Source organism: Actinotignum urinale DSM 15805 (assembly GCF_000420445.1).
GTDB lineage: Bacteria > Actinomycetota > Actinomycetes > Actinomycetales > Actinomycetaceae > Actinotignum > Actinotignum urinale.
In genome coordinates, this window is sequence record NZ_ATUY01000001.1 from 115,343 (window position 1) to 230,685 (window position 115,343).

General features: G+C 51.2%; 96 protein-coding genes and 1 tRNA gene (2 of these 97 running past the window's edge). 23 read left to right on the plus strand and 74 right to left on the minus strand.

Annotated elements, in window-relative coordinates:
- Both dnaG and G445_RS0100545 read right to left on the minus strand, forming a co-directional pair.
- Positions 1–1,578 carry the 5' portion of a DNA primase gene (gene dnaG, locus G445_RS0100540; RefSeq protein ID WP_022865627.1) on the minus strand. It extends 414 nt beyond the left edge of the window, so the window shows 1,578 of its 1,992 coding nt (coding positions 1–1,578); its start codon is at positions 1,576–1,578; its stop codon lies beyond the left edge, outside the window.
- A gap of 323 nt (positions 1,579–1,901) precedes the next feature.
- A tRNA-Lys gene (locus tag G445_RS0100545) sits at positions 1,902–1,973 on the minus strand.
- A gap of 162 nt (positions 1,974–2,135) precedes the next feature.
- Here G445_RS0100545 and G445_RS0100550 point away from each other — a divergent pair.
- Together G445_RS0100550 and G445_RS08880 are read left to right on the plus strand one after the other, a co-directional pair.
- Positions 2,136–4,832, plus strand: coding sequence for a DEAD/DEAH box helicase (locus G445_RS0100550; protein WP_022865628.1), 2,697 nt, complete (start codon positions 2,136–2,138; stop codon positions 4,830–4,832).
- A gap of 249 nt (positions 4,833–5,081) precedes the next feature.
- Entirely contained in the window at positions 5,082–6,035 is a 954-nt protein-coding gene (locus G445_RS08880; protein WP_306718246.1) for a YggS family pyridoxal phosphate-dependent enzyme, read from the plus strand.
- Between the two features lie 169 nt (positions 6,036–6,204).
- Here the strand turns inward: G445_RS08880 and G445_RS0100570 are convergent, their stop codons facing one another.
- Together G445_RS0100570 and G445_RS0100575 are read right to left on the minus strand one after the other, a co-directional pair.
- On the minus strand, positions 6,205–7,350 hold the full coding sequence (locus G445_RS0100570; RefSeq protein ID WP_022865632.1) for a branched-chain amino acid aminotransferase: 1,146 nt from the start codon (positions 7,348–7,350) through the stop codon (positions 6,205–6,207).
- A gap of 157 nt (positions 7,351–7,507) precedes the next feature.
- The gene (locus tag G445_RS0100575) at positions 7,508–8,566 is read right to left on the minus strand and encodes a 3-isopropylmalate dehydrogenase (protein ID WP_022865633.1); all 1,059 of its coding nucleotides are present in this window, start codon (positions 8,564–8,566) and stop codon (positions 7,508–7,510) included.
- Between the two features lie 318 nt (positions 8,567–8,884).
- Here G445_RS0100575 and G445_RS0100580 point away from each other — a divergent pair, with 318 nt between their 5' ends.
- Complete coding sequence (locus G445_RS0100580) at positions 8,885–10,075, plus strand: thiolase family protein (protein WP_026420814.1); 1,191 nt, start codon at positions 8,885–8,887, stop codon at positions 10,073–10,075.
- 206 nt (positions 10,076–10,281) lie between these two features.
- On the opposite strand, the gene G445_RS0100585 is transcribed toward G445_RS0100580, so the two are convergent.
- From G445_RS0100585 to G445_RS0100610, 6 genes are all read right to left on the minus strand, one after another.
- Positions 10,282–10,857: an NADPH-dependent FMN reductase gene (locus G445_RS0100585; RefSeq protein ID WP_022865635.1), complete on the minus strand. Its 576-nt coding sequence runs from the start codon at positions 10,855–10,857 to the stop codon at positions 10,282–10,284.
- A 182-nt stretch (positions 10,858–11,039) separates the two neighbouring features.
- The gene (locus G445_RS0100590) at positions 11,040–12,434 is read right to left on the minus strand and encodes a PFL family protein (RefSeq protein WP_022865636.1); all 1,395 of its coding nucleotides are present in this window, start codon (positions 12,432–12,434) and stop codon (positions 11,040–11,042) included.
- 9 nt (positions 12,435–12,443) lie between these two features.
- Positions 12,444–12,710 (minus strand): ACT domain-containing protein, encoded by a 267-nt coding sequence (locus G445_RS0100595; RefSeq protein ID WP_022865637.1) that lies wholly within the window; start codon positions 12,708–12,710, stop codon positions 12,444–12,446.
- A gap of 81 nt (positions 12,711–12,791) precedes the next feature.
- Positions 12,792–13,559 carry a DsbA family protein gene (locus tag G445_RS0100600; RefSeq protein ID WP_022865638.1) on the minus strand — a complete coding sequence of 256 codons (768 nt, stop codon included), beginning with the start codon at positions 13,557–13,559 and terminating at the stop codon, positions 12,792–12,794.
- 182 nt (positions 13,560–13,741) lie between these two features.
- Positions 13,742–15,043, minus strand: a complete 1,302-nt coding sequence (locus tag G445_RS0100605) for a Y-family DNA polymerase (RefSeq protein ID WP_022865639.1) — start codon at positions 15,041–15,043, stop codon at positions 13,742–13,744.
- Between the two features lie 52 nt (positions 15,044–15,095).
- The gene (locus tag G445_RS0100610) at positions 15,096–15,527 is read right to left on the minus strand and encodes a LexA family protein (RefSeq protein WP_022865640.1); all 432 of its coding nucleotides are present in this window, start codon (positions 15,525–15,527) and stop codon (positions 15,096–15,098) included.
- Positions 15,528–15,992: 465 nt separating this feature from the next.
- Here G445_RS0100610 and G445_RS0100615 point away from each other — a divergent pair, with 465 nt between their 5' ends.
- The gene (locus tag G445_RS0100615) at positions 15,993–18,551 is read left to right on the plus strand and encodes a hypothetical protein (RefSeq protein ID WP_022865641.1); all 2,559 of its coding nucleotides are present in this window, start codon (positions 15,993–15,995) and stop codon (positions 18,549–18,551) included.
- A 154-nt stretch (positions 18,552–18,705) separates the two neighbouring features.
- Here G445_RS0100615 and G445_RS0100620 read toward each other — a convergent pair whose 3' ends face one another.
- Positions 18,706–19,548: a glycosyltransferase family 2 protein gene (locus tag G445_RS0100620; protein WP_022865642.1), complete on the minus strand. Its 843-nt coding sequence runs from the start codon at positions 19,546–19,548 to the stop codon at positions 18,706–18,708.
- 119 nt (positions 19,549–19,667) lie between these two features.
- On the opposite strand from G445_RS0100620, the gene G445_RS08885 reads away from it, so the two are divergent.
- The 3 genes from G445_RS08885 to G445_RS0100635 are packed head-to-tail and all read left to right on the plus strand — an operon-like array spanning position 19,668 to position 22,956.
- Positions 19,668–20,984: an LCP family protein gene (locus G445_RS08885; RefSeq protein ID WP_022865643.1), complete on the plus strand. Its 1,317-nt coding sequence runs from the start codon at positions 19,668–19,670 to the stop codon at positions 20,982–20,984.
- 8 nt (positions 20,985–20,992) lie between these two features.
- The gene (locus G445_RS11835) at positions 20,993–22,462 is read left to right on the plus strand and encodes an LCP family protein (protein WP_022865644.1); all 1,470 of its coding nucleotides are present in this window, start codon (positions 20,993–20,995) and stop codon (positions 22,460–22,462) included.
- Between the two features lie 14 nt (positions 22,463–22,476).
- The gene (locus tag G445_RS0100635) at positions 22,477–22,956 is read left to right on the plus strand and encodes a GtrA family protein (protein ID WP_022865645.1); all 480 of its coding nucleotides are present in this window, start codon (positions 22,477–22,479) and stop codon (positions 22,954–22,956) included.
- Positions 22,957–23,041: 85 nt separating this feature from the next.
- Here G445_RS0100635 and G445_RS0100640 read toward each other — a convergent pair whose 3' ends face one another.
- Both G445_RS0100640 and dusB read right to left on the minus strand, forming a co-directional pair.
- On the minus strand, positions 23,042–24,283 hold the full coding sequence (locus tag G445_RS0100640) for a deoxyguanosinetriphosphate triphosphohydrolase (RefSeq protein ID WP_022865646.1): 1,242 nt from the start codon (positions 24,281–24,283) through the stop codon (positions 23,042–23,044).
- A gap of 57 nt (positions 24,284–24,340) precedes the next feature.
- Entirely contained in the window at positions 24,341–25,579 is a 1,239-nt protein-coding gene (gene dusB / locus G445_RS0100645) for a tRNA dihydrouridine synthase DusB (RefSeq protein ID WP_022865647.1), read from the minus strand.
- Positions 25,580–25,897: 318 nt separating this feature from the next.
- Here dusB and G445_RS0100650 point away from each other — a divergent pair, with 318 nt between their 5' ends.
- Entirely contained in the window at positions 25,898–26,314 is a 417-nt protein-coding gene (locus tag G445_RS0100650) for a PRC-barrel domain-containing protein (protein ID WP_022865648.1), read from the plus strand.
- A 193-nt stretch (positions 26,315–26,507) separates the two neighbouring features.
- On the opposite strand, the gene G445_RS0100655 is transcribed toward G445_RS0100650, so the two are convergent.
- Positions 26,508–27,707, minus strand: coding sequence for a YibE/F family protein (locus G445_RS0100655; RefSeq protein ID WP_022865649.1), 1,200 nt, complete (start codon positions 27,705–27,707; stop codon positions 26,508–26,510).
- Positions 27,708–29,105: a glycine--tRNA ligase gene (locus G445_RS0100660; protein ID WP_022865650.1), complete on the minus strand. Its 1,398-nt coding sequence runs from the start codon at positions 29,103–29,105 to the stop codon at positions 27,708–27,710. It lies immediately after the preceding gene.
- Between the two features lie 328 nt (positions 29,106–29,433).
- Between G445_RS0100660 and G445_RS0100665 the strand changes: the two genes are divergently transcribed.
- From G445_RS0100665 to G445_RS0100695, 7 genes are all read left to right on the plus strand, one after another.
- Entirely contained in the window at positions 29,434–30,372 is a 939-nt protein-coding gene (locus G445_RS0100665) for a metal ABC transporter substrate-binding protein (RefSeq protein WP_022865651.1), read from the plus strand.
- Positions 30,373–30,377: 5 nt separating this feature from the next.
- Positions 30,378–31,082 (plus strand): metal ABC transporter ATP-binding protein, encoded by a 705-nt coding sequence (locus tag G445_RS08890; RefSeq protein ID WP_022865652.1) that lies wholly within the window; start codon positions 30,378–30,380, stop codon positions 31,080–31,082.
- A gap of 16 nt (positions 31,083–31,098) precedes the next feature.
- Positions 31,099–31,956, plus strand: a complete 858-nt coding sequence (locus G445_RS0100675; protein ID WP_051126970.1) for a metal ABC transporter permease — start codon at positions 31,099–31,101, stop codon at positions 31,954–31,956.
- Entirely contained in the window at positions 31,919–32,365 is a 447-nt protein-coding gene (locus G445_RS0100680; RefSeq protein WP_022865654.1) for a Fur family transcriptional regulator, read from the plus strand. The genes G445_RS0100675 and G445_RS0100680 overlap by 38 nt, the downstream gene beginning before the upstream one ends.
- A gap of 8 nt (positions 32,366–32,373) precedes the next feature.
- Positions 32,374–32,889 (plus strand): VTT domain-containing protein, encoded by a 516-nt coding sequence (locus G445_RS0100685; protein WP_022865655.1) that lies wholly within the window; start codon positions 32,374–32,376, stop codon positions 32,887–32,889.
- A 67-nt stretch (positions 32,890–32,956) separates the two neighbouring features.
- Positions 32,957–33,181 (plus strand): RNA-binding S4 domain-containing protein, encoded by a 225-nt coding sequence (locus G445_RS0100690; RefSeq protein WP_022865656.1) that lies wholly within the window; start codon positions 32,957–32,959, stop codon positions 33,179–33,181.
- A 104-nt stretch (positions 33,182–33,285) separates the two neighbouring features.
- Positions 33,286–34,545, plus strand: a complete 1,260-nt coding sequence (locus G445_RS0100695) for a lipid II:glycine glycyltransferase FemX (RefSeq protein WP_022865657.1) — start codon at positions 33,286–33,288, stop codon at positions 34,543–34,545.
- Between the two features lie 79 nt (positions 34,546–34,624).
- Here G445_RS0100695 and mgtE read toward each other — a convergent pair whose 3' ends face one another.
- From mgtE to dinB, 23 genes are all read right to left on the minus strand, one after another.
- The gene (gene mgtE / locus G445_RS0100700) at positions 34,625–35,971 is read right to left on the minus strand and encodes a magnesium transporter (protein ID WP_022865658.1); all 1,347 of its coding nucleotides are present in this window, start codon (positions 35,969–35,971) and stop codon (positions 34,625–34,627) included.
- 170 nt (positions 35,972–36,141) lie between these two features.
- A complete protein-coding gene (gene dnaE / locus G445_RS0100705; protein WP_022865659.1) occupies positions 36,142–39,675 on the minus strand; it encodes a DNA polymerase III subunit alpha in 3,534 nt (1,177 codons plus the stop codon).
- Positions 39,676–40,070: 395 nt separating this feature from the next.
- A complete protein-coding gene (locus G445_RS0100710; RefSeq protein WP_022865660.1) occupies positions 40,071–40,997 on the minus strand; it encodes an RluA family pseudouridine synthase in 927 nt (308 codons plus the stop codon).
- Positions 40,990–41,574 (minus strand): signal peptidase II, encoded by a 585-nt coding sequence (gene lspA / locus G445_RS08895; protein ID WP_022865661.1) that lies wholly within the window; start codon positions 41,572–41,574, stop codon positions 40,990–40,992. Before lspA ends, G445_RS0100710 begins: the two co-directional genes overlap by 8 nt.
- 84 nt (positions 41,575–41,658) lie before the next feature.
- Positions 41,659–42,237 (minus strand): DivIVA domain-containing protein, encoded by a 579-nt coding sequence (locus G445_RS0100720; protein WP_022865662.1) that lies wholly within the window; start codon positions 42,235–42,237, stop codon positions 41,659–41,661.
- Between the two features lie 257 nt (positions 42,238–42,494).
- On the minus strand, positions 42,495–42,785 hold the full coding sequence (locus tag G445_RS0100725; RefSeq protein ID WP_022865663.1) for a YggT family protein: 291 nt from the start codon (positions 42,783–42,785) through the stop codon (positions 42,495–42,497).
- On the minus strand, positions 42,782–43,195 hold the full coding sequence (locus G445_RS0100730) for a cell division protein SepF (RefSeq protein WP_022865664.1): 414 nt from the start codon (positions 43,193–43,195) through the stop codon (positions 42,782–42,784). Before G445_RS0100730 ends, G445_RS0100725 begins: the two co-directional genes overlap by 4 nt.
- Positions 43,196–43,248: 53 nt before the next feature.
- Positions 43,249–43,986, minus strand: coding sequence for a polyphenol oxidase family protein (locus tag G445_RS0100735; RefSeq protein WP_026420823.1), 738 nt, complete (start codon positions 43,984–43,986; stop codon positions 43,249–43,251).
- Between the two features lie 45 nt (positions 43,987–44,031).
- Positions 44,032–45,276, minus strand: a complete 1,245-nt coding sequence (gene ftsZ / locus G445_RS0100740; RefSeq protein WP_026420824.1) for a cell division protein FtsZ — start codon at positions 45,274–45,276, stop codon at positions 44,032–44,034.
- Between the two features lie 321 nt (positions 45,277–45,597).
- Complete coding sequence (locus G445_RS0100745; RefSeq protein WP_022865665.1) at positions 45,598–46,698, minus strand: cell division protein FtsQ/DivIB; 1,101 nt, start codon at positions 46,696–46,698, stop codon at positions 45,598–45,600.
- The gene (locus tag G445_RS0100750; RefSeq protein WP_022865666.1) at positions 46,695–48,167 is read right to left on the minus strand and encodes a UDP-N-acetylmuramate--L-alanine ligase; all 1,473 of its coding nucleotides are present in this window, start codon (positions 48,165–48,167) and stop codon (positions 46,695–46,697) included. Before G445_RS0100750 ends, G445_RS0100745 begins: the two co-directional genes overlap by 4 nt.
- The gene (gene murG, locus G445_RS0100755; RefSeq protein ID WP_022865667.1) at positions 48,160–49,257 is read right to left on the minus strand and encodes an undecaprenyldiphospho-muramoylpentapeptide beta-N-acetylglucosaminyltransferase; all 1,098 of its coding nucleotides are present in this window, start codon (positions 49,255–49,257) and stop codon (positions 48,160–48,162) included. Before murG ends, G445_RS0100750 begins: the two co-directional genes overlap by 8 nt.
- On the minus strand, positions 49,254–50,708 hold the full coding sequence (locus G445_RS0100760; RefSeq protein ID WP_022865668.1) for a peptidoglycan glycosyltransferase FtsW: 1,455 nt from the start codon (positions 50,706–50,708) through the stop codon (positions 49,254–49,256). The genes murG and G445_RS0100760 overlap by 4 nt, the downstream gene beginning before the upstream one ends.
- A 132-nt stretch (positions 50,709–50,840) precedes the next feature.
- Positions 50,841–52,379: a UDP-N-acetylmuramoyl-L-alanine--D-glutamate ligase gene (gene murD / locus G445_RS08900; RefSeq protein ID WP_051126966.1), complete on the minus strand. Its 1,539-nt coding sequence runs from the start codon at positions 52,377–52,379 to the stop codon at positions 50,841–50,843.
- The gene (gene mraY / locus G445_RS0100770) at positions 52,361–53,446 is read right to left on the minus strand and encodes a phospho-N-acetylmuramoyl-pentapeptide-transferase (RefSeq protein WP_022865670.1); all 1,086 of its coding nucleotides are present in this window, start codon (positions 53,444–53,446) and stop codon (positions 52,361–52,363) included. Before mraY ends, murD begins: the two co-directional genes overlap by 19 nt.
- The gene (locus G445_RS0100775; protein ID WP_306718260.1) at positions 53,446–55,014 is read right to left on the minus strand and encodes a UDP-N-acetylmuramoyl-tripeptide--D-alanyl-D-alanine ligase; all 1,569 of its coding nucleotides are present in this window, start codon (positions 55,012–55,014) and stop codon (positions 53,446–53,448) included. The genes mraY and G445_RS0100775 overlap by 1 nt, the downstream gene beginning before the upstream one ends.
- A gap of 5 nt (positions 55,015–55,019) precedes the next feature.
- A complete protein-coding gene (locus G445_RS08905) occupies positions 55,020–56,717 on the minus strand; it encodes a Mur ligase family protein (protein ID WP_022865672.1) in 1,698 nt (565 codons plus the stop codon).
- A complete protein-coding gene (locus G445_RS0100785; RefSeq protein WP_022865673.1) occupies positions 56,717–58,603 on the minus strand; it encodes a peptidoglycan D,D-transpeptidase FtsI family protein in 1,887 nt (628 codons plus the stop codon). The genes G445_RS08905 and G445_RS0100785 overlap by 1 nt, the downstream gene beginning before the upstream one ends.
- Complete coding sequence (locus G445_RS08910; RefSeq protein ID WP_022865674.1) at positions 58,604–59,005, minus strand: hypothetical protein; 402 nt, start codon at positions 59,003–59,005, stop codon at positions 58,604–58,606. It lies immediately after the preceding gene.
- On the minus strand, positions 59,002–60,195 hold the full coding sequence (gene rsmH / locus G445_RS08915; RefSeq protein ID WP_022865675.1) for a 16S rRNA (cytosine(1402)-N(4))-methyltransferase RsmH: 1,194 nt from the start codon (positions 60,193–60,195) through the stop codon (positions 59,002–59,004). Before rsmH ends, G445_RS08910 begins: the two co-directional genes overlap by 4 nt.
- 102 nt (positions 60,196–60,297) lie before the next feature.
- Positions 60,298–60,729 carry a division/cell wall cluster transcriptional repressor MraZ gene (mraZ, locus tag G445_RS0100800; RefSeq protein ID WP_022865676.1) on the minus strand — a complete coding sequence of 144 codons (432 nt, stop codon included), beginning with the start codon at positions 60,727–60,729 and terminating at the stop codon, positions 60,298–60,300.
- Positions 60,730–60,985: 256 nt separating this feature from the next.
- Positions 60,986–61,390, minus strand: a complete 405-nt coding sequence (locus G445_RS0100805) for a DUF3040 domain-containing protein (protein ID WP_022865677.1) — start codon at positions 61,388–61,390, stop codon at positions 60,986–60,988.
- 43 nt (positions 61,391–61,433) lie between these two features.
- Positions 61,434–62,666, minus strand: a complete 1,233-nt coding sequence (dinB, locus tag G445_RS0100810; RefSeq protein ID WP_022865678.1) for a DNA polymerase IV — start codon at positions 62,664–62,666, stop codon at positions 61,434–61,436.
- A gap of 197 nt (positions 62,667–62,863) precedes the next feature.
- Between dinB and G445_RS0100815 the strand changes: the two genes are divergently transcribed.
- Positions 62,864–63,709, plus strand: a complete 846-nt coding sequence (locus G445_RS0100815; protein WP_022865679.1) for a spermidine synthase — start codon at positions 62,864–62,866, stop codon at positions 63,707–63,709.
- An 80-nt stretch (positions 63,710–63,789) separates the two neighbouring features.
- Here G445_RS0100815 and G445_RS0100820 read toward each other — a convergent pair whose 3' ends face one another.
- Positions 63,790–64,761 carry a PAC2 family protein gene (locus tag G445_RS0100820; RefSeq protein ID WP_022865680.1) on the minus strand — a complete coding sequence of 324 codons (972 nt, stop codon included), beginning with the start codon at positions 64,759–64,761 and terminating at the stop codon, positions 63,790–63,792.
- A 385-nt stretch (positions 64,762–65,146) separates the two neighbouring features.
- On the opposite strand from G445_RS0100820, the gene G445_RS0100825 reads away from it, so the two are divergent.
- Complete coding sequence (locus G445_RS0100825; protein ID WP_022865681.1) at positions 65,147–67,420, plus strand: HelD family protein; 2,274 nt, start codon at positions 65,147–65,149, stop codon at positions 67,418–67,420.
- Positions 67,421–67,686: 266 nt separating this feature from the next.
- Here G445_RS0100825 and nrdR read toward each other — a convergent pair whose 3' ends face one another.
- Both nrdR and G445_RS11335 read right to left on the minus strand, forming a co-directional pair.
- Complete coding sequence (gene nrdR / locus G445_RS0100830; protein WP_022865682.1) at positions 67,687–68,154, minus strand: transcriptional regulator NrdR; 468 nt, start codon at positions 68,152–68,154, stop codon at positions 67,687–67,689.
- A gap of 71 nt (positions 68,155–68,225) precedes the next feature.
- Complete coding sequence (locus G445_RS11335) at positions 68,226–68,885, minus strand: hypothetical protein (protein ID WP_146002318.1); 660 nt, start codon at positions 68,883–68,885, stop codon at positions 68,226–68,228.
- Between the two features lie 195 nt (positions 68,886–69,080).
- On the opposite strand from G445_RS11335, the gene lexA reads away from it, so the two are divergent.
- Positions 69,081–69,806, plus strand: coding sequence for a transcriptional repressor LexA (lexA, locus tag G445_RS0100840; RefSeq protein WP_022865684.1), 726 nt, complete (start codon positions 69,081–69,083; stop codon positions 69,804–69,806).
- Between the two features lie 34 nt (positions 69,807–69,840).
- On the opposite strand, the gene G445_RS08920 is transcribed toward lexA, so the two are convergent.
- Both G445_RS08920 and hflX read right to left on the minus strand, forming a co-directional pair.
- Positions 69,841–71,904 (minus strand): ATP-dependent DNA helicase, encoded by a 2,064-nt coding sequence (locus tag G445_RS08920; RefSeq protein WP_022865685.1) that lies wholly within the window; start codon positions 71,902–71,904, stop codon positions 69,841–69,843.
- Positions 71,905–71,969: 65 nt separating this feature from the next.
- Positions 71,970–73,469 carry a GTPase HflX gene (hflX, locus tag G445_RS08925; RefSeq protein WP_084676334.1) on the minus strand — a complete coding sequence of 500 codons (1,500 nt, stop codon included), beginning with the start codon at positions 73,467–73,469 and terminating at the stop codon, positions 71,970–71,972.
- A 202-nt stretch (positions 73,470–73,671) separates the two neighbouring features.
- Between hflX and G445_RS08930 the strand changes: the two genes are divergently transcribed.
- Positions 73,672–74,322, plus strand: coding sequence for a class I SAM-dependent methyltransferase (locus G445_RS08930; protein WP_051126968.1), 651 nt, complete (start codon positions 73,672–73,674; stop codon positions 74,320–74,322).
- A gap of 122 nt (positions 74,323–74,444) precedes the next feature.
- Here G445_RS08930 and miaA read toward each other — a convergent pair whose 3' ends face one another.
- The 12 genes from miaA to dapB form a co-directional block, all read right to left on the minus strand.
- The gene (miaA, locus tag G445_RS08935) at positions 74,445–75,413 is read right to left on the minus strand and encodes a tRNA (adenosine(37)-N6)-dimethylallyltransferase MiaA (protein WP_022865688.1); all 969 of its coding nucleotides are present in this window, start codon (positions 75,411–75,413) and stop codon (positions 74,445–74,447) included.
- Positions 75,413–75,544 carry a hypothetical protein gene (locus G445_RS11840; protein ID WP_022865689.1) on the minus strand — a complete coding sequence of 44 codons (132 nt, stop codon included), beginning with the start codon at positions 75,542–75,544 and terminating at the stop codon, positions 75,413–75,415. Before G445_RS11840 ends, miaA begins: the two co-directional genes overlap by 1 nt.
- Positions 75,538–76,185, minus strand: coding sequence for a regulatory protein RecX (locus G445_RS08940; RefSeq protein WP_022865690.1), 648 nt, complete (start codon positions 76,183–76,185; stop codon positions 75,538–75,540). Before G445_RS08940 ends, G445_RS11840 begins: the two co-directional genes overlap by 7 nt.
- Positions 76,182–77,345 carry a recombinase RecA gene (gene recA / locus G445_RS08945; RefSeq protein ID WP_022865691.1) on the minus strand — a complete coding sequence of 388 codons (1,164 nt, stop codon included), beginning with the start codon at positions 77,343–77,345 and terminating at the stop codon, positions 76,182–76,184. Before recA ends, G445_RS08940 begins: the two co-directional genes overlap by 4 nt.
- 264 nt (positions 77,346–77,609) lie before the next feature.
- On the minus strand, positions 77,610–77,957 hold the full coding sequence (locus tag G445_RS11845; protein WP_306718250.1) for a DUF3046 domain-containing protein: 348 nt from the start codon (positions 77,955–77,957) through the stop codon (positions 77,610–77,612).
- Complete coding sequence (locus G445_RS08950) at positions 77,839–78,219, minus strand: helix-turn-helix domain-containing protein (protein ID WP_022865692.1); 381 nt, start codon at positions 78,217–78,219, stop codon at positions 77,839–77,841. Before G445_RS08950 ends, G445_RS11845 begins: the two co-directional genes overlap by 119 nt.
- 338 nt (positions 78,220–78,557) lie before the next feature.
- Positions 78,558–79,037, minus strand: coding sequence for a CinA family protein (locus G445_RS0100885; RefSeq protein WP_022865693.1), 480 nt, complete (start codon positions 79,035–79,037; stop codon positions 78,558–78,560).
- A gap of 13 nt (positions 79,038–79,050) precedes the next feature.
- Complete coding sequence (gene pgsA / locus G445_RS08955; RefSeq protein WP_022865694.1) at positions 79,051–79,839, minus strand: CDP-diacylglycerol--glycerol-3-phosphate 3-phosphatidyltransferase; 789 nt, start codon at positions 79,837–79,839, stop codon at positions 79,051–79,053.
- 12 nt (positions 79,840–79,851) lie between these two features.
- Positions 79,852–82,770 (minus strand): DNA translocase FtsK, encoded by a 2,919-nt coding sequence (locus G445_RS0100895; RefSeq protein WP_022865695.1) that lies wholly within the window; start codon positions 82,768–82,770, stop codon positions 79,852–79,854.
- An 89-nt stretch (positions 82,771–82,859) separates the two neighbouring features.
- Positions 82,860–84,533: a ribonuclease J gene (locus G445_RS0100900; RefSeq protein WP_245855176.1), complete on the minus strand. Its 1,674-nt coding sequence runs from the start codon at positions 84,531–84,533 to the stop codon at positions 82,860–82,862.
- A 259-nt stretch (positions 84,534–84,792) separates the two neighbouring features.
- Positions 84,793–85,704, minus strand: coding sequence for a 4-hydroxy-tetrahydrodipicolinate synthase (gene dapA / locus G445_RS0100905; RefSeq protein WP_022865697.1), 912 nt, complete (start codon positions 85,702–85,704; stop codon positions 84,793–84,795).
- Between the two features lie 219 nt (positions 85,705–85,923).
- On the minus strand, positions 85,924–86,664 hold the full coding sequence (dapB, locus tag G445_RS0100910; RefSeq protein WP_022865698.1) for a 4-hydroxy-tetrahydrodipicolinate reductase: 741 nt from the start codon (positions 86,662–86,664) through the stop codon (positions 85,924–85,926).
- A gap of 152 nt (positions 86,665–86,816) precedes the next feature.
- Here dapB and G445_RS08960 point away from each other — a divergent pair, with 152 nt between their 5' ends.
- Positions 86,817–88,772 carry an ABC-ATPase domain-containing protein gene (locus G445_RS08960; RefSeq protein ID WP_022865699.1) on the plus strand — a complete coding sequence of 652 codons (1,956 nt, stop codon included), beginning with the start codon at positions 86,817–86,819 and terminating at the stop codon, positions 88,770–88,772.
- 48 nt (positions 88,773–88,820) lie between these two features.
- Here G445_RS08960 and G445_RS0100920 read toward each other — a convergent pair whose 3' ends face one another.
- From G445_RS0100920 to G445_RS08965, 4 genes are all read right to left on the minus strand, one after another.
- Positions 88,821–90,140: a M16 family metallopeptidase gene (locus G445_RS0100920; protein WP_022865700.1), complete on the minus strand. Its 1,320-nt coding sequence runs from the start codon at positions 90,138–90,140 to the stop codon at positions 88,821–88,823.
- Between the two features lie 203 nt (positions 90,141–90,343).
- Entirely contained in the window at positions 90,344–92,860 is a 2,517-nt protein-coding gene (locus G445_RS0100925; protein WP_022865701.1) for a polyribonucleotide nucleotidyltransferase, read from the minus strand.
- A gap of 242 nt (positions 92,861–93,102) precedes the next feature.
- Positions 93,103–93,372: a 30S ribosomal protein S15 gene (rpsO, locus tag G445_RS0100930; RefSeq protein WP_022865702.1), complete on the minus strand. Its 270-nt coding sequence runs from the start codon at positions 93,370–93,372 to the stop codon at positions 93,103–93,105.
- Between the two features lie 232 nt (positions 93,373–93,604).
- The gene (locus G445_RS08965; RefSeq protein WP_022865703.1) at positions 93,605–94,630 is read right to left on the minus strand and encodes a bifunctional riboflavin kinase/FAD synthetase; all 1,026 of its coding nucleotides are present in this window, start codon (positions 94,628–94,630) and stop codon (positions 93,605–93,607) included.
- A 489-nt stretch (positions 94,631–95,119) separates the two neighbouring features.
- Between G445_RS08965 and G445_RS0100945 the strand changes: the two genes are divergently transcribed.
- The gene (locus tag G445_RS0100945) at positions 95,120–96,088 is read left to right on the plus strand and encodes a carbohydrate kinase family protein (RefSeq protein WP_022865705.1); all 969 of its coding nucleotides are present in this window, start codon (positions 95,120–95,122) and stop codon (positions 96,086–96,088) included.
- Between the two features lie 192 nt (positions 96,089–96,280).
- On the opposite strand, the gene truB is transcribed toward G445_RS0100945, so the two are convergent.
- The 6 genes from truB to G445_RS0100975 form a co-directional block, all read right to left on the minus strand.
- Positions 96,281–97,504 carry a tRNA pseudouridine(55) synthase TruB gene (gene truB, locus G445_RS11850; protein ID WP_022865706.1) on the minus strand — a complete coding sequence of 408 codons (1,224 nt, stop codon included), beginning with the start codon at positions 97,502–97,504 and terminating at the stop codon, positions 96,281–96,283.
- On the minus strand, positions 97,491–98,882 hold the full coding sequence (gene brnQ / locus G445_RS08975; protein WP_022865707.1) for a branched-chain amino acid transport system II carrier protein: 1,392 nt from the start codon (positions 98,880–98,882) through the stop codon (positions 97,491–97,493). The genes truB and brnQ overlap by 14 nt, the downstream gene beginning before the upstream one ends.
- Entirely contained in the window at positions 98,882–99,334 is a 453-nt protein-coding gene (rbfA, locus tag G445_RS0100960) for a 30S ribosome-binding factor RbfA (RefSeq protein WP_022865708.1), read from the minus strand. Before rbfA ends, brnQ begins: the two co-directional genes overlap by 1 nt.
- Positions 99,335–99,595: 261 nt before the next feature.
- Complete coding sequence (gene infB / locus G445_RS0100965) at positions 99,596–102,763, minus strand: translation initiation factor IF-2 (protein ID WP_022865709.1); 3,168 nt, start codon at positions 102,761–102,763, stop codon at positions 99,596–99,598.
- A 328-nt stretch (positions 102,764–103,091) separates the two neighbouring features.
- Positions 103,092–104,123, minus strand: a complete 1,032-nt coding sequence (gene nusA, locus G445_RS08980; protein ID WP_022865710.1) for a transcription termination factor NusA — start codon at positions 104,121–104,123, stop codon at positions 103,092–103,094.
- 19 nt (positions 104,124–104,142) lie between these two features.
- The gene (locus G445_RS0100975; protein WP_022865711.1) at positions 104,143–104,709 is read right to left on the minus strand and encodes a ribosome maturation factor RimP; all 567 of its coding nucleotides are present in this window, start codon (positions 104,707–104,709) and stop codon (positions 104,143–104,145) included.
- A 154-nt stretch (positions 104,710–104,863) separates the two neighbouring features.
- On the opposite strand from G445_RS0100975, the gene G445_RS0100980 reads away from it, so the two are divergent.
- A complete protein-coding gene (locus tag G445_RS0100980) occupies positions 104,864–105,817 on the plus strand; it encodes a hypothetical protein (RefSeq protein WP_022865712.1) in 954 nt (317 codons plus the stop codon).
- 52 nt (positions 105,818–105,869) lie between these two features.
- On the opposite strand, the gene G445_RS08985 is transcribed toward G445_RS0100980, so the two are convergent.
- The 9 genes from G445_RS08985 to rpsB all read right to left on the minus strand — a co-directional run bounded on the left by G445_RS08985 (position 105,870) and on the right by rpsB (position 114,602).
- Positions 105,870–107,681 (minus strand): proline--tRNA ligase, encoded by a 1,812-nt coding sequence (locus G445_RS08985; protein WP_022865713.1) that lies wholly within the window; start codon positions 107,679–107,681, stop codon positions 105,870–105,872.
- Between the two features lie 188 nt (positions 107,682–107,869).
- A complete protein-coding gene (locus tag G445_RS0100990; RefSeq protein WP_022865714.1) occupies positions 107,870–108,811 on the minus strand; it encodes a GNAT family N-acetyltransferase in 942 nt (313 codons plus the stop codon).
- Between the two features lie 11 nt (positions 108,812–108,822).
- Entirely contained in the window at positions 108,823–109,362 is a 540-nt protein-coding gene (locus G445_RS0100995; RefSeq protein ID WP_022865715.1) for a DivIVA domain-containing protein, read from the minus strand.
- A gap of 13 nt (positions 109,363–109,375) precedes the next feature.
- On the minus strand, positions 109,376–110,242 hold the full coding sequence (locus G445_RS0101000) for a phosphatidate cytidylyltransferase (RefSeq protein WP_022865716.1): 867 nt from the start codon (positions 110,240–110,242) through the stop codon (positions 109,376–109,378).
- 3 nt (positions 110,243–110,245) lie between these two features.
- Positions 110,246–110,803 carry a ribosome recycling factor gene (gene frr, locus G445_RS0101005; RefSeq protein ID WP_026420831.1) on the minus strand — a complete coding sequence of 186 codons (558 nt, stop codon included), beginning with the start codon at positions 110,801–110,803 and terminating at the stop codon, positions 110,246–110,248.
- 112 nt (positions 110,804–110,915) lie between these two features.
- Entirely contained in the window at positions 110,916–111,647 is a 732-nt protein-coding gene (gene pyrH, locus G445_RS0101010; protein ID WP_026420832.1) for a UMP kinase, read from the minus strand.
- A gap of 145 nt (positions 111,648–111,792) precedes the next feature.
- Positions 111,793–112,671 carry a formate/nitrite transporter family protein gene (locus tag G445_RS0101015; RefSeq protein ID WP_022865719.1) on the minus strand — a complete coding sequence of 293 codons (879 nt, stop codon included), beginning with the start codon at positions 112,669–112,671 and terminating at the stop codon, positions 111,793–111,795.
- 153 nt (positions 112,672–112,824) lie between these two features.
- Positions 112,825–113,676 (minus strand): translation elongation factor Ts, encoded by an 852-nt coding sequence (gene tsf, locus G445_RS0101020; RefSeq protein ID WP_022865720.1) that lies wholly within the window; start codon positions 113,674–113,676, stop codon positions 112,825–112,827.
- 38 nt (positions 113,677–113,714) lie between these two features.
- A complete protein-coding gene (rpsB, locus tag G445_RS0101025; protein ID WP_022865721.1) occupies positions 113,715–114,602 on the minus strand; it encodes a 30S ribosomal protein S2 in 888 nt (295 codons plus the stop codon).
- 457 nt (positions 114,603–115,059) lie between these two features.
- On the opposite strand from rpsB, the gene G445_RS10680 reads away from it, so the two are divergent.
- Positions 115,060–115,343, plus strand: the beginning of a protein-coding gene (locus G445_RS10680; protein ID WP_022865722.1) for a M23 family metallopeptidase. 490 nt of this gene lie beyond the right edge of the window; the window shows 284 of its 774 coding nt (coding positions 1–284); it begins with the start codon at positions 115,060–115,062; the stop codon falls past the right edge of the window.

The following is a 115,343-nucleotide window of genomic DNA, read 5'->3' on the forward strand; positions in this document are numbered from 1 at the left end:
GGGGGTCACGAACGTGTTTTCGGGAAGTTTGTCCATTTCCACATTGTCTGCGAACGCTGGAAGCTGGAGGTAAATTTGAAGTGCTGCACGCTCCGACTTCTCCACCGGATCTTTAATGTCATCCAAATCCGGCAAACGAATACCTGGTACGCGTGGGGCTTCTTGCTCTGCTTGTTGCGGTACGCCTCCCTGCGTGAGAACCTTCATGCCACCTTTATGATATGCCTCAAGAACCGCGCCTCGCACAATTTTTTCGTCCACCCCAAGTTTGCCCGCAAAGATACGAATATAACCTTCACGAATCACTCTGTCACGAATACCGGCAACAATGGGCGCGCCGGCTTGCAGACCAACGGAACGTCCCTCGGGAGTGTTCAGTGGCAAATTACGCAACACGGAATCGATAACAAAATCGAAGAGCGGGCGCCTAGATTCCACGAGTTCCCTCAGGGCGTCCTCCCCCAGTTTCATACGCATATCGCACGGGTCCATACCGCCGGGAGAAATTGCGACGAAGGTTTGTGCAGCAAATGACTGATCTTCCTTGAAAGCACGCAACGCAGCTTTTTGGCCTGCGGCGTCCCCGTCAAACGTAAAAATAACTTCGCCACCAAAACTCTGCCCGGTTGAGAACAGAATTCCCGCCGCTGGGTTATTCGTGTCCCGCAAAAGCCTACGAGCAATTTTCACGTGTTCGTGCCCAAAAGCCGTGCCACACGTTGCAACAGCCGTTTCCACGCCGGAAAGGTGAGCTGCCATCACATCCGTATATCCTTCAACGATGACGATGCGACGTTCTTCCGCAATAGATTTTTTGGCAAGATTGAGCCCGTACAGCACCTGAGCTTTGTGGTAGATCGGGGTTTCGGGCGTATTGAGATACTTGGGGCCGTTATCGTCGTCGGAAATCTTACGGGCACCGAAACCAATCGGGTCACCTGTAATCGAAAAAATGGGCCACATGAGGCGACCACGGAAACGGTCGTACAAACCGCGGTTACCGCGCGTGGCGAGACCCGCGGTTTCGATTTCGGCGTCTGTGAAACCGCTTTTGCGTAGCTCTTTATACAACGAATCCCAGGATTGTGGCGAGTAACCGATGTTGAAATGCGCGATTGCGGCGTCGTCGAAACCACGTTCTGTAAGGAGTTGGAGGGCTTGTTTGCCTTCTGGTGTACGTAATTGTTTGCGGTAAAAGACGACGGCGGCGCGGTGCGCGTCAATCATGCGCGCTTTTTTAGGACCTTGCGGGGTGCCTTGCCGGAAACTGCCCTCCTCGTAGTGAAGCTCCACCCCGTAACGGCGAGCCAGGACTTCCACAGCTTCAATAAAGCTTGTATTCTCCTGTTTTTGGATGAAATCAATAACGTCCCCGTTTTCTCCGCAACCAAAACAGTGATAGTAACCGGCATTCGGGCGGACGTTAAAGGAAGGCGTTTTTTCGTCGTGAAATGGGCAGAGGGCGACCATGGAATCCGCGCCAGAATTTTTCAAGGTGACGTATTGGCTCACAACTTCTTCAATTCGGGCGGTGGTTTTCACTCGCTCGATGTCCTCTTTACGTACACGACCTGCCATGAGATAAATCCTAGCGTGTGGAGATTGAGAGTTTCTGGATTATTCACGTCCGGCACAATCGGGTGGTGGCGACGGTGGTTATGGGGGTGCCTTAGTTCATTCTGGTTTGCGAGGAACGTGTAAATTGCGAAGAGCCACCAACATCCAAAGAGCCCTTAAACCCCAACACCCCACCAAAAACAACACGTTCTGGCCCATACGCCACACGTTCTGGCCACTACGCCGGCAAGGAGCAACCACGTTCGGGGCGGCGCTCGAATCTCTGGAATAGAATCAAAGCCCGGTATCTCACTTTTCGTTGAGATACCGGGCTTTTCTTGCTGTACACCGCGTAGGACTCGAACCTACAACCCACTGATTAAGAGTCAGTTGCTCTACCATTGAGCTAGCGGTGCTCGTTGTGTTTTGAACCGTCGTTCGCAACAAAAAAATATACTACACGCCCCTCCGCACCCGCGCAAGTCAGCAGAGGGTTTTTTCTATGTGTTCTGCCCCACTCTTTACGCCGGGAGGTTCAAGCTAATTTTAATGCTGGACCTTTATGACATGCTTATAGGGTGAACACTTCAGCTCAGTACCCCCAGCTCAATGTCGCCCTGGATCGCCTGGAAGATCGCTTCGGCCTCCAGGCTCCGGAAGATGCCTTGTATGAAGCCTTCACTTCGTGGGCGGAAAGTACAGGGCGCCCTCTCTACCCTCACCAGGACGAAGCTCTCCTCGCCGCCCTTGATCGTTCACACGTAATCGTCTCCACGCCAACGGGTTCCGGTAAGTCCATGATTGCCTTAACCGGCATTTTCACCGCCTTAGCCCACGGCGAAACCGCATACTATACCGCTCCGTTAAAGGCTCTCGTCTCAGAAAAATTCTTTGAACTTATCGCAGTTTTTGGCGCCGAAAACGTCGGTATGGTTACCGGGGATTCCTCCATTAACCCCCAGGCGCCCGTCATCTGTGCAACGGCGGAAATCGTCGCGAACATGGCACTGCGTGAAGGCAAACAAGCCGATATCGGAGTCCTTATTCACGACGAATTCCACTACTATGCAGATCCGCAACGCGGATGGGCGTGGCACGTTCCCCTCCTGGAACTTCATGACACCCAACATATTCTGCTATCCGCAACCCTGGGAAACACCGATTTTTTGGAAAAAGATTTGGTACGACGAACCGGGCGTAACGTCGTAACAATTACAGATGCAGAACGTCCCGTCCCTCTCAGTTTCCACTACAGTTACGAACAACTCAGCGAACTTATTAAAGAACTCACCACAACACACCGGGCACCCGTATATATCGTTCACTTTTCCCAGCGGGAAGCCGTAAGCCAAGCACAAGGGCTTCTCTCGATTTCCCTCACAACCCCAGAACAGAAAGAGGCTATCCGCAAAGCTATTGGAGATTTCCGATTCGGGTCGGGTTTTGGAAAAGTTCTGTCCAAACTTTTGCGCGCAGGTATTGGTGTTCACCACGCCGGATTGTTGCCACGTTATCGTCGTCTTGTTGAAAAACTTGCGCAGGCAGGATTGCTCCCCGTTATTTCAGGAACAGATACCCTTGGGGTGGGCATTAACGTTCCTATACGAACCGTTGTGATGACGGGGCTCGCCAAATTTGACGGTACACGCCAACGGCAACTCACCGCCCGCGAATTCCACCAGGTTGCGGGGCGTGCAGGGCGCGCCGGTTTCGACACTCAAGGGGACGTTATTGTCCAAGCCCCAGAATACGAAATTGAAAACGCAAGGCTCGTTGCAAAAGCTGGAGACGATCCAGTAAAACTACGTCGCATACAGAAGAAAAAACCACCGGAAAACACCGTGCTGTGGAGTGAAAAAACCTTCGAATACATTAAGAATGCTCAACCGGAAACACTCACGCCACACCTTCACATCACAAACTCCATAATGCTCAACCTTCTCCAGCGCGAGAACGGAAACATCAAAGCGATACATTCACTATGTCTCGATAACCACCTACCCGCACAGGCCTCAAACCCGCTTCTGCGCCAAGCAACAACCATCTATATGACCCTCCTACGCGCCGGCGTAATTCGCCACCATAGCATAGAATGGCAGGGGGAGCATCCCGAACGAAATTCCGTCGAATTTACTCACGATGTACCCGAAGATTTTGCTCTCAACTCACCGCTTGCGCCCTTCGCGCTAGCCGCAATCGACCTACTCGATCCGGAAAGCGAAAACTATGCACTAGACGTCATCTCCGTTATTGAAGCCGTGCAGGAAAACCCCAGGCCCATACTCATAGCACAAGAACGCAAAGCCAGAGGCGCAGCCATCGGGCGCATGAAAGCAGCCGGTATCGGATACGAAGAACGCATGGCTGAAGCCGATAAAATCACGTGGCCACAACCCCTGGGCGAAGAACTCAAAGGCGCGTTAGGCGTTTACGCGCAAACAAACCCCTGGGTAAAAGACTTCGACCTCACACCCAAATCCGTTGTCCGAGACATGATCGAAAATGCGCGAACCTTCACCGAATTCATTTCCGAATACGACGCAGAACGAAGCGAAGGAATCGTCTTGCGTTACCTTACGGACACCTATAAAGCACTACGCCAAACCGTCCCCCTCGAAGCCCGAACGCCCGAATTAGAAGAAATGATACAGTGGCTCGGGAAGCTTGTGCGAAGTGTTGATTCCTCACTGCTCGACGAATGGGAAGCCCTCAGAGACGGCATCATTACCCCGGGAGAAATCGCGAATCTCAACAGTGGCGATACCGTAGATGGATACAAGGAACTCGCATTTGGAGCCAACGAGGACGGAAGCATCACCCTCTCGCGCAACAAACACGCACTGAAACGCGCCATACGCAACGCAACGTTCCGGATTGTCGAAGCCGTCGCACATGAGGATATGCGCTACCTTGATACAATCACCCGGCCACCGGCATATCCTGGCGCACCCACCTGGGACGCAGATGCATGGATGGACACCACCGACCCCTATTTTGATGATTACGACGACATCAACACCGGAACAAACGCGCGAAGCGACACCTTCCTACGGATCATTGAACGCCCCGAAGTGGCGGATTTCGCCGAACTTGGACTGCCGGAAAACGCATGGGAAGATCTAGCAGAAAAACACCCACGCTGTTGGCTCGTACGCCAAATTTTCGATGACGGACAAGGCGACAACGCCTGGGGTTTCAGCGTTCTTGTGGATCTGGACGAAACAGACGAGGCTGGCGCTCCCGTCATGGATGTACTACACGTTGGGGAGCTGTAATGGAGGACGCATGGCATGTGGGAAAACGAGGTAGCGGACGAATCGCGGCACGTGGGAAAACAGTGGCGGAGGAACGCAACACGTTAGAGAACCGTAATGGAAGAAGCGCGATGCGTTGAAAAACCGTAAATGAAGGAAATGTGGCGCGTTGGAAACCGTGGCGGAAGAAGCGCAACACGTTGGAAAACCGAGCATACGATAAATTATCAGCCGGGAAAATAACAAACGAGAAGAACATACAGAAATATTATGAAAGGACAAGACATGACGAATTTCCCTACGGATATTCCCACCCTTGAAGAAATCCCAGGGCGAATTCATCGAGTTCGAGACGCTATTCGCGCATCTGAAGAAAAAGCAGGGCTCCCCGTCGGAGAAGTTCAGCTACAAATAGTGGTGAAATATCAGCCAATCGACAAAATCCGCGTAGCGCTCGATGCGGGAGCACGCTTCATGAGCCACAATATTATTCAGCAACTTGAAGACACAGAAACACAACTAGGAGCAACCTTCCGAAGCCCCCGAGGTTCGGAAAGCACGCAAAGCGCAGAAGGCACAGAACTTATTCACGATGCCTCCCAGTGGGACGGACGGGACTCCACCGCGCTACCCGAAGCCGGCACTCCCCCGCACTGGACGCATGTTATCGGGCACGTCCAATCCAATAAAGTCGGTAAAGCTCTCCAATTTTCCGACTGTATTGAAACCCTTGACTCGCTCAAACTAGCCCAGCGCATCAACCGCCTACAAGGAACACGCATCGAACGCGGTCTAGCAGACACGCCCTTCACCGTCTATATACAGGTCAACTCATCCGGAGCAGAAAGCCAATACGGAATTGCGCCCGAAAAAGTCGAAGAATTAGCCTTCCAGGTCGCCCAATTACCCTACCTACGCCTTGGCGGACTCATGACAATCGGCGCACACACAGACAACACCACAGAAATCGCCGCATCTTTCGCGCGAGTACGTGAACTACGTAATCAGCTCATCACCAGCATCCCCACATGCACCCAGCTCTCCATGGGAATGACACACGACCTAGACATAGCAATAGCTGAAGGATCCACCATCGTTCGCGTCGGAACAGCAATCTTCGGACCGCGCCCCCGCACGCAAAACAGGATCGCACCCCCGCACGTAAAACAGGATCGCACCCCCGCCCACAGAAATATACACATGCATCTGTCACTACAGAATTAACCAGCGTCCAACACAATGCCGGGACGCCAACCAACAACACAAAGATGACGTGCCTGGCAAAGACTTGAATCGCGAAAACTTCGGTTTCAACACTCGACACAAGCGTCGCAAGCACAAAGGTGGCGTTGCATTTCATGCAACGCCACCTTTCGCGTACAACCGTAAAAAACTACGCCAAACGATACAACCAACCGAAAGTATCCGGGCGCGTACCAAGCTGGATACCCGTCAACTCATCATAAATCGCCTTCGACGTATCATGCTTAGGCAACGTCACCTTGAAATCAGTACCCGTGAGGCTACCAATCGTCGTAACAACAGCCGCCGTTCCGCAAGCAAACATCTCCACAACCTCGCCACTCTCAATATCCGCAAGCAACTGCTTCAAATCAATCGTCGCCTCAGCAACATCTACACCATCACGGGTCAACAACTGCATAATGCACGAGCGAGTATTACCCGGAAGAATATTGCCGGTGAGCTTCGGGGTGCGAATCTTGCCATCCTCATAGACGACAAACACATTCATCCCGCCAAGCTCATCAAGATACGTGGACGTAGTAGCATCCAGGAAAAGAACCTCATCAAATCCCTTCGCGCTCGCCTCCATCTTCGGCAAAAGCGAAGAAGCATAATTACCACCCGTTTTCACGGCACCCATTCCACCATTACCGGCGCGATGGAACTCCTGCTCCACCCACACGTTAATCGGCTGGAAACCATTCTTGAAATAGGCTCCAGAAGGAGAACCCAGCAACAAATACTCGTAGCGAGTCGCAGCACGAACCCCAAGGAAACTCTCAGAAGCAAAAATGAAGGGACGCAAATAGAGGGTCTCGCCTTCCTTAGAAGGCACCCAACGAGAATCAGCAGCAATCAAATCAACAATAGACGCAAGGAAATCATCCATAGGGAACTCAGGAATCGCCAAACGATGATTGGAGAAATTCAAACGCGCCGCATTATAGCTTGGGCGGAACGTCCAAATCGAGCCATCCTCGTGACGATAAGCCTTCAAACCCTCAAAAACTTCCTGACCATAATGAAGCACCGAACCGGCAGGATCAAGACTCAGCGGACCATAAGGCTCAACCACCTTGTTATGCCAGCCCTTTTCCGCTGTCCAGGTTGCGTGAACCATATAATCGGTGAAAAAGTTACCGAAACCTGGGTTCGCCAAAATCTTCTCAACCTCGGATTCAGGCTTCACGCCCGGATGATCTTGCTTAACGAAAGTACCGGCAAGATCACTAGCTGATTTCAACGGCTCGGCGGCCAGCGCTTCAAGTTCTGCCGGGGTGGTTGGCATGCTCATAGTTATTCCTCATCATTCGTCAATATTTATGTGTAACTATACTCCCCGCGTACCTCGGGAAAATTAGTTGTTCAGAGAAACTCGTTCGTCGTACAACCATACTCCCCGCGTAGGTGGGAAAAATACTCGTTTTATTTTCAGCTGAAGCGTATTCACGTTAAAGAAGAGTTGCGATAGTATCGCCAATTTCGGAGGTACGACGAACGAGTGGCGCACCTGCCCGGGTGGCGTTCGCACGCGCAACCATATCCGCATCGATAGCGGATTCAATACGTGTAGCTTCAGACTCGAAACCAAGATGGCGTAACATCAAAGCGACCGACGCAATGGTGGCTGTGGGATCCGCTTTCTGCTGGCCCGCAATGTCCGGAGCTGATCCGTGAATTGGTTCAAACATTGACGGGAACTTGCCCTCGGGGTTGATGTTCCCCGACGCAGCTAATCCTACACCTCCCGTCACGGCTCCAGCTTCATCAGTGAGAATGTCCCCAAAAAGATTATCTGTAGCCAGGACGTCAAAACGTTCAGGGTCGGTAACAAGATAAATCGTGGCCGCATCCACATGGCAGTAATCAACCGCAACATCCGGGTATTCTGCGCCCACTTTCTCAATCATGCGACGCCACAAACCGCCGGCATTTACCAACACATTGTGCTTATGCACCCACGTGAGTTTCTTGCGAGGACGCGAATTTGCCTGCATAAAGGCATAACGCACAAGACGTTCCGTTCCAACAGCGGTGTTAACGGACACTTCCGTCGCGACTTCAAGATCCGTTCCCTTATGCATTGTTCCACCATTGCCGGAATACATCCCCTCGGTGCCCTCACGTACGACAAGGAAGTCAATATTTCCGGGGTTCGCAAGAGGCGTTGGCACACCGGGATAATATTTATTCGGGCGCAAATTCACGTAATGATCGAGGGCGAAACGCAGTTTGAGGAGAAGCCCGCGTTCCAACAGGCCGGAAGGGACGGACGGATCGCCAATCGCGCCTAACAAAATTGCGTCGTGGCGCTTAATGGCTTCAAGTTCTTCATCCGGGAGAATATCGCCCGTGCGATGATAACGAGCCGCACCAAGATCATATTGGGTTGTTGTCAGCTCCACGCCCGCCTGTTCCAACACGATTTTTAAGGACTTCAGCGCCTCTGGAACAATTTCGGGACCAATCCCATCCCCGGGAATAACTGCAAGATTAAGTGATGTACGCATGGGCTTATTCTAGTCAACTTTGAGGTTTGCACGCCCAGGTTATTACGCTGTGAACGACGGGTGGGTCCTGCGCATACATATTGACCAAAAACTAAGTGCGCATGGCATGACGAACTGAACAAATCTAGATTTTCATTAATACGAAGAGTCGGTCACCATTCAAGAATGTGGAGTGAAAGAACAAAACTGCGCAACACAAAACACAACAAAAAGAACCGCGCCGATGCGCGTACGCAACATTGCCCTGGGCACATTTCTCGATTTGGCAAGCTGAAGCACGTAGAATATAGGGGATTTTCTTCCGGAAAGGCTAATTTTATGCTTAAGGGTTCATCCATCGTCGTCGTTCATGGCGCCCGTATTCCAACGGGTTCTTTTGGTGGGTACTACACCCACATCCCAAACCACGAACTCGGGGCGGTGGCGGCACGTGAAGCGGCCCTGCGCGCAGGTATCGAAATGACCGACGTGGATGAATTCATTGTTGGTTGCGTGGGTCAAACTGCAGGAGATGCTTACATTTCCAGGCGAATCGCGCTGGGTGCCGGCGGGCGGATTTCTTCAACCGCGATGAATGTGAACCGTGTGTGCGGTAGTGGCTTGCAGGCAATTATTACGGGCGCTCAGCAATTAACGTGTGGGCAGCACCGCGTGGTGATGGTTGGCGGGAGCGAGAACATGAGTCGCCAACCCTACATGGATTTTGGGCGACGTTTTGGGGCGCGCATGGGTGGTGGCGAGCTGGTAGATGGCACGCTATCAATGATTTCCGACCCCTTTAATGGCGAGCCGATGGGGATTACCGCCGAGCGTGTGGCGGAAAAATTTGGGGTAAGCCGTAACGATCAAGACGTTTTTGCCGCGGAAAGCCAACATCGTGCGCAGGCAGCTATTGGGCGTGGTGATTTCGATAAAGAACGCGTCGCCTTCACGTTACCGTCCAGAAAATGGATGCAGGAACGCACCATTATCGACGACGAATATCCGCGCTCAAATGTCACCGTCGAAAAACTCGCGGCCCTTCGCCCCGCATTCCAGGAAGATGGAACCGTAACAGCCGGTAATTCTTCCGGGATTAACGACGGAGCCGCAATGCTGGTGCTCATGCGCCGAGAAGATGCTGAGGCGGCAGGCTTGACTCCCCTGGCGGAACTTGTTGGGAGCGCAACTGTTGGTGTGGAGCCGGAGCTCATGGGGTATGCGCCAAAGTTTGCAATAGAAAAAGTTTTGGCAGATAGCGGATTGAGCCTAAACGACATTGGATGGATAGAACTAAATGAGGCTTTTGCGGCCCAAGCAGTTGCTGTTATCCGGGATGCCGGGCTGAATCCTGACATTGTTAATCCTTTCGGTGGAGCAATTGCGTTAGGGCATCCGGTTGGTGCGAGCGGGGCAATTATTAGTTTGCGTGCAATTCTTAATCAGCGCGAACGCGGTATTGAACATTCGCTTATTACGCTCTGCATCGGTGGCGGGCAGGGCATTGCGGCTATTTTCCGCGCCCTGTAAAACGCTTAAGGCTTGTTCTTGCGCTCTGAATAGGCATTGATTTACGAGGGCGTTAACGTAATGCGTGCAGGATTGAATGTGGGGGCATGTCCGGTGGACATGCCCCCACATTCACGGCTCGTGACAATGCAAGCGCCTCAGCTCTCGAAAACTTTGGGCAGACATGCCCACCCGCCACGTGCTCGCTACTATTTCACGCTACATAATTACTTGCAGCATCCCTCTGCTTTTTCGATGAGCTTGCAGAAACGTGTGACGTAATCTTGAACGAAGTCCTGGGTGCGTTCAGTGTTGAATGCGCCTTCCTCATCAAGAAGTGTTGGAGATTGGCCGAGGAAAATCTCAGGCTGCCCTGGAATTGTGACATCGAAATAGCTGAGCGCCAATTTCAGGTTTTTCTGTGAAGAATAGCCACCCATGCGTCCAACAGAATGGCTGACAATGCCAACGACCTTGTTCTTCCAGGCAACATCTGAATTTGGCTTAGATCCAATATCGATAGCATTCTTCAAGCAGGCAGGAATCGTGCGGTTATTTTCGGGTGTCACGAAGAATACACCGTCAGAAGCCTTAATGGTTTCACGGAATTCCGTGTATTCCTTCGGGGTTGCCTTATCGACAGCCGGATCATCGTAATCGAAATCGTACAGAGGCAAATCGCGAATCTCCACAATTGTGGCTTCATAGCCTTCTGGGAACATCTTTAGAATGTTCTGAGCGATTTTGCGGGCAATAGAACCGCCGCGCAAACTACCAACTAGAACGGAAATCTTGCGGGTCATAAAAACTCCTTATTCTCTGGAACGTTTCAATTGTAAACCCGCTCACAGTGCATTGAAAGGCGCACCTTGGAAAAGGTGCGCCTTTCAATGCACTGGACAGCTTAATGCCCGCCTAAGTTATGTTCACATTCGCCTTAGCACTCAGCTCGGGCCAGATGCCCAAAGTCGTCAGGGAAAAATGTTCAGTTTTTGAAGGCGTGGACTGGCGCTGGAATATGCCCTCCGCGCGAGGCAAAGACTTCACTCGAATACGGGCTAACCGGCATAATGGGTGCCTTACCTAGCAAACCACCGAAATCGACGCTATCGCCTTCTTTCAAACCGATTGCCGGAATGACGCGCACCGCCGTCGTCTTGGAATTCATCATTCCAATAGCAGCCTCATCGGCAATCATGCCGGCAAGAGTCGTAGCCGGAGTATCTCCCGGAACAGCAACCATGTCGAGTCCAACCGAACAAATTGCCGTCATCGCCTCAAGTTTCGCCAAACTAATTGCGCCCATCTCGGCAGCTTCAATCATTCCCTCATCTTCGGATACCGGAATGAAGGAGCCGGACAGCCCGCCCACCTGAGAGCACGCCATCAGCCCGCCCTTTTTCACGGCATCATTCAGGAGCGCCAAAGCTGCCGTCGTGCCATGAGCACCTACTCGCTCCAGCCCCATCGCTTCAAGAGCGCGGGCAACAGAATCGCCAACCGCAGGCGTGGGCGCCAAGGATAGGTCAACCACTCCGAAGGGAACACCAAGGCGTGTGGCCGCCAACTGCCCCACTAGTTCGCCCATGCGCGTCACTTTAAACGCAGCTTTTTTAATGGCTTCCGCAACCTCGTTAAAGGGCTCACCCTCGGTTTTCTTAATGGTTCGTGTAATAACCCCTGGGCCGGACACACCAACAGAAACAACCACATCGGGCATTTCAACACCGTGGAACGCGCCCGCCATAAAGGGATTATCGCCCACAGCATTCGCGAAAACGACAAGCCTTCCGGCATTCATGCCGTGTTTCTCTGATTTTTCAGCGGTTTCACGGATAATTTCACCCATGCGTGAAACAGCGCTCATATTCATGCCGTTACGCGAAGAGGCAATGTTAACGGAAGAACACAGGAACTGCGTTTCTGCTAAAGCTGAAGGGATAGAGTTAATGAGCGCAATATCCCCGCTGGCAGCTCCCTTATCCACAAGCGCACTGAAACCTCCCAGGAAATCAATGCCGAGTTCCCGGGCAACACCGTCGAGCATAACCGCCCATTCGGTGAGGTCCGTTTCTCGCGCACCTGCAGCTACGAGCGCTATAGGCGTTACGGAAACTCGCTTGTTAATAATGGGAATACCCAGCTCATTTTCAATACCTTCACACGTTTCGACGAGACGCCCCGCATGATGCACGATTTTTTCGCGAACGCGACGGCGCGCAATTTCTCCGTCACTATCCGCGCAGTCAAGAAGAGAAATACCCATCGTGACGGTACGGATATCGAGAAGGTCTTCATTAATCATGGAAATGGTTTCCATGATGTTTTGAGCGGTTGAATCCATAGAGGACGTGTTTATTGAGGCGAAAGGAGTCGGCATAACACCCACCTAAATTCGGTGCATGGCATGGAAGATGGCTGCTGACTGGACGCGAATATCCAGAGCTTCCTTTTCTCCCAGTTCCGCCATAGCATCCTTGAATGTGGCAAAGTTTGTTTCTTCACGCAAAGATAGGTGAAGAATCATGGTGAAATATTCACCCATCAACGTTTGAGAAATATTTGTAATATTGGCGTGTTCGCGTGCAAGAGACGCGGACACTGCTGCCACGATTCCTGTTCGATCCAGGCCGGTTACCGTCATAATTGCTTCCATGCGCCTATCTTCCCAGGTTGATGGCGTTTGGGCTAGTTTTTTTGAGCGTCATGGCCTGTTGTGTGGTAAATATCGCGCTAACTACTTCTTCAACTCTTCCATCACTGGCGCGAAGCTGCTGTCGCTAATATTGCTGTAGGCGTTGCCATCAATCATGACTGCAGGAATGTACTTGAATCCATCCGCAAGGAACTGTTCACGTGTTTGCATCAGAAGTTTCTTGTAAACATCATTTTGAATCATTGTTTGCATGTTTGCAAATTTATCTGGGGCAATGCCGGCTTTATCCGCCGCTGTTTTAATAACGGCTACATCGGGTTCCGTGCGCTTTTCGGCGGTAACTTTTGGTGCCGATTCGCCATACAATGCGTGCTGGAATGCGACGAATTTATCGGGTTCGTGAGCCGCCACCCAGTAGAGCGCTTGAAGGGATTGGGTGGAGAACTTAATATCCTGGAAACGATAGTTCGGGTGGTAAACAAGCGTAATTTTTCCGGCTTTGGCTAAATCTTCAAGTTCTTTACCGTATTGTGTCTCGAACTTGATGCAGAAGGGGCAGTAGGGATCAGAGAATACGCGAACAACTTTCGCACCCTCGTTCTTCGTGCCAGCACGCAAGTCCTTACCCAGGGAAATACCTCCAAATTCATCTACGTTGGCAGGCATTGGTTCCGTAATTTTATCTTTCGCTAAGGTGCGAGGTGTCACAACTGCTTTTTCTGGCTTCGCGCTAGCAGATGCACTGCTTGAGGTAGAAGGTGATGTTGATTTTGCGTCCGGCACGGTTGAGGTGCAGGCAGTAAATAACGTGGCAGTAGCCAGTGAAGCAATGATGAGGCGCTTACGCATAATGGAACCTTCCAGTAGATGTACATTCGCATACTATCATTGAGTATTTTATATTTGCTCATGGCGTTTATTAACTCCCGCGTGTCGCTTTGTTGAGCTTGCCACACATATCCAATCAAGTAGCTTTTAGCATTACCGATTCCTCCCCTTTTACCTGCACGAGAATAACGACGAAATTATCTTCACGCCTTCACAATCGCCAGCTCCTCCCAATGCGTTGTGGCACGATTCGATAGCATCTCGCGCTTCATTTGCCACCTGGGAGGTTGTTTCATACCGCCCAATCCCAAACCAACAGAGCCTTCTCCCACATGGTGATTAACGTCGTCGATAATTTTTCCAAGACGTTGGCTTGCCTGGGTGGCTTGAAACGGGTCAAGGACGGGAACACTCCCGCGTGGCCGAATATCGTAAAGGGCAACTCCCGCGCGAACAAGTGGAATGCCGGGCTTGTATCGCGGAAAAAGGAGTGAGCGGGCCGCCCGATACACTTCGACGGGACTATCCGTGCGTACGCTTAAATCGCATCCTGCCTGGATTCTCACAAAAGGTTCCTTATACCAGGCACTTGAGGCAAAAGCCCACACGCTTCCCGCATCTAAGCCTTGACGACGAAGCCGCGTGGTCACCTTTTGCGAATATATGCTTAATACCTGTTCAAGTTCACGCATTGTTTGTATCGGCGAGGAAAAAGAACGTGAAAACATGACTTGCCCCTGACGGGTGGCATCCCTATCGTCGATCTCAATACACGGGTATCCCCGAAGCTCTAAAATCATTCGAGCCATGTTGACGTTAAATTTTTTCCGCATTATCTCGGGAGGAAGATCGCGTAACTGGCGGGCGTTATCAATTCCCAGGGTGCGTAAGCGTGCACCCCATTTCCTCCCCACTCCCCATAGGTCACCTACGGGAACATTACTAAGAATCGTGTCCATCTGGGCGCGCGAACGCCCATCAAAACTTGCAACTCCTTCCAAAAATGGAATATTTTTCGCACTTTTACTTGCAATTTTTGCCAGCGTTTTTGTGGGCGCAATCCCTATGCTGACGGGAATCCCAATCGTTTGAGCAATGGTTTCCCGAATCTTACGCGCAACACTAATAATGGAATGAGGTGTGCCGGACAGCGTACAGAAGGCTTCGTCAATGGAATACACGTCGACCCGTGCACAAAATTCACGCAACGTGTCCATAATCCGTCCAGAAATTGATCCGTACAGTTCATAGTTAGAACTTTTTGCGACGATACCCTTCGCCTCAGCAAGCTCCTTTATCTCAAACCACGGCGTTCCCATAGCGACACCCAGCCGTTTAGCCTCCCGGGAGCGCGCGATAACGCATCCGTCGTTATTTGATAGGACGACGATGGGGCGCCCGCGTAATTCCGGGTGAAAAATACGCTCGCAGGCTGCGAAACACGAATCCACGTCGATAAGGAGCGTTCTCCTAACCGTCGCTGATATGGAAACTAGCTCCGCCATTCCCACCTCTTCGCTTCAACTTTTACGAAAAAACTACTTCATGCACATACTTCTAACGATGCACCCTGCGCAAACATGTGGTGACAACTCCCCATATATCAAGTTCGTGCGGATAGATAACGGGGTATGAGGGATTCTCTGGGTGAAGTTCTGGCCCCGCCTGCGTAACCCGGAGCCGTTTTATTGTCAATTCTTGATCAGCAACAGCAATAACAACATCGCCATCTTTAGGAGTTAACGACCGATCAACAAGGACTTCATCACCATCCCAAATTCCTGCACCCATCATAGAATCTCCGGCAATACGAACAACATACGTTGCCGGACGATTGTGAATAAGATGCTGGTTGAGATCAATATCGCCATCAAAATAATCTTGGGCAGGCGAAGGGAAACCCGCTGGAACACAATCGCACGCCGTGGGAAGCAAGAGCGGTGGCGTAAGTAAAGCGACGCTTTGAACACCAACAACTTTATCGAACACATGTTCGATTATCTCACGTCCTCGCCCCTCGTGCAAATGTATATCTACAGCACCTCAAGACCGCGCACGCTCCGCCCCCGCCCAACATTCCGCCCAGGGGCAAAAAATCATACCGAAACCATCCAGCCCGCAAACCCATCATCCCAAGAATCAGGGCTCATCAATAAAGTAACGGGAGACGCGACAGGCGTTCCGCAGAACATATAAAACGTGTTATTTTTTCCGAGAGACTCTCCGCAGTTCATGCACATCATGATTATTACTCTATTTTAAACGCTCTTCACATTGAAGCGTGCAGGTCGTGAAACTCCACGCCATACCACAGCTTTCATCCCAATCACCCAAGCTTGGCGACACTAAGCCACACCACATCTTCCACCTCATACATAAATAGAAGCAAACACGGGGACTCACTATACGCGTGCATTTTCGGGAAATTTCCACAAATCCCGCTAAAATGTATCCATGCAGAAAAATGCAGGTGGCCCCATAAAAGTACGAAGAAAACGCGAAACCATTCTTAACCGCACAGGTTATCTCGGTTCATTTGCGCTCATTATTCTTCTTGCCATCGGCGCAATAACCAGCATTTTTTCCAGCAGAACCTACCCTTCATTTGCTGGCGCTCGCCCGATTTCTACGAACACTCACCCTAAAGTTGTCGTCCTCACGTCGGGAATTGAATGGGCAGACCTGTACTACCCCAATATTGGCGACCGAGCCCCTCACGGAAACCCCGAAGCCACCCATAGCCACCCTTCCGGAATGCGCTCCTCGTCGTCCATTACCTCGGAACGCTACGAACGACTCCTGTCCAACGCGGATAAACTTCTTCACCCTTACCAACCTGCCACCGACGACGCCGTTAACAAACTCACCACACAACTCAAATCCGCCTCACTTTTCGCCTATACAACAAATACGAAACGTAGTTTCTCCTGCCCCACAGACCAGTGGCTCACCATTAACACCGGCGGACGTGTGTACGACGAAAACTTCACCAACGCGATTGCCGAACAAAAAATAGCGGAACAAAAGGCGCAACAAAAAGCGGCGGAAGAGCAGGCGCGTGTCGACACGGCGAAGGCACTTGGACACCCGGTTGAAGAACCCGCACCAGCGCAAACGCCTGCAGAAGAAGTCCCCCATCCGCTCACAACCCTGCGATGCCAACCCGTCCGACTACCAGCACCCGGAGAAACGCTTCCAGACCTGGAACGATTGCGCACCCTTGTTTCTTCAAGCGCGAAAACCCTACGATTCGGGCTTGTTGGAGACGCTTTGGCTGGCAAAAAAATTGCTGCGGTCGGAAATGATACGGCACTTGCCACCGTCACATCCGACGGAAAAATTAACGCCACCGTTGTAAATATTCAACCAACGGACGTGGACTACAACAATGTTCTGCCACGCATTATTCACAACCACGACCTAACATTTATTGACGCGCGAACATCCCACTTTTTCACCTCACCAAGTTCAGCGCCACGTGATGCCCTCGATAATCTCAACACCACACTCGCAGCCATTCCTGCCGACGCGCAAGTTCTTGTGTATTCAACCGCGCCCAGCGTGAATTATGCGTCCCTTCAAATGGGCTTTATGTACGGGCCAGGAATTTCGGGCGGTTTCGCCTACTCCCCCTCTACACGCCATGCGGGGCTTGCTCAACCGGGCGATATTACGGCAACCATTCTTTCCTGGGCGGGAGTGCAGGTTGACAAACTCAATCTTCCGGGAAGCGTTTTGCAAACTGTTCCAGAAAACTCCTCGACGTTTACTGACCACATCCAACAGCTCACCGATATTTCCACTCGCGCAATAGCGACCGCGCAAAAACTAGGAGCCTCACTTATCCAATACACAGATGTTGCGTTAGTAGCAATTATTGTGTTGGCGGTAATTTTTGCAGTAAATCAGGGACTGCGACGCGGTTGGGCATGGATAGGTGCCTACCTATCCCTGTGGTGCGCTTCCATTCCGGCTGCTTTGCTTGGCATTTCCGCTTTCCCCTGGTGGAATAATGTGGCGCCCATGCGAGTATCCGTGGCGGCAACCGTTGCGTTGTCGTTCCTACTGGCCTTCGCTGCGCGCTTTGGCCCGTGGAAACACCACCCATCTGGCCCCATGCTCTGCGTAGGAATGTTCACCACCGCCTATTTCTTGCTCGACATTGTGCACGGTTCGACGATTCTTTTGGATTCCCCAGTTGGTTACGCCTCAATTTATGGCGCCCGCTTCTTCGGCATGGGAAATGAAGCCTACGCACTATGCACAACCTGGGTTCTGCTCATGTGCGCATTCCTTCCTCCCCTGGTAATAAATGGACGCTGGGGTACCTTCTTGAAAAAACGCGAAAAACTGTGGACGAACCTTATTATCTGCAGTATTTCCGTCGTTTTTATCGCCATTAATGGAGCTCCACAGTGGGGTGCCGATTTCGGTGGCCCAATTTCCTTCCTTCCGGGGCTCATTGTCCTGCTCTTGCTGGTCAACAACATACAAATAAACGTGAAACGGCTCCTTCTCATTGGCGGGGCTGGCGCGCTCGCCTCGGCCGGATTAGCCGTTCTTGACTGGCTACGCGGACCAGAAAACCAAACACATCTCGGCAAATTTGTGCAGTCTGTTGTCGACGGAGACATGTGGCCCATGATTGCAGAAAAAATTCGTTACAACATTTCCTCATGGGGAAATATGAGCTACACCATTCCCTTTATTGTCACCATAATTTTCATTATCCTCGTCGTTGTTCCACGCATTGGTGGACCTCAAATCCTCGGCAATAAAATTGGAACGCTACTTTCCGGGCCGACACCACGCACTCATTCCGTGCCACCCATTTTTACCTGCGCACTTATTGCCGTAGCCGTGACGCTCTTCTTCGGCTATCTTCTTAACGATTCAGGAGTTATTATTCCCAGCTTAGGTTTCATTACCTTGACTTTCGCCTACGCATCCATGTTGTTACTCTGCGATAGCCGTCGAACTACAAAAAGGGAAAGCTGTAACGCAAAACCGTAAAACGCAGAGCACAGCGAAAAGCACAAAATGTAAAAAATAAAAGCAAAGCAAAAAGCACAACGCAAAGCACAAAAGCGCAAAGAACTTCCCCGGCTAGCTATTTTTAAGACGTCCTGGTCGCGCCACTATAGCCATCACATACCTTGATTCCCGGCTAGCTATTTTTTAAGGACGCCCTCACCTGCATTTTTGCACGAAGACGCAACCCTCCACGCACAGCCCACCGCAATGGAGCCTGCCACGGACGCGAATACACATCGTCAATATAACGAGCCGCAGATTCGTGGTGTGCGCGAATCATTGCTTCAGGACGCGATTTCCACGAAGCCCCGTGATCGTGAATAATAATGGACGACGGCACAAAAACAGACATCCAGCCGGCATTATGGAAATCCTGTCCAAGAGCAACATCTTCAAAAAACATGAAGTAGCGCGGGTCAAAACAACCCACATCCTCAAAAGCTTTTCGTCGTACAAGTAAACACGCACCGGACAACCAATCAACCTGGTGAGCATACCTCACATCATTGTGTTGGTAACGACGAGAGAAGGGGTTACCGGGCCATAAACGCGTAAGCACGGCATGCCCGCCACCACTAATAATCCGTGGAAAATGGCGCGCCGAAGGATATACGTCCCCGTTGCTCAACGTCGTTAACGGACCAAAAGCGGCACCTTTCGGCCAGTTGCTAGTTTCTTTAAGAAGTTCATCCAAGGCGTGTTCAGTTAACACAACATCGGGGTTGATAACAAAAAACCATTCGCCAGTAAAATCTTCTACTCCGAGATTCACGGCTTTCCCGTAACCCAGATTGCCGGGGGCGTTAATCAACGTAGCGTCATGTTTTTCCGCAAGTTTCGAGACGAGTGAGGAATCTTCACCATTATTGACAATGACAATTTCATACGGCTCGTGAAGAGCTTGAGGAATGGATGAAAGGAAAATATCCATTTCTTCGCCCGGATTATAGGCCACTGTCACAACACGCAAAGTCATAAAACCAGGCTACCGGGAAAAATGATGTATGCCTAAAAACGTGACAGGCAACCTATAGACATTCCTTACACAACGCGCCGATTTATTGAAGTTAAACATCAAACCCGTATGATAGGTACGTGAAGGAAAATCAGCAACTTGCCACTCATATGGTGCAAACACGGCGCCCACTATATGCTATGCGTATTGTCCTCCTTGTTCTTCTCGCTATTGTGTTGACAGCGGGTTCAACATTTGGCTTCGGGTGGATGCGCTATCAGGGGAATATTAAGCGTTCCGATGTTTCTAATCTTGTTCCAAGCGCTGCAGCCACGCCCGTTGATTCTTTAGCCGGGCAGGCATTGAATATTCTTGTTTTGGGCTCGGATACTCGTGCGGGAGCTTCAAATATTGACGGCGTGGGCGAAGAAGGCGGTATGCGCGCTGATACCACCATGATTGTTCACATTAGCGCCGACCGTCAACGTGTTGAAGTGGTGTCAATTCCACGCGATACCCTCGTCGATATTCCACCCTGTACCGTCCGGACCAGCCCGAACGGGCAGGAAACTAGAACAATGCGTAAACAATATAACGCCATGTTCAATTCCGCTTTCTCCCTTGGCGGTACGTACGGGGATATTCCGTCCGCAGCGGCTTGCTCAATGAACACTCTTCACGAACTTACCGGGCTCACATTCCACGGCTACGTTGTTGTTGATTTCGCATCATTTGTTTCGACGGTTGATGCACTAGGCGGAATTCCGATATATATCCAAGAGCGTATGAAAGATAAGTACGCCGGACTTGATCTTGAACCCGGATGTCGCCTTCTTCATGGACAGTCAGCACTCGCTTTTGCACGTGCACGTAAACAGCTGGGAGACGGTTCAGATGTTAGCCGTATTACCCGCCAACATAAACTTGTCAGCGCTGTTTTCAACGAAGCACTCAAAACCAATATGCTCACTAATATTCCTACTTTGATGCGCTTCTTGGATGCCGCAACCCAGTCGTTGCAAACAAGTAAAGAAATAGGCAATATTTCCAACATTGTTGGTCTGGCAAACTCTTTAAGCCATCTGAATATTAATTCAGTGAAATTCTGGACCATGCCGTACGATCCTGCAGATAACCGTGTTACTCCCAATAAAACAGCCAAGTACATGTGGGAAGCACTGATCAAAGATCTTCCTATTAATGCCGAAAAACACGGAGGAAACGGCAATGTTCGCGCAATGCCTCCTGTTGAAGCACAACAGGCGCCCTCTGCCGCTCCTTCCCAAGGAGCACAACCGCAACCGGCACAACCCGAACAAGGAAACGCTCCTTCGGGCGCTACACAAGCACATCCAGCTCCGCAAAATTCTGCGTCCTCTTCCGAAACTCCACAACCCACACAAACGGAGACACTTTCCCCAGAAGAACTTAATTGCACCCGAGCGAATGCGAAGTAGCATCCACTATGTCCGGAACATCACCTACACCACCGAGTTTTCAACCTAAAAAACGCAGGCCACGCCCTTCTTCCGCTGATGCGCATCGAGTTGGGCGCGGAAAGGCACCCCGTATTATCTCTGCACCGGTTGTGTCCTCAGACGTTCCAGAACTTTCGACACCTAAGCCACCTACGTCCCCTGCGGGTGGGCATCATGTTGGCCCCCGTCGTCCAACAGTTTCTTCACGAAAAAACGCTACCCCGGCAGATAACTCTGAATACAACGTAAACTCGGCGGCAAACAATCCGCAGCCGCCCGCGCAAGAGCCTCTTCCAGGTGCGAATCTTAACCCAGGCGAACAACCACCAAGTTTCGCTCCGATACAGCACACCTCACCTTCGCAAGATTTCTCATCTTCTCAGCAGCCGTCGCAATCAGCCGGAAAGGTTCGGCGTTCACCTCAAGGCGCCCCTGTTGCGCCACATCGGCCCCCTTCCCAACCTCCTGCAGGCTTACCTTACGAAGAAGACGCACCGAAGCGTCGTTTCAAACTTCGTCCGCGTCGCATACTCAAATGGACACTTCGCATTTTCATCATCCTTCTTATTTTCCTTATTGCCTGGCCACTGTATCTGCTGTGGTATGGAAATAGCCGTTTGCATGATGTGGACGCCCTCACGGGGGCATCGGACACCCCAGGAAATACCTATCTTATTGTTGGTTCGGACGCCCGTGAAGCGGACGGCATTAACGATCCTACTAAGGGCGAACGTGCCGATACGATTATGCTTCTTCACGTTCCACGTTCCGGCAATACGTCACTCATTTCGCTTCCACGTGATTCCTATGTGGAAATTCCGGGCGAGGGACGCGGAAAACTCAACTCGGCATTTTCCTACGGTGGCCCGAAACTACTTACGCAAACCGTCGAAAAACTTACTGGTCTTACCGTCGATCACTACATTCAAATCACTATGGGTGGTGTTCAACATCTTGTGGACGCGGTCGGTGGCGTCAATCTCTGCTATGACAGTGACGTCGATGATGAAGATTCACAGATGAAGTGGACTGCCGGTTGCCATGATGTTAACGGCCAGCAGGCACTCGCTTTCTCGCGTATGCGTAAGGCTGATCCTCTGGGTGATATTGGGCGTACCAACCGCCAACGCCAGGTTGTTTCCAAGGTCATTTCAAAGGCCGCATCAACTTCCACCCTGATTAATCCTTTCCGTCAACGTCAGCTTGTGGGAAGCGTCGCCGATATTTTGAAGGTAAGTAAGGAAACCTCTATTATGAATATCGCGAAAGCTGGATGGAGCTTACGCGGTGTTATGGGCGAGGATGGTGTTGCTGGTGTTCCGCCTATTGCCGATCTCGGATATAGGGTTCGTGGCCAGTCTGTTGTCCTCCTTAATTCTAAAGAGCTACCAGAATTCTTCGCGAAAATGCGCGACGGAAAACTCACGCGCGAAGATGTCCTACCTCATTTTGGCTAATCCCTTGGTGTTGCATGATGAGCAAGGATTGTTATCATCGCTTTACTCGCTGGATACTGCGCGGGCAAACATGGCGTGAGTGGGCTACGGAGTTTGCACAGTTTTGCACTGTTGGTTTAGGCGCCTACATTGTTAATGTTGGGCTTTTTAATCTTCTTGCCTACTCGAATGTTCTTCATTTACCTGGGGATAAGTCGCTGACCGCAAAAACTATATCCGTCACTGCTTCTGTTATTTTCGCGTGGGTTGCCAACCGTTTGTGGACGTTTAGGGAACAACGTTCCAGTTATAAACTCCGCGAATTTCTCCAGTTTGTTGCCGTCAATGCGTGCGGATTACTCATTGAGCTTGGATGCCTGGTGTTTTCTCGCTATGTTCTGGAAATGCGCACACAACTTGCGGATAATATTTCATCCAATATTATTGGTTTAATTATTGGCACGGGTTTCCGGTATGTTATGTATCGTTACGTTATTTTCCGTAAAGTTTCATAAATGTACGACGGTAACGACGCGATAGGTTGTCATTTTCTTCATTATTTAGCATTCACCACTCGTTCGGTAACTGTCCGATATGTTCCTAGTGACGTAGCATTCCGCAGAGTCTCGAATGCCAGAGTCTGGCGGAGAGGTCTGTCAGCGATGCGACTTGATCGATGACAAGGCGTTTTCGTCCGGCTTCGTCCGCCGCGCCCCAGTGTTCGCGTAGGTGTGGTTCAAGTTCTTTCGGATTATTTTTCAGTGCGTCGACGAGATCGAAAATCATGGCGCGCTGTTCCAGATATATATGTTGGCGCGATTTTACGCCCATAACATATGCGACTGCTATTCCTTTAAGCGCCGCAATTTCTGCCTCTGTTTCTTGAGGGATAACCAGGGAACCGTTGTAACGTATGAGTTCTTCTCCGGGATATTCTCGTATGGTTGCACGACGAACCGAGTTGACGAATCGACCAATAAGATCAGAGGTGAGATCTTTGACAATCGCATAATCCTTGTATGTGCCACGGAATTCGGTAGGCCAGGCTTCTTCTACTAGTAGCCTCATCATTGCCTGGCATAGCGAGTCTTTGCTGGGATATGCATACCATGCGAGCGTTTCTTCAATAATGCGTTCGCGTTCCTCGGGGTTGCGAAGGAGTGCGGGGTTGAGGAAGCCTCGTACGATTGCGTCTTCAACATCGTGGATTGAGTAGGCAATATCGTCCGATAGATCCATAATTTGGGCTTCTATGCATTTATGTGTACTATTTTCGGGTTGTTGGCCTTGACGTATCCATTCATAAACATCGGAATCATCTTCGTAATAGTTAAATTTTGGCGACGATGGATCATGTGGATGCTCCCCTTTAGGCCACGGATATTTTATGACTGCATCCAGGGTGGCGCGCGTGAGGTTGAGCCCTGCCGGACGCCCTAAATCTGTCATTCTTTTTGGTTCCAGGCGGGTTAGAATCCGCAGGGTTTGTGCATTTCCTTCAAAACCGCCAATGTCCTTCCCTATATCGTTAAGCGCCTGTTCTCCGTTGTGCCCGAAAGGAGGATGCCCTAAATCGTGAGCCAGACACGCTGTTTCCACAATATCCGGGTTGCATCCAAAATGTGTGGCAAAAGAACGTCCGATTTGTGCTACTTCCAAGGAATGGGTAAGCCGTGTGCGAACAAAATCGTCTGTTTCGGGGCCTAAAACCTGGGTTTTTGCCCCGAGTCTGCGCAATGCTGACGAATGAAGAACCCGCGCCCGGTCCCTTTCAAAGTCTGTGCGTGAACGTGATTTAGGTGGTTCGTGAACCCACCGTTGCCTATCTGCATCAGAATACATTGCGAGCCTCCTTATGCTTTGCCATGGAATCGTTTTCCTTCAACCTCAGCCCGACTTTTAACCACCATCAACATCTACTTCCGCCTCATGAATTTTTGCCGCCTGAGCCTCACTTAGTTCGCGAGAATCCAACCATCCATCCGGCAGGCGTGGCTGTTTTTCACGCCCTGCCCTACCGCGAGCGCCGTGAGCGGCGTCCGGAAATCCCTGGTTGAGATCTAGTTCTCCGAGCCGTTCTTTAAGCTCGTCGAGCGTGGATACAAGCCCCAGGGTTTGCCTTTGCGCACCTCCCACAGCGTATCCGCGTAAATACCATCCAATATGTTTGCGCAGTTCACGCATTGCACGGTTTTCGTCGTGGAAATGTTCAATAGAGAGTTCCGCATGGCGGATAATCGTTTCGGCGACCTCCCGTATTCCAGGTAACCGCAAGGCATCGCTTCCGTGCATCATTGCTGCTATATCGTGGAAAATCCAGGGACGCCCCTGAGCGCCCCTTCCCACGGCAACTCCGCAACATCCGGTTTCTTGCATGCAACGTTTGGCATCTTCGGCTTCGAATATGTCGCCATTTCCCAGCACAGGAAGGGCTGTTTGCCCCACAAGATCGGCTATATATTGCCATTGAGCTTGGCCTGCGTAGTGTTGTGCGGTAGTTCGAGCATGAAGGGTGAAACCCACTATGCCGGCATCTTCCGCGATTCGCGCTGTATCTTTGAAGGTTTCATGATCGCCATCGATTCCGATGCGGAATTTAATGGTGACGGGGATAGTGAAATCGCGATCTTTAGAGGCTTCGCGAGCCGCCTCCACTGCCCGGGTAACCAGTTCCTCATACAAATCAAGTTTCCACGGAAGAGCTGAGCCTCCCCCTTTGCGGGTAACTTTGGGCGCAGGACACCCGAAGTTGAGGTCAATATGATCAGCACGGTTTTCACTAATCAACATGCGAATTCCTGCGGCCACGGTTTTAGGTTCCACACCATAGAGTTGAATGGAGCGCACGGGATCCAAGGGATCGGGTTCAATCATTGTCATTGTTTGACGTTCCCGTTCAACAAGGGCTCTTGACGTTATCATTTCGCACACCCACAAACCAGCAGGGGCGAAAGTTCCGGGAATATGCTCCTCCTTCAGGGGGTGATATCCTGCCGCGCGCAAGCCCTTTTCCGCCTCTTCACGGCATAACTGCCTAAAGGGCGGGTTCGTAACGCCGGCCATTGGAGCCAACATCACCGGAGTTGCAACGTAAAGATCACCGAGGTGAATACCCCGAAACGTAGCCGTAGCGTCCATAAATCCTCTCACGTAAAACCTTGTTAGTGGTACGACGATGGTTTCGACGAAAAACTGTATCGAAAAGGTACCTTTCGTCGTTCTTAAGTTTAGCTTCTTTCTCCCTCACTATTTTTTGCTCGAACTTTGATTCGCTGTGAAATGCATGTTCTATGAGTGTTACAACTGGGAAGGTGGGCAGTCGTCCGTCGAACATCCGTCGTACATACACGCACAAAAGACTGTATATATTTCAACACCCGATGAACATACAAGACACTTTAAACTCCGGGTGTAAAATTAACAGCGAATTGTATATCTCCCAATAGAGGAGGAGCCGTGGAATCCATTCGCATTCATATTCATGACATTCTTGAAGCTGAACCACTTGATATTCACGGAAAAAGTATCGGCGAAATAACCGATGTTTTTCTGGACGCCGTCAGCCAAGAACCTATTATGATTCGCGTGGAAACTGGTTTCATTTTGGGTAAAACCCGAATTGTGCCGCTTCGTGGATCTTCTCTGACAAACAGGCACCTCACGCTTGCTATTGAAAAAGACGCCATAGATAAAGCTCCTGATTTTAAGGGAGATAGCTTGAGCAAGGAAGAACGCGCGCGAATCTACGAATACTATGCTTCCTACGAGCTCGCCAACGGACATTTTGAAACGCCTCTGGCACCCAGCAATGAAGATATTGAACGATACCGTAAAGTTGCCATCATCAAGGACATCGAAGCGAGTTACTTCTAGTCTTTTCTAGTCTTTTCTAGTCTTTTCTAGTCTTTTCTAGTCTTTTCTAGTCTTTTCTAGTCTTTTCTAGTTTTTCGAAGTTTTTTCCCGCACAGGCGGGAGCAACACAATAATGGACTGAGGGGCACACACCTCCTACAATCTTTTCCCGCACGGGCGGGATAACTTCACGACGATATCGCCATCATCAACATCATGTAGTTTTTCTCGCACGGGTGGGAGCAACTGAGGCAAGCATGGCGGCAACCGCCGTCGTTAACGGAATCGCCAAAACAAGACCAATTGAGGTTGTCAGCGTCCGTGTTATTTCCTCCGCTATAAGTTCCAGTTGCACAAGATCAAGCACCGGCCTATCGTACATCGACGCCAAAATCAGTAGCGGCAGGGAGGCGCCCACATACGCGAAGGCAAGAGTGTAGACAGTTGAGGCGATATGGTCGCGTCCAACAGCCATCCCCCTCATAAATAAGCGCCGGCGTGGAGTTGATGGCGATTCTGCGTGAAGCTCCCAAATCGTCGAAACTTGGGTAATGGTGACGTCGTTCAAGGCACCCAAACCGGCAAGAACCATACCTGCCAAGAGAAGTGAACGCATATTTAAGCCACCCAGAGTCCACGAAAGTTGAATGCTTTCCTCGCCTACAGCTCCGGAGAGATTTTGGGCGCCTACAGCCCAGGTGGCCAGCGCCGCGGTAATCACCAAGCCGCAGAACGTTCCGATAACAGCCGTCGTGGTGCGAATAGAAATGCCGTGCGCCAAATAAATGGAGGCGAACATCATCGCCGAGGCCCCCGTGAGAATCACCCACATCGCGTTTTCTCCCGAAGCGAGCGCAGGAATCATAAAGAAACCCACCACAAGAAGGGAAAGTGACAGCCCGCCGAGCGCCGCGAGTCCCTTCACGCGGGCAACACTAACAATCACCACAATATAGAGAATCGTGAGAATGAGGAGGGGGCTGGAACGCTCATAATCGGCGAAAATATAGCTCGGTATTGCGCTGGGTTGTGAGGGCGACGAAGGCAGCGCGGTGCCAGATGGCTGCGGGGTGAAACGCGCCTTGACGTGGTCGCCAACAGCCATGCCGGAGGCCACGATTTCCGCCGAAACATGAAGTGGAACCTCAATTCCGTCCACACTCATGCGCACATCAGTTTCCCCAATATCGGAGGTTTTCCCCACATGGGTAATCACGCCGGAAACCTCCTGGGATGTCCCGCTACTGGCGGGAAGGGAGCCGATAATGCTCTCGCCGCGTGGCCACAGCATCACCAATCCAATGAGAGTCGCCAACGCTAAAGGGACGACGATACAGGCAAGCGCCCGTGCCACCTTCGTTCGAATCTCGGGTGGCAGGGGCGCTTGTTCTGTTGCATGCGCATGACGATGCATTTAGCAACCTACAAGTTTTGTTGCCAAATAGTCACGTACACCGTCAAGAGGAATACGCACCTGCTCCATCGTGTCCCTATCGCGAATTGTTACCGCATTATCGTCGAGGGTGTCGAAATCAACGGTGATACAGAAGGGCGTGCCGATTTCGTCTTGACGACGGTAGCGGCGCCCCACGGCACCTGCCTCGTCGTAATCAATATTCCAGAATTGACGCAAGTCATCGGCAAGTTTTTTGGCGGTCGGTGTTAATTCTTCTTTACGCGAGAGCGGAAGAACAGCCGCTTTAACCGGCGCGAGGCGCGGGTCGAGGCGAAGAACCGTACGTTTATCCACCCCACCCTTCGTATTTGGCGCCTCATCTTCCACATAGGAGCTGACAAGGAATGCCATGAGGGAACGGGTAAGCCCTGCTGAAGGCTCAATAACATACGGAGTGTAACGTTCGCCAGATGCCTGATCGAAATAGTTCAAATCCTTACCGGAATGCTGAGTGTGGGTAGAAAGATCAAAATCTGTGCGGTTTGCAATACCTTCGAGCTCTCCCCACTCTCCGCCCTGGAAACCGAAACGGAACTCAATATCGACCGTGCGCTTGGAATAGTGGGACAGCTTTTCTTGCGGGTGTTCGTAAAGGCGCAAATCTTCCTCAGGAATTCCCAAATCCTTATACCAGGCGAGGCGCTGATCAATCCAATACTGGTGCCATTCCTCATCTTCACCCGGCTTCACGAAGAATTCCAACTCCATTTGTTCAAATTCGCGGGTGCGGAAAATGAAGTTTCCGGGAGTGATTTCGTTACGGAAAGATTTACCAATCTGCCCAATACCGAAGGGCGGTTTTTTGCGCGACGTTGTTTGGACATTAAGGAAGTTCACGAAAATGCCCTGCGCCGTTTCGGGACGAAGATAGTGCAAGCCAGATTCGTCCTCCACAGGACCAAGATAGGTTTTCAGCATCATGTTGAAATCGCGAGGTTCCGTCCACTGCCCCTTCGTCCCGCAATGCGAGCAACCGATGGAATCGAGGGTAATGCTGTCGGGATCGTCAATATTTTTCTTCGCCGCAACATCTTCCTGGAGCTGATCCATACGGAAACGCTTGTGGCAGGACAAACATTCAATAAGGGGATCATTAAAAACACCCACATGTCCGGAGGCAACCCACACATCGCGTGGCAAAATAATTGAGGAATCCAGGCCAACAACGTTATCGCGCCCTTGAACCATGAAGCGCCACCACTGGCGTTTAATGTTTTCTTTCAGTTCTGTCCCCAACGGCCCGTAATCCCAGGCGCTGCGCGTACCACCGTAAATTTCACCGGCTGGAAAAACAAAACCGCGACGTTTCGCAAGGGAAATAACATTATCAAGACGTGATGGAGTAGCCTTAGCCAACTTCTGTCCTTTCACATTGATGCGCCCAAGGCGCTTACGCGCCCGGATTGACGCGCAAACTATCCCAATTCTACAAGGATTAAGTTGTCTTCCATAGTTCGACGGGTGTGAAGCATCCCCTACACCACTGACTACATGCACGAGACTCCTACACATTTTCGACGGAGGCCTGTTACGTGTAATCTCCACACAGATCGCCTTGTGGCAACAAACTCTACTCACCAAATATATAACCCATCACACCACGCACAACAAATGTAAAACATCCTCGCATCCCAGCCAATAAACCCCTAATTGACAATGATTATCACTCGAGTACACTTAGACTGTGAATATCTTCAAAAAACTTAGCGCACTGTTTGTCGTTTCTCTCACCCTACTTGCAGGATGCTCCGGTTCTTCGGCGTCCTCACCCTCATCAACCACTTCACAGGATCCCGCAAAAATCAAAGCAACCGCTTCGTTCTTCCCTATTAAATGGCTCGTCGAAAATATTGGTGGAAAACACGTTACCGTTACCTCTGCTACGCCCACCAACGTAGAACCCCACGATTACGAATTTTCACCCAAGGAAGTTTCCAAACTTTCCGCCTCAGACGTGGTGTTTTACGTCAAAGGTTTCCAACCCTCACTCGATCAAGCACTCACCTCCCTGGGAACAGATAAATCCGTGGACCTTTCTATCGACGCGGAACTCGTCAGCCACCCCGATCAAGCACGTGCCTGGACAAATCATGGAAAAGGTAGCGAAGCCCAAATCGACCCGCATTTCTGGCTTGACCCGGTACGAATGAAGAAAGTTGCCGCACGTATTACCGACGCCCTATCGAAAATGGATCCAGATCACGCCGCCGATTACGCAGCGAACGCGAAAAAAATCGAGGACGAACTCACACAGCTCGATGCCGATTTCTCAGCCAAACTTGCAACATGTAAAGAACGCGCTATCGTATCCTCGCACGCCGCCTTCGGCTACCTCACAGACCGCTACAAGCTCGTCCAACTGCCCATCACCGGCCTGGACCCCGATAGCGATCCCTCCCCCGCAAATCTGCGCGAAATCAAAATGCGCATGAAGGACTACAAATCCACCGTTATTTTCTCCGAAATTCTTTCGTCGCCCAAGGCTGCCGAAACTCTTGCCCAAGAAGTCGGGGCGAAAACAGCGAAACTGGACGCCATGGAATCAGATACGACGAAGAAAGGCTACATTGCGGGAATGCGTGCTAATCTAGAGAGCCTCCACTCGAATCTTCAATGTGAATAACATCTATGATAACCCCCCTATCATCATCCCCGCACCAGAGCGTGGGACAGGTGTCTGCACTTGAAGCAGATAACCTGTGTGTTACGCTCTCGGGCATCGAAATTATCCACAGCGCAAATTTATGTATCTCCTCAGGGGAATCTGTGGGTATATTTGGCCCCAACGGTTCAGGAAAATCCACCCTGATTAAAGGGCTCCTTGGCGTTGTCCCCCACACGGGAACCGCAAAAATTTTCGGGCAAGATATTACGGTTCGTTCAGCAGTAGAGTGGAATCGTGTAGGTTACGTTCCCCAAAACATGACACATACGGGAACCCTCCCGGCAAGCGCGCTTGAGGTGGTAAAATCCGGCCTCATTTCGGGCAAACACCTTTTCAAGGATCGCGGACGCAAAGCCCGCGCAAAAGCCATGGAAGCGCTGGATGCCGTCGGCCTGGCACACCGCGCAAACGATACCGTCCGTGTATTTAGTGGAGGGCAGCAACACCGCGTCCTTATCGCCCGAGCCCTTGTCCGCAAACCTGACATTCTCGTTCTCGATGAACCCCTCGCAGGAATTGACCGTGAATCGCGCGAAGAACTCGCAACGATTCTCACACGGTTACATGGTGAAGGCATCACCCTCGCCATGGTCTTGCATGAAGTTGGTGAACTCGGGCATCTTGTCCAACGCCGTATCACAGTGGAGGCAGGCCGTGTCTATTCATGAGTTTCTTTTCAGCCCCATGATGTTGCGTTCCCTCGTTGTCGCTCTTCTTGTTGGGCTCAGCGCCCCGATTATTGGAAGCTATCTTGTCCAACGTGGAATGTCGCTGATGGGTGACGGCATCGGCCACATTGCTCTCACTGGTGTTGCCATCGGCTGGATTGCCGGCGTCTGGCTTCACGGAGATTCCACGCGCTACACAATTCCCTGCGCGCTCATTGTCTGTATTCTTGGTGCCCTCATTATTGAATGGGTTCGCTCCAGTGGATACACTTCCGGAGATACCGCGCTCGCCATTTTGTTCTATGGTGGAATCGCCTGCGGGGTGCTACTGATTTCTCTCGTGGATGGCACCACCGCGAATCTCAACTACTTCCTCTTCGGTTCCGTTACAACTGTCACGAACCTCGATATGTGGTACACCGTTGCCTTAACTGCCTTCTTGTTGGTGGTTGGTATTGGCCTGCGCGGTCCCCTTTTTTCCGTGACGAACGACGAAGGTTTTGCCCGCGCCTCCGGTTTACGTGTTCACCTGTTTAATGTTCTTATCGCGACGACGGCAGCGCTCACAGTTGCTGTTGCCATGAGGGTTGTAGGTGTCCTTCTGGTGAGCGCCATGATGATTGTTCCGGTGGCAACCGCTCAACTTGTGTGCCATTCCGTCGCCTCTACTCAACGACTTTCTATGGCAATTGGTGTTGTTAGTTCCGTTTCGGGTTTAATTATTACATTATACTGGTCTGCTTCACCCGGTGCTATGATTGCAGTACTTCTCATCTGCATATATGCACTCACCGCATTAATTTCAGCAGTTTATCGTCGTAATCATAGGAGGGTTCATGAACGCGCCAAAACCGCGATCAACAATCCAGCGTAAAGCAATTGTTGCGGCCATTGATAATGTGGATGCTTTCATTTCAGCCCAAGATTTACACACCGCTCTTCTCAAAGAAGGACGAAAAATAGGTCTAGCAACCGTTTACCGGACACTTTCCTCACTTGCTGAGGAGGGATATTTAGATACTCTTCAGGAGGGAACCGAAACGCTCTATCGTTCCTGCGATAACCATCACCATCACCATCATTTAATTTGTCGAACCTGCGGAAAAACAGTGGAAATCACGGGTGAAGGCATTATTGAGGAATGGGCAAAACAGACAGCTCTTGCCAACGGTTTTTCGGATGTTGAGCATGTCCTTGAACTTATTGGCTACTGTGCTGAATGTGCCACCGAACATCAAAAAACCTCCCGGGCGAACGCCGAACACGTCGGCGCAGAAATGTAGGTTTTTCCGTGGATAGTTTTTCATTTTTAGCCGGTAAATCCTTTCTTTTCATCTATCTTTTTCTTTTTGTTGTCGTAAGTTTGCGTTCTTCTGCAACGTTTTGGCTTGGGCGTTACGCGACATATTTGTTACGCAAAGAGCGTTCTTCCTCAAGTCCCTTTGCTCAAAAAATTCAGGCGTGGGCGCGCAGTCCCCGTTTTGAAGCTGGCCAACGTAAGGTCGCCAAACGTGGTTGGCCACTCATTACCCTGTGTTTTTTCACCATCGGCGTGCAGAGCGTGATTCTTGTGGGCGCCGGGCTTGCCCGCGTCAAAGGATGGCATTTTGTTGCGGCGGCTTTCCCGGGCTGGATTGGTTGGGCACTCATTTATTCAACGGTTGGCATGGTGGCGCTAGCTACGCTCTGGGCAGCTATTCTTGGTAGTGTGTGGGCGTGGGTGGCAATTGTTGCCTGCCTCATTATAGGGACGTGCTGTATTGTGTGGAGTCGCTCGCGGGCAAATTCACGCAAAGTTCAAGATTAAAAGTACAACCACATCAGGTAAGGATTCGCGTGGCCAATCCTTACCCCGTAACTTTTGAGGAGACTACATGTACGAAGTTGAGGTCGAACTCCCCATCACCCTAGGGCAGTTTGTGAAATTGTGTTCCTTGGCTCAAACGGGTGGCGAGGCTCGGGAGCTTATTACAAGTGGCGAGATTCTTGTCAACAACCAGGTTGAAACACGACGCCGACACAACCTTAATGAGGGTGATATAGTGAGTTTGCTTGATTCTCCTTACGAGGATATGCGCTTCAGAGTTGTGGGTATTTAAAGCACGTTTCATAAAACAGATATTTTTTATGAACGCTTCACAAGCCCCAACCTGACAGTTAGTATTTTTGTAGTTTCGTTCTTTAACATAAATGAGGTATCTAAATGTCGGTTATCTTTTCCCCTCTCACCTCCGAGCAGTACACACAATTCATGGAAAGCGGACCCCGACATTTCATTTCCCAGCTCCCCGACATGGGCAAAACGTATACCTCGCTTCATCGCAAACACAACTATGTTGGGCTTATTGATACGACGACGAACACCGTCGTCGGTGCGGCGCTCATGTATTACCAGCCATGGAAAAAATTTTTTGAACGTGCCCATATTCTCTATGGCCCTACCCTCACCTGGGAACGCAAGGATTACGTAACGGCTTTCTTCAGCGGATTACAACGTTACTTGAGGAAAAAGCCTCGTGTTCTTTCCCTTCATATTTCACCTATTCTTCCCCGCGCTTTTTATGAGGACACAACAAAAGTTGCAGACAATTCTGTAGCCACAAAGGTCACCAATTTTTTGACGCAGGGTGGCTACTCTTTCGTCGACCAAAATAAGCATCCAGCACCCGATAACCCACCCCTATTTATCTACACAAAAGATATTGAGGGAATGAGTTTCGACGAAGCCCTCCCCACACTCGCTAAAGGTTTGCGTCGCCGTTTCCGCAAAGAAGATGGGTACGGTGTTCAGGTTCGGTGGCTCACCTCCAAAGATTTCGATATTTTCCGTGATTTATACACCTCCACAGCGAACCGTGCAGAAGATATGCACGCAATGTCCGAAAACTCCCAGAAAACATATAAAACGCTAATGGACCACATGGGGCCGGATAAGGCGCTTCTCTGTGTCGCATTTTTCTCCGCGGCACGCTATATCAAACAAATTCAGGAAGAACGTGAGGCGCTTCGCGAACGCCTCGCAATCCTCAACGAACGAAAAGAAACAAAGGCGCGCAACCGGGAAATTAATGAGATTACCCAGCGTTTTGAACAACTCGACAAAGACGAAAAATGCGCACGCGACACCGCCGAAACTCTTGGTGACAGCGATATTCCACTCAATTCCGCGCTAGGTTTCGTGTGCGGAAAAGAGCTCGTTCTTCTGCTCGGTGGCATGAATAAGGACCTCGTGGAGTTCGCGCGAGATTACCCCGTAGAGCGTGCTCTGTTCAAGTGGGCTTGCGATCACGGCATGTCCATCTACAACACCTTCGGTGTTTCTTCCATCGACGACGACAATGCGTCCGATGCTCACGTCCTCGCATTTAAGCGTTTAATGCGAGGCAATATTGAGCAGTTTATTGGCATGTATGAAAAAAGTCTGTGGCCGTGGAGCAGGGCGTTAGGCGCTGTTGTTAACTAGATCAAGCAACCACATCTCACGCACATAGGGCAAGCAACAGTAGCGAACCAGGTAGCGAACCAGGTAGCGAACATTACCTTTAAATCCCCAGCACTGCTTTAGCGATTCCGAAATAGATCAGCAAACCTGTGGAATCACAGAAGGTTGAAATGAAGGGGTTGGAAAAGACTGCGGGATCCGCACCAAGTTTTTTGGCGAAAATGGGCATAATTCCGCCCACGGTGGCGGCCATTGTGCACACGGATAAAAGAGTCAAGCCTAACACGACACCCAGTTCATAGCCGTACACAAGCGTGCCCAGCAAAAAAGCAATGGCCCCTAAAGTGAGCCCAAGAACCGCACCCACGCGCATTTCTCGCCCGGCAACAACGAGGGCATCTCGCGTTCGAACGTCGCCCAAAGCAAGTGCGCGCGTTACGGTTGTGGCCGCCTGGTTTCCCGTATTTCCACCGGTTCCCGTCAGCAACGGAACAAAGAGGGCAAGGGTAACAACCTGAGCCAGTGTCGCCTCGAAAATATCAAGAACGTGGACGGTGAGGATTGCCGAAATCGCCAAAACCAGCAACCAGACAACTCGGGAACGAACAATGGCGAAAATCGAGGTAGACAGATAGGGCTGGCCGAGCGGTTCAGCAGCACCGCTACGGGCACTATCTTGGGTATCGGCAGCATCAATAATTTCTGCAGCGTCGTCGAATGTCAAAATACCCACAACACGACGTTCCGCATCAACAACCGGAATAGCGATATGGCTCAAATCCAACTGTTCACGAGCCGCGCGTTCCGCATTATCGTGAGTGTAAGCGAAATCGGATACCGCCATAAGATCCCCGACGCGCGCATTGTCATCGGCAATAATGAGGTCACGCAAGGAGACAACACCCACGAGGACACGTTGTGCATCCACAACGGGAAGAGTATAAATTGTTTCTTTTTCTCGTGCAGCCTGTTTTGCCAAAACAAGGGCTTTAGCAACCGTGTAGTCGGGGTGGAGGGTAAGTACCTCCGGGCTCATCCAACGCCCGACGGAATCCTTGGAATAGCCCAGAAGCGAACTCGTTAACTCGCGTTCATTGCGGGGAAGGCCTCGCAACATGCGCTGAGCAACCTTCGCTGGCATTTCTTCCAGAAGGGTTGCTCGATCATCAGGATCGAGCCCGTCGAAAATCGCTGTAACTTCGTTGGCACGAAGCGCATCGAGAAGAAGTTTTTGGTGACGCGAATCCAGAGCCTCGAAAACGTTGAGAGCTCGCCCTTTTTCAAGGAGGCGGTAAATCACCGCGGCTTCTTTGGGAGGCTGACGTTCTATTAAATCGATAAGGAGACCAGTTCGCGTATTGGCAAGAATTCGTCGGAGACCATCAAAATCCGAGTTTTTAATTTTCTCCTCTGATAACTCTTCGATAAGCTCCAGGGCATCACTCACTGTTGACCTCCTTATGTTGTATTTTCCGGCGAACCGGCCTATCTTTTTCCGGTAAACCGGCCCATTAATCCTTGCTAACCGGCATATCAATAGTTCGACGAACCAGCTTTATTATGAACCAAACTTTTTCCGTGCCACCCACGGCCTATTGCACGCGCCACACCAACCCGTTATCCCACGATACAATGCCTGCCCAACAAAACTTTCAAATCAGAGAAAAGACCCGTCTGAGAGTTAACGTAAAAATCCTGAGATACTTGAACCACGGTTGTTTTATGTTGTCCTTGAATATGAAGACGTACCGGTGAGCTTCCCGGATAGCTACGCAACAGGTCAGACAGTCTATTCATTATATCAGACGTGCACATTCGTTCCATCAAAACCACGTCAATAGGTGAATCTGGAAGGAGATCATCGCCAGGTAACTGCATATCCCGTGCAGCCAACTGAATATTTCCGTCCCGATCGCTCACCCGGGCATGAATGATTGCCACCTGATCTTCAACCAGGAGCCCCGCAACAGTTTGATAGGTTTGCGGAAAGAACAAAATCTCCGTACTTCCCGTCAAATCTTCCAGCACAACCGTCGCCCACATTTTGCCGGTCTTTTTCGAAATACGAGTATTCACCTGGGTAATCAGGCCCGCTAAAGCCACGGTTTGCCCGTCGGGAATCGTGTCCTCATTCATGAGTTTCACAACCGTCGTATCCGCGGCACGGTTCAAAATATGTTCAATTCCCGACAGCGGATGATCCGATACATACAACCCCAACATGTCGCGTTCCAGGTTCAGTTTCTCCTTCTTGTCCCACTCGGGAATATCGGGAATATTGACCTCAACGCTATCGGCAACAACCGTCCCGCCAAAAAGATCAAACTGCCCTATCGCCTCATTCTTTTTTCGCGACGATACAGCATCAATCGCCTCCCCCACCACGGAAAGCAAGCCTCGCCGCGAATACCCCATGGAATCGAAGGCACCTGCGCGTACCAAACATTCCACGCTACGCTTGTTCAAAACCTCTAAGGGAACCTTATCGAGGAAGTCCTGGAAACTCTCGAAACGTCCTTTCTTTTCGCGAGCGCCCAAAATGCCGTCCACGACTTTTGCTCCCACATTGCGCACGGCAGAAAGCCCGAATCGGATTTCCTCCCCCACGGCGGAAAAGTTCGCTAAAGATTCATTCACGTCTGGTACGAGCACGTTAATTCCCATGCGGTGTGCCTCGCCCAAATAGAGCGCGAGTTTATCCTTGTTATCCTGGCGTGAAGTGAGCAAAGCGGCCATATATTCTACGGGATAATGCGCCTTCAAATAGGCTGTCCAGTAAGATATGAGCGCATAGCACGCCGAATGAGACTTGTTAAACGCGTAGGAGGCGAAAGGCTCCATAGTTCCCCATAGTGTTGTCACCGCGTCTTCACTAAACCCTTTAGCCCTCATGCCCTCTTCGAAGGACACATACATTTTGTCCATCACATCTTTTTGCTTTTTACCCATGCCTTTACGTAAAGAATCCGCCTGCCCCATAGTGAAGCCAGCCACGGTTCGGGCAATCTCCATGATTTGTTCCTGATACACGATGAGGCCGTATGTTGGCGCCAAAATAGGTTCCAGGATTTCTTGCAGTTCGGGGTGAATGGAATCGATTTTTTGTAGCCCGTTTTTACGCAAGGCATAGTTGGTGTGAGAGTTCATTCCCATTGGCCCTGGACGGTAGAGGGCGGATACCGCGGAAAGATCGTCAAATTCTGTTGGTTTCATCTGTTTGAGAAGCGTGCGCATTCCGCTTCCATCAAGCTGGAAAATTCCGAGGGTTTCCGCGCGTTGTGCGAGGGCGAAGGTTTCAGGATCATCCAAAGGCACCGAATCAATATCCAGAGGTTCTTTATTATTTGCGACGATGTTTTCGAGCGCGTCCTCAATCGTCGTCAAATTTGATAATCCTAGGAAATCCATTTTCAACATACCCAGTTCTTCACATTCCGGGTATTCAAACTGGGTAATAATCGCGCCGTCTGAGGGGCGTTTCATGAGCGGAATAACGTCCGTGAGGGGCACGGAACTCATGAGAATCGCGCAGGCATGAACTCCCCATTGGCGCGTTAGCCCTTCAATCCCCTGGGCAAGGTTAAACACTCTGCCCGCATCGGGATCTTCCGTCACAAGGTCGCGGAATTCTCCGGCTTCCATGTAACGCTCGTGTTCCTTATCCATGACGCCGGAGAGCGGAATATCTTTACCCATTACGCTGGGCGGAAGCGCCTTGGTGAGCCTATCTCCCATTTCGAAGGGGTATCCCAAAACGCGCGCGGAATCTTTGAGCGCCTGCTTGGTTTTAATTGTTCCGAACGTAACAACCTGGGAAACCTTATCGTGCCCGTATTTATTTTCGACGTAACTAATGACTTCTCCGCGTCTGCGTTCGTCAAAATCGACGTCAATATCCGGCATGGAGACTCGTTCGGGGTTAAGGAAGCGCTCAAACAGGAGACCGTATTTGATTGGGTCGAGTTCCGTAATACCCAGGCAGTAAGCGACCATGGAACCGGCTCCCGAACCTCGCCCTGGCCCTACGCGAATTCCCTGCCGTTTTGCCCAGTTAATGTAATCGGCAACAACAAGGAAGTATCCGGGGAACCCCATTTGGATAATAACATCAACCTCATAGTTAGCGCGCTTGCGAACATCGTCGGGAATTGTTGTACCGTATCGGCGGTGAAGGCCGCTTTCTACTTCACTGATGAACCACGAGGTGACGTCGTGACCTTCGGGTACGGGGAAAACGGGCATGTAGTTTGCGCCTTGCTCTGCGGTGGTGAAGCTAATCTCGCATCGTTCGGCTATTTTGAGCGTGTTTTCCATGGCGCCAGGAATATCCTTGAAGAGCTCATACATTTCTTGCGTGGAGCGCAGATGGTAGCCTTCGCCGTCGAATTTGAAACGTCCCGGATCTTGGAGGGTGGAACCGGAGTTAATGCAAAGCATAGCGTCTTGGACGGCCGCGTCTTCTTTGGTGGTGTAGTGGGAATCGTTGGTTGCGATAATGGGTGCGCCAATTTTGTTGGCGAGTTCTATGAGGGCGTGTTGTGTTCGTCGTTCAATGGAGTTGTTGTGATCCATAATTTCGACGAAATAGTTGTCTTTGCCGAAAATGTCCTGCATTTTTCCGGCGGCTTCGATGGCTTCATCCATTTGGCCGAGACGGATTCGGGTTTGGACTTCCCCGGAGGGACATCCTGCTGTCCCAATAAGTCCTTCATGGAATTCTTCGAGGATTTCCATATCCATGCGTGGCCATTTCCCCATTTGGCCATCGAGTGATGCACGTGTATCGAGACGGAATAGGTTATGCATCCCGGTGTTGTTGTAGGCGAGGAGGGTCATGTGGGTGTAGGCACCTCTAGCCGAGACGTCGTCTGCTCGTTGGGTTTCATCGCCCCACAAAACTCTATCGTGTCCGAAACGCGAGGTTCCGGGTGTCATATAGGCTTCTACCCCAATGATGGGTTTAATTCCTTGCTTTGTGCATTCTTTATAAAATTCAAAGGCTCCGAAGCAGTAGCCGTGATCGGTGATGGCTAGTGCGGATTGTCCGTGGGCTTTTGCCTGGGCAACGAGGGGTTTGATTTTTGAGGCGCCATCCAGGAGAGAATATTCCGTGTGGACATGCAGGTGTGCAAAATCTTGAGGTAGAGCCATGCAATCCATCTTAGTGGCAGGTGGGGCAATCGGCTATTGACTCACCCGCGCTATTTAGGACTCATTTTCATTCCGCTAGCCCTCAAGCACACCATTCTTATATCTTAAAGAGGCATAATATCCTGACGGGAAAAACTAGCGAAGTAAAAACAACATACCCCGATGTAAATCCCCTGGTGGATCTATGAATAGCACTCCCGCAGTATCCGTCGTTCCAAAAAGAAGAAACGAATCGAGCAAGAGCGCATGATGTGGCCACCACAGACTCAACAAAACTAGGAAAGACGCGGATAGCGCGACGAGCCGAGCCTACTCACGGCGCGCTACCCGTGGCACTAGGAAAAACGGCGGAAAGGGGCGGAAAACCGCCTGACTGAAGTAGGCCTCCCAGGACGCTAGGAAAAGACGCCACCACGCATGGTTTCTAGCGCGTAGTCCAGTTCGGGCGGGTAGGGCGAAGTGAATTCCATCCATTCCCCGTTGGGGTGTTCAAATCCGAGTCGCACCGCGTGAAGCCATTGGCGGTCAAGTTTCACCTTCTGCGCTAATCCTGGATCTGCGCCATACATGGCGTCTCCAACGCAGGGGTGTCCGACAGCGCTCATATGCACACGAATTTGGTGGGTACGCCCGGTTTCCAGATGGACCTCCAGGAGGCTTCCGCCTGCCATCGCTTCCAGCGTGGAGTAATGCGTAATGGAGTGCCTCCCATCTTCCCTAACTCCCATTTTCCACTGGTGTCGGTAATCGCGCCCAATAGGTGCGTCAATGGTTCCCCTCGATGGGTCTGGGTGTCCTTGAACAAGCGCATGATAAATTTTTTCCGGAACCCTATCCCGAAACTCGTTTTTGAGAAGTACATATGCCCGCTCAGATTTCGCAACAACCATGCATCCAGATGTCCCCACATCTAAGCGGTGAACAATTCCTTTTCGTTCCGCCGGTCCATAACTGGAAAGTTGCACTCCCGACGTCATGAGAGCACCTAGAACATCCGCGCCAGTGAAGTTTAAGGATGGGTGGGCTGCAAGCCCTGCAGGTTTATTTACGACGACGAGATCCGCATCCTCGTACAAAATCGGGATGGGTTCAGTGCTTTGTATGGGTTGGACTCGCTGTGGCGAAGGCATCATAATTTCGAGGACCTGCCCTGCGCTCACCCGGGTTGATTTCGTGACGGCTTGCCCGTCTGCTGTAACCTCGCCGTCCTCAATAAGTTTCGCAACTGTACTGCGTGATAATCCCGTCAACGTGGCCATCACGCTGTCGATACGTGAATCGCTAAATGCATCCGGTACAGGATAGTATCGTTTTTCACGCATCGCTTTTCTCCGTATCCACGGGCTTTTCCTTGGATACAATTTCTACGCTCGTATCCAATGGGTTTTTCTCACCTTCTTTTATCGACGACGTTGCCTTTTGTTCTTTTGTATTCGAGGAGGAAATAGAGCTAAAGAAGAGAAGAACGGCGCCGATGGTGATGGCAATATCCGCAACATTTCCAACAAACCACGTAGAATACGCAATAAAATCTACAACATGACCGGCTAGCCAGCCCGGTTCATAAAAAAGACGATCAATAAGATTTCCGGTAGCCCCGCCCCATAACAGGGTGATTGCAATAAGGTTGATTCGTCCCTGCATTCGTCGTAGAAGGTATGGAATAAGAACGAAAACGAAGAGCAACGCAAAGATTGTAATAACACGTGTAAAACTCTCACCAAGAGAGAAAGCCGCACCTGGATTAAAAACGAGCCGTAAACCAATAAAATCACCGACAATGGGCGTGGTCTGCTGGGGGCTCACATGATAATATGCCCACCATTTACTCGCAAAGTCAACGATAACGATGACGATAGCACCTAAGAGTGGTTTAAGGTAGCGTTGCTGAACTTCCACAGTATTTCTTTCCTTGCTTGAGAAAAGTTGCTCATAGAAAGAATCGGTAGCCGAAGCTACCGATTCTCCCTGCTAAAACCAATATTACATGCCGGGTTCTACGGAACCGCCCTTTAATTTCTCTGCGAAGTCTTGGATGAAGCTGTTCAGACGTCCTCGGTAATCGCGTTCGTATTGGCGAAGTTCGGAAATCTTTTGTTCAACCGTTCCGCGTTCCTGTTCGAGCTGTGCGAGAGTGCGGTTATGCTGAGCCTCGGCATCTGCAATAATTTGAGCACTCTTAGTATTGGCTTCGTTAATCTTTGCGGCGGATTCAGCTTCGCCACGTGCAACGAGCTGATCGTAGGTTTCCTGAGCCAGTTGAAGAACTGCTGCAGCCTGTTCACCCACGGGAACGTCAGCAGTACGCTCTGGATAAGCGGTTGTTGCTACAGAATCTGGAGCTGGGGCTTGAATCACTTCCCCGTCCTGAAGTTCGGTTACTCGAGCTTCAGCGACTTTTACGCGATGCTCGGCTTCCTGAAGTTTATTATCCAGTTCTACAAATGTTTCATAGATAGCATCAAGGAAGCGATCGACTTCATCTTCATCATAACCGGTATCGGCTGTAGCCGGCCTCCTGAAGCGGATGTCCATAACATCCTGTGCCGTAAGCATTGCCATGTGTCACCTCAACTATTTTATATACGTGTGATTATGGGGCTAAAAAACCCTCTAGATAAAAGAGTACCCGAAAAACAAGTCTCATGAGTAACTTTTTCAACAAGAGTGCCATTTTACTCAAGTCACTCAGGTTTTTTCCATCGTTTTAATGCCATTAACTTGTCAAAATAAACAGATACTCGTCGTTTAGTGACGAAAACCATAAACGACGAGTACTCAGCTTTATGCATACAGCTTTTCACATGACCATTCGGTTGCTAGAACATGAGGAGCCTAATAACCCAATCAAGTAACTGCAAACCCATATAGACAACTATTACCTCTAACGCTATCGATATTCCACCGAAGCTCATATGCGGAATTATTTTCCGAACAAGTGCCAGGGGTGGTTCAGATATCGCAAAGATAAGGTTTATCACGAGGAGGAGAAAGCCACGAGGAACCCAATCTTTTGCCGCATAGCTAACAAGATCAATAATTATTCGACCCGCTAAAACTATGAGATAGAGGCGAACGAGTGTTGTGAGAATTATTCCCAGGGCAATCATGAGAAGTGATCACGCGATTGAGAACGCTGATTCTCTAAACGTACTGATTGTGGCACCATAAGCACAACATCTTCGGACACTTGGCTGAAATGACCATAAAGTGCGAAGCACATGCCTGTTGCGAAATCGACAATCCTGTTCCTCACCACGTCATCCGTTTCAGACAGATTCACAATAACGGGAATTCCTTGGCGATATTGCTCGGCAAAACTGCGAATGTCGTTAAATGTTCGAGGTTTTGCCGTTAAAATACGGGAAATATCGGGCTGCTCAGCAACCGCGTGTAGATCGGTTACAGCTATTTCATCTTCCTCCGCGTATGCTTCGTCATCATAGTACGAAGAATCGTCGTAACGATCGTAATCGTCGTTAAGTGTTGCTTTTGATACAAAGCGTTTCAAAAGACTCATTGTCTCCTCCTCAGATACCTATGTCAAAAGTAAATGACATCTGTGTAATTATCTCAAAACACGCCGGAAAAGTCTTCAATATGTAATACGCCGGCACATCGTCCGGTACGTTGACTGCGCCGATAGGAAAAATAATCAGGCGATTCTAACGTGCATACGGGCGACGAATGAACATTCCCCACGCCAGCATGAGCCAATTGGGCAATCAGCGCCGATGGCAAATCCAAGGCGGGTGTCCCCCACGATGTCGTCGAAGAAATACCGGGTGCGAGGCGAGCCGATTCTTCTTGCATATTCCGGGGAACTTCATAGCATTTTCCGCAAATGGAAGGACCGAGATATGCGGTCAAATTCTCGGGGTTACCCAGGGCTTGAACGGCTTTTGTTGCAATATGCGCCAACAACCCTTTTCTTCCCACATGGACGACGGCACCTGCCGGCCTGTCGCTGGCCACAAGAATGAGAGGAATGCAATCCGCTACCATGACGGCAGCTGCACAGTGGCGAACTTTAATGTCATGTACGCCAATGAGCAGGCCGTCCGTAGCGGGCGCTTCACCAATCTGCTGAGAAGTCAGAAAATCAGCATTATCGAGACGGTCTTTGTGAACCTGATCCATAAAAACTGGCATAACACCCAGGAGCGAAGCTAGTCGGAATCGATTTTCTTGAACATAACGAGGATTATCTCCCACATGATATCCAAGATTGAAATCGTCATAGGGTTCACTGGACACACCTCCCCACCTGGTCGTAAAGCCTGCACGAATGTGCCCCGATGGAACATCCATGTCAACCACCCAATCAAAATGGGGTGAAGCGCCACTCCTCACAGATTAATTCTCCTCAAACAGGAAACTGGGAATGTCCAAATCGGAACGTGTCGATTTCTGGGTATTGGGCACCGCACGGCGTGCGCGAGGTGCTTCCTCGGCAGCGGCAACGGGGAACGCCGGACTAATAATGTCATCGTCGTAGGAATGCGGAACCGTCCGAGTTTCGGTACGTTGTGTTGATGCGTGAGACGTCGGCTGTGGTTCTTGTGCGAGAGCGGGTGCCGGAGATACCGGCTCTTCAGCCATGACAGGTGCCTGCGGGGCTTCTGCCGCCTTATCTCCACTACCAAGGAGAGGATCTTTGTTCTCGTCGAAACCTGCCGCAATAACGGTGATGCGAACTTCGTCGCCAAGGGCTTCGTCGATAATCATACCGATAATAATATTGGCGTTTGGATCGACGGATTCTTGGACGAGCTTGGAGGCGCTGGCAAGTTCCTTCATACCGAAATCGGCGCCACCCTGGTAGCTGATGAGCACTCCGTGTGCACCTTCGATGGAGGCTTCCAAAAGCGGGGAAGAAATGGCGCTTTCGGTGGCGAGCATTGCACGATCCGGACCGGATGCGGCACCGATACCCATAATGGCTGTTCCAGCATCCTTCATAATTGCCTTCACATCCGCGAAGTCGAGATTCACAAGGCCGGGGATGGTAATGAGGTCGGTGATTCCTTTCACACCAAAGCGCAGAACTTCATCCGCCATGTGGTAGGCCTCGATAATCGTCAAATCATCTTCAGAAATTTCGAGGAGACGATCGTTAGGAATCACAATAAGAGTGTCAACTGCCTGGCGAAGTTCGGCAATACCCATGGCGGCATTGTTTGCGCGCTGGGCACCCTCGAATTCGAAGGGACGTGTAACAACACCAACGGTGAGCGCGCCAAGTTCACGAGCTACTTTTGCGACGACGGGAGCAGCACCCGTTCCGGTTCCGCCACCTTCACCTGCGGTGACAAAAACCATGTCTGCACCGTCAAGGGCGCTTTGAATAAATTCAATATTTTCTTCGGCAGCACGCTTTCCGACGGAGGGATCGGCACCCGCGCCAAGACCCCTGGAAACGTTTTGCCCAATATCAAGTTTTGTTTCTGCTTCTGATTTGAGGAGGGACTGACCATCGGTATTCACCGCAATGAATTCCACGCCTGCCAATCCGTCCTGAATCATTCGATCAACAGCATTAACGCCACCGCCACCGACGCCGATGACCTTAATATTTGCTGCATTATTTAATGGAATCATATCTCTTCCTCTCAAACCTTCAAGTAGAACTTGAGGATTTTTATCTCTGACTTCGCGGATAAGATATTACGATAATTACATCTATGCAATTCCTTTTTACGGCGTGTCTGAATTGTTACGAAAATGTCGCCAGATGAGGCTAAGGTTGAGACCGCCCGTGAATCATCATCTAGGCTACGCGAAATGTGTGAACGTGTTTTTACAACACAATTGTGCCGTTTAGTGCACAATTGTGGCGGTAGTGGCGGAAACATTAATTAGTGCACGATTAGCCTGGCAAAAACTACCCACGCCGTGTGGCGGTAGTGGCGGAAATATTAATTATTGCACAATGGCGGCGGTGGGCTCGGAAATATCAATCGTCGCCCCCGGTTCATTAATCAAGGCTTTCAAAGCCTGAGATTTAATATCCGGGCGACTCATATCTCCCCAAATCACTGTTTTTCCGGAGGTCAACACCAAACTTACTCGCCCGTTCTTATCAACCGTGATGCGCGAAACCATAGCACGTACCTGGGCGTTTAACGACACCAACACATCTACCGCAGACGTGGTAATGCTCTGTTGACGGTTCTTTTCCGAGCCATGCGGTAACTCAATGCGTGGCAAATTCCGCGCAATCTCTTCCTTCACAGGGAAAATATAGCCGGCCCTATCTGTTGCGCTACAGCCTTTCGCGGTCACAATACACGCAACAGGCGTACGCATGGTCAAATTAACGCGAAGCCCGTTTCGCCATGATCTGCTCACTTCCGCTAACTTCACCTCGGGAAAAACATTCATCACATCTTGCCCAATGGTGCGCATAGAAAGCCGTGTGATTGGCACCCCTTCATCTTTACCCACAAAACCCGCGATTTCTTTTGCGCTGACAACGGAATCTTTCCCCATTCCCACCACGGTAATATTACGACGGTCCAATCCCCACAACGGGTTAAAGAAAATACACCAGATAACCGTAGCGACAAGGAGTAGGGCAACAAAAATGCGCATACCTTTACGACGGAAAACTCGTTTCTTTTCCGCCTTTTTCTCGTCACGGTGCGTATCGACGTCCACAATATTATGGGACGACGAAGGTCCGCTTACCGCCGAAACACTGGCGACGGTAACAACCTCCGAGTCGTACGTAATGGGGGCCGTGACGGCACTGGGTTTTTCGCGAGATACGGGGTTTCCGCGAGATACCTGTGTCTCACGGTGCTTCGTTTTTCGTTTCTCTTCGGAAAAATGTTGCGGTGAAGGAGCGTGGCGCTCTTCCTCTTCGCGTTTACGGGAAGCGTGGGCGCCGTCCAGTTTGCGTTCTTCGGCGTTCTTGCCACCGTACGATTCAGAGCGACGGTGGCCGTCATGTGACCGGGGGTCTCGTCGTCTTTCGCCACGCGAACCGGATCCCGTCGAACCTCTGCGGGGAACTCTCATCTGCGCTCAAGCCTTTCTACAAGGATCGGGGCAACGTCGGTAATATCTCCCGCACCCATGGTGAGCACAATATCCCCCGGCCTCGCCTGCTCAAGAAGCGCTAGGCCTGCCTCGAAACGGTCGGGAATGAAGCGACCGTGCGCCATGTTATCCGTGATTGTTGAGCCTTCAATGCCGTCAAAGGGTTGTTCGCGAGCGCCATAGACTCCCGCAACAATTGCGACGTCGGCTGTTTCCAGGGCTTTTGCGAATTCTTTCGCAAAAGCCCTGGTGCGTGAATACAGGTGTGGCTGAAATACAACGAGAACTCGCCCTTCGCCTGCTTTTTCGCGTGCAGCCTGGAGGGTTGCGGCAACTTCTGTGGGGTGGTGCGCGTAATCGTCAAAGACAGAAATTCCGCCAACTTCACCCTTCCATTCGAAACGACGCCCGGTGCCTCGGAAAGTTTCCAAGCCTTTCGCCATAGTTTCGGGATGCACACCAAGTTCCACACCAACAGCCCAGGCACCGACGGCGTTCAATTCATTGTGGTGGCCGGGAACGTTGAGCTTTAGGGGCACCTCGCGGAAACCCTCCACAATGGTGCTACAGTTCCCTTCGCCACTACGAGCGTCGCTTCCCGTATCCTTTCCCGAATTGCTCACATCGCAATATCCCGCACCGTTTCCTTGCCCGCGGGTGTGGCTCCCAGCGTCGCGTAACAGCACATGTTTTTCTGCGCCGGGCACGCCTTGCCCGCGTCCGTAGCTAATCACGCGAAGATTATCCTTCACTGCGTGCATGCCGAGGCGGCGCGCACCGTCGTCGTCGGAACACACAATAAGTACCCCACCGGATACTAGCCTCCTAGAAAACTCCACAAAAACTTCTTCAAAGGCTTCACGGCTCCCGTAATGATCCAGGTGGTCGGGTTCAACGTTGGTGACAAGACTGACGCGCGGGCTGTAGTTGAGGAAACTGCCATCGGATTCGTCAGCTTCGGCAACGAAAACGCCACCTTTGCCCAGGTGTCCCCCGCTACCCAAACCCGCAATCGAGCTGCCGATTGCCCAGGAAGGGTCCGAACCGGCGAAAGCCAAAGCGCAGGCAATCATGCCACTCGTTGTTGTTTTTCCGTGTGCTCCGGCAACCGCCACAAAATCACGGCCACCACATGCGAATGCGAGGGCTTGGGAACGGTGGATTACCGTGTTTCCCTGGGCGCGCGCACCTGCCAAATCGGGGTTATCATCCTTAATCGCAGTAGATACGACGACGACATACCCGGCTGGCACATGGCAAACGCGTTGTCCAATAAAAACGGTGGCGCCCTTGCTATGCAATTCGCCCAGACGCAAAGAATCATGCATATCGGAGCCGGCAACCGTGAACCCTTCGGCAAGAAGAAGCTCGGCAACCACAGACATTCCTGCCCCGCCCATACCAATAAGATAGAAGGCGCTGTATGGCGCTATTTCGGTGTTATGCATTCGCAGTATCCTCAATCACATCAGCAAGTTGTTGGGCACCGTTTGCCGGAGAAATGGAAGCCGATACCCGCGACATTTTATTCAACGTTTCTTGATCACGTACCAGATCCATAATCGAAGCCAGGGATCGTTGCGTAAAGGCTTCGTTAGGGATGAGAATTGCCCCGCGTCGTTCCACAACATCCTTAGCGTTTAACGCCTGTTCTCCGTTACCAATGGGCAAAGGAATGAAAATTGCTGGAATTCCCAGAGCTGTTACTTCTGCAACGGTTCCGGCCCCAGCACGGCAGATAATAAGATCTGCACACGCATAAGCATCTTCCATTTCCGTCAGGTAGGGAATAACGTGATAATTTTTTGTTCCGCGAATTACTTCACGCACAGGCTCATCTTTTCCTTGTCCTGTCAGGTGAAGAACCTGGATACCTCGTGAATCAAGGGCATGGGCACCTTTGGACATTACCTCATTAATGTGTTGGGCGCCTAAACTTCCTCCCGTAATAACAAGGGTGGGAAGGGACGGATTCAACCCCAGTTTCTGCGCGGCACTTCCTCGTGCCTTGTGGCGTTCATCCGCCTGAGTGAGGGTAGCGACGGCTGGACGCAAAGGCAATCCCACAGTTTTTGTTTCCCCGTTTTTGGCATGAAGTGGCGTGGAGGGGAAGGTTAACCCCACGGCGGCCGCGTGGCGCGCACCGAATTTATTTGCCATTCCCGGCAGTGCGTTTTGCTCATGGACCACGTAGGGAATCCCCAACCGGCGCGCAGCCCTATAGATTGGAGTGGATGCGAAACCACCAAAACCTACCGCAACATCTGCCTGCGCTTTTTTCAAAATTTTCATGGCCTGGCGCACGGCACGAGGATAATTCACGGGAAAACGCAGGGCGTCCTTATTGGGGCGCCTCGGAAAAGGGGCACGCTGAACCGTATGGAACTCAATCCCTGTAGCTTCCACAAGCTCTTTTTCCATACCGCCGGGTGTCCCCACCGCCACAACATTGTGCCCGCGTTTGCGCAACTCAAGTGCTGTTGCAAGCATAGGGTTAACATGCCCCGCCGTCCCACCGGCAGCTAACACAATATTCACGGATTCCTCCTGATAACAGCTCTTGCTCGCTTAACAAGACTACCTGAACGTTTAAATGATTCTTTAACACCGGGAACATCACGCGCTGCGCTAATGCATATGCCTACCGTCGCCAAACATGAAATAACTGAAGAACCGCCCTGACTCATCAAAGGCAAAGGAACCCCGAAAACCGGGAGCATGGATGTCACGACGAGCATATTAATAAGCCCTTGCCCGCACAACCACAGCAGAGCCCCCGCCATAAAGAAACGAGCACCTTTACGGGGATGGAAAATGCACATGCGTAGGAGAGACCACGCCATCAGCACGAACATGGCGATAATGACAATACATCCGAAGAACCCGAGTTCTTCACCGACGACGGCAAAAATAAAATCAGTGTGTGCTTCGGCAAGATTCCCGGGCCACTTTTCCACACCGGTTCCTAGCCCGCTACCTCCAAGACCGCCCGATCCGAAAGCCCACAACGCAAAATCTGACTGGGACGGATCAAAATCGTTGGGAAGATAGAAAATATTTTCGAAGAAGTCTGTCACGCGCGCCAAACGTGATGTACTTGAGGCAACGAAAATGGCGGCCACAAGTGCGCCGAGAACAGCAACTAAGAAAAGCCAGCGTCGAGGAAAACCTGCCAGCCAGATCATCCCTATAGCGATAAGGGAGAAAATCGTGGCTGTACCCATATCAAAACCAGCCATCACCGCCACAAGTGCGCCACCAACAGCAATAAAAACATTCTTCCACTCACTGAATTCAAAGTTTTTCCTGGTTACGGTTGGCAACTTCGCCATCGAAGTCGCCAACACAAGAATCATCGCGAGTTTAAGGAACTCAGAAGGCTGGATACGGATAGCACCATACCCCACCCAGTTTCGATTACCGGCAACAGAAACACCTAGGGGCGAGAGAACAAGAAGCTGCAAAGCGATTGCCGCCCAGTATAAATACCAGGCCCATTTTTCAAAAAAGCGGAAATTAATGCGTGTAGCAATCCAGGCGCCAATAATTCCAATCCCCGCGTAGGCAATCTGCATATATGCGGTACGGAATGTATGCCCCGTCCCCGTATATTGGCTACGCACAGCCCCGGGAGTGAGGGCCGAATACACCATAAGGAGCCCAAGAAGGGTGAGGATGCTCGCCGAAATAATCAACCCAATAATGGGCTGATACATGATTTCACGAACTCGTTCTTCCTCCGGCTCATTCGGGGCGGTTTTTTTCGCGTTTTTCTTGGACGCCAAAGGTGAGGCTTTTTTGCGTGGTTGTGTTGCCCTGCCTGAGTTGCCCTCATTTTGTTGTGCGAGGTTTGGGGACGTTGTCTCTACCAGTTTTCCCGAAACTTTATTCGTTTGTTCGGTGTTGGTGTCAGCGGGTTTCTTCTCATTATGCTGTCTGACTGTTCCGTCCTTTTCGTCGGTAAAGAACGACGTGGATGGTGGTGTCACGACGAACTCCCCTCCTGTTGCACACCTGTATCACACTAGCTTGTACTGGCGTAGTCACTATGGGCTACCGTTTTAGCTTGCTTTATTTATCCCCTGCTTCTGCGTTTGACGTCCATGTCCCCGCTCAACCCGTTACGTTGCCCGGTTATCCGGCGACGTTATCGGTTGTGCGACAGACGCAGCAATCCTTTTCACTGCCTCAGCAAACTTATTACCTCGATCTGCGTAAGACGTGAACTGATCCATGGATGCACTCGCAGGCGCTAAGAGAACGGTATCACCGCCTTGAGCCAATGTGGCACAAGTTCGCACTGCGTCATCCATAGGGTTCAGGGAATCTCCAGGAATGTAGACAGTCGGAATATTTCTGCCATCCAAAGCCTCATGCCACGGCTCCTGGTCCTTCCCAATAACAACGACTGCTCGAAGATGGTTGTGAATTTCGTCGACGAGATGTGTAAAACGTGCCCCTTTCGCAAGCCCGCCCGCAATCCACACAACAGAACCCGGCGGTTGGGCTGAAATAGAGGCAAGTGTTGCGTGAGCATTCGTTGCCTTCGAATCGTCCACATATCGAACCCCACGAACCGTATCAATTAATTCAATACGATGTTTTCCTGGATTCATGGCAACTAAACCGTCGTGAATATGTTGGGGGCTGATACCTAGACTCCGTGTTAGGGCACATGCCGCCAAAGTATCCCACACGATATGTTCTGGAATTTTTCCGGAAGGCGCGAGATGGTGAAGATCGTTGAGGTCAAGCAACACTTCCGCAGACTTCCAGCGCTTTTTCCCGTATGCTCGATCCACAATAAGATCTTCGACGATACCAATGCTCCCCACGCTCGGTATGCCTAAGGTAATACCGATGGCTCGCGCACCTTCAATAACATCTGCTTCATCAACCATATGCTGAATGGTACTGTTGCCGATAGGGTACACACATGCCGTATGCACGTTGCGATAGACGCGAGATTTCGCTGCCTGATACGCCGGGAAAGAGCCGTGCCATTCGAGGTGGTCGTCCGCAATATTCATGCAAATAGATGCGTGGGGTTGCATGGTGTGAGTGGTACGTAACTGGAATGAGGAGAGTTCCAGTGCAAAGGCACTTTGGGCGTCCAGGCCGGTTTTCGTTATCTCTGTAATCGCGGGATTTCCGACGTTCCCTAGGGGCTGGGCGCCAAGCCCTGCGGCTTGTAGTATCGAAGCGGCCATGGTGACGGTTGTTGTTTTACCGTTTGTGCCTGTCACGCACAGCCACGGCGCCCAGTTTCCCTGCGCGTCGATTGCGCGAAGACGCCAGGCAAGTTCGATTTCCGAAGCCATCTCAATTCCGTTAACCTTGCACAGCTTGAATAGGGGGCCAATTTCTGGAATAGCTGGGGCAGGAATCACCATATCCGGGCGCCATGCAAGGACTTTTTCGGCTAGCTCTTCAGCATTTGTGTCGCTTCCAGCCGTCGCTAAAGGAAGATGGGCGATTTTAGCTAAAGTTGCCATGGAGGCATCCCAGGCAGAAACACGGGCATCAGTAAAGGACGTGAGGGCTTCAAGACTGGCAACACCCGATTTGCCTAAACCAACAACCGCTACTCTTTTCCCTGCAAAATCCTGAATTCCTGGGCGTGTGAGTGTAGCGTGATCAATCATCGGTGAGTCAACCATTCTCCGTAGAAAATACCGAGTGCGAGGAAGCCACACATGGCTTGAATAATCCAAAAACGGACAACCACGGTAACTTCTTTCCACCCTTTGAGTTCAAAATGATGATGGATGGGTGCCATTTTAAAGACACGTTTACGTTTCAGTTTAAAGACGCCCACCTGGATAACGTCGCTCATGACTTCAAGAAGATAGAGCCCGCCGATGAGAATGGCAAGGAACTCAGTGTGGGTGTAGATGGAGAAACCGGCGAAGACTCCGCCGATGGCGAGAGAACCCGTGTCCCCCATAAAAATCTGGGCCGGGGAGGTGTTCCACCAGAGGAAACCAATGAGGGATCCCACCATGGCAACAGCAATAATATTGAGATCGCGCGGATCACGTATGGCATAACAGCCCGGCGCTGCATCAATAAGGCCAAGGCACACATGATTCGTTTGCCACATGGTGATGTAAGTGTAGACGCCAAAGGCGATAATGGAGGCGCCCGTCGATAAACCATCTAAGCCGTCCGTGAGATTCACGGCGTTTGACCACGCGGTTAAGAGGAAATTCGACCAAATAATGAAAAGAATGACCGCGACGATAGTTCCGGCAAAGGCAAGGCTTATGCGAGTATCGCGTACGAAGGACAGCGATGTTGAGGCCGGGGTAAGGTTATTTTCATTCGGGAAAAGAAGGGAAAGTATCGAGAAGGAAATTCCTACAATTCCCAAGCCGATTATCTTTGCCCACGGGGTCAGCCCCAGAGATTGCTTCTTAGAAATCTTTGTGAAATCGTCGGCAAAGCCGACTCCGCCCATGCCAACCATGAGGCCGAGAAGCAAAATTCCTGACGTTCCGGGAATCCTTTTTGCCACAATATTCGCGACGACATACGCGAGAATCACAGCGAAAATAATAATCAAACCGCCCATAGTCGGTGTTCCACGCTTCGTTTGATGCGAGGTGGGACCGTCCTGACGGATAAACTGACCGAACTGCTTCTTAACCAAAACTCGAATAAGTAATGGTGTTCCCGCCAAGGTTGCCAGTAACGACACCGCAAAAGCAACAAGCAAAGCCAGCATTAATCGTCCTTCAATGTATCGGCAATTCTCCACACGCCAGAACCGTGTGAACCTTTGATGAGTAACACATCACCTTTGACTATCATACCTGTAATTTGGTCTAAAGCCTTATCCCACGCACCCACATGAATGCAGTGGATTGGTAGGGTGGGTGAATCGGCGTTTTGGGCGGGGCGCGATGTGACGTCCGGTTCGGCGGGTGAATAGGCGAGAGAGGCGACGCACGATTCGGCGCGTGCCGAAAGTTCATCAGAAGCGCGCGCTACAACTTCGGTAGTGGCGCGCGGTGTGTGGGCGGAGTCGGCGGGTGAATCGGCGAGAGAGGCGACGCGCGCGGCCTCGGCAAGGAAACGCATTTGCTCCCCAACGGCAATAACACACTCCACACCAGCGGCGCGCAACGGCTCTAAAAGCCCCGCATGAGCTGCCACGGACTCCTCGCCAAGCTCCAGCATGTCCCCAAGAAGCGCAATCTTTCGCCGGCCCTTCCCCAGCACGCCCAAAGCCTCAATGCCCGCGCGCATCGACTCCGGATTAGCGTTATAGGAATCATCAATAACGGTAACCCCTGCTCGCTCCCACACATCCATGCGGTGAGGTGAGGCAGGACCGTTGGCTAGCGCAGCGACGACGTGAGATTTTTCGACGCCGAGGGCGCACGACGCAGCAGCGGCCGCGAGTGCATTGCTCACGTGGTGCGCGCCGACGAGGCCGAGATGGACGGGAGCGGACCATGCCGGGGTGGAAAGGAGAAACTGCGAGCGGCCGCGGGCATCTAGCTCACAATTGCTCGCCACAATATCGCCGTTCCCCGAAGCTGAAAACATGAGGACTCGCTCCCCCGTCATATCAGCCATGGCAGCCACACGCGGATCATCGGCATTCAAAACTGCCGTTCCGCCCGGCCTCATATTCGCCACCAGCTCAGACTTCGCCTTCGCAACGTTCTCAATACCGCCAAACTCACCCACATGAGCATGCGCAACAGCCAACACAACCGCAACATCGGGAGTGGCAATAGAGGTCAAATATTCAATATTGCCCAGATTATCCGCGCCCATTTCGGACACCAAAGTATTCGTATCGGCACCAACACGTAGCGCCGTAAGCGGCATCCCAATTTCATTATTGAGCGACCCCGGCGGCGCAACAACTTCCCCCCGGGCTTCCATAATGGACGCCAGCAAGTCCTTCGTCGTCGTTTTACCAACGCTACCAGTTACGCCAATTACACGAAAATTCGGGTTCACCTCTCGCACGGCATCTATATTCGCGCGCGCAATCTTCCCTAATGCTTTCGGAACATCTTCCACGCATATGACACGCTCCTTCGGCGCGCCATTCTCATAAGCCAACTCGGGATTCGCGCTCAATATCGCCACAGCCCCCGATTCCAGTGCCTTTCCCGCAAAAATATTGGGGTCCACACGCTCGCCTTTAATCGCGGCAAAAATAACACCCGGTGTAATCTTCGACGTATCCGTAACAACACCACACACAATATCCGTATCTGCTTCAGATACTGGAAGAACACCACCACTTTCGCCCGCCACCCAGCAAAGACTCATCTCAATCACAGCGCATTTCCTTTCTGCCCCGCATTCCCTGCGCCCTGCGCACTATGCTCACCTTGTGCGCTTCCCGCACCCTCTGCATTTTCCGTGCCTTCCACATGTTCCGCGCCTTCCACATGTTTCACGCCGGCCTCACGTTCCGCTATTGCTTCACGCTCCGCTATTGCCTTACGTGCCTCAACACGATCGTCAAAAGGAATATCTCCGGCTGCCGTCGGCATAAACTCCTCATGCCCTCGCCCCGCAAGCAAAACCGTATCCTGTTTCCCCGCGTCAAGAATCGCCTCACGAATAGCATCCTGGCGCAACGCAACCTCCGTCGTCGTACCTCCACCACGCACACTCAAGGCGCCCTCAAGAAGAGCTGCACGAATCGGAGCTGGATCCTCCATATGGGGATCATCATCAGTTATATAAACGCGGTCCGCGAAACGCGCCACCACGCGCCCCATCTCAGGACGCTTATCCACGTCACGCTCCCCCGCAGAACCCGTCACAACAATCAACTTGCCCGCAGTTGTTGGGCGCAAAGCCTTCAGCGCACTCTCCAATGCCGCCGCATTATGAGCAAAATCGACGACGACGCGCGGACACCGCCCCACAATCTCCATACGCCCCGGCACATGGGCATCAATACCCTCACCAATCACAGTCCGCATACCCTCAATACTCACACCGGATTCCACGAGCATGACGCACGCCAACGCGACATTCGAAATATTGAAATCTGCCGGCAAGAATGACGCAACCGGAAGCTCCCTGCCATCCGTGTGGCGGAGCATAAAACGTGTAGGTGTTCCCACCTGAATATCCTCAACCTGCCAGCCCTCACCTTCAAGGCGGGAAAACACCGCCAGCGGAACGCTCGCCTCGGTTTCTGAAGCCAGACGCTGCCCCCACGCATCATCGACGCACACAACGCAACGCCGGGAACATTCAGGAGTAAACAAGACTTTTTTCGCCTCGTAATACTCCTCCATTGTTTTATGGAAATCCAGGTGATCTTGGGTGAGATTCGTAAAACCAGCAACCGTGAAACACACGGGTTTTGTCCGCCCCTGGGAAAGAGCGTGAGAGGAGACTTCCATCGCCACATCTGTTCCGCCCTTTTCTCGCAAAATAGCGAGCATTGCCTGCAAATCTGCCGGCATCGGCGTGGTGAGCTGGGCGGGAATCGCGTCTCCAGCCAGCCGGACCTCCACCGTCCCAATCAAACCCGTCACGCGCCCAAGTTTGCGTAAAAGATCATCGAGAATGTAGGTCGTCGTCGTTTTACCATTCGTTCCCGTCACCGCAAAAGAACGCAGGCAATCAGCAGGTTTCCCGTACATAAGAGCCGCAATATCGCCCAGCAACTCCCCCGGATTCTCCGCCGTTAAAAACGCCGGCATCCTGTGAATACGCGCATCCTTCAACAATTTTTTCGCGTTCTCCACACCCTCAGCATCAGAAAAAATACACTGCGCCCCAGCCTTCACGGCATCCACAGCAAAACGGCTTCCATGCGTATGTGCACCGGGTAACGCCGCAAAAATATCGCCTTTACGAACACCCCAGGAACTCGCCGTCACCCCAGAAATATAGTGATGTCCCGTATCATCCACCTCAATAGGCAACTCTGGATGAAGGTTGCGAAGTTCCGCATACAGATGAACTGTTGTCATGCCGCTCACTCGCGGTCGAATATCTAAAGTCACTACTTCCTCATTTGATACGTAAACCATGGGTAAGTATCTAACGGCACCGACGATGGCGAAACACCAAGATATCGCATACAGAAACTACCGAATTGGGCAAAAACAGGGGCAGCCGTGTCGCCACCGTAACCGTAGCCCGCTCCACCATACACCACAACGGCAATAGCAACCTGAGGTTTCTCAGCCGGCAACAAACCTGCAAAAGTACCCACACGTCCCGTCAGTTTACCGTTCTCATCAGGAACCTGAGCGGTACCCGTTTTACCGGCAACATTGTATCCAGGAACCTTGGCGAAATAACCCGTACCATAAGGTTGCGTAACACCCTGCATAATACTGTTCATTGTTTTCGCAGCTTTTTCACTAACAACACGATGAGATTCGCCCGTTACCGTCGGGACAGGTGTTCCATTCTCGCCGACCGTGGAATCAATAATGCGCGGAGGAATATAGACACCGTTATTACCAATCGTCGCGATCACCTGGCCAAGTTGGAGCGTCGTTAAAGCCCACGCCTGCCCGAACATTGTGGTGTAATGCTCACGTGGCCCCCACTTGCTCACGTCGCGAAGAATACCGGCGGATTCCGCGGGAAGCTCAATTCCGCTTAAACTACCTATCCCAAACTTTTTCATGTAGTTAAAACGATCCGTGTCCTTTATTGTGTCACCGATCTGAATCAAACCGGTGTTATAGGACATCGCAATAATTCCGGCAACCGTCATTCCCTGCGTACCGTGCGGTTCGTTATCACGAATCCGTTCCCCGTTAGGCATGGTAATAAGATCGGGCACCGTGTACTGAGTAAGTGGCGAAACCTTTCCCTGATCTAAAACGGCAGACATGGTGAGAATTTTTCCCGTCGACCCAGGTTCCACCGGAGCTTGAACAGCTCGCGACCCCCACGCATCCGGGCTTGTTTCCGATAGTTTCGACGGATCAGGTGAATGTGAATCCGCGAGCGCCAACACACGTCCCGTCCCTATCTCAATAGCGACGGCCGAACCCCACTTCGCATTATTCTTTTGCACGCTTTCATTCAATGCTTGAGTGAGGCTGTTTTGAAGGTCGCGATCAATAGTGAGCGTCACGTCTCGTCCGTTTTTGGCTTCCACACGCTCAATTTTCCCGTTCGGCACCACGGCGCCACCACCGGCGGTTTGTACCTTGAGGGAACCATCTTTCCCGGAAAGAATGGTGTTTTGGGTGCGTTCAACTCCTGCCTGCCCGGTTGGGCGTGAATCTTTTTTCGTTTCGCCCACGTAGCCGAGAACATTTCCGCCCACATCCCCGTTGGGATATTCGCGTTTCATAATCTGTTCTGGTTCAATACCGTCAATACGTAACGCGTTGATTTCTCGCCATTTTTCAGGCGAAATATCCTTTTTGATGTACACGAATGTGGATTTTACTTTGCCACCCAGGAGAAGTCCTCCCAATTCGGCACGGTCCATGTCCAGTTTCGGGGCCAGAAGTCTCGCCGCTTCAGCAGCTCCCGTGCCTAAAACGATGGGTTTTCCATCCTTATCTCGTTCAACTTTTCCGTCGCTATTTGTTTTGTAGTTGACGAATTCGCCGATTAATTTTTGGTTGACGCCAACGTTGTAACGCTCCACCGAGGTTGCCAGCACGGCACCTTTGGAATCCTTAATATCTCCACGTTTTGCGTGGAGCACATAGGTTCGTGTCCGGAAATTATCCGCAGCGTTCGCCAGAAAATCTGCGCGCAACACCTGCAAATCCATAAGTCGCAGAACAAGAATAACGATTCCGAAAGCAAAACAGTAGGCAAGGAAACGGGTTCGTCGCGTATGCGCGTTTAAAGATGCCCGACGATGACGTCGCGAAGGTTTTTCGCTTCGTGAACGTTGTGCCGAGTCTGTCATTTATTTTCCTTTAAACGGTGGGTAAAGAGTCGCGTTGGCAAGATCTACATGCCACACTTCTTTGGGATTAACCATTACTAATCCTAATTGCTCTGCGTTCTTTTTCAGACCCTGTGGCGTTGAGGCGCCGACCACTTCATCCACAAGCGTAGATTCTTTCGCCCGGGCTTCATTAAGTTCATGGTTAACCGCCTGAATCTCATACGCGGTTGCCACCATACATGTGTTGAGCACGAACACCACGGCAAGTGCAGAAATGAGAATGGTTGCACATAAGAGCACCACACCCCAGAATCCATTGCGAACTACAGGTGTGGCAACAAGTTTTAGTTGTGGTGTACCAGAAATAACCGGGCGGTAGTCCACGCTTTGTGTAGCGTTGTTTTTTAACGCAGGGCTCATGAGCGACGGCCTTTCTGTTCGTGCGCGAAGCTGGTGTTTTCGCGAGAAGATGTGTGTTGTTGTGGTGATTGCTGTGATGATTGCTGTGGTGGTTGAGCGCCAGTTGCTCGACCACCAGTTGATTGAGCGCCAGTTGCTCGACCACCACCATGCTTAAGGGTGTGCGCTCCCGCACCTACTCCTTGCGCCCCGCCTCCACGCTTGGCGCGAATACGCTGCGTGGCACGTAAACGAACCGATGCGCTGCGGGGGTTCTCGGCAATTTCTTCTTCCGAAGCCTTGTATGCCCCGCGGGTGAGAAGCTTAAATTCGGGAGCAAATTCTTCTAATTCCACGGGTAGCCCACGAGGTGCCGAGGACGTACTTGCCGCAACAAAATTCCGTTTCACAATCTTGTCTTCAAGAGATTGATAAGATTCGACGACGATACAGCCACCAACACGCAAGGAATCCAACGCGGCGGGGATAGCACGTTCTAGGCACCCCAATTCGTCATTGACAGCAATGCGAAGCGCCTGGAATGCACGTTTTGCCGGGTTACCTCCTGTGCGACGCGCGGGTGCCGGAATAACATCACGTATCAGATCGACGAGTTGCCCTGTTCGCGTGATGGGCTGCGTCGTGCGCCCTCGTACAATCTCTCGGGCAATATTGCGCGCAAATTTTTCCTCGCCGTAATCGCGCAGGATTTTCGTCAGCTCTTTGACGTCCAGATTCGCGAGAAGCTCGGCAGCATTCGCCCCGTCCTGCACATTCATGCGCATATCGAGTGGAGCATCATGTGCGTAGGAAAAGCCACGTTCGCTTTCATCGAGCTGGAGCGAGGAAACGCCCGCGTCCAGAAGAATGGCGTCCACCCCACCTTCACTATCTTTGTGCCCATAATGCTGGGCGACGTTAGCTACCTCGTCGTATGTGGCGTGAACGGAAATAAAACGGGAACCGAAGGGGGCAAGGCGCTCGGTAGCAAGAGCGATTGCCTGTGGGTCACGATCAATGCCGATCACGGTGAGGTTGGGGAAAGCAAGGAGCGCAGCTTCCGTGTGTCCGCCCATGCCGAGAGTGCAATCAATCATGATGGGGTTCTTTGGCGCTGTTTGTCCGGTAATTCCCCGGCTCAGGAAGTTAAGGCATGCCTGGGCAAGCACTGGCACGTGGAGCGCGTTTCCCGCTGCAACATGTGTGTGCATTCGCCATCCTTCCTCATGATTCCTTAACAGAAAGGGATCCTTCTCGGGAGGCTTGAAGCTGGGGAATTGCCTCAAGAAAGCCACGAGAAAGATCTCTGACTGTTAGAAAAGCCCAGGTATTACTTCATCTTCGCGATCAGCAAAGGCTTCTTCCTGCGTATTCAGATAGGTGTCCCACGCTGAGGTATCCCAAATCTCGACGCGGTTACCGGTTCCGATAACAGTGAGATCGCGATCGAGACCGGCATAGGTGCGCAGGCGGGAAGGAATGGTTATCCTTCCCTGTTTATCTGGAACATCGTCGACGGCGCCGGAGAGCAAGACTCGAATGTAGGAGCGTGCTTCTTTTGACGTCAATGGGGCCTGAGCCAAGGTTTTCTGCAATTCCATGAAATCCGCTATGGGGAAAACGTAGATGCAGTGTTCTTGGCCTCTGGTCATTACCAGTCCACCTTGAAGCTGATCACGGAACTTGGCGGGCAAGATAATGCGTCCTTTGGCGTCCAACTTTGGCTCGTAGGTTCCAAGGAACATCCCTCGCACCCCCTTCGTTCACGATGTCTCCACTTTACTCCACTTTGAACCACTTTTTGAGGAAGTTGGTCCCTGTGATATATAAATTTAGCATAAAATCAAGGAAAAGTCGGTGGAGGGATTTTTTTCATATTGCCCCGGCGTGTCGCGGAGGTTATATGTTGCAGAGCTGAGAAAAAGGGAACAAAAAATGGCACCCCTGTTGCCAAGGGTGCCATCGAATCAGGCGAAATCTTGCGGAAAATCCTAAGGTTAACTACTTGCCGAAACGGCGCCGATACTTATCGAACTTCTCCGCCTGCTTATTCATAAAGTCTCCAAATACTCCGCCGGAGCTGGGTTTCGCCGCCTCAGAAGCATCAACCGTCACTGTCTTGGTGCGAATACCGACCAAAATAAACCACACGCCGTACATCATGACGAGGACTCCGGCGATCCCTATCCACCACAAATTGGATTGCGAAACTCCCCCGATAAGGACACCTACGCCAACAACTGTGATCAGCAAGCCTAAAACCAGGTTCCTTACGGAAATTTGACGAGTAATCGCCTCAACCTGCTCAGGGGCAGGGTTCATGTTATCCGCAAAATTCGGATCGTCATTAGTGAGCTGGGCTTCGAGTTGCTCCAGCATCTTTTTTTCGTAGTCGGATAGCGCCACGATGCCTCCTTATATTCCTCGCTTTAGTTTAGCGTGAACTTCGCTATTGAGCATTCTTTTCCCGTTTTTTCCCTTTCAGCACACTCGCCATACCCAGGGAGTCAAACCCGAAACGTTCCCGCACCTCGTCAATCACGCCATCGACATCCGCCCGGCGCAGATTTTCGTCCAATGCAAGCTGCCTATCTACCTTGGCGTCCTCCAAACCTTCAACCCTCACACCCAATAACCGCACCCCACCCTCCGGAATATCCACTCCATCCAATAAATGCCGAGCCACACGGTAAATATCGATCGCATTATTCATGGATGTTCCTGGCGTTGATGAACGAGTTATCGTCGTAAAATCTGTGAAACGAACCTTAATGGCAACGGTTCTACCGCGCAGTTTCCTCCCGCGCAGGCGGGCCGCCACATCATCGGCTTGGGCGAGCAACACAGAATCGAGACGCGAGCGAGAGGTAAGCGGATCAAAAAATGTTTCCTCCCGGCCCACAGATTTTTCTTCACGCCGAATTTCTATCCCCCGCTCATCATGCCCACACGCCAGAGCATATACGTGCGCGCCCACAGCTTTGCCTAAAAGACGCTCCATGTATTTTTGTCCCGTCGCAACAACATCACCAACCGTCGTAATGCCGGAACTTTTTAGGCGCGCCTGAGCTTGCGGCCCCACACCCCACAAGGCCCCCACGGGCAGGCCGACCAAAAAATCCTGCGTTTTATCGGCTGGGATGAGGAGGAGACCATCCGGCTTGGCGTGCGCTGACGCAATTTTTGCAACGTGTTTTGTTGCCGCTATCCCCACGGATGCGGGCACCCGGATCTCCTGTCTAATACGCCGACGGATAAGCGCGCCCACCTCAACAGGTGAACCGAAAAGGCGACGCGCCCCGGAAACATCAAGAAACGCTTCATCAACCGAAATTTTTTCCACTCGTGGCGTAATGTCGTGAAGAATCTTCATGATTCGATCCGAATATTCACCATAGAGGGAACCGCGCACGGGAAGCATAATGAGATTCGGGCATTTTCTATACGCCTGGCTCACAGGCATCGCGGAGTTAACACCAAAAGCGCGTGCTTCGTAGGAGGCGGCAGCTACGACTCCGCGTTCAACCCCGCCAACAGCTACAGGTTTTCCTCGAAGCTCAGGATGGTAGAGAAGCTCAACAGACACAAAAAACGCGTCCATGTCTACGTGGAGAATGGGGGTCGCCGAATCATCATCACCCCATGAATGGCGTGCTTGTGCAGACCGAGGTGCGCGGGACATAATCCCCCTTTCTCTCCGTTGCGCTACTTTCTACCCTCACACAAAGTTCCCACCATGAGAAGTTTTTCGTCGACGCGCGTAAGGGTGAGAATCGCGAGGTTTGCTCTCACACCCTATGTATTTTTTCGTCGACGCGTGTAAGGGATGTGAATCTTCACCAGTTTCCGCTCACTACACCTATCCACTAGGCTACAACTGTGACCTTTAATTTACCTGACCGTGAAGTTATTACGGATTTTTCCGTGGCTGAAGTTGAACAACATCGTGACCGCCCTTCGCTCGTCACCTTGTATTTGAGTGGCTCGGAATCTTCCGCGCTGGACATGAACGATCCCGAATACCTCGAATTTGAATATATGCAACAATTTCGGGCAGTGATTGACTCGGTTTTTACCGGGCGAGAAGCCTTGCGGGCGCTTCATCTAGGCGGGGCGGGTTGCGCTTTTGCCCGTGCGCTTGATGCGGGACACCCAGGTTCTCGCCAGCTCGTCTCCGAAATTGACGCAAAGTTGGCGAAATACGTGCGCGAATGGTTTGATTTACCCCCATCCCCTCGCCTTCGAATTCGCGTGCAGGATGCTCGTGAAACTCTGGACACCACGCAGGCAACTTGGGATGTTATTGTGCGCGATGCCTTCGTTAATCAAGATGTTCCCGCTCATTTGCGTACCCTAGAGGTTGCCGAGCGCGCCTCCCAGATCTTGAGTGAGCGCGGTATTTTCCTGTTGAATTCTGTGGCCTCAACGGGATTGAAACGTTTTAATTCGCAAGCCGCGCAGCTTCTGCACTGTTTCCCGCATGTTTTAGGGATTATCGATCCATCTGTTTTGCGGGGCAGGCGGTACGGAAATCTCGTATTGGCCGCCTCTCACAGCGAATTCCCCGTCGCTTTAATCGATCGTGCTGTTCGCAGGCTCCCCTTGCCCGCTCGCATAGTGAGCCAGAAAGATCTGGAAAAGCGGGCCAAAGGCGCTGTTGTTTTTCACGACGCTGACATCCCAGGTTTTCTTATTGAAGACGACGAAACTTCGCACGACTCGTAAAAATATTTCACTTTCTTCGCACGACTCGTAAAATATTGCGACTTCTTCGCGAGTCTCCCCCGCTTCCGATTCCCCTGGATTTACTCGGCGGCTCGGCGCCCTCGCTTCGGATTACCTTGGGCGTCGTACATGGACGTAAAGCCATGAATTTCCTTGCTTTTCGATTTTTCACGACGTTGACTTTCTTCAACTCGCGCAAGGAAAGCTTCAGCAGCCTGACCGATTTCTTCCGTCGTCGGTACGATGATTTGTGAATCTGGTGGGCTTACAAGTCCGGGTTCTACTCCTTGTGCGTCGTACTGTTTTTCCATGTTGGAAACGAGTTCTTGCATATCTTCATCTTCTTGAAGTGTTGCGTTAATACGTTCGGTATCTTCTCTTGCAAGTGCCTCAAGATCGCCCAGTGGCAACGAAAGGCCACTGACGGTTGACAACATTCGTAGCGCCGACACAGCACCCATGGCGTGCCTAAAGCCCGCGATATACATGGGCACGCGCATGGTGAGCGCAACAGTTCCAAAACCTCGCTTGCCTGCACGATATTCGAGATAGTCTGCAAACGATGCCTGGAACCAGACCGTTGTTTCAATGGGCGGGGCTACTTCTTCCATATTTTTTGAGCGAACAAGCATATCGGGTTTACGAGTATGCGGAACGGGAGCTACCAAAGAACCAATGAAATACAGGGTTTTTACGCCGCACGTTTGGGCAACATCAAGAACCGCCTCAGAAAATTCTTCCCACCGATAATCTGGTTCGCAACCCGTCAGAAGGAAGAATGGCTTGCCCTCAATATCGTGAACGTTAAGCAAATCAATTGAAGGCATTATAGCTTCAACAAGCATCCCGTTATCATATTTCACTTGGGTTCGTTGGGCGCGATAATCCAGAAGATAGTCCGATTTAATATGAACAGTTGTTGTAGAGTCGAGCACTTGGAAGGATTGGTGGACGAGCGCCGAGATATGCCCGATGTCATTGGTGGGATCCACGAGGTTTACCACCATAATGGGGTTACTCGTTTTTTCATCAATACGGATTAATACGTTCATCTATCCTTAGTCCTCCTACTCATGTAATCATCTCACAAATGAAACTATTCCCGCTGAAAGAAATCGTGAATCTATTCGCGCTGAATATCGTGGCGCCACATATCCACAAGTCACCGCGTATCCACAAGTCATCACATATCGACGACGGCACCGCCTATCCACAAGTCACCACCTATGCACAAGGGTTCCGCATATCGTCGTACAACATTAAGAAGAAAAAGGAGATACGCAACGCGACCTCTCTTCAACAAAATCGACGCGAAGCATGGAAACGATACGGCAATACGTCCTGCAGCCGGATTTTTCTCACACTGGGACGCTCGTCATGTCATTTTTTGCATTTTTTGGGCATAATTGTAAGCCAGTTTTTCACAAGGAGATCCGATTGAGCGGAACAAATACGCAAACATATCACGACGCACGCAATGAAGCGATTGCGGAGGAACAGGTATTTGTCGACACGGCATATGAGTCGCTAGATCGCCAGCGTACTCTATACCGCGCTCGTTTAGACACTATTCGCGCGCAAACCGGGCAGGAAAGCGCTGGAGAAATGCGTGAGCGCGATGCTTTCGCCACCCATTATGAAGACAATTTGATTCGTTTGCGTAATGTGGAAAATCGTCTTGTTTTAGGACGCCTTGATACGACCTCGGGTGAGACGGAATATATTGGGCGTATTTCTTTGCGCGATGAACATCAAAATATCATTATGTTGGATTGGCGGGCGCCTCGTTCGGAACCGTTTTACCGCGCAACTCCTGCCCAGCCGGGCGATATTCGACGTCGACGCCATATTCAAACCCGTTTACGCGAAGTTGTGGGCGTGGAAGATGAGCTCATGGATTCCTCCGTCGCTTCTTCGGATTTGAATTTGACGGGCGAAAGCGCCTTAATGGCCGCATTAAATGCTGCTCGCGATGGAAAAATGAATGATATTGTGGCAACAATTCAAGCGGAGCAGGACGAAATTATTCGCTCGGATTCTCAAGGAATTTTGGTTGTTCAGGGCGGTCCGGGTACCGGTAAAACTGCGGTTGCTCTTCACCGTGCGGCGTATTTGTTGTACACGCTACGAGATACGTTATCGCGTAGCGGGGTTCTTATTGTGGGGCCTTCTCCGGTGTTTTTACGCTACATCGATAGGGTTTTACCGTCTCTTGGTGAATCTGATGTTGTTTCGACGACGATTGAAAACCTCGTTCCGGGTGTGAAAGCAACACGTTGCGACACCCCGGAGGTGGCTGAGATTAAGGGGCGTCTTGTGTGGCGTGATATTGCACGTCGCGCTGTGCCAATAATTTTGCAAAAACCTCTTCCCAAGCCGGTGACCTTACGAATTTCAGAGGTGAATGTGCGCTTGACTCCACAGGATGTTGAGTCGGCTCAAAGGATTGCACGTCGTGGAGGACGGCTTCATAATGAAGCGCGTGAAACCTATGCGAAACAACTTGTTGAGGTTTTGGCTGACCAAATTGCTGCGATAAAGAAAATTGATTTAGCTGACAATCTGTGGATTTACGAAGATATTGCCGAATCTCGTGATGCTCGGCGTGAAATTAATTTACGGTGGCTACCGTCTTCTGCACAGTCTTTGCTTGAACGTTTATATGCGAATCCGGCCTTGCTTGAGCGGGTTGCCCCGGAGTTAAGCGCACAGGAGCGCCAGGCGTTGAAGCGCGAGAAGGGTTCCGGTTTTTCTGCTGGCGATATTGCCATTATTGATGAGTTGTATGAATATCTTGGGACTTTTTTGACCGCGAAGGAACGCGCATACCAACGTGCGCAACGCGCTCAGGATGCTGAACTTGTTTCTTACGCAAAGGAAACGATGTCTGCCATGAACCTGGGAGCCGGTATTGTGACCTCGGAAATGTTGGCTGACCGTATGCGTGTTTCCTCCCACGGTGATGACTTGGCCGACCGTGCCGCTCTCGATAGGTCCTGGACCTATGGTCATGTTGTGGTTGATGAGGCTCAAGAGTTGACCCCTATGCAATGGGAGATGATTATTCGACGCAACCCGAGTTTATCGATGACCTTGGTTGGGGATGTTGATCAACGTCCTGCTGGTGCACCTTCGGACGGATGGGAAGGTATTGTTGGTCGGCTTGCACAATATATGCGCGTTGCTGACCTAACGATTTCCTATCGAACACCGGCAGCGATTTTGGATATAGCAAGGAATGTTCTTGAGGCTCACGGGGTAAAGGTACGTCCGGTAACTGGCGCACGTAACGCTGAAAAGTGCTTCGACGTGGTCGCTTCTGGGAATACTCCCGTGTGTGAAACTGTTATTGACGCAATTGTTGATTCATGCACAATGCTGAATTCTTGGTATGAAGATAAGGGGACTTTGAGCGTAATTGTTCCTGAGCTTCGTCGTTCGGAGATTGCTCATGCTGTAGCTACTTCTGATGCATTGAGCCAGTGGACGCGCGATACTCGTGGTGTGGATGTAACATCTCGCATCCAGGTGCTGACAACGCGTGAGGCCAAAGGATTGGAATTTGACGCTGTTGTATTGGTTGAGCCTGCAGAAATTTTGGCTGAAGGCCCTGGTAATTTGTATGTTGCCATGACTCGTTCGACTCGCCACCTGCGCATTGTTCACTCGCAACCTTTACCCCCAGGTATGGACGTCAAGAAGAACGCATAATAGCCGAAGTAGCTCACACTGCGCGTAAATATAAAATTGACGCAACTACAGACACAACATAATCTACCTGCAACGTGACAGCTACCGTTGGAACTACACTGCTGACATAGAGTTCATTACATGTGTCGTGACAGCTACCGAATCAACAAGAATACAGACATAACTGATTTACTTATGCCGTAATAACTACCGTGGAAACTACGCTACAGACTTAACGTAATCTACCCACCTCAGACAGCAGATTTGGTTGTCTGCGGTTAGGGTAATCAGATGGCGGTGATAACGCTGTTGCCTTTTCGTAACTCTTCGATTTCGTTTTCGAAATCTTCAATAGAGTTGTAGTTTTTATAGACGGATGCGAAACGTAGATAGGCTACAAGGTCAAGGTGCTTGAGTGGCTCTAGGATTGCCGTACCAATTTCCTCGGCTTTAATATGGGCACTTCCCGATGCTCGCACGTTTTCTTCGACCTTTGCCGCTAATACGGCCAGCTGGTCCTCTGTTACAGGCCTTCCCTGGCAGGCTTTTCCAACACCGCTTATGATTTTTTGGCGCGAGAATTGTTCTGTAGCACCGCTTCTCTTAATAACAAGCAAATTTGGGGATTCTAATGTTGAGAAGCGACGTTTGCATTTTGAGCATTCTCGACGGCGACGGATGGAAATTCCGTCGTCAGTAATACGTGTATCAACTACACGAGAATCTGTATTACGACAAAAAGGGCAATGCACCATTACATTATACGGGAATAGAATGAAATTTGATATATTTTCCTTTCTCTCTACTTTGTTGACGTAGTTAACCGCTAATCACCCAGGGAACTTGAACCAATACCAGCTGCCGGAACAATATATTCTGCTGGCGTATATCTTTCTGCAACAGGTTCAGCATTACGTCCGCCTTCTGACCCTTGCATAAACGAGCCGATAATAAAACCAACTATCACAACGAGACATATAAGAGAGAATTTCATTGCTCCGCCAATAATGCTACGAGTCTGCGCCTCTGTCACATAAAATTTTCTACCAGGGACGTGGACGCGTTCTTTTCGACCATTCTGCTTGATAGCCGGAGCAACTGTTCGAACCGGAACAACTGTTCGAACGCGATAGCGCCCAACACCTTCTTGGACGATTCGACGCGAAGCCCCAAGACCAGCCTCAACCGGCATAGACAGCTTCGCAACTCCAGGAGAAAAGTCCCGACTCTCCAATCGGGCTGTAGATAATTCCTGTAACTTTTCTTTCGTTCGAGAACTCCGTGGACGCCCAGCTCCCGCCGCACTACGAGCCGTTGGCGCTACCTTTAATGAAGGACGTGTACCAGTTTGAACATCCCGACGCAGCGAATGTGAACTATCTTGTCCGCTGGGCGCACTTGGAACAACGCGGAGCCTTGTATTATCTACTTTCCGCGAACCATTCATTTCTTCATCAAGTAACCGGAAATCAACCGCTGTACTCATTTTTACCCCCTCGAACATTTGTTCGTCGAACATCTGTACTAACTCTACAACAAGGATCGGCTAATGTCTAGAACAATCGTTCGACACGCCCGAACAAGTGTTTGAAAAGATTAATCAATCCACGTATCCTTGTATCTATAAGTAAACGATGTGGGTCCAGCATTATTTTTGACACGAACTTTTCTAGGGAGCATCATGGCATTACCAGCGCTAACAGAACGCCAATCAGAGGTGCTACGCTTTATTGCTTCCTCAATTATTGAGAGGCGATTCCCACCCACTGTCAGGGAAATTTGCAACGGTGTTGGTTTAACCTCGCCATCATCAGTTCACTACCAACTCGATTCGCTCAGCAAAAAAGGCTACATTCTTCGAGAAGATCGCAGTTCACGCGCTATCGGGCTTACCGAACAAGCCCTCTGCCACCCAATTATTCTTGCCATTAAATCTTCACAGGAAAACACCGTCGTTACTCCCTCGTATCCCGCTGAATCCTCACCCGTTATATCCATGTTTAACGATGTTGAAACTGGCGTTCAAGCAAGTGACTATGTAAATGTTCCCGTTGTGGGAAGCATCGCCGCCGGAAATCCTATTTTAGCGACGCAAGCTGTTGAAGATGTTTTCCCACTTCCTCGTCAGCTGACGGGTGAAGGTGATCTTTTCACCCTCCACGTTAAGGGCGATTCCATGATAGACGCAGCAATTTGCGATGGCGATTGGGTTGTTGTTCGAAGCCAACCCGTCGCCAACAATGGAGAAATTGTGGCAGCCATGATAGACGGGGACGCAACCGTTAAAGTGTTCCAACACAAAAATGGACACGTCACCCTTCTCCCCTGCAACGAAAATTACGATCCCATCCCCGCAGATGGCGCACAACTCCTCGGCAAAGTCGTTATGGTCATGCGTTCGCTCTAAACAACATAACGCGCTCCACACCATATCTCGGTGGTTATTCACCCACGTGTTGCGAGATTCGCGCCAATGCTTGCTTAACGACATCACCGTCGCACGTCGGCCACATTGTCGGCAGGGATGCCATTAAAAAACTGCCGTATCTTTTCGTCCTTAACCGCGAATCGAGAATCGCAACCACGCCTCGATCCGTGTGTCGTCTAATAAGACGTCCCGCCCCCTGAGCCAACCTCAACGCAGCCTGGGTTGCCGAAACCTCCATAAAAGGATTACCTCCGCGGGCGCGAACAGCTTGCGAACGTGCCTCAACCAAAGCATCATTTGGGCGCGGGAACGGTATTTTATCAATCACGACCAGACGGCACGTATCTCCCGCAACATCAATTCCCTGCCAAAGCGACAATGTTCCAAACAGCGAAGCTGTGGGGTCATCAGCGAACTTATTCACCAAGGTCGGTAGCTGATCCTCACCTTGCAACAACACCGGAAGATCTGTTTCCTCACGAATAAACTCCGCCGCCTGCTCCGCGGCCCGCCTGGACGTAAACAAGCATAAACCGCCCCCGCGTGAAGCTATCAATAAGTCACGCAACTCCCCCAACATGGCATCCGTGTAAGCCATGGTGTTCGGCGCCGGCAAACTGTTTGCCACATACAAAATCCCCTGCTTACCGTACGTAAAAGGCGAACCCACATCAACGCCACGCCACGGGCCCTGATTCGGATACATAAAACCAACCTGGCTCGCCACATGCTGGAAGGAACCTCCCACGCTTAAGGTGGCAGAGGTCAAAATCGCAGGTTTCCCCTCAAAAACATTATCCGCAATATCTGAGGAAACATCTAAGGGAGCAACATAGAGCACCGGATGTGCATCGGAAGAATGAGCAACCCACACCACTAACTGCCCAGACGCCACCTTCTCCGATAGCAACGAATGAACAACACCTACCACATCATCCACACGATTTTTCACAACAGCTTTAGTCGCCGCCTCTGCCTCATTTCCGTTAGGCATATCTTTCACGTCGTCACTCACAAGCTGAAGTTCGCGCAACACCAACATCAACGCATCTTGAAGGACCTCAGGAATTCCTTGCAATCTCCCCTCATCCATAGCTTCAAGAATGTCCGTGAAACCCTCAATGGACTTTTCAAGTTCACGAACCAAAATTTTTTCCCGACGCAATAAGCGCACAAGCCCCTGCATATCCGACGCAGATAGGGTTGCGGTCAATTGCGAGGTAACCCGATCAACGAGATCATGTGCCTCATCAACAACATAAGCATCAACATCTGGTAGCACAGGCGTTCCCGTGCTCTGCACACCCAACATCGAATGGTTTGTCACCACAATATCCGACACCATTGCATGTTTGCGCGCCAACATGGGAAAACATACCTCCTGCAAAGGACAGGACGCACCAATGCACTCCGGTTTAGATACTGAAACCTGCCTCCATGCCCGGTCGGGAACGCCGGGCACCAAATCGTCTCGATCCCCAGTTGACGTTGTTTGCGCCCATTCACGCGCACGCACAACATCGGCTCCAAGCTGGCTCGATGTCCCAAACTCGGCTTCAACTCGGCTAAATAAAGCATCCTCTTCGGGATACCCACCCATCACTTTGCGCAAACAAGCGTAGTTATTCCAGCCCTTAAGGAGAGCCACCTCAGGTTGTTTCCCCGTTTCCTTTTCTATCGCCTCTGCGACTTTCGGCGCATCCTGAGCCACAATTTGACGCTGTAAAGCAAGAGTTGCGGTTGAAACAACGACGCGTTTGCCCTCACGTATCGCCCAATCCATTGCTGGCACAAGATACCCCAGGGATTTTCCTGTTCCGGTACCGGCCTGCACAAGAAGATGCTCATTATCTTCAAAGGCGCGCGCAACATGTTCAACCATCTCCTGTTGCCCACTTCGCGCAGTTCCTCCCATTTTTTCGACGACGTGCCCCAGTATTTTTTGGGAGGTTTCCTGGGGCGTTTGGTTTTCTTGAGTTGGGGAAAGATTGGACGTCGTTATGCTGTCTTCACTCGGCGCGAGGCTAGCGTCCATCTCTCGCGCAACACTTGTGGCCACGTCACTTTCTGAGCGCATGTCTCGTGTAGGTGATTCCTCATTGTCATAACTCAGCTGAGTATGCCCATCATTTTTTACCACGGCTATGAAAGAATCCAGGCTTCGTCAATTTGCGCGTATATTCGTGGTGTCACGTATGCGTGAACTCGCGTACCCTGGGACGTATATTCAAGTTCGTCTTGAAGTTCGCCCTCTTCTACGATGCGGGAAACAAGGCTTCCTCTATCGTATGGAATGATTACGTTAATACGAATATCCGGGTGTGGCAGGGCATCTTCGATTGCCTGCATGAGATCATCGAGCCCTTCGCCCGTGACCGATGAAACGGGAACCGTGTTGGGGTAGCGTGAACGTAAGGCCGCAATATCAACTTCACTCGCAATATCGACCTTGGATAACACAATGATTTCTGGAATATTGAGCGCACCGTCAATTTCGGCAAAAACTTCATGAACTGCTCGAACTTGGCCGACGGGATCAGCGTGGGAGGCGTCTACCACATGGAGTATCACGTCTGCTTCCGCTACTTCTTCCAGGGTGGAGCGGAATGCTTCCACGAGTTGCGTGGGCAGATTTCGAACAAATCCGACGGTGTCCGCGATAGTAAATTCGCGTCCGTTAGGGGTAATACTGTGGCGAACTGTTGGATCCAGTGTTGCAAAAAGAGCGTTTTCGACGAGAACTCCGGCTCCCGTAATGCGGTTGAGCAGTGATGATTTGCCCGCGTTTGTATATCCCGCAACAACGACGGAGGCAATTCCGGTGCGACACCGTTCGGCTCGGCGGGTTTTGCGTGCCGGTTCCATTTTTTTAATGTCTTTACGCAGTTTGGCCATGCGTGTTCGAATACGCCTGCGGTCAAGTTCAAGCTGTGTTTCACCTGGACCTCGCGAACCGATTCCGGCTCCTCCCGCAACCTGTCCACCAGCCTGACGCGACATGGATTCACCCCAGCCACGCAACCGCGGAAGAAGATATTCGAGTTGAGCCAATTCAACCTGCGCTTTACCTTCTTTGGATTTTGCGTGCCGTGCGAATATATCAAGAATCAGTGCGGTTCTATCAATGACTTTCACGCCGACAACATTTTCCAGTTCTCTTCGTTGCGAGGGCGCTAGTTCGGTGTCAACAATAACGGTGTCTGCATCGTGTGCATGAACAAGTTGGGATAGTTCTTGCGCTTTGCCTTTACCCAAATATGTTTTCTTGTCGGGAAGATCACGGCGTTGAATTAACCCGTCCAGGACTGTTGAGCCGGCTGTGTCTGCAAGGGCAGCAAGTTCCCTGAGGGATTCTTCAGCAGCTTGCCTATCGGTATCGTATATTCCGACGAGAACGACACGCTCAAGGCGAACTTTTCGATATTCGAGCTCAATTCCTTCTTCGCGTTCAACGCCGTGTTGGAGTCCTTCTACTCGTTGCAGTGATGCGCGTTCGTCGCGGTCAATTTGGCGTCCTGCCCAAATTCCACGGTAGTGGGTATTGTCTTGCAGGGCTGCTGCATGGCGTGACTCAATATCCGCATTTCCTTGCTGAATGTGCTGGTTGGTATTGTGTGTGCTAATAGTTCTTCCTCTGCCGATTTGTTCTTATTTTACCGTGCCGAGAACGCCCGCGCCTGCCTATGGCATAAACATCACTGCCGTGTCGTGGCCGTACTTTTTGCACTGAAGTTTGCTTGTTTATAGCGCAATCAGCCTCGGCGTGTTTGCGCTCAGGACACACCGCGAGCTATGTGGCATAGACATCACCCGCGCGCCTATTTTTATCGTTTATTCTGGATATATGTGCGACCATTATTTTTCTGCGTCTCCATCGACTGCTAGCCGTCAGCATACAATTTCCGTCACCATTCGAGGTCGAGACTTTTCCGTCGCCGTGGACGACGGCGTCTTTTCCAATAATCGAGTAGATAAGGGTACCGCTGTTTTCCTCCATAAGGTTCCCGAACCTTTTGTTGAACCTGGCGATACTGTTGTTGATCTTGGTTGCGGTTGGGGTCCGCTTTCTCTCGCATTGGGTGTGGAAGCAAGCCAGGCTCGGCTTATCGCTGTTGATGTCAATGAGCGGGCTCTTGCGTTAACTCGCACTAATTTGCGTGAGGCGGGGTTGCGTGGCGAAGTTATGGAAGCTGACGAAGCGCTTCGTTCGATCCCTGATGGCTCTGTTCGTTTGTTGTGGTCTAATCCTCCTATTCGTATTGGTAAGAAAGCTGTCCATAGTATGTTGGAGAGCTGGTTGGCTAAGTTGAGCCCTGTTGGCGAGGCTTTTTTGGTTGTCCAGAAGAATCTTGGTGCCGATTCTTTGGCTAAATGGATTTCTCAGTTGGGTTATGACTGTACGAAGATTGGTTCTGCGAAGGGCTTCAGAATTTTACGTGTTGCACATATCGGTAACCCGTGGCTCGCCTCAGATTCCGGGGATTTTCAAGATTAACGACGACGAATAGTCCGGCTACGGTTTATATAGCCATGAGGGCTCAGCGGGCACGACCTATCTGGCTTCCGATAAAAGGAAGCGCAATTGCCCCTGATAAGGGCTTTGCAGGCGTTGTCTGTCTATTCAGTCCTGTTTATTTTGTGCATCCGTTCAGTTTTGTCCATTGCGTGCATCCGTTCACGGATATGGGAATACATATTCGTGGCAATATGCTCTAGAGGTTCGTGGGTTGCATCAAACCAGGTGATACGTGGATCTGCTTTGAACCATGTTTTTTGTTTTTTTGCAAGCTGTATTGTTGCTAATGCAATGCTTTGGACGGCTTCTTGTTCCGTCATTTCTCCATCGATAACCGATATTGCTTGTGCATATCCTGTTGCCGTGGATGCTGTTGGGGCTGTTCGTAACCCTCGTTCAATAAGTGCGCGAGTTTCGTCGAGTAACCCGCTATCCATCATGTGTTGGGCTCTTTGCACAATGAGTTCTTGCAGGTTTACGGGTTCGCGTTTAATCCCTAACGCTATGGTGAACGGATAGTGGGATGTATGCCGTGGGAAACGTGGGGTAAAAGGTTTCCCGGTGAGCCTTATAACTTCAAGTGCGCGGATTATGCGCCTCATATTATTCGGGTGTATCACTCGGTAGGCTTCTGGATCTTTATCGCGTAATTCTTCGAGCAGGGATCCTTTATCTGTTTCGGCTTGGCGGGTAAGCTCATCTCGTAGTGCAGGATCTGTTCCTGGAAAATCAAGTTCGTCAAGGACTGCTGACATATACAGCCCTGACCCTCCAACAATGAGAGGGGTTTTACCCCGTTCCCATATGTTTTCTATAGTTTGGCGCGTTTGGCGTTGATATGCTGCGACGGAGGCTTCTTGCGAAATATCCAGCACATCTATCTGATGGTGAACTATACCTTGGCGTTCTTCTGGCGGGAGTTTCGCTGTGCCAATATCCATCCCTCGATAGAGTTGCATAGCGTCTGCGGAAATAATCTCGACTTTTTCCGCACCACCTAAAAGTTGCGCAAGCCACAACGAGGTCTCCGTTTTTCCGCTAGCTGTAGCGCCGACGAGAGAAATAATCACTAGTGTTCCTCCCCCATAGCGATACCTTGCATATCGACATCATATTCAATACGAGTAATGCTCACCGGAATTCCTCCACGTTTTCGGCACGAGCCACACACCATCACTATCCTGGCGAAATTCTTCACCACTGTTCCTCCCGGCGGTTCGTGAAGAACTCAGAATCTGAGTGTTCTTTCGCGATGCTTGCCCAGGCTATACGTAGAGCCTTGGAACATACGTCCCCGTCGAATCCTCTGCGTGCTAATGCCGCATAGGTTCGACGATACAGCGTCTCTGGTTTTCCTGTGGCTTTTCGCAAGCGTGTAGTTGCAAAGCGGATAGCTACGTGGAGTTCATCTTCTGCGGTAATGGGGGCGAGAGCCTGTTCGATGACTTCTTTACCCACACCTTTACGCTGAAGTTCTTGAGCAATGGCGCGCCGTGATGCACCTTTACCTTCTCTGCGTGTGCGTGTGAGTGCGTTTGCGAATCGTAGATCGTCAACATATCCGGCTTGTTGAAATGAATCTACAACCTTGAGAGCAATATCTTCTGGAATATCTCGTTGTAGCATCGAATCTATAAGTTGATGCGTCGAGCGTTCCATCATTGCTAGTTGACGGAAACAAATTTCCCTCGCGCGTGCGATGTGCTCTTGAGGAGTCGTGGAACTGATTTCACGTTTACCACGTTCATCGTTTTCATGCCCGCCGTGATGAGCGTATCCACGCCGCTTGCGTTTCCCACTTGGCAGGTAGGCTACGTTGCCACGGCATGTGCCCTCAATCATGACGCTTTCTTCGCTCCAACCATGCTCAATGTTTTATCTTTTCCCGACGACGGCGAGGCTTCCGCATTTCCCTTACTTCCCCGCGTATCGCTTACTTTCTTCGCTTGAGCATTATCCTTATTCGCCGTTCCGGCATTTTCGTCTGGCACAGCTTGCGGATTTTGACGAATCCCTACAGCCTGAAGGATTTTATCTTCTATTTCGTCAGCAAGATCAGGGTTATCTTTAAGGAATTGGCGAACCTTTTCCTTGCCTTGCCCGAGCTGATCGCTTTCGTAGGTGAACCAGGATCCTGATTTTTTAGCAATCCCTAACTCGACTGCCATATCAAGAATCCCACCCTCACGAGAAATTCCTTCGCCGTAGATAATATCGAATTCTGCCTGTTTGAAGGGTGGCGCCATTTTGTTCTTCACAACTTTGACACGGGTACGGTTCCCTACCGGGGCACCTGCCACCTTCAAAGTTTCAATGCGACGCACATCCAAACGGACGGAGGAGTAGAACTTCAATGCTTTACCACCGGTTGTTGTTTCCGGACTTCCGAAAAATACACCGATTTTTTCACGAAGCTGGTTAATGAATAGCGCGGTTGTTCCAGATGCCGATAGAGCTCCCGTGATTTTACGCAACGCCTGACTCATAAGCCGTGCCTGCAATCCCACATGGGAATCCCCCATATCGCCTTCAATTTCGGCTTTCGGCACCAATGCCGCAACAGAATCAATAACAACAATATCGAGAGCGCCACTTCGAATAAGCATGTCCGCAATCTCAAGCGCCTGTTCTCCCGTATCGGGTTGAGACACAATCAAAGAATCCGTATCTACCCCGAGCTTCCGAGCATATTCCGGATCTAAAGCGTGTTCGGCATCAATAAAGGCCGCAATTCCGCCGTTCCTTTGCGCATTGGCTACTGCGTGAAGAGCAACGGTTGTTTTACCGGATGATTCCGGGCCATAAATTTCCACCACACGCCCGCGTGGCAATCCTCCAATTCCTAACGCCACATCAAGGGCGATAGAACCGGTTGGAATAACCCTCACTCGGGGTTGTACATGATCCCCCAAGCGCATAACAGAGCCTTTGCCGAATTGGCGGTCAATTTGAGCCAAAGCGGCATCCACTGCTTTTTGACGATCTTCAGATGCAACAGCCATAGTTTTCCTTTATATGATGCGAATAGAACAGGTCTACAACAAGCCATCCCTCTCCGAGAGGCTTGAGATTAGCATAAGCTCGACCTCCAGCATTATTTTTCGCTCGAACTTTTTTCTGTGGAAAACCTTTCAAGCGAACTAATCTGTGCATAACTTTATACCGAACATGTGTTCGACGGAAGCTTAAACGCGCGTGTCGATAAAACACTTCTAAACATCTTCGCCTCTAGTGCTTTTCGCAACAAGAAAGGACTTCCTCATCCACTACATATCGCGTGGATTGATTCTGTATAAATATCTGTATTTTTCAGGAAAATCGGAGGCTTTGCATATGGAATCCCACACCCTTTGTGGATCCATACCCGCATCTAAAGCCTCTTTGCAAGACCTATCCCCCAGGGCACTTAACACAAGGTCTTGCACAAGACTCGTGCCTCTCCCGTCGGGAAAGGCACGTTCAACACAATTCCAAAACTCGGATTCTTTCACAGAACTACAATGCCACGCTTTCTTTGGGGGACACAAGTTTTGCGGGAGATTCCGGGACTCGCATATGTGGCGGAATACGCCCTTCAGCCACATCAATGCGATCTGCCACGAGTCGCAAAACATGGCTCAACGGAACATTTAACGCCTTGCATATTGACGCAAGAAGCTCGGAAGATGCTTCCTTTTGGCCACGTTCCACTTCAGAAAGATAGCCGAGGGACACTCGCGCATCGGAGGAAACTTCACGTAGAGTTCTCCCCGGGCGCTGGCGGAATGCGCGGAGCACTTCGCCGATTTCTTCACGCAGAAGAACGGGTTGGCGCACTTCTGCACGGTTCACGAAGTCATTTTTCCGGTTAACGCCGGTTCGTACGTCGATACTCATCGTTACTTTTAACTACCTCATTGTTACTTTTATTCCCCGACGAGCTGATTCCCCTTACAGAGAGTACTCCCTGGGCTAAAAAACTCGCCTTAATAAAAATTCTTGTATTAATATTAAGCCACTTTTAGCTGAATTTTTCCTAGACGTCCTAATTGAGAATCCAGAGGCTCTCCCCACATTCCCCTTGCATAAAAATATCGTCATACTTTATCACACTTTTTCAAAAATGTACGACGAAACAGAAATAGCCCACCCGCGTTAGCCTTGTACGCACGTTACGGGACAACAAGACGTCTTTCTCGTCGCTTCTCAAAAAGAGTGAATATATACGACGGCGTTTAGGGCAGTCTCAACACAGACCCTTCGAGTAGTTCAAGTGCTGCATTAACAGCCTGGGCGCGCACACTTACCCGATCCCCATCAAAATGGTAAAGCTCAGCTTTTTCGCCTACTACCCCGGCAATCCCAATCCATACGGTGCCAGCCGGATGCCCGTCATGTGGGCCTGGGCCAGCTACGCCCGTCGTCGAAATACCTATATCTGCATTCAGAACCCTACACGCGCCACGAGCCATCTGAATCGCAACTTGCTCGTCAACGGGACCAGTGAGGGCTAAACGTTCACGGGAAACCCCCAAAACACTTGCTTTTACATCTGTTGCGTAGGAGACAACGCCACCGCGAAAAATCTCGGAAACACCCGGAATATTCACCACAGTTCCAGCCAGTTGCCCGCCCGTCAAGGATTCGGCGCAGGCAAGGGTGAAGGAGTACTCGTGAATCTTGTCCACAAGGTGCGCTAAACGAGTCGTATCCATTATTTTGTGTCCATTATTTTCCAGAGGATCGATCTAAGAACTCGCCAGAAACCTGGCCGGAATCATCCTGAGAATCCTGTGCCGAAGAGTTCTTAGCATCTAGGCCAGAACGATCATGGGAAGCGGGTGCGTAACCGTTGCCGGCCTCTTCCTTACCGTTGCCGGCCTCTTCCTTCCCCTCCCCGGCCTCTTCCTTCTCTTCTTCGGCCGTATCCTCATCGTTATCTTCACCGTGTGAAATTTTCACCGCATCGATTGTGTACCCGATTGCGGACCACACGGAGAGCACTAGCGCCAGTCCAATAACGCTCCAGCTCGCCCAGTACATGAACTGGGCAAACCATAGGGGGAACGCCGCTTCCCACGGAATAATCAGCCCGGCAGCGCCCATGGACTGGGCAAACATTTTAATTTTGCCACCCATGCCGGCAGCCATCACTTTTTTCTTCACGACCATCATGCGCACAACCGTGATATAGACTTCACGGGCGAGCATCACAACCGTTACCCACCACCATAGGAAACCGTGCCAGGACAGCATAATGAGCGCCGCGGCAATCAGCCCCTTATCAGCAAGGGAATCCGCCATTTTCCCGAAATTCGTAATCAGTCCGCGACTTCTCGCCAAATACCCATCGAGCTTATCCGTAAATGCGGCGATGGCGAAAACGAACCACGCCCAAAACGAACGCATATCTGTTGGAACCCAATACACCCCCACGAAAACAGGAATGAGGAGAACACGCAACAGTGTCAGCGCATTAGCAATATTGACGACGGGTACTTTTCGCTGTGAGTTCATAATACTCCTAGCTTACCTTCCTGTCAGTTGCCATGCATCCTCACCGGATTCTCCGCAGGAGTCTTGATCATCGTCATACCAGTTGCGTGCGGTAGGGCCATTTCCAATTGGGTCGCCGGAATAGCGGCCGTCTGAATACGTAGCGCCTGAATATCCAGCGCCCGTAGCATTGCCTGCCTGCGTAGCGCCGTACCCGCCGTTTCCTGAATTTCCAGGTTCAGGGACGACGAAACCGCCGTCTTGTGTCTGGTTGCGTGCAGGGGTTCCCGGTTCATCGTCGTAAATCGAAGCTCTTCTCCCCATGAGCACTTCTTTTGCTTGTTCGACGAGTTCGGGCGGGACAAGTACGTCACGTGCCTTGGAGCCTTCCGAAGGGCCAACAATGTCGTACTGTTCCAGAAGATCCATCATGCGCCCTGCCTTGGCGAAACCGATACGCAACTTGCGCTGCAACATGGATGTGGAACCGAACTGGCTACTAATCACAATATCGGCGGCCTGGAGCAGAATATCCAAATCATCCCCGATTTCTTCACGCTGCTTCTTTTCCGCAACCTTTGCTTCCACAACCTCGTCGAAATCTTGACGATAATGTGGACGCAACTGTCCCTTCACGTGCTCAACAACGCGCTCAATTTCTTCTTCATCAACCCAGGCGCCCTGGAGTCGGATGGGTTGGGCGCCACCGGGCATAAACAGTGCATCGCCCTGCCCGATAAGTTTTTCGGCACCGCCCTGATCCAGAATCGTGCGGGAATCCGCAAGCGAGGACGTCATGAATGCCAAACGCGAAGGAATATTGGCCTTAATCAACCCCGTCACCACATCAACGGAAGGACGCTGCGTCGCCAACACAAGATGTATCCCTGCTGCGCGCGCAAGCTGTGTAATACGCTGAATAGAGCTTTCCACATCGCGCGGAGCAACCATCATCATATCCGCAAGTTCGTCGACCACAACAAGGAGGTAGGGATAGGGGCGAAGTGTCCGGTTCGGATCGTGCGCCGTCACTTCCCCGGCGCGGATTGCCTTATTAAAATCAACAATATTTTTGAAACGGTACGCCTGCATATCGTCGTAGCGAGCATCCATTTCTTTAACAACCCATTCGAGCGCCTCGGCGGCCTTCTTCGGATTCGTAATAATGGGCGTAATAAGGTGCGGAATTCCGGCGTAAATCGTGAGCTCCACGCGCTTGGGATCCACAAGAATCATGCGAACCTCGTCGGGTGTTGCGCGCATAAGAATCGAGGTAATCATGGAGTTAATAAAGCTCGATTTACCGGCACCTGTTGCGCCTGCAACAAGTAAGTGTGGCATTTTTGCAAGATTTGTGACGACGAATTTACCGCGAACATTCTTCCCCACGGCAACGGTGAGGGGATGGTGATCTTGAAGTGCGACCTGGCTACGCAGGACGTCGCCAAGCTGAACGACTTCGCGATCCGCATTCGGGATTTCAATACCGATCGCGGATTTACCCGGAATCGGGGACAAAATACGCACATCTGCGCTCGCCACAGCATAGGCAATGTTTTTGGATAGTTGAGTAATTCGCTCAACTTTCACGCCTGGTCCGAGCTCAACCTCGTATTGGGTAACCGTCGGCCCGCGCGAAAAGCCCATAACATTTGCATCAACGTTGAAATCAAGAAATACCTGGGTGAGCGCCGCAACAACGGCGTCATTCGCCGCGGTACGCTCGGCATGGAGTTGCCCGGATTTGAGAAGTCCCGGCGAGGGAAGTTCGTAGTTCACGTCCGGGTCAATCATGAGTTGCTGGGTTCGTTTCGTCGCGTCTGCTACATCGAAGGAATCACCACTGTCTGCCGTTTTTTTGTTGTTCAACGAAGAATCGGCGGAGTTAGGTTGCTGCTGTGTTCCAGTAGCTGACGGCGAACTGGTGGCCATCTGAGCTGACTGGTCTAGCGTGGCGTGGTGGGCTTCGTCCGGCAAACCGCCCGGCATTACGTCCGGCAAACCGCCCGGCCACGCCCCCGGCATCCCGTCGTTCGCATTACCCTCTCCGTATACCGCCGTTGGAACGCCGTCTACATTTCCTGAGGGCATTGCTCCGGGCATCGCCCCCTGTTCGTCATATGGAACAGTGGCTTGTTGCCCATCCTCTGGGCTATGTTTTTGAGCCCGACGATTTTTGAATCGCGCAAAGGGTCCTTTATGGCGAGAATTATCTCCCGCATCTTCGCCTTCGCCCTCAATATTGTGGGGTTGATCGTAGGGAAGGGATGCCGTCGCGCCGCGATTTGCTACCACACTATCGCCTTCCGGAATATCCGGCGTTTCCTGAGTCGCCTTATCTTCTTTGTCTTGCCGGCGTTTATCTCTTATGGCGTCAAATACGTCGCTCGGATCCCACTGTCCAATAATGAACACGGCAACAATCACAATAATGATGAGAATCGGCACGGCTCCCCATACGGAAAAAAGTTTGGTGAATCCGCCTCCAACAAGCCACCCAATAATACCGCCGGCCTTTTCCACGCCCTCCATTTTTTCTGCAGGACTCATCGGCTGAATAATGATATGAAGAATGGAACACAAGGAAACCGCGATAATAGAACCGCAAATGATATAACGTAGATGCTGTCTCGCCAGGTCCTGTTTCAACACAAGAACGCAACAATACACGAGGAAAATCGGCACAATCATGCCGAGATACCCCAGGGTTCCAGCGACAATATGATGGAGAATATTCCCCACCACACCGGCCTCTCCGAACCACTCGCCCAGAGCCGTCAAAATAACGAGAGCCCCCAGAACCGCTACCCATATAATTTTTGCAACCAGGGACATCGGCTGGCGTTCGTCGCCGTTGTTCTTGCTTTTCTCTGCCTTATTTTGGGCGGGCTTACGCTCACCGTTACTGCCGGCGGACTTTTTTTCATTCTTCGGTTTATTGGGTGTTCTCACGCGAAAAGTGTACCTTTTTCTTGAGTTTTATTCTTCGGGTGTGTTGCTCATTTCTTTGAAAAACCCCGGTTTTACACGGGTTTCCTAATTTAAATATCGACAACGGTGGGAATAATCATTGGGGAACGACGCAACTTACGCGATGCCCATCTGCCAATCGCCCGCCTCATTGCCTGCTGCATACCGTAGGTATCCGAACCTTTATTCAAGGCATCTTGAAGCGCTTGGGTGACATCGGGAAGAATATCGTCGAAAACAGCATCATCTTCTGCCATTGCGCGGGCTTGAATATGTGGCCCCGTAATAATGTTTTTCGACCGATTATCGACGACGGCAAAAATGGCAATAAAACCTTCATTCGACAAAATTTGCCGGTCCTTCAATTCACTTTCTGTAATATCGCCAACAGAAGAACCATCAACGTAAATATTGTGGAAAGGAACCTGGCCAATAAGCTGAGCTTTACCGTCGAGAACGTCAATCACGCTCCCGTTTTCCGCCAAAATCACGTTGTCGTGCGGAACGCCCGTTTTTATGGCGATTCCTGCGTTGGCAACCTGGTGGCGTGCTTCGCCGTGGATAGGAATAGCGTATGCGGGGCGCAAAATGTTGTAGCAGTAAAGCAGTTCGCCTTGAGCAGCATGTCCGGAGACGTGAACTTTTGCGTTGCCCTGGTGGACAACTTGTGCTCCGAGTTTAATCAAACCGTTAATGAGCCGGAACACAGAATTTTCGTTGCCGGGAATTAACGAGGAAGCAAAAAGAACCGTGTCCCCTTCTCCCACGTGAATACGCGGATGGTTGCGGTTAGCAATTCTGGCAAGAACTGCCATGGGTTCGCCCTGCGATCCGGTGGACATATATACACGTTTATTGGCGGGAATTCCGTCCATATTTTTAATGTCGACGATGGTGTTCGGCGGAACATCAAGGTAGCCAAGTTCTTCGGCAATCATCATATTACGCACCATGGATCGCCCAACGAAAGCGACCTTTTTCTCGTTGCGTACCGCCGCGTTGAGAACCTGTTGGATGCGGTGGACGTGGCTTGCGAAAGAGGCGACCACGATCTGTCCGGTTGCCTGCCCGATTACACGGTCAATAACGGGTTGGATTTCTGCTTCCGAACTGACAAAACCGGGAACTTCGGCGTTGGTGGAATCGCACATAAAGACGTCCACGCCTTCTTCCCCGGCAGCCGCAAAGGCTCGCAAATCTGTTAAACGCCCGTCCAGCGGCAACTGATCCATTTTGAAATCGCCGGTAATGAGAATATTTCCCTCGGGGGTTTTAATAAACATGGCGAGCGCATCAGGAATGGAATGATTAACGGCAATAAATTCGAAATCCATTCCGGCAATGTTCATTGTGTCGCCTTCGCGCACTACATGTATGACTGGTTTAATGCGGTGTTCGCTGAGCTTCGCCTCAACGAAAGCAACGGTGAGTTGTGATCCGACGACGGGAATATCTTCACGCATTTTGAGCAGATAAGGTACGGCTCCAATGTGATCTTCATGCCCGTGGGTGAGGACGATTGCTTCAATGCGATCGAGTTTATCTTCCAGGTAATCAAGGTTGGGGAGGATAAGATCCACGCCCGGTTGTGTTTCTTCGGGGAAAAGTACGCCACAGTCTGCAACAACTATTTTTCCCTTATATTCAATGACGTTGCAGTTACGCCCTACTTCTCCCAAACCGCCAAGTGGCACAATGCGAACAGCTTCTCCAGCATCTGGGAGGTCTTGTATTTCTGTATTCACACCATCCATTATCTCATTTTTTGGATATTGGTACACCCCGCAACAAGAAAAATTGAACTGCTCCCCGTTAGTGAGGTGTCTGTTTTTTCAGTCCAACTAACGGGGAGCAGTTCACAATTAATCCTCGGATGTACACTTTGAATCCTTGCATGTGGCCAAACATGGAAAACATGGAATGTGACAACCATTCAAGCCGGCTCATGTTAACCGAGAAGATGTGGATTCACCCTGGGAGTCCAGCGTGAATCCACCCCTAAACCTAGGCTTGGATTAAGCCTTCTGCGCGAAGAACGTCGGCAAGAGCCGCAATTTGGGAGGCAGAAGCTCCCACGAGCGGTAGGCGTAGCGTTGCAGATTCCAAAACTCCCGTGAGTTTCAGTGCTTCTTTCGACATCACAGCTCCCTGCCCCGTCCCCATAATGGCGCGAATAATGGAGCGCTGCGAGAATGCTTCCTTACGTGCAGCCGGCAAATCTCCCGCATCGACTTCCTGAACAAGTGCGCGAAGGCGTGAAGAAATCACGTGTCCCGCAACAGAAATAACACCGCTCGCGCCGTGTGCGAGCCAGGCGAAGTTGAGGTCGTCGTCTCCAGAGTAGTATTCCAACCCGGTTTCGGCCATTTTAATGAAACCTGCAGCCACGTCACCCGTGGAGTCTTTCACGGCCTTAATGCGCGGGTGCTGGGCGAGGCGCTTCAAGGTGTCCAGCTCCAGCTTCACACCTGTTCGGCCGGGAATATCGTAAATCATCACCGGCAAATCGGTGGATTCAGCCACGGCAATAATATGCTGATAAACACCTTCCTGGCTCGGACGATTGTAATAGGGCGCCACAACGAGCAGGCGGTCCGCGCCCGCTTCTGCCGATCCCTGGGCGATACGGATAGCGTGCGCGGTGTCATTCGAACCGGCTCCCGCCATCACAAGCGCCCTGTCCCCTAGGGCCGACTTGACTTCTTTAACGAGCTCATTTTTTTCCGGCTGATGCGTGGTAGGCGATTCGCCAGTTGTTCCCGATAGCAGAATGGTGTCTGCACCGTCGCCCACAAGCTTCACTGCTAGTTTGACAGCTGAATCTACATCAAGTGATCCATCGGGATGGAAAGGCGTGACCATGGCAACGCCTACGGAGCCAAAGGTTCGTGAAACAGCAAGATTATTTTTCGTCATTGAGATTCACTCCTCGATTTACCTTGTTTACACTGACTTATGTTGATTTATTTTATTTACGTATTTTCGTTTATTTAACGTCCTTACGTCCTTTATATATATGGTACGTTTTTGTTCTTAACGTTCTTGACAGTTTTGCAATCTTAACGTTGTTGATATTCTTGCAATCTTAACATTTTGCCATTCCTGCCGTATCTAGGTTTTATAACCGCAGTTGCCTTAGATGTCCATCATTTTATCGAGCCCAATAGTTAAACCGGGGTAATCCTCAATTTGACGAACAGCCAAAAGAACACCGGGCATAAAGCTTTCACGGTTGAAAGAATCCTGGCGAATCACGAGCTGCTCGCCCGGATTGCCCAAGAGAACCTCCTCGTGCGCATTCAAGCCACGCAGGCGTACGGCATGAACGTGAACGCCGTCGAGATTTGCGCCACGCGCGCCCTTGGGGTCAAGTTCCGTTGCGTCAGGGCTTGCGGGAACACCAGCATTTTTTCGTGCTTCGACGACGGCCACCGCCGTTGTTGCTGCGGTGCCAGAAGGTGCGTCCACCTTATCTGGGTGGTGGAGTTCAATAATTTCAACAGATTCGAAATAGGGGGCTGCTTTTTCAGCAAAAAGCATGGTGAATACTGCGGAAAGTCCGAAATTCGAGGCAATAAGAACGTTTTTTCCGGTTTCTTTCGCGGTTTTTTGGGCGCGGGCGTGTTTTTCTGCTGTCCACCCGGTTGTTCCTACAACAACATTCACGCCGGCTTTCAACAGGGCATGGACATTATCTTCGCTAACGGTTGGGACCGTGAACTCCACGGCAACCTCAGCGCCATTTAAGTTGTGCGCTGTGATGGGATCCCCGGCATCGAGCTGAGCAACGAGTTCCATATCATCTGCACTATTAACTGCTTCACATACCGTGCGGCCCATGCGGCCCGCGGCTCCAACTACTGCGACTTTCTTCATACATTTATACTATCTTCATCTACGGGTATGTCACTTACCTGACCGGAGTTTGAAAGAAATGTTCCGCGCACCACCACACAAGGCTCCACCCACCACAACAACCTTCAACGCAAGCTTTTCGCCTACCACCACTAACCGTTTAGAATAGGTGTATGAATTTTACATACGAGGGCACTAATCGTCGCTCCACATCTCGTGGCGGTTATACGCGAGGCAATCGCGATAATTTCAAGGGAAACAGAAAAGGCCGAGAAAAACGCGAATGGGTTCGTAAAAATGGAAGCGATGCGGACCTCATCGAGCACTTCCACGATATTGATGGGAAAAACTACCCCACATATAAATCCACCATCGGTGATTACGACTATGAAATGTATAAAATTCATATCGACAAAGTTCAATCCGACCCCTACGCTCCGCCTTCGCTCCTGAGGGTCAGCGCAAACCCCCAAGAAATCGGGATTCCAGCCGATCTTCTTGACAGCCCGGAAAAACGCGTAGCCGTCGCCGATTTTCTTGCGCGAACCTTTAGCGCCTACGCTAAAGAAACCGACGATATTTCCATGGCTCGGCCCGGGCAAGAAATTTTGGAACGCTCCTACGCAACCGTCATGGAAAACTATGTGGAGCTACGTTTCCAACTCCAATTCCAGGCACGCGGACGCATGATTATGGGTCACCGTATGGCAAAAATTGTTGATGAAGACCTCCCCGATATTATTGAAGCGACCCTGAATTTCACCGGGGATGGTGGCGTGGAAGGGCACCTCGATAATTTGCGCAAACATGTGGAAACATATGAAGATTATCTTGCCCTTCAAGAAACACTTACGCAGCGTGGTTGGATTGGTTTCATTGCCGACGGCTCCATACTTCCGCGCAGAAGTGGCGTGTCCGACGAAGCGCTCAGCGACGCGCTTGCGTTCACGTCACCGGAAAATCTCCGGCAAACCGTTGATCTTCCCTATGCGGGTACGGTCTCAGGAATGCCAGTTCTTCCAGGGATTACGCTCATTGTCGGTGGAGGTTACCACGGGAAATCGACGCTTCTTTCGGCCTTGGAACGAAGCGTTTACGGGCATATTCCGGGAGACGGACGCGAACTCGTCGCCCTTGAACCAAATGCTGTGAAAGTGCGTGCAGCCGATGGACGCAGTATTAAAGGCGTTGACGTTTCCCTCTTTATTAACGCACTTCCTACAGGAACACCCACGGATAATTTCAGCACCGAGAACGCCTCAGGCTCCACCTCGCAGGCAGCTTCCGTTGCGGAGGCTCTCGAATTAGGGACGACGACGCTCCTAATTGATGAGGACACTTCCGCAACAAATCTCATGATTCGCGACGAGCGCATGCGCGCACTCGTGGCTGGCGATAAAGAACCCATCACCCCGTATGTGGATCGCATTAAAGCTATGGCTGAGTCCGGAATTTCCACGGTCATGGTTATGGGCGGAAGCGGTGATTATCTCGATTGCGCTGATCACGTTCTTATGATGGATCACTACCGTTGTGTTGACGTTACGCAGCAGGCGCATGAGGTTGCCCAGAAAATGCCTCGCAATCGTGGCGATATTAGTGGGTACACTGCTCCGCAGGAACGCTATCCGCTTCCCTTAAAACGTCATGGCGGAAAAGCGAAAACACGCGCACGTGGCGTGGACGAAATTTTCTTAGATCGTCACACTATTGACGTTAGTGATGTGGAACAAATCGTTGATTCGGGGCAAACGGAGGCAATTGCGTGGGCTCTGCGTTCGCTAACAGATCCCGTGCGTGCAACGTGTTTCCGTGGAGAAACAAGTATTCGTGAAGGTTTAAGCGCTCTTGGTGAAACAATGAATCGGCATGGTTTGGATGCGTTGGGTGCGGGACAAAAACCGCATTTCCTTGTCCGGCCTCGCCTTATTGACATCGCGGCAGCCCTTAACCGTTACCGCACCTTAAAAGTTGAACACACTCCGCGCGATATTGTTCATCCCGAATTTGAAGGGACAAGCTCACAGACCCAGGGCTCCGCACCTACCGCGTTTTCACCCGATACCGCATCCACCACGGATTCGGCGGACTATCGCGATTATGATGAGGAGCCGGAGAACGATAGTTAGCTCACAACGGAAGTGGTGAGGCGCCCTGAGAGTGTTGAAACCGTATACCTAGCCACGTGCGGGGCCAACAATAACGCTGGAGACGGGGCGTTCAACCATGTCGCGAGCGAGCTCCACAATATCTTCGGCGCTCACCTCGCGTGCCTGGCGGACGTGTTCGTCGAAAGAAATGAGGGTTCCGCGAATAATTTCTGATGTTCCCAAACGGTTCATCATACTTCCGATGCGTTCTCCGTCGAAAACAATGTCTGCGCGGATGCGTCGGAATGCGGATTCGACCTCTGTGTCGCTTACGCCGTCGCGAGCAAGTTTGCGAAGCTCATCAATCATGAGATCGCGTACCGTCTGTGCGTTGTCGGGCGAACACCCCGCCGCCATTCCCAACATTCCGCCCTCGCGGAAAATGCTGGGGAAGGCGTACGCAGAATATGCAAGCCCGCGTTTTTCACGGATTTCTTGGAAAAGACGCGAGGATTGCCCAGAACCAAGGATGGTAGACAGGGCGAACATTGCCGGGCGCCCTGTGTCATACAGGCTAACGCCTGGAATCCCCACCATGACGCTTGCCTGCTCCACCTCTTTTTTAATAGCGATATTATCGCCCTGAGTGTAAATAAAATCTGTTGCAATTCTGCGTGTTCTGGGCGCTTTATTCGCATTCAATTCCCAGCCGCCACGCCTGAGTTCCTTCGCAACAAGCTCACACAACTGTTCATGGTTCACCGCACCAACTGCCGTAACGACAAGTTCTTCCGGATGGTAGACGGCGCGGTAATGGTTAAGAAGTGACGCATGTTCAAGGGCATTTACCGTCTCGCGGGTTCCGCCCACGGGGCGCGCCAAGGGATGATCCCCATACACAAGTTGTGGCAGGGCTTCCATTGCAACCTGCGAAGCGTCATCGGCATACATGGCAAGCTCTTCAAGAATAACGCCTCGTTCCATCGCGAAATCTTCGGTATGTAAACTGGCGCTTGTCACCATATCGGCAAGCAGATCAATGGCTTGCGGTAGCTCATCTTCGAAGGTGTGCCCATAGTAGCAGGTGTATTGTTTGGAGGTTGCCGCGTTGAATTCTCCGCCAAGGTGGTCTGTTTCTTGGGAAATATCGAGGGAGGTGCGCCGCTCAGTCCCTTTAAAAAGAAGATGTTCGAGGAAATGCGTGGATCCTTCAGTTCCCGTGTGTTCGTCACGCGAACCGGCGCCTACCCAGAAAGAAACGTAGGTGCTTCGCATGTGTGGCAGGTGTTGGCTTAAGACTCGCACCCCGCCGTCTATCACGCTTCGTTCAAAAATGGATCCGTTATCGTCAATGCGGATATTGTGGCCCGCAACCAACGGCAAATCGATTTCGTTATAAAAAGTCACTCCCCTACTTTATACAAAATCGGAGACTTTCTCCCGTTTGTGACACTTGTAGCAAAATACGTACGACGATTCTCGTGTTTATCGGGTACGACGATTCTCGTGTTTAGTACCTACGACGTATCGTGTTTATACGGCAAAATGTTGGGGTCCTTACCGTTTACGGTAAGGACCCCAACATTGCACTATGAATGAATCAGAAGAAATTAATCTTCAGTGCGGAGTGTGCGACGACGGCGACGCGGAGCGCGCTGTGCGCGACTGCCACGTGCTTCATCTGCACTGGCTGCAGATGGTGCGCTTTGTGCCGAATCTGCACTAACATCCGAATCAGCGTTGTTCACTGAATCAGCACTGTTTGCTGAATCCGCGCTGTCGTTATGATGCGAGAAATCGCTGCTGCGACGGCGACGGTTACGCTGACCATTCCTACGATCGCCTCGTCCGCGTTCGCGATCTCCAGGACCACGACGATTTGCGTGTTCTTCTTCCTCAGCCTGGTATTCAGCCAAAGCCGCGGCAGCTTCTTCGTCGAGAACAGCGTTCAAGGAAATCTTTCCGCGATCATCAATTTCGCCGATTTCAACTTCGACCTTTTCACCAACACCAAGAACGTCCTCCACGTTTTCCACGCGCTTGCCACCAACAAGGTTGCGGATTTGTGAAATGTGGAGCAAACCATCACGGCCCGGTGTCAAGGAAATGAAAGCACCGAAGGTTGTTGTTTTCACAACGGTTCCAATGTAGCGTTCGCCAACTTCAGGAAGTTGCGGGTTGGCAATAGCGTTAACAGCATCACGTGCAGCTTCAGCGGCAACCCCGCCGGTGGCTGCAATGTAAACTGTTCCGTCGTCCTCAATGGAGATTTCAGCGCCGGTATCTTCTTGGATTTGGTTAATCATTTTGCCCTTCGGGCCAATAACTTCACCAATCTTATCCATGGGGATCTTCACGCTAATAATGCGCGGTGCGGTTTCCGCCATATCATCCGGGGCGTCGATTGCCTGATTCATGAGATCAAGAATGGCAAGGCGCGCATCTTTTGCCTGGCTTAATGCGGAGGCAAGAACTTCGGCTGGAATACCGTCGAGCTTCGTATCCAGCTGGAGCGCCGTAATATATTCGGTTGTTCCGGCGACCTTAAAGTCCATATCGCCAAGGGCGTCTTCCGCACCGAGAATATCGGTGAGGGTAACATACTTGGTTTCGCCATCAACTTCGGCGCTAATGAGCCCCATGGCAATACCAGCAACGGATGCACGCAGAGGTACACCGGCGTTCAAAAGGGACATGGTCGATGCACACACGGAACCCATGGAGGACGAACCGTTAGATCCCATGGTTTCCGATACCTGACGGATAGCGTAGGGGAAATCTTCACGGTTGGGCAACTGGGATTCCAGAGCCATTTCAGCAAGATGTCCATGCCCGATTTCGCGACGCTTCGGGGAACCCACACGCCCTGTTTCGCCCGTGCAATAGGGCGGGAAATTGTAGTGGTGCATGTAGCGTTTGTGGGTAATCGGCGTGAGATTATCCAGCTGCTGTTCCATCTTCAACATGTTGAGCGTGGTTACACCCAAAATCTGGGTTTCTCCACGCTGGAACAGTGCGGAGCCGTGAACGCGCGGAAGCACGCCAGCCTGTGCGCTAATGCTACGAATATCGGTGGGTTTGCGGTTATCCATACGGATTCCGGTGGAGATAACGTGCTTGCGCATAACGTTCTTGAAGTGAGAGTTAATGGCCAAAGCAAGCGCTTTTCCGTCTTCTTCCAGGTCGTATGCGGGATCGTCGCCTTCCGTCATTTCACCAATAATGGTTTCGACGAGTTCGTTGAGCGCCGTATCGCGTTCCGTTTTATCCACAATACCGAGAATGGTATCGAAACGTCCGTTAATTTGCCCGCCTACAGCCTCGAACTGCGCATCGGTGTAATCGGGGAAGAACGTGAATTCGCCGGTAGGCTTTGCACATTCTTTAATTATTTCGTTTTGTGCTTCGCACAGTGTACGAATAACGCCTTTAGCCGCATCCATGCCTTGAGCAATAACGGCTTCTGTTGGGGTAACCCCACCATCCGCAATATTCTTTGCAGCGTTTTCTGGTGCTTGGGCTTCCACCATGGTGATGGCAACATCGTCGCCAACAATACGGCCGGCAATATCCATGGAGAATGTTGCGCGTTCCATTTCGGACCAGCGCGGGAAGGCAACCCACTGTCCGTCGATCAAAGATACGCGAGTACCGCCAACGGGGCCATTGAAGGGCAGGCCAGCAAGGCTTGTTGAGAGTGAGGCCGCGTTGATTGCAAGAACATCGTAGGCATCGTCTGGGTGAATCGTCATCACCGTGCACACAACCTGCACTTCATTACGCATTCCCTTTGTGAACAGGGGACGCAACGGACGATCAATGAGGCGGGCTGCAAGAATAGCGTCGGTTGTTGGCCGACCTTCACGACGGAAGAAGCTACCCGGAATTTTACCTGCCGCATAGGAACGTTCTTCAACATCTACCGTCAGTGGGAAGAAATCGAAATGCTCCCTGGGTTGTTTGGACGAGGTTGTCGCGCTGAAAACTGTGGTTTCACCGTCAAGGTAGGCGAGCACTGCTCCGCCTGCCTGCTGGGCAAGAACTCCGGTTTCAAAACGAATCGTGCGTGTTCCGAAAGTGCCGTTATCAACAACGGCTTCAATTGAATGTACGTTTGGGCCTTCCAAAGGTCCTCCTTTTTCGTAGGTATTCCCCGCCCAGACGTCCTCAGTCAACATTCACGACGACGGAAGATGCGTACTTGCGCTATATGCGTCCATGCATTGGTTACGCATTGCGCAACTTCTGCACGGTTTCGACCTTCACTGTATCTTCGTGAACCTTCACCGATGACCTCGTGGGCGGGCTTCCTTATTATTTTATATACGTAAAAACGGCTCGGGTAGTTTCCCGAGCCGGATTCACAAACTTAACGACGCAAACCGAGGCGTGCGATGAGTGAACGGTAACGTTCAATATCTTCTTCAGCTAAGTAGGTGAGAAGACGACGACGCTGACCGATGAGGAGCATGAGACCACGACGTGAGTGGTGATCATGCACGTGGGTACGGAAATGTTCCGTCAACTGACGAATACGTGCGGACAGAAGTGCAACCTGCACTTCGGGTGAACCGGTATCGCCCTCATGGGTGGCGTATTCGGCAATGATTTTCTGCTTTTCTTCAGGCTTAAGGGCCATGCGATTCTCCTAATATTTATCCGTTGCACGGTGCGCCGGGGCATTTTCTCCCGGGCTATGACACACCCGTGGCCGATCGAACGGCTTACCAAGTGTAGCACATGATGGCCCCGACCCTCCCCCTCACAGTAGTGAATACCACACTATAGGTGGCGCTTAGCCTGGCATCACGCCGGATTACAACCTCGTAAAGAGGTATGACGCGCTATGTAAGACGCTACTCAGCCTTAGATCACGCCGAGTTACAACCACTTATTTGTTCTTGTGGCTGGGCCGTGACTGCACCCTGCGGTACACGCCCGGCAGGAGGAACACCCAACCTGTCTGCTGTTGCTAACAGATCTTTATCCATGCGTGCCAAAAGCTCGTCCACTGATGAGAATTTCATCATCGGTCGAATCCGGGACACAAAATCAACCTGAATATATTCGCCGTACAGGTTAAGATCACTACGCCCCAAAACATGAACTTCAACCGTGCGTTGGGTTGCATTAAATTGCGGATTTGTTCCAATACTGATAGCTGCCGGCATATATTCTGTGGCGCGTGTGCCCGGAACATCGCGAACAAGCCACCCGGAATACACTCCGTGAGCTGGAACCTCCCCCAAATTATCGCCCGTCAAATTCGCCGTTGGGAACCCTAAATCACGCCCGCGCTGTTCCCCTTGACATACCACACCACCGATACGATGCGGACGGCCAAGAATGCGGGCCGCCTCCTCCACATCACCTTCGGCCAGAGCCTGACGAATACGCGTTGAGGAAAGACGTTTTCCGTCGTCGTCGGTTTTGTCGCGCACAATACACACGTCGAAACCTAAACGTTGCCCCGCCTCACGTAAGAGTTGCACATCACCTATATTTCCGTTACCGAACCGCGCATCTTCTCCGACGACGACGCAGCGTGCGCCGAGCAAGCCAACAAGCTGTTCCGTAATAAAATCGGAGGCTTGGAGCTGTGAATATTCCAGCGAGTAAGGCTGAACATACACAATGTCCACGCCCTGAGCTTGCAGACGGTTAAGGCGATCTTCAAGCGTGGAAACGAGGTAAATATCCGCCTCGGGACGATGGACGGTGAGCGGGTGGGGGTCGAAGGTGAGGACGAGCGCGGGAAGGCCACGTTTTTCGGCTTCACGAACAAGGTGTACGAGGACTTCCCTGTGCCCACGGTGGACGCCGTCGTAAATTCCGATGGTGACAACAGCGCCACCAAAACCCGCGGGAATATCTTGCGGGGAATTCCATATTTTCACCCTTCTAGGGTAACGCATCACGCCCGCCGTGCGAACCCGGCGGGAAAAATACCACAAAACACATTCCACGCACCTGTAACGGAAACTGCCTCTACATCGTGCGCCAACCATATAAACAAACACCACGAACACGTAACGCAAACGAAAACGAACACCAAAAGGCGCCACAACAAACACCACAAACCCGTAACGAAAAGAAACTCACCGGCGCGACATGCCAGCGCTCACCTGTAACGCTCCCCGGGCAAATGAAAAGCTGTATCGTGTAACGCTCCCGGGGCAGGCTAAAGGCTACGTCGAGCCACACCAACACCAACATTGCGTGCGTCTCATTGCGCGCAACACATTCGAAAATCTGTCACTCTGTTTTATAATTATAAGCGTCATAAGCGGGTTAAACGCTCATAACGCAAAGAAGCGACATGCTCATTAAGCAATGAAGCGTCACAGGGGAAGCCCGCAACAAAACCATGAAAGGTTGAACTACACATGACTCGTTTTGTCGTTATCGGCGAAGCCCTTATTGACCTTATCGTTCGCGAAAAAGCCGATGGTACTTTCGACGCAAGCAAGGGAACAGAGGTTGTTGGAGGTAGCCCTCTCAACGTTGCAGCAGGTGTTTCACAACTGGGTTATCCCACAGAGTTGGCAACCTGGTTTGCCCAAGACGATCGTGCACAACGCATCAAAGAAGTGGCCGCAGCCCAAAATGTAGCTATCATTCCCGGCTCGGATGAAGCCACGCGCACAACAGTTGCCACAGCGATTTTGGATTCCGAGGGGCGCGCACGTTACGAATTCGATGTGGACTGGAACATTCCCGAGATTCCCGATCCCGCAGGCGTTGGACATATGCATATCGGTAGCTACGGGGCAACATTGGAGCCGGGCGCCACGCGCGTATTGCGAGCAGTAAAACGCCAGGCAATTAACGGCACGGTTTCTTACGACCCGAACGCTCGCTCGGATCTCATGGAAAGCCCGGAGAAGGTTGTGGAGCGTATAGAAGAACTGATCGCCCTGTCCGATGTGGTGAAGGCTTCCGATGAGGATATTGAGTGGCTCTACCCCGATACGCCCGTAGAAAAGGTGATACGCGATTGGATTAAGCTCGGTCCGTCCATGGTTATTGTGACCCGCGGGCCGTGGGGCGCATACGTGAAGCTCGAAAATGAACGCGACATGCTGGTTGTTGATCCGCTGAATGTTGCGCTCGCGGACACTGTGGGCGCCGGGGATTCCTTCATGGCTGGTTTGCTTGCTGGCTTGACGAAACTGGGGTATCTCGGTTCTCCCGAGGCGAAGGCGCGGTTGCGTGAAGCCAAGTTTGCGGACGTTTTGACGGCTTTGCATCAGGCTGTTATTACGGCTGGGCTCACGGTTTCTCACGACGGTGCCTATGCGCCATCTCCCGCAGAGGTTGCGGATGTGATTACTACCGATCCGAGGCTTGCGTAAGCTCAGGTTGGACAGTGCCCCCGGTTCTCTTAGAGCCGGGGGCTGATTCTATCCGATTCCACATTATATTGTGGAAAGTTCCCAGTTCAATTAAAGCCGGAAACCGGTGTTTTCCGTGATAAATATCTAGACAAAGTACCCCCGGTTCTCTTAGAGCCGGGGCACTTTTACGGCTTAAACACAGGTTTTTCTTCAGCTGGTGCAGATTTCTTGGTGAGGTGAAAAAACAACCTTGGCGCCAAGTAGATTCGTGTTTTTTTCGGCGTTATTATCTGTGGGTTGAGTTGAGTTTTTCTTACCGGCACTGCCCTTGTTCGCGCGCCCCACCGCTACCGCAACAAGTTCGCCTTCACACGTTAACGCCATGGGATAGAAAGCGCCGCGCGGTGCCTCAATAAAGCGCCCCATCCGAATATTTGCGGATTCCTCAGGCGTTATCTCATGGCTTGGCATAACTAGCGAGGCCGCTTCGGCCATGCCTATCGCTGGCAACGACTCCCCCGCACGAACTTTTTCGGCATATTCTTCCACGGTGTGTGCATCTTCGGCTCGCCAAGCACCTACACGGGTGCGACGTAATGCCGTCATATGCGCGCCTGTTCCCAGCGACTCCCCCGCATCGCGCGCAATCGCCCGCACATATGTTCCCGACGAACACGCAATAGCCACCGAAACATCAGCAACCGGCACACCAGATACCGGGACATCTTGATAACAATCCTCGATAGCAGAATTAACTACACAATCGTTGCGAGTAGCATCTTCCACAAGGACATCCATCTCGGTATATTCCTCTAAAAAAGTCGTGGCGGGAACACTTGCCACATCACCTGCAACATCACCTTCTACGGCAATCTCGCACACACTTCGTTCCACATTCCCCACACGCTCACAACGAGACACGTGTATCGGAACAGCCTCAAGCTCAACAACTTCTCCAGCCCGAGCCATATCATAAGCGCGCCGCCCATCAACCTTTTTTGCGGAAAAGCTGGAAGGCACCTGCATAATATCCCCGGTTTGCCCGCGTAATGCCTCGTCGATCTCTGCGTCCGTGTCCTTGCAACCTCGCGCGAGCGTCACCTCGCCCGTCGCGTCCTCCGTCGTCGTATCTATTCCAAAACGAAAACGGGACGCGTATTCCTTGTCCTCACCCACAAGATACGTGAGGAGTTTTGTTGCCTGCCCAATTCCGACGACGAGAACACCCGTTGCCATGGGGTCCAGTGTCCCCGAGTGGCCTACTTTGCGTGTTCCGGCAAGGCGCCGGACGGCACCGACGATATCGTGGGATGTGACGCCGGTGGGTTTATCAATAATGAGAATCCCGCCGGCAGTGTCCGCGAGGCGCGGGCCTCGCGGTAGGTCACCCCACGGCATCACCGGGCTTGGCTTGCGTGGGTTACGCTTTGACATCCGATTGCGTAGCCTGCGTTATTTTCTCGACCACTTCACCGTATTCATCTTCCACATGGGCAGATTTGGCAAAACGGCCTTGGCCTGCGTCGATAAGGAGGGCAACTAAGAGAGCAATGAGGGTCGGAGCGAACCATGACATTTGGATAGGGCCACCCGGCAAGATGTTGAGATAGGCACCCAAACCTTTGAAAATCTCAAGTTTCGTGCTCAACAAAGCCTCACCAAGGGAAAGACTCGCGCATACCCCTGCCGTCAGACGATAGGACCAGAACAAGCGTCCCGGAACTGCCATATCAATAAAGGTAACCACAACCAAGCAAATAACAAGAGGATAAATGAACTGGCTGAGGGGAGAAACAATGGCAAGAATGGCGTCAAGCCCCATGTAGGCAAGTCCGATAGCGACAAGCGACTGCCCCAACAACATTACAGAGTATGGAACCTTCGGGAAGTACAGGCGATAGAACGGCGTGGAAGCTCCGAAAAGACCCACCGCTGTTGTTAAACATGCAAGGATCGCGATAAGGCCGAAAATAAGATGACCCAGCGAGCCGAAGAGGTCGCGTGAAGCAAAAGCGAGCGCTTGGGCTCCGTTTTCAAATCCGCCATTTGCCAGACGATTCCCTGCGAAACCAAGCCCGCTATACACCAAGCCGAGCAGAACACCCGTTACGCAACCCGTCGCAATAATCGCGCCGAAAAGGCGAGGACGCGAAGTGTAGCCCGCCCGTCGTAAAGAACTCACAATAATAAACCCGAAGACGTAGGAAGCCATCGCATCCATTGTGAAGTAGCCTTGAACGAGCCCGGCTGCGAGAGGAGCGTTCGCGTATTCTTCTGAAGGTGCGTTATGGGTGGTAGGAAGCGTCCACAAAATCGCGATAACGAGAAGGGTAATAAGAACGAGGAGGGTAGGCGTAAGCCAAGCCCCCACACGATCCACAAGTTTTCCAGGTTTCATGGAAAACGCTGCGACGACGATAAAGAAAATCACCGCATACACAAAAAGCTGCCAGCTACTTTTTCCGGTTTGCACACCGGCGACGGGCGCGACGGCAATTTCGAAACTCACCGTGGCGACACGCGGGACTGCGTAGAGCATACCCGTGGTAAGGAAAATAATCCACAAAATTCCCTGGCCGGGGATGCGACCGAGCCTCATCACAATACTCATCGGGTTAGAATCCGAGGCCGAGGTTGCGGCAACGAGGGCGATGGCGGGAAGAGCGATGCCGGTCAGGCAGAAACCGAGGAGCGCCCAACCAACAGATGTTCCCGCGTTAATACCCATCATGACGGGGAAAATAAGGTTTCCCGCGCCGAAGAACATTGCGAAAAGGGCCAAGCCGGTAATAAATATGTGACGGTTAAACATTATTCTTGCTCTTTCTCGTTCGGAGAATCGGCGCGATCCTCGTCCTTGGTTTTATAGGGATCTTCTCCCCCGGCGTATTCGGTGCCACGCTGGGCTGCGAGTTCTTCATCGCGCTTTTTCGTTGCGGCAAGGAGATTTTCGAATTCCAGGGCGCTTTCCATGAGGTGATCTGGTTCGAATTCCAGGGTCGGGGTAAGGCGCAAGCCTAGTTCTTGGCCGACGCGACTACGGATTTTGCCTTTCGCGGCGTTAAGTCCGCGCTGCGCATCTTTAATCTGATGCTCATGCCCGATGGCGGTGAAATAAATTGTGGCGTTTTGAAGATCACCCGTAACGCGAACATCCGTAATTGTTGCCATATTGAGGCGCGGATCTTTGAGTTCGAGATTAATCATTTGTGCCACAACTTGCTGAATGCGTTTTGCTACGCGATCTGCGCGTGTGTTGCTCATACGGCCTCTCTAGACGGTTATATTTTAGCCCTTAAAGGCAATATTCTACGTTGTATATGCATAAGTAAGCAAAGTTTTACAACATAAGTCCCACATCCTGAATATTAGGAGCGAAGTAGGTACGACGACGCAGGGAAATTGGGGTGACGCAAAAGTTTTTGCGTCACCCCACCCGCGGAATATATGCCGTCCTTCCACACCCTTACTGCTCGATGAACACTGGTGAGGAAAGCACGCCCTATGCAGTTCCTGCCTCAGAAACTAATCGCGAGGCTTTTCCTGCATCTCGAAGGTTTCAATAATATCGCCTTCGCGAATATCCTTATGGCCAAGCGTGATACCACATTCATAGCCTTCACGAACCTCGGTCACGTCGTCCTTTTCACGGCGAAGCGACACGATCTCAAGATTGTCAGCCACAACAACACCGTCGCGAACAAGACGTGCCTTCACGCCACGCTTAATCTTTCCGGTGCGGACAATAGAACCAGCAATCGTTCCTGCCTTACCCGAACGGAAGAGCGCACGAACCTCGGCACTACCCAGTTGAACTTCCTCATAAATCGGCTTCAACATACCCTTGAGCGCCAACTCCACATCTTCAAGAGCCTTGTAGATCACGGAGTAGAACTTCATCTCTACGCCTTCAGAATCAGCAATCTCCTGAACACGTTCAGCCGGGCGAACATTGAAGCCAATAATCACGGCGTTATCAACCGTCGCCAAATTGACGTCGTTCTGAGTAATAGCACCCACGCCACGATGAATAATGGCGAGCTGGACTTCGTCGTCAACCTCAAGTTCAAGGAGCGAAGATTCGAGAGCTTCCACAGCACCCGAAGAATCACCCTTAATAATAAGGTTGAGTGTAGACGTAGCGCCTTCCTTGAGCACATCACCAAGATTTTCAAGGGAAACACGCTTACGGCGACGAGCCAACGTAGCCGCACGTTTCGCAGACTCACGTTCCTCCGCAATCTGGCGGGCAGTACGTTCATCCGGGGCAACAAGAAGATTATCGCCGGCACTCGGAACCGTATCCAGGCCAAGAACCTGAACCGGACGGGACGGAGTTGCTTCCTCCACATTGTTGCCGTTTTCGTCGAACATTGCACGAACACGCCCGTGGGCGATACCCACAACAATCGGATCCCCAATACGCAAAGTACCGGACTGGACGAGCGCCGTAATGACCGCACCGCGTCCCTGATCGAGCTTCGCTTCGATCGCTGTACCGCGCGCCGCCTTATCGGGGTTGGCACGCAAATCGAGATCAGCATCCGCAACATACAACACGGCTTCGAGGAGATCCTCAATACCGGTACGTTGCTTGGCGGAAATATCAACAAACATGGTATCTCCACCATATTCTTCGGCGACGAGACCATATTCAGTGAGCTGGCTACGGATCTTTTGCGGGTTCGCACCTTCCTTATCGATCTTGTTGACAGCCACAACGATTTTCACGCCAGCGGACTGTGCGTGGTTGACAGCTTCAACCGTCTGAGGCATCACGCCATCGTCGGCAGCAACCACCAAAATCGCAATATCCGTTAGCTCGGCACCACGGGCACGCATCTGTGTGAAGGCTTCGTGACCGGGCGTATCAATGAAGGTAATCGCACGATCTTCGCCCTCATACATAATATGCGTCTGGTAGGCACCGATCGCCTGGGTAATACCGCCGTGCTCGGTTCCCTCAATAGAGGTGTGACGCATGGCGTCCAAAAGCTTGGTTTTACCGTGATCGACGTGGCCCATAACCGTGACGACGGGCGGGCGAGGCAACAGATTTTCGTCTTCTTCAAGAAGCTCTTCTTCTTCAAGATCAATATTGAAGCTTTCAAGGATTTCGCGATCTTCATCTTCCTTGGAGAGCATTTGAACATCGTAGCCGAGTTCCGCACCGAGGAGCTTGAAAGTATCTTCATCCAGGGACTGGTTCATTGTTGCCATTTCACCCATACGGAACAAAACCGTAATGAGGGCAGCCGATGAAGCACCAATTGTTTCAGCAAAATCAGCAAGGCTTGAACCCTGGCGCAAACGTACAACCGTTGAGCCATCCCCACGTGGAACTTCCACACCGGAAAGCATCGGTGAGATCTGTGCCTCAAATTCTTCACGCTTCGCACGTTTGGACTTGCGACGTCCTGCCCCACCTGCACGGCGCCCGAAAGCACCAGCTGTTGAACCGCCACGTGCACGTCCACCACTGCGGGTGAAACCACCTGCTCCTCCAGGACGGTTACCGCCACGGCCTTGAGCATTTCCGCCCTGGCCTTGACCACCGCGCCCGCGAGACGGACGCCCACCGCGCCCGGTTGAGGGAGCAGCATTCATCTGACCTGGCATCATATTCGGGTTAGGAGCTGAACGCGCTCCACGACCCTGGGCATTACCGCCCTGGCCTTGCCCGCCACGCCCCTGATTTTGAGGCTGGCCTTGGCTTTGCCCCTGACCACCACGGGTTCCCGGCTTTCCGCCCGGCTTCGCACCTTTACCACGGCCACCACCCGGACGCGGCATACCCTGCGAGGAAGCAAACGGATTATTACCCGGACGCGGACCACCCTTACGGCCACCACCCGGACGTGGCATACCCTGCGAGGTAGCAAAAGGATTATTACCGGGGCGCGGAGTAGCCTGTTCGCGAGCCTGTTCGCGAGCTTCTTCACGTGCAGCTCGCGCTGATTTCACGGCACCACGCGGTGTCGGAATAGCAGGACGTTCCGATTTTTCTACAGTAGCTGTCTCTTCTTTTTTCGCCATCGCTTTAGGCGTGGGAACTGCCGGTTTAACGGCAGGTTTTTCACCCTGGACATCCTTTACATTTGCACCAGGTTTTAGCGCTTGTTTTCCACCGGGTTTCGCATTCACGCGAGGCGCAGGTTTTGGTGAAACTCTTCTATCGTCAGAGCTAATTGCTTCAGGATAAGAAACCTGACTATCTTTCTGCGAAGCATCCCCCTTCGCAGTTTCCTGAACGGGTGCCGTAGGAACGGGAGCTACCACTGGAGCGGACGCGGTTGCATCACCCTTCTGGCCACGTTCCTCTTTTTCAGCCACATTCGCCTGCGTGGCAACCGGTTGGGAGATTTCCGGTGTGGTTACCTCAGCCTCGGGCTTCTTATCTTGAGGAGCCGACGGCTTAACTTCCATAACAGAAGCGGTACCTGCGGGCAAATCAACCGCATCAGGGGCAACCGTTTTCTTCTTTTTCGGCCTTCTTGTTGCCTTTTTCGTAGCGCCACCCTCAATAAGTTCAGGATGTGCATCAAAATATTCACGTGCTTTACGCACGACGGGCGCCTCAATAGTTGAGGACGCGGACTTAACAAATTCGCCATTGTCCTTGAGGACCTGCAAGAGCTTCTTGCTTGTCACCCCAATTTCTTTGGCTAGTTCATGGACGCGGACCTTTGCCACAGTTCTCCTTCTTTGGATCTGGGCATAATGGCTCGCAGATCCCTAGTCTTGGCAGCTCATCGCTGGGTACTCATCGGGTGCCCATCAGCTTCCAACCCGCTTTCTTTTGTCTCGGGCATCGATAGTGTTTCCACCACCGAACTGATTACTTACAAAATGATCTTATGGACTGCTGAAAAATCAGCTACTTTCCTGCACGAACCCATTGTGGGTCCAAACGCAGGAAAGCCACCTATATAGTTTAGCGACAAAAAAGCCGAAACACTACATAAGCTATGAGTTGTACGCCTCAAAATTTAGAAAAATTTCGATATTATCCACGTGGAGTTTATTCACCAGCAGGAATCGAGGGATAATTTCCCTCTTCCCTATTTCTCATCTCAGATTCACGACGAACATCAATCGCCCACCCCGTCAGTTTCGCAGCCAAACGCACGTTCTGCGCTTCTTTGCCGATCGCTAAGGATGCTTGATCATCTGGCACAATCGCGCGCGCCATACGTCGATCCTTGTTGAGAATATCAACCCTGGTCACCTTAGCCGGGGAGAGCGCAGCCCCAATAAACTCATCAATTTCATCACTGTAGGTAATAATGTCAATTTTTTCGCCATGCAATTCCTGGGTAATGGCACGAACTCGTTGCCCGTTGTGCCCAATGCATGCGCCCTTCGCGTTGACATGAGGATCGTCCGCATACACGGCAATCTTTGTACGATGCCCCGCTTCACGCGCCAACGCAATAATTTCTACATGTCCATCTTGGATTTCAGGAACCTCTGAAGTGAACAGCGCCCGCACAAAATCCGGGTGGCTACGCGAAATACGAATAGACACCCCGCGTGGCGAAGCTGACACATCTAAAATATATGCGCGAATACGATCCCCGTGGGAGAGCCGTTCGGAAGGAACCTGTTCTTCCGCGCGAAGAATTGCTTCCTGATCGCCAATACGAACAAATAAATCACGACTACGCAATCCCTTACCCACGGACTGCTGCACAATACCTGGCACAATATCTCCAGGTTTTGCCCGGAAACTTCCCAAAACGCGCTCTGTTTCAGCGTCACGCAATCTCTGCGCAATCACAGATTTTGCCGTCGCCGTCGCAATGCGTCCAAAATCCTTGGGCGTATCATCAAACTCGCCAATGACATGATCTTCTTCGTCGTACTCCGGCGCCCACACAACAACACGACCAGATTTACGATCCATCGCAACCCTCGCGCCACGAATAGCGCCAGGAACACGATAATATGCGTGCAGTAGCGCATCTTCAATGGCTTCAACAATGACGTCGGCACTCAAACCAAGTTCGTTTTCCAGTGCACGCAATTCGCTCATGTGAATCTGAATATCCACGTTTCCTCCGCTACTTTCGCTACTCTAACTCATCTTTATCATCCGGCCCGTGGCCGAATTCAACTTCCATACGTGCCACAGCAACATCGGCTATGCGCAACCGCCATTCGCGCTGGGCCTTATCCTGGGTACGTAAAACAAGTGTATCGCCCTCCACATTTTCAAGGCGAACGATGTGGCTCTCACCATCTACGGGCTTAATTTTCAGAACATGCCCGATTGCCCTCGAAAAATGACGAGGTTCGACGAGAGGCCTGGACAAGCCCGGTGTAGAAACTTCCAACGTGTAGGCACCGGCAACAAGATCCGCATCATCCAAACATTTTGATATTTCACGAGAAACATCGGTGAGCTGATCGCTACCCACACCGCCAGGACCGTAAGGAAGATCAACGGTTACCCGAACAACCGAACGCCCGCCAGCGCGCCCAATCTTCACAGATTCCAAATACAACCCATTTTTTTCGACGATAGGGCTCACTATTTTAACAAGTTCCGCACTCCGATTAGCGCTTGCTTTGTTACGCGGTGCCCCTGGTTTGGTGTTTTTCTTGGACGGTGGTCGCTTTTTTTGAGAACGAGTCATACTAGATAGTTTACCGAAGTGATTGTGGTTAATCTTGCAGGTGTACATTATAGGCACGAGTTTGACATACATGGCACAATGAAATGAATGGTTTTCGACCGTCCGCCCAAGTTTTCCGCATGTTGACGCATCCATCTCAGATTGAAGGACATCTATGAAGGGTTTTTCGCTAGACGCATTATCTGAACGCACTCGTCATTTTTTGCAACTTCTCGGGTGGACAGTTTTGTGGATATTAGCGTTCACGGGAATCATGATTTCTTTCGGCGCAAATTGGGAAACACCGAATGATCCCCCTGCACCAACGGTTGCTCAGCAGGCACAACTCGACGTTTCCCGATCAGCCGATCAAATTGCTCGTAGCACAACAGCCCTCGCCAACCAGAATCCAAAGTATAAACAGATTGCAGAACATTCCGAAAAATGGAAACAAGCGGTAGGCGGATTGTGGACACCCTGGCCGCAGGGGGCGCCCAAAGGAAAAACGAATCCCACAGTTGCACCGCTATTGACTCAGCCACAAGAAATTGTTGACGCCCTGCGCAAACTTTCAGATCAGGCAGGAAAAGCCGTTACCGATTCCCCCGCAAATGGTGCCGTATATTTTGCGATTTCTGTTCGTTCCGCCCTTGATGCCCAGCAAATCGCCGCCGCCACCGGAAGTAAATTTGAGCCTTTCCCCGCTCCAACTCCCGAAACAATCGCTAAAATAGCCACCCCCCTAGCTCACAACAATAAACTTTCTAGTATTGTGGCCGCCCGCCAAAGTTTTGAAATACAGATTGGGCAAAATAACTCAGGCAAAAGTAATACCGGGGTGAGTGCCGTCGTCAAAAATCGTATGACACTCATTGATGCTCTAGAGAACGCAACCCAAAAAGCCGCGAGCACAGATGAAAAGAACGCCACGCGAGATGTGGCACTCCCCGTGTTAAAGGGGCCACTGCCTCAAACCGCCTACGAGGAACTCATTCGTGCCTGCGGGGATGCACACGCACCAGGAATTGAGAGCCGGAATTTCATTCTGCATCTTTTCTGCGACGAGGCAGAACGTTCAGCAATGCCCGCGATGCCGGGAATTAAGGACTTTGTGCAGGCCAAAAAATAACGAGCTCCCGGAAACATAAACTTGTTCCGGGAGCCTTTCAGCGTTCGAGGCGCTAGGCGTTAATCACGCCCGCTGGATCGTTTTTTACAAGATCGACGACGCTTGCCACAGTTTGATCCACAGGAACGTTCACGGATTCCCCGGTTGCGCGGGTGCGAATTTCAACGTTTCCATCCTTCAAACCTTTACCGACAACCACGCCGTAGGGCATGCCGAGAAGCTCGTAATCTTTAAACTTCACGCCGGCGCTCATCTTACGACGATCATCATAGATAACCTCAATGCCCGCGCTTTCAAGTTCTGCAGCAATCTTTTCAGCCGTTTCAAAAACAGCGTCTTCTTTGCCGGTTGCCAGAACGTGAACGTGAGCGGGAGCAACATTTGTAGGCCATATCAAACCTTTATCGTCGTGATAGTGTTCGGCGATAGAAGCCAGGGCACGCGAAACACCGATACCGTAAGAACCCATGGTGACCACACGTGTTTTCCCGTTTTCGTCGAGAACAGTTAGCCCTAAAGATTCGGCGTATTTGCGTCCGAGCTGGAAAATATGCCCGATTTCAATACCGCGGGCAATTTCTAAGGCACCACTTCCGTCGGGGGCCGGATCGCCAGCCAGTACCTCGGCGGCTTCAATAGCACCATCTGCCTCGAAATCGCGTCCGTACACGACATTATAACGATGCACATCGACGCTGTTACCGCCAACAATCCAGCTACTTCCACGGGCAACATGCGCGTCCAGCAAGAGGCGCAACACCGGGCGCTCATCTTCCGACTGCTGCGCACGGCGCTCGGACTGCGGGCCAACAACCTCAGGGCCAAGGAAACCGGGAACAAGTTCAGGGTAGGGTTCAAAAGCTTCGTGATCTGCCATCGTAACCTCGGCCGGCGCAAGCGCGGCCTCCACGCGCTTCATATCGACCTCGCGGTCACCAGGAATCGCAATAACAATCAGCTCTTTTTCCCCGTCAGGATGGGTTGCCACAATAACAACACTTTTCAGGGTGTCCGCTGCCGTCCAGGGGCGATCCTCGCGCGGGTTCACCTCGTTTGAAACATCCACCAGGGACGCAATCGTGCTCGCGCCAGGCGTACGAACACTCGCGGCTTCAGGCACGCCACTAGCATCCAGCTCCTCGGGCATGGGCGTCGTCACCGCTTCCGTATTCGCCGCATAACCTCCCGGGCTTCGCACAAAAGTATCTTCACCAATGGCGGTTGGGAACAGGAACTCCTCGCTTCGAGAGCCACCCATAGCCCCCGACATCGCCGACACAATCGCGAAAGGCAAACCCAGACGCTTATACACCCGCTGGTAGGCTTCGCGCATCACATTATAAGATTCATCCAAACCAGCCTCGTCCATGTCGAAACTGTAGGCATCCTTCATTACAAATTCACGCCCACGAATCACACCCGCACGCGGACGCGCCTCATCACGGTACTTCGTTTGAATCTGGTAGAGCGTGAGCGGCAAATCCTTGTACGATGAATACAAATCCTTCACCAACAGCGTGAACATTTCCTCATGCGTTGGAGCAAGGAGCATATCGTTCTTTTTGCGATCCTGTAGTTTAAAGAGGGTTGGCCCGTATTCCGTCCAACGGTTTGTGGCCTCATAGGGTTCGCGTGGGAGAAGCGCCGGGAACAACACTTCTTGCGCCCCCGCACGGTTCATTTCCTCACGAACAATATTTTCGACGTTGCGCAACACCCGCAACCCGAGTGGTAACCACGTATAAATACCGGGGGCAACACGGCGAATATAGCCTGCACGGACAAGGAGTTTATGGCTGGCAACTTCAGCATCAGCCGGATCTTCGCGCAAAGTGCGCACAAAAAGAGACGATAGTTTAAGCACGTGCCCTATTCTACCGTCTTGTTTCGCGCCATGCCTTAACTATGTCATTGTTAATGCAAGGTGATCGGACAAGTGCCTCACACGAACTGTTTATGCACGAACGCTTATCGTCGTCGTAAAAATACGTTATCCGGTGGCGCAATATTCGTGACAAAAACTACAATGTGTGAGGAAAAGTCCCGTGACGTTTACATGAGTACCGTCGCCCACATTGCGTGGTGCGAAAAACCGACAGCTTCGTAGACGGCTATCGCGTGGGTATTGTAATCGTTGACGTAGAGCGAAACTGTTGGTGCGATATTGTGATGAATATATTCGACGACGGCAGCCAAGCACCCCGTGGCAATACCCTGCCCTCGAAGATCGGGGTGTGTCCAAACCCCTTGCAACTGGGCAACACCACCGGATAAGGCACCAATATCCGCCTTAAAATCTACTCGTGAATTGCCCGTCGCCGGATCTACACCCATGCGGATAAAGGTCAGGCCTAAACGAATCAAGTTCGCGACGCGCTGCAAGTACATCGAACCATACTTTGTGGGGTCGTAGCCGACTTCTTCTGTGAACATGGCTACGGATGCTGTGCCGACAGTGCTTTCCTCCCCCGGGCGTGCCAGGCGCAAAAACGGATCGGGCGGAACTAGGGTGCACATGTGTTCAACGTTAGAGATGAGGGAACCAGCCGGAATTGCATGGGCGGATTGGATGCCGTGTTGCGACTTATCGTGCGTAATCGACATGCAAAACTGGCGTGGGCGAACCTCACGTAGATTATTTCCCCACACGGGTTCCAAATAATTCCAGAGCCCCAAAACCTGCTCTTGTGGCCCGACGAGCGAGGATGCTTGACGACGCCGCGTCAGTAAATCCTCAGACAGGGCTTCCAGCTCGAAAGGGGTAAAGCCGAGAGGAATAATATTCCCCCCATCCCACGCAAGCGCCGTAACATTTTTCGACGAATCCAATATTCCTAGGGCGTGAGATTGTCCCATCCCCATACTTTCTACATATCCGCGCGCAATAACTGAATTAATGGGATCTTGATCAAGAAAAGCAAGTGCTTTTTTCTTGTGGGAACCGGAAAGGCGTCGGATGGTTGGGCTGTTACGATGTGACCACAGAAAAGCCATGAACTTAAAAATTATTCGACGGCAAGAAGGACACCGATAGCACGTTCAAGGTAAACATCGACGATTTTTTCGTCATAGGCTTTATTGCCTTTAGCTTCCTTGAAGGTGACGGAACGAATATCTTTGGAGGTCAAATCGGTTTCTCCATCAAAGTATTTCGCGAGGCGATTGACAAAATTGTCCACATCCTCAATTTTGTAACCCCAGCGGTCCGGATGGGCGAAGCGTTGGCCGCGAGGACGTAACATGCGCGGATAAAGACTTTTTGCATCCTCATATGCGAGGTTCAACCATTCTTGTTCGCCGCGGGCTGATATAACTCCGGCACGTTTTAAAGCAATAAATGCGCCCTCTAGACGGTTAAGTGCCGCATCCACATCCTGTGTGTTGTAGCCACCCCGCTGATTGTGGAATACGACTGCTCGGACGTCGGTTTCGTCCATTGTGCCGTCACCTTGAGAATAGGCCTTCTTAGCGCGGGTAAAGAAATCATCTACTTCATCCCTGTTATACCCTCGGGAAAAAACAGTAACTTGTTGAAAATCAGTCATTTCCTCACTCTTCCTAAGCAATAACCATAATGAGATAGCACAAAGGTGCCCACATCAAAATAGAATCTAGTCTATCAAGCATTCCCCCATGACCGGGGAAAATTGACCCCATGTCCTTCACCCCTAGTTTACGCTTGAGTACAGATTCAATGAGATCTCCGCCCGTAGAACAGACAACGGCCGTAAGTGAAACAGCGGTAATAATTGCCCACGAAAGTTGGAGAACACAGCCGACGAAAAGCCAGGAGACGAGGACGGAAAGCGATAAAGACCCCGCAAGACCTTCCCACGATTTTTTCGGGGAAATCTTTGGCGCCAGAGGATGCTTACCGAACATTACACCCGCAGCCCAACCGCCAACATCATTAGCTACTGGCATAAGCACAAGTAGCGCAATCATTAAGGCTCCACGATCCATATGGGCAAGTGCAACGGCGCAACACCCCAGCCACGTAATCCACACATTGACAGCCAGAGAGGTGAGCACATTTTTCCATGTGGTTTTCCGACCCTGGCTGATAAAAACCGCGGAGGTCAGTAGTGGCCAACAGATCAGACCAGCAACAATACCCCAAGCCAACCCAGCAAACCACGTGGTGGCAATCTGGGCAATATTAATGGCAAGAAGAGCAAGAAGAGGTAGGCGTATCTGTTTTACAAGAAAAGCACCTGCCGCCTCCCACAGCGCATAGGACAATGCGAGACCTGCAAGAACAACAAATATCTCCATTTTCCACATGACTGAACCGGCAACGATTGCCAACAAAATAATGGCTGTTGGTATCGCTGCCTTCAGGTTTCTTCCCGCCTTTGAAGTTGAAGGTTTCGGCGGTTTGGGTGGATGTGGAACGATATGGGATAGGAACGACGGGGTTGGCATAAATTAAACTTCGAGCAAATCTTTTTCCTTGGCAACAAGAAGCTCGTCTACACGTTCAACATGCTTCTTTGTCAGTGTTTCAAGTTCTTCTTCTGCACGCTTGACCTCATCTTCGCCAGCGTCGCCATCTTTCTTAATTTTATCCAGGGCATCTTTGGCTTTACGACGAACACCACGGATGGAAACACGTCCGTCCTCTGCTCGAGTGCGAGCCATTTTCACATAGTCCTTACGGCGTTCCTCGGTGAGCGCGGGAAGGTTAACGCGAATAACATTACCATCATCGCTGGGGTTGACACCCAAATCGGATTCGCGAAGTGCACGATCAATCGCCTGTTTTGCGGTGGGATCGAAGGGCGTAATCATCACGGTACGCGGTTCAGGAATAGTGATTGTTGCCAACTGTTGAAGAGGTGTCGGGGAACCATAATAGTCAACAAAAATCGGGTTAAACATCGCGACATTAGCGCGACCGGAACGAATTGCGGAAAAATCTTCCTGTGTGACCTCAACGGCCTTCGTCATTTTTTCCTTGGCTTCTTTCAGAACATCCTGAATCATGGGGTATCCATCCTTGGGTAACAAATGTGTACTGTCTTTATTGTACGATGTTTCGTTGGTTTCTTGACGTTGCTTCACACTGTGGCGTAAAGCGGTATCATCGTTTCTCGTATTATTTCGATGTGACAAGGGTTCCGATTTTATCTCCGCGCAAAGCTGCCGTTACGTTGCCGGGCTGCGTCATACCGAATACTCGCATTGGCAGGTTGTTGTTGCTTGCCAACGCAAAAGCTGCAGCATCAGCAACTTTGAGGCCACGAACCAATACTTCGTCGAAACTAATCTTGTCGATTTTGACGGCATTAGGATCTTTATGCGGATCTGCAGTATATACACCGTCCACACCATTTTTGCCCATAAGGAGCTCTTCGCAATTAAGTTCTAGCGCTCGCTGGGCGGACACGGTATCCGTGGAGAAATACGGCATACCGGCACCGGCACCGAAAATAACAACGCGCCCTTTCTGGAGGTGGCGAATCGCGCGGAGAGGAATATACGGTTCAGCAACCTGAGTCATTTGGATAGCTGTTTGGACACGCGCGGGTGTTCCTGCCATTTCAATAAAATCTTGAAGAGCAATAGCGTTCATAACTGTTCCAAGCATACCCATATAATCGGCACGTGCCCGATCCATACCGCCACGCTGGAGTTCTTCGCCACGGAAGAAATTACCGCCACCAACAACAATGGCGACCTGAATACCGGACTCGACGGCCTCGGCAATTTCACCGGCAACTCGGCGCAAAACCGCCGAATCAAGGCCAACTTCCCCGCCACCAAAGGTTTCACCGGAAAGTTTGAGGAGAACACGTCTTGTGGGATTTTTATCAGTTGAAGCTTTCAATACATTCACTGCGTTGACCTTTCATCTGCCTGATATCCCTTTAAGGTTAGCAGTGTCAGCGCGTTGAGGGAAAACGCGCGCCCGTTCCGTGGGGTTTTGCACGAAACACACCCGACTTTAAAGGCTATATTTTTATATTCTGTCGCTATTCTCCGTGAACCTTTTTCACCTTTTTCACGTCGTTCTTAATGTAGGTGAAGTAGAAGAATGTGGCGAGCATGAAACCGCCCCCAATAATGTTGCCGATAAGAACAATCACAATATTTTGGACGGCAGCCATGGGCGTGAATGCCGCGTAATCCGCAAAGGTTTTACCGGATTCCAGAACCGCCTGAGAATTCCAAAATTCAGCGCCACCATAATATTTTGTGAGCAGACCCATGGGCAAAAGGAACATATTAGCAATGGAGTGCTCAAAACTAGAGGCAACGAAGAAGGAAATCGGGAAAACACAGGCGAAAATCTTATCAACCGTGGATCGGCCCGACTGTGCCATCCACACCGCGGCACACACCGCAATATTTGCCAAAATCGCAAGAATTAAGGTTTCGAGCGGTCCATGCGAGGCTTTCGTCGCCGCCGTTCTCAGGGCAACCTCGCCCCAGGAACCGCTACTGGACATATGCTGGTGTGCAAAGAAAAGAGCTACAGCCAAGCCTAAAGCACCTACAAGGTTACCTGTTACCGATAGTGTCCAGTGGCGTAAAAAGAGCGGGAGGCGAATTTTTTTCTCGTAGAGTGGGAGCACCGTCATCGTCGTCGATGTGAAAAGATCGAGGCCGAGGACAACGACGAGAATAATACCGGTGCTGAAGCACACACCGCCCAGGACCTTCATCGGGCCGGCGGGTAAGGCAAGGGCTCCCTGCTGGGACGTCACGTAAAACGTGAAGCCGATAGCAATGGCGAGACCGCCACCAATAGCGAGAAGAAATTGGCGAAATGGGGTTTTTTGAGTTTTTGCGTATGCGGCATTGGCATTTTCCACGGCTAAATCGTGAGCCGATGGGATAATTGCGCTCATGGCATCTCCAGAGTTCGGATTGGGGTGCGGGTAGTGGATTATTCGGAAAGTGGTCTAAATAAAGGCCTCATATAGAAAAATGTGGCGAGGCTAGAAACTAACCTCACCACATTATTTCATGTTTGTAGAATCCTACCCGATTATGGGGTTAGCTTATTCAGCAGCGGATTCGCCAACGCGAATACGTGCGAAACCTGTGATGGTTGCGCCTGCATCCTTGACAACCTTCTTGACAGGCGTCTTGGGTTCGCGTGCGTAGCCCTGTTCGAGAAGAACGACCTGCTTGTAGAAGCCGTGCATACGTCCTTCAACGATCTTCGGGACAGCCTTTTCAGGCTTGCCTTCGGCAATTGTGGTTTCCGTAGCAATGCGCTTTTCGGTTTCGACAACATCGGCCGGAACGTCCTCAATGGAGAGGTAGCTCGGGCTGAGAGCAGCAATGTGAACGGCAACATCATGAGCGATTCCAGCACCAGCGGCATCGGTTGCGATAAGAACGCCAACCTGCGGGGGCAAATCGGGGTTCGTGCGGTGCATGTAGGCTGCAACATGTTCGCCCTTAAGGACGGCGATGTTGGAGACAACAAGCTTTTCACCGATAACGGCGATCATGCCGGTAACGCGATCTTCAACTGTTCCATCTCCGAGCTTTGTGGCAAGAAGTTCTTCAACAGTTTCAGCACCGGAATCAACTGCTGCTGTGAGGATTTCATCGGCCATTTCAATGAACTTTTCATTCTTGGCGACGAAATCGGTTTCTGCGTTAACTTCGATGAGGACACCACGCATTCCGCCATCAACAGCGGAAACGTGGGAGGCCACGAGGCCGTTCGCAGCCGTGCGGCCTGAACGCTTTGTTGCGGCCTTGGCACCCTTAATGCGAAGGATTTCCTGTGCCTTATCGAAATCACCGTTGGCTTCATCAAGAGCCTTCTTGGCATCCATCATGCCTGCGCCGGTCTTATCGCGCAGTGCCTTGACGTCAGCGGCTGTGTAGTTAGCCATGCTTTCTCCTTTAAGTTTTTGCCGTGAGGCTTGTTTGACTACGCCTGTTCTTCGGTGGCTTCAGCAGGAGCCGGTGTTGCTTCAGCTTCTTCTGCTTCTTCAGCTACAGCTTTAGCTTCTTCGACAGGGGCTTCGGCTTCTTCAGCCGGGGCTACGGGAGCTTCTTCAGCAACTTCGCCAGCGCCTTCAAGCATTTCGCGTTCCCATTCAGGCATAGCTTCGTCGTTGGCGGATCCTCCGCGAGTGATAAGTCCTTCGGCAACTGCGTCACCAATAATGCGGGTAAGGACGGCAACGGAACCGATAGCATCGTCATTACCGGCAATACCGTAGGTCACCTGATCAGGATCACAGTTGGTGTCGAGGATAGCGACAACGGGAATGTTGAGTTTGTTAGCTTCTGCAACGGCAAGGTGTTCCTTGTTGGTGTCAACAACCCACACTGCGGAAGGAAGCTTGTGCATGTCACGCAAACCACCGAGGGTCTTTTCGAGCTTATCCTTTTCACGGGACAGCATGAGAAGTTCCTTCTTGGTCAGGCCTGAACCGGCAACATCCTCGAAGTCCATCTGTTCGAGTTCCTTCATGCGGCCAATACGCTTGGCAACAGTCTGGAAGTTGGTGAGCATACCACCAAGCCAACGTTCGTTAACGTAGGGCATACCCGTGCGGGTTGCCTGTTCCTTAACGGCTTCCTGGGCCTGCTTCTTGGTGCCTACAAAAAGAATATTTCCGCCATGTGCAACGGTTTGCTTCACGAAATCGTAGGTGCGGTCAATGTCCTTGACCGTCTTGCGCAAATCGATGATGTAAATGGAGTTGCGATCAGTCAAAATGAATCGCTTCATCTTCGGGTTCCAACGGCGGGTCTGGTGTCCGAAGTGTACGCCAGCTTCAAGCAGCTGACTCATTGTTACGACGGCCATTCGGCGTCCTTTCTCGGGTGCACTTGTGTGCACATATCGGTTACTGTGTAACAGCGGGATTGCTGAAACACCCTGGCACCCCTAGGTTACGGTTCCTTCATCGATATTTTCGACGGTTAAGGACCGATCCGTTTCCCGTGATAGAGTGCGCGTACTATGCGGATTTTCCACACGTGTAGCCATTTTCATAGCCAATCATTAATCATAGAGTATTTTTGTTGAGTTACCAAGGATAGATTTCTACAGGCTTCGCGATTTTTGCCACTTTTCTTTACGACGGTGAAGGTTAGGAACGCGGTTTTACCTCTCGTTGACGTATCGTCGAAACTCTTCACTTTCTCAATGCAGATGTATCCACCGCAAAAGCCGTTTATCCACAGGATATTTTCACATTGGGTTATCCACAGATGAAGGTGTTCGTAAGGTATTGATGTTTTTTCACGTGCAGACTATACCCATGTGGTTACGTAATTTTTTAACATATACGACGATTCTTTGCACATGCGCGATTGGCATTTGTGGCTCCCCGGCGGTTGCACACGCAGATAGTTCCGGCTTTTCGACGGTTGCACATGCAGATAGTTCCGGCTCTGGTGGGGATGTGACAATCCCTCGATACAGCAAACTTTCCTCCCGTTACGTCACTCCCGTTGGGCACGGAATACCACGGGTTTTTCGCGATTTTTCCCCACCTGCTCAAAAATGGCTAGCGGGACACCGGGGTGTAGATGTGGTTGCGAA

Coding starts and splice junctions, on each gene's coding strand:
- G445_RS08880 (WP_306718246.1), top strand. CDS start 5,082: ATGAAAGGACAAGACATGACGAATTTCCCTACGGATATTCCCACCCTT.
- G445_RS0100570 (WP_022865632.1), bottom strand. CDS start 7,350: ATGAGCATGCCAACCACCCCGGCAGAACTTGAAGCGCTGGCCGCCGAG.
- G445_RS0100575 (WP_022865633.1), bottom strand. CDS start 8,566: ATGCGTACATCACTTAATCTTGCAGTTATTCCCGGGGATGGGATTGGT.
- G445_RS0100580 (WP_026420814.1), top strand. CDS start 8,885: ATGCTTAAGGGTTCATCCATCGTCGTCGTTCATGGCGCCCGTATTCCA.
- G445_RS0100585 (WP_022865635.1), bottom strand. CDS start 10,857: ATGACCCGCAAGATTTCCGTTCTAGTTGGTAGTTTGCGCGGCGGTTCT.
- G445_RS0100590 (WP_022865636.1), bottom strand. CDS start 12,434: ATGCCGACTCCTTTCGCCTCAATAAACACGTCCTCTATGGATTCAACC.
- G445_RS0100595 (WP_022865637.1), bottom strand. CDS start 12,710: ATGGAAGCAATTATGACGGTAACCGGCCTGGATCGAACAGGAATCGTG.
- G445_RS0100600 (WP_022865638.1), bottom strand. CDS start 13,559: ATGCGTAAGCGCCTCATCATTGCTTCACTGGCTACTGCCACGTTATTT.
- G445_RS0100605 (WP_022865639.1), bottom strand. CDS start 15,043: ATGGCGGAGCTAGTTTCCATATCAGCGACGGTTAGGAGAACGCTCCTT.
- G445_RS0100615 (WP_022865641.1), top strand. CDS start 15,993: ATGCAGAAAAATGCAGGTGGCCCCATAAAAGTACGAAGAAAACGCGAA.
- G445_RS0100620 (WP_022865642.1), bottom strand. CDS start 19,548: ATGACTTTGCGTGTTGTGACAGTGGCCTATAATCCGGGCGAAGAAATG.
- G445_RS11835 (WP_022865644.1), top strand. CDS start 20,993: ATGTCCGGAACATCACCTACACCACCGAGTTTTCAACCTAAAAAACGC.
- G445_RS0100635 (WP_022865645.1), top strand. CDS start 22,477: ATGATGAGCAAGGATTGTTATCATCGCTTTACTCGCTGGATACTGCGC.
- G445_RS0100640 (WP_022865646.1), bottom strand. CDS start 24,283: ATGTATTCTGATGCAGATAGGCAACGGTGGGTTCACGAACCACCTAAA.
- dusB (WP_022865647.1), bottom strand. CDS start 25,579: ATGGACGCTACGGCTACGTTTCGGGGTATTCACCTCGGTGATCTTTAC.
- G445_RS0100655 (WP_022865649.1), bottom strand. CDS start 27,707: ATGCATCGTCATGCGCATGCAACAGAACAAGCGCCCCTGCCACCCGAG.
- G445_RS08890 (WP_022865652.1), top strand. CDS start 30,378: ATGATAACCCCCCTATCATCATCCCCGCACCAGAGCGTGGGACAGGTG.
- G445_RS0100675 (WP_051126970.1), top strand. CDS start 31,099: ATGATGTTGCGTTCCCTCGTTGTCGCTCTTCTTGTTGGGCTCAGCGCC.
- G445_RS0100680 (WP_022865654.1), top strand. CDS start 31,919: ATGAACGCGCCAAAACCGCGATCAACAATCCAGCGTAAAGCAATTGTT.
- G445_RS0100690 (WP_022865656.1), top strand. CDS start 32,957: ATGTACGAAGTTGAGGTCGAACTCCCCATCACCCTAGGGCAGTTTGTG.
- G445_RS0100695 (WP_022865657.1), top strand. CDS start 33,286: ATGTCGGTTATCTTTTCCCCTCTCACCTCCGAGCAGTACACACAATTC.
- dnaE (WP_022865659.1), bottom strand. CDS start 39,675: ATGGCTCTACCTCAAGATTTTGCACACCTGCATGTCCACACGGAATAT.
- G445_RS0100710 (WP_022865660.1), bottom strand. CDS start 40,997: ATGCGTGAAAAACGATACTATCCTGTACCGGATGCATTTAGCGATTCA.
- G445_RS0100720 (WP_022865662.1), bottom strand. CDS start 42,237: ATGGCAATGCTTACGGCACAGGATGTTATGGACATCCGCTTCAGGAGG.
- G445_RS0100725 (WP_022865663.1), bottom strand. CDS start 42,785: ATGATTGCCCTGGGAATAATTCTCACAACACTCGTTCGCCTCTATCTC.
- G445_RS0100730 (WP_022865664.1), bottom strand. CDS start 43,195: ATGAGTCTTTTGAAACGCTTTGTATCAAAAGCAACACTTAACGACGAT.
- G445_RS0100735 (WP_026420823.1), bottom strand. CDS start 43,986: ATGGATGTTCCATCGGGGCACATTCGTGCAGGCTTTACGACCAGGTGG.
- ftsZ (WP_026420824.1), bottom strand. CDS start 45,276: ATGATTCCATTAAATAATGCAGCAAATATTAAGGTCATCGGCGTCGGT.
- G445_RS0100745 (WP_022865665.1), bottom strand. CDS start 46,698: ATGAGAGTTCCCCGCAGAGGTTCGACGGGATCCGGTTCGCGTGGCGAA.
- G445_RS0100750 (WP_022865666.1), bottom strand. CDS start 48,167: ATGCATAACACCGAAATAGCGCCATACAGCGCCTTCTATCTTATTGGT.
- murD (WP_051126966.1), bottom strand. CDS start 52,379: ATGGTTGACTCACCGATGATTGATCACGCTACACTCACACGCCCAGGA.
- mraY (WP_022865670.1), bottom strand. CDS start 53,446: ATGCTGGCTTTGCTTGTTGCTTTTGCGGTGTCGTTACTGGCAACCTTG.
- G445_RS0100775 (WP_306718260.1), bottom strand. CDS start 55,014: ATGAGTCTTTGCTGGGTGGCGGGCGAAAGTGGTGGTGTTCTTCCAGTA.
- G445_RS0100785 (WP_022865673.1), bottom strand. CDS start 58,603: ATGACAGACTCGGCACAACGTTCACGAAGCGAAAAACCTTCGCGACGT.
- G445_RS08910 (WP_022865674.1), bottom strand. CDS start 59,005: ATGAGCCCTGCGTTAAAAAACAACGCTACACAAAGCGTGGACTACCGC.
- rsmH (WP_022865675.1), bottom strand. CDS start 60,195: ATGCACACACATGTTGCAGCGGGAAACGCGCTCCACGTGCCAGTGCTT.
- mraZ (WP_022865676.1), bottom strand. CDS start 60,729: ATGTTCCTTGGAACCTACGAGCCAAAGTTGGACGCCAAAGGACGCATT.
- dinB (WP_022865678.1), bottom strand. CDS start 62,666: ATGTCCCGCGCACCTCGGTCTGCACAAGCACGCCATTCATGGGGTGAT.
- G445_RS0100820 (WP_022865680.1), bottom strand. CDS start 64,761: ATGAACGTATTAATCCGTATTGATGAAAAAACGAGTAACCCCATTATG.
- nrdR (WP_022865682.1), bottom strand. CDS start 68,154: ATGGTGCATTGCCCTTTTTGTCGTAATACAGATTCTCGTGTAGTTGAT.
- G445_RS11335 (WP_146002318.1), bottom strand. CDS start 68,885: ATGAGTACAGCGGTTGATTTCCGGTTACTTGATGAAGAAATGAATGGT.
- lexA (WP_022865684.1), top strand. CDS start 69,081: ATGGCATTACCAGCGCTAACAGAACGCCAATCAGAGGTGCTACGCTTT.
- G445_RS08920 (WP_022865685.1), bottom strand. CDS start 71,904: ATGCGCTCAGAAAGTGACGTGGCCACAAGTGTTGCGCGAGAGATGGAC.
- G445_RS08930 (WP_051126968.1), top strand. CDS start 73,672: ATGTGCGACCATTATTTTTCTGCGTCTCCATCGACTGCTAGCCGTCAG.
- G445_RS08940 (WP_022865690.1), bottom strand. CDS start 76,185: ATGATTGAGGGCACATGCCGTGGCAACGTAGCCTACCTGCCAAGTGGG.
- recA (WP_022865691.1), bottom strand. CDS start 77,345: ATGGCTGTTGCATCTGAAGATCGTCAAAAAGCAGTGGATGCCGCTTTG.
- G445_RS11845 (WP_306718250.1), bottom strand. CDS start 77,957: ATGTTTTGCGACTCGTGGCAGATCGCATTGATGTGGCTGAAGGGCGTA.
- G445_RS08950 (WP_022865692.1), bottom strand. CDS start 78,219: ATGAGTATCGACGTACGAACCGGCGTTAACCGGAAAAATGACTTCGTG.
- G445_RS0100885 (WP_022865693.1), bottom strand. CDS start 79,037: ATGGATACGACTCGTTTAGCGCACCTTGTGGACAAGATTCACGAGTAC.
- pgsA (WP_022865694.1), bottom strand. CDS start 79,839: ATGAACTCACAGCGAAAAGTACCCGTCGTCAATATTGCTAATGCGCTG.
- dapA (WP_022865697.1), bottom strand. CDS start 85,704: ATGACGAAAAATAATCTTGCTGTTTCACGAACCTTTGGCTCCGTAGGC.
- dapB (WP_022865698.1), bottom strand. CDS start 86,664: ATGAAGAAAGTCGCAGTAGTTGGAGCCGCGGGCCGCATGGGCCGCACG.
- G445_RS08960 (WP_022865699.1), top strand. CDS start 86,817: ATGAATTTTACATACGAGGGCACTAATCGTCGCTCCACATCTCGTGGC.
- rpsO (WP_022865702.1), bottom strand. CDS start 93,372: ATGGCCCTTAAGCCTGAAGAAAAGCAGAAAATCATTGCCGAATACGCC.
- G445_RS0100945 (WP_022865705.1), top strand. CDS start 95,120: ATGACTCGTTTTGTCGTTATCGGCGAAGCCCTTATTGACCTTATCGTT.
- truB (WP_022865706.1), bottom strand. CDS start 97,504: ATGTCAAAGCGTAACCCACGCAAGCCAAGCCCGGTGATGCCGTGGGGT.
- brnQ (WP_022865707.1), bottom strand. CDS start 98,882: ATGTTTAACCGTCACATATTTATTACCGGCTTGGCCCTTTTCGCAATG.
- rbfA (WP_022865708.1), bottom strand. CDS start 99,334: ATGAGCAACACACGCGCAGATCGCGTAGCAAAACGCATTCAGCAAGTT.
- G445_RS0100975 (WP_022865711.1), bottom strand. CDS start 104,709: ATGACTCGTTCTCAAAAAAAGCGACCACCGTCCAAGAAAAACACCAAA.
- G445_RS0100980 (WP_022865712.1), top strand. CDS start 104,864: ATGAAGGGTTTTTCGCTAGACGCATTATCTGAACGCACTCGTCATTTT.
- G445_RS0100990 (WP_022865714.1), bottom strand. CDS start 108,811: ATGGCTTTTCTGTGGTCACATCGTAACAGCCCAACCATCCGACGCCTT.
- G445_RS0100995 (WP_022865715.1), bottom strand. CDS start 109,362: ATGACTGATTTTCAACAAGTTACTGTTTTTTCCCGAGGGTATAACAGG.
- G445_RS0101000 (WP_022865716.1), bottom strand. CDS start 110,242: ATGCCAACCCCGTCGTTCCTATCCCATATCGTTCCACATCCACCCAAA.
- frr (WP_026420831.1), bottom strand. CDS start 110,803: ATGATTCAGGATGTTCTGAAAGAAGCCAAGGAAAAAATGACGAAGGCC.
- G445_RS0101015 (WP_022865719.1), bottom strand. CDS start 112,671: ATGAGCGCAATTATCCCATCGGCTCACGATTTAGCCGTGGAAAATGCC.
- tsf (WP_022865720.1), bottom strand. CDS start 113,676: ATGGCTAACTACACAGCCGCTGACGTCAAGGCACTGCGCGATAAGACC.
- rpsB (WP_022865721.1), bottom strand. CDS start 114,602: ATGGCCGTCGTAACAATGAGTCAGCTGCTTGAAGCTGGCGTACACTTC.